Annotated in this window: 97 protein-coding genes, 1 pseudogene and 3 riboswitches (1 of these 101 running past the window's edge); of the genes and pseudogenes, 76 read left to right on the top strand and 22 right to left on the bottom strand. The window is 52.0% G+C overall.

Translation table 11 applies throughout. The annotated features are described in order from the left end of the window. A protein-coding gene (gene cysI, locus BMX45_RS03850; protein WP_090908566.1) for an assimilatory sulfite reductase (NADPH) hemoprotein subunit crosses the window boundary here: on the top strand, positions 1 to 20 show its 3' end. It extends 1,705 nt beyond the left edge of the window; only the last 20 of its 1,725 coding nucleotides appear in the window; the start codon falls outside the window, past its left edge; the stop codon is at positions 18 to 20. Between the two features lie 141 nt (positions 21 to 161). On the opposite strand, the gene BMX45_RS03855 is transcribed toward cysI, so the two are convergent. Further along, positions 162 to 1,370: an MFS transporter gene (locus BMX45_RS03855; RefSeq protein ID WP_090908567.1), complete on the bottom strand. Its 1,209-nt coding sequence runs from the start codon at positions 1,368 to 1,370 to the stop codon at positions 162 to 164. Positions 1,371 to 1,707: 337 nt separating this feature from the next. On the opposite strand from BMX45_RS03855, the gene BMX45_RS03860 reads away from it, so the two are divergent. Beyond that, positions 1,708 to 2,427 carry a YebC/PmpR family DNA-binding transcriptional regulator gene (locus BMX45_RS03860; protein WP_009596040.1) on the top strand — a complete coding sequence of 240 codons (720 nt, stop codon included), beginning with the start codon at positions 1,708 to 1,710 and terminating at the stop codon, positions 2,425 to 2,427. 95 nt (positions 2,428 to 2,522) lie between these two features. Here the strand turns inward: BMX45_RS03860 and BMX45_RS03865 are convergent, their stop codons facing one another. Next, entirely contained in the window at positions 2,523 to 3,743 is a 1,221-nt protein-coding gene (locus tag BMX45_RS03865) for a peptidase (protein WP_090908568.1), read from the bottom strand. A gap of 711 nt (positions 3,744 to 4,454) precedes the next feature. Here BMX45_RS03865 and BMX45_RS03875 point away from each other — a divergent pair. The 5 genes from BMX45_RS03875 (at position 4,455) to BMX45_RS03890 (ending at position 6,636) form a co-directional block, all read left to right on the top strand. Further along, positions 4,455 to 4,976 (top strand): GNAT family N-acetyltransferase, encoded by a 522-nt coding sequence (locus tag BMX45_RS03875; RefSeq protein ID WP_090908569.1) that lies wholly within the window; start codon positions 4,455 to 4,457, stop codon positions 4,974 to 4,976. Positions 4,977 to 5,077: 101 nt separating this feature from the next. Next, positions 5,078 to 5,449, top strand: coding sequence for a hypothetical protein (locus BMX45_RS03880; RefSeq protein WP_090908570.1), 372 nt, complete (start codon positions 5,078 to 5,080; stop codon positions 5,447 to 5,449). Then, positions 5,449 to 5,856: a GGDEF domain-containing protein gene (locus tag BMX45_RS03885; RefSeq protein WP_090908571.1), complete on the top strand. Its 408-nt coding sequence runs from the start codon at positions 5,449 to 5,451 to the stop codon at positions 5,854 to 5,856. The genes BMX45_RS03880 and BMX45_RS03885 overlap by 1 nt, the downstream gene beginning before the upstream one ends. Continuing rightward, positions 5,843 to 6,007 carry a hypothetical protein gene (locus BMX45_RS31570; protein WP_217648106.1) on the top strand — a complete coding sequence of 55 codons (165 nt, stop codon included), beginning with the start codon at positions 5,843 to 5,845 and terminating at the stop codon, positions 6,005 to 6,007. The genes BMX45_RS03885 and BMX45_RS31570 overlap by 14 nt, the downstream gene beginning before the upstream one ends. Beyond that, positions 6,004 to 6,636 carry a YdcF family protein gene (locus BMX45_RS03890; RefSeq protein ID WP_090908572.1) on the top strand — a complete coding sequence of 211 codons (633 nt, stop codon included), beginning with the start codon at positions 6,004 to 6,006 and terminating at the stop codon, positions 6,634 to 6,636. Before BMX45_RS31570 ends, BMX45_RS03890 begins: the two co-directional genes overlap by 4 nt. A gap of 27 nt (positions 6,637 to 6,663) precedes the next feature. Here BMX45_RS03890 and BMX45_RS03895 read toward each other — a convergent pair whose 3' ends face one another. The 3 genes from BMX45_RS03895 to dapA all read right to left on the bottom strand — a co-directional run bounded on the left by BMX45_RS03895 (position 6,664) and on the right by dapA (position 9,728). After that, positions 6,664 to 7,119 carry a hypothetical protein gene (locus BMX45_RS03895; RefSeq protein ID WP_090908573.1) on the bottom strand — a complete coding sequence of 152 codons (456 nt, stop codon included), beginning with the start codon at positions 7,117 to 7,119 and terminating at the stop codon, positions 6,664 to 6,666. Between the two features lie 27 nt (positions 7,120 to 7,146). Then, on the bottom strand, positions 7,147 to 8,589 hold the full coding sequence (locus tag BMX45_RS03900) for a PAS domain-containing sensor histidine kinase (protein WP_090908574.1): 1,443 nt from the start codon (positions 8,587 to 8,589) through the stop codon (positions 7,147 to 7,149). Between the two features lie 263 nt (positions 8,590 to 8,852). Then, on the bottom strand, positions 8,853 to 9,728 hold the full coding sequence (dapA, locus tag BMX45_RS03905) for a 4-hydroxy-tetrahydrodipicolinate synthase (RefSeq protein ID WP_090908575.1): 876 nt from the start codon (positions 9,726 to 9,728) through the stop codon (positions 8,853 to 8,855). 111 nt (positions 9,729 to 9,839) lie between these two features. Between dapA and BMX45_RS03910 the strand changes: the two genes are divergently transcribed. From BMX45_RS03910 to BMX45_RS03970, 13 genes are all read left to right on the top strand, one after another. Further along, on the top strand, positions 9,840 to 10,715 hold the full coding sequence (locus BMX45_RS03910; RefSeq protein ID WP_090908576.1) for a LysR family transcriptional regulator: 876 nt from the start codon (positions 9,840 to 9,842) through the stop codon (positions 10,713 to 10,715). A 60-nt stretch (positions 10,716 to 10,775) separates the two neighbouring features. Next, a riboswitch (ZMP/ZTP riboswitch) is annotated at positions 10,776 to 10,856 on the top strand. An 82-nt stretch (positions 10,857 to 10,938) separates the two neighbouring features. Further along, positions 10,939 to 12,099: a phosphoribosylglycinamide formyltransferase 2 gene (purT, locus tag BMX45_RS03915; RefSeq protein WP_090908577.1), complete on the top strand. Its 1,161-nt coding sequence runs from the start codon at positions 10,939 to 10,941 to the stop codon at positions 12,097 to 12,099. Positions 12,100 to 12,417: 318 nt separating this feature from the next. Then, entirely contained in the window at positions 12,418 to 13,776 is a 1,359-nt protein-coding gene (locus BMX45_RS03920; protein WP_090908578.1) for an MATE family efflux transporter, read from the top strand. Positions 13,777 to 13,972: 196 nt separating this feature from the next. Continuing rightward, positions 13,973 to 15,607 (top strand): response regulator, encoded by a 1,635-nt coding sequence (locus BMX45_RS03925; RefSeq protein ID WP_090908579.1) that lies wholly within the window; start codon positions 13,973 to 13,975, stop codon positions 15,605 to 15,607. Positions 15,608 to 15,614: 7 nt separating this feature from the next. Beyond that, a complete protein-coding gene (locus tag BMX45_RS03930; RefSeq protein WP_090908580.1) occupies positions 15,615 to 17,447 on the top strand; it encodes a cache domain-containing sensor histidine kinase in 1,833 nt (610 codons plus the stop codon). Beyond that, positions 17,440 to 18,438 (top strand): substrate-binding domain-containing protein, encoded by a 999-nt coding sequence (locus tag BMX45_RS03935; RefSeq protein ID WP_090908581.1) that lies wholly within the window; start codon positions 17,440 to 17,442, stop codon positions 18,436 to 18,438. The genes BMX45_RS03930 and BMX45_RS03935 overlap by 8 nt, the downstream gene beginning before the upstream one ends. A gap of 171 nt (positions 18,439 to 18,609) precedes the next feature. After that, a complete protein-coding gene (locus tag BMX45_RS03940) occupies positions 18,610 to 19,662 on the top strand; it encodes a galactose ABC transporter substrate-binding protein (RefSeq protein WP_090908582.1) in 1,053 nt (350 codons plus the stop codon). Positions 19,663 to 19,755: 93 nt separating this feature from the next. Then, entirely contained in the window at positions 19,756 to 21,312 is a 1,557-nt protein-coding gene (locus BMX45_RS03945) for a sugar ABC transporter ATP-binding protein (RefSeq protein ID WP_217648107.1), read from the top strand. Beyond that, positions 21,290 to 22,309, top strand: coding sequence for a galactose/methyl galactoside ABC transporter permease MglC (gene mglC, locus BMX45_RS03950; RefSeq protein ID WP_090908583.1), 1,020 nt, complete (start codon positions 21,290 to 21,292; stop codon positions 22,307 to 22,309). The genes BMX45_RS03945 and mglC overlap by 23 nt, the downstream gene beginning before the upstream one ends. 185 nt (positions 22,310 to 22,494) lie before the next feature. Beyond that, entirely contained in the window at positions 22,495 to 23,568 is a 1,074-nt protein-coding gene (locus BMX45_RS03955; RefSeq protein ID WP_090908584.1) for a Gfo/Idh/MocA family oxidoreductase, read from the top strand. A 3-nt stretch (positions 23,569 to 23,571) separates the two neighbouring features. Then, positions 23,572 to 24,405, top strand: coding sequence for a sugar phosphate isomerase/epimerase family protein (locus BMX45_RS03960; protein WP_090908792.1), 834 nt, complete (start codon positions 23,572 to 23,574; stop codon positions 24,403 to 24,405). Between the two features lie 160 nt (positions 24,406 to 24,565). Then, a complete protein-coding gene (locus BMX45_RS03965) occupies positions 24,566 to 25,258 on the top strand; it encodes a response regulator transcription factor (protein ID WP_090908585.1) in 693 nt (230 codons plus the stop codon). Then, complete coding sequence (locus BMX45_RS03970) at positions 25,255 to 26,340, top strand: sensor histidine kinase (RefSeq protein WP_090908586.1); 1,086 nt, start codon at positions 25,255 to 25,257, stop codon at positions 26,338 to 26,340. Before BMX45_RS03965 ends, BMX45_RS03970 begins: the two co-directional genes overlap by 4 nt. Positions 26,341 to 26,358: 18 nt before the next feature. Here the strand turns inward: BMX45_RS03970 and BMX45_RS03975 are convergent, their stop codons facing one another. After that, complete coding sequence (locus BMX45_RS03975; RefSeq protein WP_090908587.1) at positions 26,359 to 27,552, bottom strand: glycoside hydrolase family 88 protein; 1,194 nt, start codon at positions 27,550 to 27,552, stop codon at positions 26,359 to 26,361. 262 nt (positions 27,553 to 27,814) lie between these two features. Between BMX45_RS03975 and BMX45_RS03980 the strand changes: the two genes are divergently transcribed. The 9 genes from BMX45_RS03980 to BMX45_RS04020 all read left to right on the top strand — a co-directional run bounded on the left by BMX45_RS03980 (position 27,815) and on the right by BMX45_RS04020 (position 39,967). Further along, on the top strand, positions 27,815 to 27,997 hold the full coding sequence (locus BMX45_RS03980) for a tautomerase family protein (RefSeq protein WP_090908588.1): 183 nt from the start codon (positions 27,815 to 27,817) through the stop codon (positions 27,995 to 27,997). Between the two features lie 6 nt (positions 27,998 to 28,003). Further along, complete coding sequence (locus tag BMX45_RS03985) at positions 28,004 to 28,966, top strand: ABC transporter permease (protein ID WP_090908589.1); 963 nt, start codon at positions 28,004 to 28,006, stop codon at positions 28,964 to 28,966. Positions 28,967 to 28,984: 18 nt separating this feature from the next. Then, entirely contained in the window at positions 28,985 to 29,857 is an 873-nt protein-coding gene (locus tag BMX45_RS03990) for a carbohydrate ABC transporter permease (protein ID WP_090908590.1), read from the top strand. A 125-nt stretch (positions 29,858 to 29,982) separates the two neighbouring features. Then, complete coding sequence (locus BMX45_RS03995; RefSeq protein ID WP_090908591.1) at positions 29,983 to 31,560, top strand: extracellular solute-binding protein; 1,578 nt, start codon at positions 29,983 to 29,985, stop codon at positions 31,558 to 31,560. 92 nt (positions 31,561 to 31,652) lie between these two features. Next, complete coding sequence (locus tag BMX45_RS04000) at positions 31,653 to 32,720, top strand: response regulator transcription factor (RefSeq protein ID WP_254777941.1); 1,068 nt, start codon at positions 31,653 to 31,655, stop codon at positions 32,718 to 32,720. Further along, the gene (locus BMX45_RS04005) at positions 32,717 to 34,588 is read left to right on the top strand and encodes a cache domain-containing sensor histidine kinase (RefSeq protein WP_090908593.1); all 1,872 of its coding nucleotides are present in this window, start codon (positions 32,717 to 32,719) and stop codon (positions 34,586 to 34,588) included. The genes BMX45_RS04000 and BMX45_RS04005 overlap by 4 nt, the downstream gene beginning before the upstream one ends. 15 nt (positions 34,589 to 34,603) lie before the next feature. Beyond that, positions 34,604 to 35,371, top strand: a complete 768-nt coding sequence (locus BMX45_RS04010; protein WP_090908594.1) for an SDR family NAD(P)-dependent oxidoreductase — start codon at positions 34,604 to 34,606, stop codon at positions 35,369 to 35,371. 8 nt (positions 35,372 to 35,379) lie between these two features. Further along, positions 35,380 to 37,614: a heparinase II/III domain-containing protein gene (locus tag BMX45_RS04015; protein WP_090908595.1), complete on the top strand. Its 2,235-nt coding sequence runs from the start codon at positions 35,380 to 35,382 to the stop codon at positions 37,612 to 37,614. Beyond that, the gene (locus BMX45_RS04020) at positions 37,598 to 39,967 is read left to right on the top strand and encodes a DUF4962 domain-containing protein (RefSeq protein WP_090908596.1); all 2,370 of its coding nucleotides are present in this window, start codon (positions 37,598 to 37,600) and stop codon (positions 39,965 to 39,967) included. Before BMX45_RS04015 ends, BMX45_RS04020 begins: the two co-directional genes overlap by 17 nt. Before the next feature lie 181 nt (positions 39,968 to 40,148). Here the strand turns inward: BMX45_RS04020 and BMX45_RS04025 are convergent, their stop codons facing one another. Continuing rightward, positions 40,149 to 41,036 (bottom strand): helix-turn-helix transcriptional regulator, encoded by an 888-nt coding sequence (locus tag BMX45_RS04025; RefSeq protein ID WP_090908597.1) that lies wholly within the window; start codon positions 41,034 to 41,036, stop codon positions 40,149 to 40,151. A 190-nt stretch (positions 41,037 to 41,226) separates the two neighbouring features. Here BMX45_RS04025 and BMX45_RS04030 point away from each other — a divergent pair, with 190 nt between their 5' ends. The 14 genes from BMX45_RS04030 to BMX45_RS04095 all read left to right on the top strand — a co-directional run bounded on the left by BMX45_RS04030 (position 41,227) and on the right by BMX45_RS04095 (position 61,713). Next, complete coding sequence (locus tag BMX45_RS04030; RefSeq protein ID WP_090908598.1) at positions 41,227 to 42,276, top strand: Gfo/Idh/MocA family protein; 1,050 nt, start codon at positions 41,227 to 41,229, stop codon at positions 42,274 to 42,276. Positions 42,277 to 42,475: 199 nt separating this feature from the next. After that, a complete protein-coding gene (locus BMX45_RS04035; RefSeq protein WP_254777942.1) occupies positions 42,476 to 44,812 on the top strand; it encodes a helix-turn-helix domain-containing protein in 2,337 nt (778 codons plus the stop codon). A 409-nt stretch (positions 44,813 to 45,221) separates the two neighbouring features. Beyond that, complete coding sequence (locus BMX45_RS04040) at positions 45,222 to 46,847, top strand: extracellular solute-binding protein (RefSeq protein ID WP_083829914.1); 1,626 nt, start codon at positions 45,222 to 45,224, stop codon at positions 46,845 to 46,847. Between the two features lie 84 nt (positions 46,848 to 46,931). Beyond that, entirely contained in the window at positions 46,932 to 47,834 is a 903-nt protein-coding gene (locus BMX45_RS04045; protein ID WP_009590954.1) for an ABC transporter permease, read from the top strand. 27 nt (positions 47,835 to 47,861) lie between these two features. After that, positions 47,862 to 48,737: a carbohydrate ABC transporter permease gene (locus tag BMX45_RS04050; protein WP_090908599.1), complete on the top strand. Its 876-nt coding sequence runs from the start codon at positions 47,862 to 47,864 to the stop codon at positions 48,735 to 48,737. A gap of 27 nt (positions 48,738 to 48,764) precedes the next feature. After that, the gene (locus tag BMX45_RS04055; RefSeq protein ID WP_090908600.1) at positions 48,765 to 50,537 is read left to right on the top strand and encodes a hypothetical protein; all 1,773 of its coding nucleotides are present in this window, start codon (positions 48,765 to 48,767) and stop codon (positions 50,535 to 50,537) included. Next, on the top strand, positions 50,534 to 52,756 hold the full coding sequence (locus BMX45_RS04060) for a glycoside hydrolase family 88/105 protein (RefSeq protein ID WP_090908601.1): 2,223 nt from the start codon (positions 50,534 to 50,536) through the stop codon (positions 52,754 to 52,756). The genes BMX45_RS04055 and BMX45_RS04060 overlap by 4 nt, the downstream gene beginning before the upstream one ends. A 127-nt stretch (positions 52,757 to 52,883) precedes the next feature. Beyond that, complete coding sequence (gene iolD / locus BMX45_RS04065) at positions 52,884 to 54,749, top strand: 3D-(3,5/4)-trihydroxycyclohexane-1,2-dione acylhydrolase (decyclizing) (protein WP_090908602.1); 1,866 nt, start codon at positions 52,884 to 52,886, stop codon at positions 54,747 to 54,749. 232 nt (positions 54,750 to 54,981) lie between these two features. Further along, positions 54,982 to 55,896 carry a myo-inosose-2 dehydratase gene (iolE, locus tag BMX45_RS04070; RefSeq protein WP_090908603.1) on the top strand — a complete coding sequence of 305 codons (915 nt, stop codon included), beginning with the start codon at positions 54,982 to 54,984 and terminating at the stop codon, positions 55,894 to 55,896. A gap of 251 nt (positions 55,897 to 56,147) precedes the next feature. After that, a complete protein-coding gene (gene iolC, locus BMX45_RS04075) occupies positions 56,148 to 57,161 on the top strand; it encodes a 5-dehydro-2-deoxygluconokinase (RefSeq protein WP_090908604.1) in 1,014 nt (337 codons plus the stop codon). A 53-nt stretch (positions 57,162 to 57,214) separates the two neighbouring features. After that, entirely contained in the window at positions 57,215 to 58,660 is a 1,446-nt protein-coding gene (locus BMX45_RS04080; protein ID WP_090908605.1) for a CoA-acylating methylmalonate-semialdehyde dehydrogenase, read from the top strand. 24 nt (positions 58,661 to 58,684) lie between these two features. Continuing rightward, positions 58,685 to 59,716 (top strand): inositol 2-dehydrogenase, encoded by a 1,032-nt coding sequence (gene iolG / locus BMX45_RS04085; RefSeq protein WP_090908606.1) that lies wholly within the window; start codon positions 58,685 to 58,687, stop codon positions 59,714 to 59,716. Between the two features lie 49 nt (positions 59,717 to 59,765). Beyond that, positions 59,766 to 60,566: a 5-deoxy-glucuronate isomerase gene (gene iolB / locus BMX45_RS04090; RefSeq protein WP_090908607.1), complete on the top strand. Its 801-nt coding sequence runs from the start codon at positions 59,766 to 59,768 to the stop codon at positions 60,564 to 60,566. 136 nt (positions 60,567 to 60,702) lie between these two features. Continuing rightward, the gene (locus BMX45_RS04095) at positions 60,703 to 61,713 is read left to right on the top strand and encodes a LacI family DNA-binding transcriptional regulator (protein ID WP_175495028.1); all 1,011 of its coding nucleotides are present in this window, start codon (positions 60,703 to 60,705) and stop codon (positions 61,711 to 61,713) included. A 231-nt stretch (positions 61,714 to 61,944) separates the two neighbouring features. On the opposite strand, the gene BMX45_RS04100 is transcribed toward BMX45_RS04095, so the two are convergent. Next, complete coding sequence (locus tag BMX45_RS04100) at positions 61,945 to 62,925, bottom strand: oxidoreductase (protein WP_090908608.1); 981 nt, start codon at positions 62,923 to 62,925, stop codon at positions 61,945 to 61,947. 168 nt (positions 62,926 to 63,093) lie between these two features. Here BMX45_RS04100 and BMX45_RS04105 point away from each other — a divergent pair, with 168 nt between their 5' ends. After that, positions 63,094 to 63,510, top strand: coding sequence for an Lrp/AsnC family transcriptional regulator (locus tag BMX45_RS04105; protein ID WP_090908609.1), 417 nt, complete (start codon positions 63,094 to 63,096; stop codon positions 63,508 to 63,510). A gap of 188 nt (positions 63,511 to 63,698) precedes the next feature. Here BMX45_RS04105 and BMX45_RS04110 read toward each other — a convergent pair whose 3' ends face one another. Continuing rightward, the gene (locus BMX45_RS04110) at positions 63,699 to 64,307 is read right to left on the bottom strand and encodes a TetR/AcrR family transcriptional regulator (RefSeq protein ID WP_090908610.1); all 609 of its coding nucleotides are present in this window, start codon (positions 64,305 to 64,307) and stop codon (positions 63,699 to 63,701) included. Positions 64,308 to 64,532: 225 nt separating this feature from the next. On the opposite strand from BMX45_RS04110, the gene BMX45_RS04115 reads away from it, so the two are divergent. From BMX45_RS04115 to BMX45_RS04130, 4 genes are all read left to right on the top strand, one after another. Continuing rightward, positions 64,533 to 65,291: an SDR family oxidoreductase gene (locus BMX45_RS04115; protein ID WP_090908611.1), complete on the top strand. Its 759-nt coding sequence runs from the start codon at positions 64,533 to 64,535 to the stop codon at positions 65,289 to 65,291. 188 nt (positions 65,292 to 65,479) lie between these two features. Further along, positions 65,480 to 67,483, top strand: coding sequence for a Na+/H+ antiporter (locus tag BMX45_RS04120; protein WP_090908612.1), 2,004 nt, complete (start codon positions 65,480 to 65,482; stop codon positions 67,481 to 67,483). 128 nt (positions 67,484 to 67,611) lie between these two features. Then, positions 67,612 to 68,061: an RrF2 family transcriptional regulator gene (locus tag BMX45_RS04125; protein WP_090908613.1), complete on the top strand. Its 450-nt coding sequence runs from the start codon at positions 67,612 to 67,614 to the stop codon at positions 68,059 to 68,061. A gap of 122 nt (positions 68,062 to 68,183) precedes the next feature. Further along, the gene (locus BMX45_RS04130) at positions 68,184 to 68,825 is read left to right on the top strand and encodes a nitroreductase family protein (protein ID WP_090908614.1); all 642 of its coding nucleotides are present in this window, start codon (positions 68,184 to 68,186) and stop codon (positions 68,823 to 68,825) included. Positions 68,826 to 68,933: 108 nt separating this feature from the next. Here BMX45_RS04130 and BMX45_RS04135 read toward each other — a convergent pair whose 3' ends face one another. Then, on the bottom strand, positions 68,934 to 69,572 hold the full coding sequence (locus BMX45_RS04135; RefSeq protein WP_090908615.1) for a TetR/AcrR family transcriptional regulator: 639 nt from the start codon (positions 69,570 to 69,572) through the stop codon (positions 68,934 to 68,936). 170 nt (positions 69,573 to 69,742) lie between these two features. Between BMX45_RS04135 and BMX45_RS04140 the strand changes: the two genes are divergently transcribed. The 6 genes and pseudogenes from BMX45_RS04140 to BMX45_RS04165 all read left to right on the top strand — a co-directional run. Continuing rightward, entirely contained in the window at positions 69,743 to 71,980 is a 2,238-nt protein-coding gene (locus tag BMX45_RS04140; protein ID WP_090908616.1) for an MMPL family transporter, read from the top strand. A 145-nt stretch (positions 71,981 to 72,125) separates the two neighbouring features. After that, positions 72,126 to 72,608, top strand: coding sequence for a tetratricopeptide repeat protein (locus BMX45_RS04145; RefSeq protein WP_090908617.1), 483 nt, complete (start codon positions 72,126 to 72,128; stop codon positions 72,606 to 72,608). A gap of 214 nt (positions 72,609 to 72,822) precedes the next feature. Beyond that, positions 72,823 to 73,071 (top strand): hypothetical protein, encoded by a 249-nt coding sequence (locus BMX45_RS04150; protein WP_090908618.1) that lies wholly within the window; start codon positions 72,823 to 72,825, stop codon positions 73,069 to 73,071. Positions 73,072 to 73,302: 231 nt separating this feature from the next. Then, positions 73,303 to 75,090, top strand: coding sequence for an ABC transporter ATP-binding protein (locus tag BMX45_RS04155; RefSeq protein ID WP_090908619.1), 1,788 nt, complete (start codon positions 73,303 to 73,305; stop codon positions 75,088 to 75,090). Beyond that, positions 75,087 to 76,943 (top strand): ABC transporter ATP-binding protein, encoded by a 1,857-nt coding sequence (locus tag BMX45_RS04160; RefSeq protein ID WP_090908620.1) that lies wholly within the window; start codon positions 75,087 to 75,089, stop codon positions 76,941 to 76,943. Before BMX45_RS04155 ends, BMX45_RS04160 begins: the two co-directional genes overlap by 4 nt. Positions 76,944 to 77,019: 76 nt before the next feature. Next, positions 77,020 to 77,490: pseudogene (locus BMX45_RS04165) on the top strand (GNAT family N-acetyltransferase); the annotation flags it as partial. Between the two features lie 85 nt (positions 77,491 to 77,575). On the opposite strand, the gene BMX45_RS04170 reads toward BMX45_RS04165, so the two are convergent. Then, entirely contained in the window at positions 77,576 to 78,421 is an 846-nt protein-coding gene (locus tag BMX45_RS04170) for a chemotaxis protein (RefSeq protein ID WP_090908621.1), read from the bottom strand. Between the two features lie 245 nt (positions 78,422 to 78,666). Here BMX45_RS04170 and BMX45_RS04175 point away from each other — a divergent pair, with 245 nt between their 5' ends. Together BMX45_RS04175 and BMX45_RS04180 are read left to right on the top strand one after the other, a co-directional pair. Then, a complete protein-coding gene (locus BMX45_RS04175; protein WP_090908622.1) occupies positions 78,667 to 79,494 on the top strand; it encodes a sensor histidine kinase in 828 nt (275 codons plus the stop codon). Next, positions 79,491 to 80,150: a response regulator gene (locus BMX45_RS04180; protein ID WP_090908623.1), complete on the top strand. Its 660-nt coding sequence runs from the start codon at positions 79,491 to 79,493 to the stop codon at positions 80,148 to 80,150. Before BMX45_RS04175 ends, BMX45_RS04180 begins: the two co-directional genes overlap by 4 nt. Before the next feature lie 75 nt (positions 80,151 to 80,225). Here BMX45_RS04180 and BMX45_RS04185 read toward each other — a convergent pair whose 3' ends face one another. The 3 genes from BMX45_RS04185 to BMX45_RS04195 all read right to left on the bottom strand — a co-directional run bounded on the left by BMX45_RS04185 (position 80,226) and on the right by BMX45_RS04195 (position 82,943). Then, positions 80,226 to 80,573, bottom strand: coding sequence for a hypothetical protein (locus tag BMX45_RS04185; protein ID WP_015735863.1), 348 nt, complete (start codon positions 80,571 to 80,573; stop codon positions 80,226 to 80,228). Between the two features lie 256 nt (positions 80,574 to 80,829). Further along, positions 80,830 to 82,536, bottom strand: coding sequence for an ABC transporter ATP-binding protein (locus BMX45_RS04190; protein WP_090908624.1), 1,707 nt, complete (start codon positions 82,534 to 82,536; stop codon positions 80,830 to 80,832). A gap of 62 nt (positions 82,537 to 82,598) precedes the next feature. Further along, complete coding sequence (locus BMX45_RS04195) at positions 82,599 to 82,943, bottom strand: hypothetical protein (RefSeq protein WP_090908625.1); 345 nt, start codon at positions 82,941 to 82,943, stop codon at positions 82,599 to 82,601. Between the two features lie 222 nt (positions 82,944 to 83,165). Here BMX45_RS04195 and BMX45_RS04200 point away from each other — a divergent pair, with 222 nt between their 5' ends. Next, positions 83,166 to 83,645, top strand: a complete 480-nt coding sequence (locus BMX45_RS04200; RefSeq protein WP_090908626.1) for a nucleoside deaminase — start codon at positions 83,166 to 83,168, stop codon at positions 83,643 to 83,645. Positions 83,646 to 83,688: 43 nt separating this feature from the next. Here the strand turns inward: BMX45_RS04200 and BMX45_RS04205 are convergent, their stop codons facing one another. Further along, the gene (locus BMX45_RS04205; protein WP_090908627.1) at positions 83,689 to 84,471 is read right to left on the bottom strand and encodes an arylamine N-acetyltransferase family protein; all 783 of its coding nucleotides are present in this window, start codon (positions 84,469 to 84,471) and stop codon (positions 83,689 to 83,691) included. A gap of 113 nt (positions 84,472 to 84,584) precedes the next feature. Here BMX45_RS04205 and BMX45_RS04210 point away from each other — a divergent pair, with 113 nt between their 5' ends. Continuing rightward, complete coding sequence (locus BMX45_RS04210; RefSeq protein WP_090908628.1) at positions 84,585 to 86,231, top strand: YcdB/YcdC domain-containing protein; 1,647 nt, start codon at positions 84,585 to 84,587, stop codon at positions 86,229 to 86,231. Positions 86,232 to 86,602: 371 nt separating this feature from the next. On the opposite strand, the gene gcvPB is transcribed toward BMX45_RS04210, so the two are convergent. The 3 genes from gcvPB to gcvT are packed head-to-tail and all read right to left on the bottom strand — an operon-like array spanning position 86,603 to position 90,515. Then, the gene (gene gcvPB / locus BMX45_RS04215) at positions 86,603 to 88,060 is read right to left on the bottom strand and encodes an aminomethyl-transferring glycine dehydrogenase subunit GcvPB (protein WP_090908629.1); all 1,458 of its coding nucleotides are present in this window, start codon (positions 88,058 to 88,060) and stop codon (positions 86,603 to 86,605) included. After that, on the bottom strand, positions 88,057 to 89,406 hold the full coding sequence (gcvPA, locus tag BMX45_RS04220; RefSeq protein ID WP_090908630.1) for an aminomethyl-transferring glycine dehydrogenase subunit GcvPA: 1,350 nt from the start codon (positions 89,404 to 89,406) through the stop codon (positions 88,057 to 88,059). The genes gcvPB and gcvPA overlap by 4 nt, the downstream gene beginning before the upstream one ends. Continuing rightward, positions 89,403 to 90,515 (bottom strand): glycine cleavage system aminomethyltransferase GcvT, encoded by a 1,113-nt coding sequence (gene gcvT / locus BMX45_RS04225; protein ID WP_090908631.1) that lies wholly within the window; start codon positions 90,513 to 90,515, stop codon positions 89,403 to 89,405. Before gcvT ends, gcvPA begins: the two co-directional genes overlap by 4 nt. A 217-nt stretch (positions 90,516 to 90,732) precedes the next feature. Further along, a riboswitch (glycine riboswitch) is annotated at positions 90,733 to 90,833 on the bottom strand. 186 nt (positions 90,834 to 91,019) lie between these two features. Next, a riboswitch (glycine riboswitch) is annotated at positions 91,020 to 91,140 on the top strand. Positions 91,141 to 91,309: 169 nt separating this feature from the next. Here gcvT and gcvH point away from each other — a divergent pair. Next, positions 91,310 to 91,699 (top strand): glycine cleavage system protein GcvH, encoded by a 390-nt coding sequence (gcvH, locus tag BMX45_RS04230; RefSeq protein WP_090908632.1) that lies wholly within the window; start codon positions 91,310 to 91,312, stop codon positions 91,697 to 91,699. 112 nt (positions 91,700 to 91,811) lie between these two features. Here gcvH and BMX45_RS04235 read toward each other — a convergent pair whose 3' ends face one another. After that, positions 91,812 to 92,729: a DMT family transporter gene (locus BMX45_RS04235; protein ID WP_090908633.1), complete on the bottom strand. Its 918-nt coding sequence runs from the start codon at positions 92,727 to 92,729 to the stop codon at positions 91,812 to 91,814. A 101-nt stretch (positions 92,730 to 92,830) separates the two neighbouring features. Here BMX45_RS04235 and BMX45_RS04240 point away from each other — a divergent pair, with 101 nt between their 5' ends. From BMX45_RS04240 to BMX45_RS04260, 5 genes are all read left to right on the top strand, one after another. Then, positions 92,831 to 94,279 (top strand): aminotransferase-like domain-containing protein, encoded by a 1,449-nt coding sequence (locus BMX45_RS04240; RefSeq protein ID WP_090908634.1) that lies wholly within the window; start codon positions 92,831 to 92,833, stop codon positions 94,277 to 94,279. A gap of 188 nt (positions 94,280 to 94,467) precedes the next feature. Further along, on the top strand, positions 94,468 to 94,710 hold the full coding sequence (locus BMX45_RS04245; RefSeq protein ID WP_254777943.1) for a hypothetical protein: 243 nt from the start codon (positions 94,468 to 94,470) through the stop codon (positions 94,708 to 94,710). A gap of 264 nt (positions 94,711 to 94,974) precedes the next feature. Beyond that, entirely contained in the window at positions 94,975 to 97,044 is a 2,070-nt protein-coding gene (locus tag BMX45_RS04250) for a catalase (protein ID WP_090908635.1), read from the top strand. 253 nt (positions 97,045 to 97,297) lie between these two features. Then, complete coding sequence (locus BMX45_RS04255) at positions 97,298 to 98,584, top strand: histidine--tRNA ligase (RefSeq protein WP_090908636.1); 1,287 nt, start codon at positions 97,298 to 97,300, stop codon at positions 98,582 to 98,584. Between the two features lie 180 nt (positions 98,585 to 98,764). Continuing rightward, entirely contained in the window at positions 98,765 to 100,552 is a 1,788-nt protein-coding gene (locus tag BMX45_RS04260; RefSeq protein WP_090908637.1) for an ABC transporter substrate-binding protein, read from the top strand. Positions 100,553 to 100,966: 414 nt separating this feature from the next. Here BMX45_RS04260 and BMX45_RS04270 read toward each other — a convergent pair whose 3' ends face one another. After that, complete coding sequence (locus BMX45_RS04270) at positions 100,967 to 101,890, bottom strand: cation diffusion facilitator family transporter (protein ID WP_090908639.1); 924 nt, start codon at positions 101,888 to 101,890, stop codon at positions 100,967 to 100,969. A gap of 253 nt (positions 101,891 to 102,143) precedes the next feature. Between BMX45_RS04270 and BMX45_RS04275 the strand changes: the two genes are divergently transcribed. Beyond that, positions 102,144 to 103,247, top strand: a complete 1,104-nt coding sequence (locus BMX45_RS04275) for a threonine aldolase family protein (protein WP_090908640.1) — start codon at positions 102,144 to 102,146, stop codon at positions 103,245 to 103,247. A gap of 43 nt (positions 103,248 to 103,290) precedes the next feature. Here BMX45_RS04275 and BMX45_RS04280 read toward each other — a convergent pair whose 3' ends face one another. Beyond that, positions 103,291 to 103,704 (bottom strand): hypothetical protein, encoded by a 414-nt coding sequence (locus BMX45_RS04280; RefSeq protein ID WP_090908641.1) that lies wholly within the window; start codon positions 103,702 to 103,704, stop codon positions 103,291 to 103,293. Positions 103,705 to 103,951: 247 nt separating this feature from the next. Next, positions 103,952 to 105,232: a transcriptional regulator gene (locus BMX45_RS04285; RefSeq protein ID WP_090908642.1), complete on the bottom strand. Its 1,281-nt coding sequence runs from the start codon at positions 105,230 to 105,232 to the stop codon at positions 103,952 to 103,954. Between the two features lie 252 nt (positions 105,233 to 105,484). On the opposite strand from BMX45_RS04285, the gene BMX45_RS04290 reads away from it, so the two are divergent. The 11 genes from BMX45_RS04290 (at position 105,485) to BMX45_RS04340 (ending at position 114,997) form a co-directional block, all read left to right on the top strand. Further along, positions 105,485 to 106,255: a TetR/AcrR family transcriptional regulator gene (locus tag BMX45_RS04290; RefSeq protein ID WP_090908643.1), complete on the top strand. Its 771-nt coding sequence runs from the start codon at positions 105,485 to 105,487 to the stop codon at positions 106,253 to 106,255. 25 nt (positions 106,256 to 106,280) lie between these two features. Next, positions 106,281 to 107,027 carry a type I methionyl aminopeptidase gene (gene map, locus BMX45_RS04295; RefSeq protein WP_090908644.1) on the top strand — a complete coding sequence of 249 codons (747 nt, stop codon included), beginning with the start codon at positions 106,281 to 106,283 and terminating at the stop codon, positions 107,025 to 107,027. Positions 107,028 to 107,374: 347 nt separating this feature from the next. Then, positions 107,375 to 107,650, top strand: coding sequence for a CD3324 family protein (locus BMX45_RS04300; protein ID WP_090908645.1), 276 nt, complete (start codon positions 107,375 to 107,377; stop codon positions 107,648 to 107,650). Positions 107,651 to 107,811: 161 nt separating this feature from the next. Beyond that, the gene (locus BMX45_RS04305; RefSeq protein WP_090908646.1) at positions 107,812 to 108,543 is read left to right on the top strand and encodes a class I SAM-dependent methyltransferase; all 732 of its coding nucleotides are present in this window, start codon (positions 107,812 to 107,814) and stop codon (positions 108,541 to 108,543) included. A gap of 191 nt (positions 108,544 to 108,734) precedes the next feature. Continuing rightward, entirely contained in the window at positions 108,735 to 109,247 is a 513-nt protein-coding gene (locus BMX45_RS04310; RefSeq protein WP_090908647.1) for a GNAT family N-acetyltransferase, read from the top strand. A 51-nt stretch (positions 109,248 to 109,298) separates the two neighbouring features. Continuing rightward, a complete protein-coding gene (locus BMX45_RS04315) occupies positions 109,299 to 109,739 on the top strand; it encodes a hypothetical protein (protein WP_090908648.1) in 441 nt (146 codons plus the stop codon). 91 nt (positions 109,740 to 109,830) lie between these two features. After that, positions 109,831 to 110,205 carry a VOC family protein gene (locus tag BMX45_RS04320; RefSeq protein WP_090908649.1) on the top strand — a complete coding sequence of 125 codons (375 nt, stop codon included), beginning with the start codon at positions 109,831 to 109,833 and terminating at the stop codon, positions 110,203 to 110,205. Positions 110,206 to 110,235: 30 nt separating this feature from the next. Continuing rightward, positions 110,236 to 110,862 carry a histidine phosphatase family protein gene (locus tag BMX45_RS04325; RefSeq protein WP_090908650.1) on the top strand — a complete coding sequence of 209 codons (627 nt, stop codon included), beginning with the start codon at positions 110,236 to 110,238 and terminating at the stop codon, positions 110,860 to 110,862. A gap of 289 nt (positions 110,863 to 111,151) precedes the next feature. After that, entirely contained in the window at positions 111,152 to 113,413 is a 2,262-nt protein-coding gene (locus BMX45_RS04330) for a stalk domain-containing protein (RefSeq protein ID WP_090908651.1), read from the top strand. A gap of 360 nt (positions 113,414 to 113,773) precedes the next feature. Continuing rightward, positions 113,774 to 114,427, top strand: a complete 654-nt coding sequence (gene catA / locus BMX45_RS04335) for a type A chloramphenicol O-acetyltransferase (RefSeq protein WP_090908652.1) — start codon at positions 113,774 to 113,776, stop codon at positions 114,425 to 114,427. A 240-nt stretch (positions 114,428 to 114,667) separates the two neighbouring features. Further along, the gene (locus tag BMX45_RS04340) at positions 114,668 to 114,997 is read left to right on the top strand and encodes a four-helix bundle copper-binding protein (protein WP_090908653.1); all 330 of its coding nucleotides are present in this window, start codon (positions 114,668 to 114,670) and stop codon (positions 114,995 to 114,997) included. Positions 114,998 to 115,343 lie beyond the last annotated feature (346 nt).

The following is a 115,343-nucleotide window of genomic DNA, read 5'->3' on the forward strand; positions in this document are numbered from 1 at the left end:
GTCAACAATTTCACGCGTAATTCTACACAGTTATTAACAAACCGGAGCTCTCTTAATGAAAAGCTCCGGTTTGTTATGTTCGTGTTGCCTCATTGTCCGTCTCGCTCCAAAATTCAAACCAAAGAGCCGCCTCTTGAAATGAGAGGCGGCTCTTTTTGTGCTCATTGCTCCAATACGCCGGCGGAGCTCGTTTTCTTTTTAAATAATGGGATCAGCAACGCCGATCCTGTGAGGAGCAAGAGTGCACTGGCCGCATAGACGAAGAACAAGGACAGTTGGTCTTTGAGCAATCCCCCCAGCGACATGCCCAGCACCATCATGCCCATAAAGATCGGGGTAAGGGCGCCGCCCACCCGACCAATATACGGCCCTTTCGCATTGTTTAGGATCAGGGTGTTGATTCCAATGTGGATGGAGGGATAAAAGAATCCGTTAAGCACCAAAAGCAGCAGCGTAAACATGATGTTTGTTGACCAGCCGATACCGAGGTTTCCGATAGCACTAACGGTCAGACCGAGAGCCAGTAAGGTTTGAGGGGTTATTTTCTTGGCAAATGCCATGACGAATCCCCCTCCGACAAGCATCGCCGCCCCATTGACGGTTAACAGCCATTGCAAAAATGATTTATCCTGCCCGAGGTTCTCAATCGTCACAAAAATCGCGAGCGGCTGGATAAGTCCCGATGCCAGGCCAGCGGCGGCGAAGGTCGCACCTAGTGTTCGGAGCGTTTGATTACTCCATACATAACGAAGGCCTTCGATAAGTTCTTGCTGGAGATTCTGGTGCTTGGATTGTGTCTCTTCCAGCATATCGCGAGGCAGTAAAGTCAGAATCAAGCCAGAACCCAGAAATAGGGCGCCTGTGGCGATCAGCGATATTTCAATGCCGTACTTCTGGTATACAAATGCGCCTGCGATCGGGCCGATGACCGTAAAGAAGGCAACCATGGATTGAAACATGGCCATTACGGATTGCAGCTGTTCAGCGGGCACATGCTGTTTGAACAGCTTCATCGCCGAGGGCTGGGAAAATTGTGACACGGTGGCAGAGAAGAACGTGAGTACCAGCAATGCCTGCCACGACCCGTTATGAACGGCGATCAGCACGAGAAATGCCGATAACGCGGACAAAACATCCGAACGGACCATGGTACGTTTAGGACGCCAGCGGTCCGCGAAAGTACCGCCGATGAAGGCAAACAAGAAAATAGGGGCAAATTCGGCTACGGATATGAGAGATACATACACAGGATTATTGCCTGTCATGTCCGTAACGTATAACAGAATGGCGAAGTTGCGAACCCAAATGCCGAGGTTCAAGAGTACGCGTGAGAACACAACGGTTCGGACATACGGGTTGTTAAGCATCATGAATGATTCTCCTTTCGTGACCTGCATCGTGCAGGCCGGACATCGTAAAAACAAGCGAATGCGAATTTCGTTGGTTGATACATAGACATAATAATATTATGTCTATAAATAATCAATAAAAATTTTGTGATGCCTTTAAATCGCTCGCCAAAAAGGCACTTCCCGCATCGGTTCATGCGCTTGAAGTGCCTTCGAACCTGATGATTATTACGGGTATGTGTCTATTTTCCGGATCTACGCTCTTAACCTTGTTCAAGGGACTTAATAGAGATATAATGGACAGGGGTATTTATTGAATACCGGCTTCAGATTCAATGATGAAAGAGAGTCGAAACGTATGGGCCGTAAATGGAATAATATTAAGGAAAAGAAAGCATCCAAGGATGCTAATACAAGTCGCGTATACGCGAAATTCGGTGTGGAAATTTATGTTGCCGCCAAAAAAGGCGAGCCGGATCCTGAATCCAACCGTGCGCTGAAGGTTGTTCTAGAGCGTGCCAAAACATACAATGTACCGAAAGCGATTATTGACCGCGCCCTGGATAAAGCCAAGGGCAGCGGGGACGAGAACTATGAAGAGCTTCGTTATGAAGGCTTTGGTCCGAACGGATCGATGATCATCGTCGATGCATTGACAAACAACGTCAATCGGACGGCGCCTGCCGTGCGCTCTGCCTTTAACAAGAACGGGGGCAATATGGGCGTCAGCGGTTCGGTGTCCTATATGTTTGATCCAACCGCCGTCATCGGAGTGGAAGGAAAGACGGCGGAGGAAGTCATGGATCTGCTGCTCGAAGCCGACCTGGATGTCCGCGACATCTTGGAAGAGGAAGAAGCTGTGATCGTCTACGCTGAACCGGATCAGTTCCATGCGGTTCAGGAAGCATTCAAAGCTGCTGGCATAACGGACTTTACCGTTGCCGAGCTGACGATGCTGGCACAGAATTTTGTGTCCCTGCCGGAAGAAGGACAGGCTCAGTTCGAGAAGCTGATCGATGCACTGGAAGACCTTGAGGATGTTCAGCAAGTTTATCACAACGTGGAGTTTGAGGAATAGTCGTTGGAGATCGATATCCTATTAAAAAACCATCGTATCCAGGAGTCCTGTGTACGATGGTTTTTTGCTGGGCAGATATTATTTTGGATTAACCCTTATTGGCCGGATTGAACAATGATGACTTCGGCCGAGGTGATGGCTGGAATGGACTTGGTCATGATAGGCGAGTGGTAGGCTACGACCTTCGTACCCGGTTTCAGTTCGGATTCCGTGCTGAGCCCCGCAATCACTTGCGTATCTTCGGAAACGTTAAGAATGACGTCATTCTCCGTTGATTGGTCGGAGCCTACATTGATATACAGCTGGTCTTTGGTCGTGCGGTCGGATGCTGCAACGGTGCCTTCGATTTTGGGAGCGGTCGTTTCCGAAACCACGATCTTATCAGCGTGAGTCCGGGCAGGATAAATCAGGGTCATCACTTGGATGTAATAGGCCTCGATGCGGAGATCTGCTTTCAAAGCTCCAGCCGTCAGCGGTTTACCTTTCGCATCGACGATTTCCGTATTCTCGTCTACGGTAAGGATCACGTAATTGACGCCGCCCGACTCCAGTGGCTGACCCATGAGGGTGATTTTGTTATCTGCCATGTCGGTAATGATACCGTTTGTGCCGGCAGGTTCTTCTTGTACAGGCTCTTCTGCTTGAGCTTGAACCCGAATGTAGTTGGTTGACGATTGAGGCGGCATGCTTAACGCCACATAAGGTCCGTAGAAAGCGCGAATGCTCATGCCGGTTTCCAGGCCACCTGCATTGAGCGTGCTGCCGTCTGCATTGATGATTGTCGCTTTTGGATCCAGATGAAGCAGAATAGTCTCTTCACTGTCGTTGTACAGATTGGTACCCTCGACCAGAATGCCTTGTTCGGTTACCTCAGTGATGGTTCCATCAATACCCGCAAAGTCTTTATCCTGAACGATGATCGTAAGCGCTGAGCCTTGAGCAGGCAGACTCTTGGTGATGTTCGGGCCATAGAAGGCTTTAATTGCTTTGTTCTTGTCCACAATCGTTTGGAGTTGGACCTTGTTTCCTTTGGCGTCGATGATTTTAGTGTCCTTGGAAATGGAGAGCTTGATTTCTTGTTGATCGGTGGCACCGAGACCACGGCCGGTGACCGTAATCCATTTGCCCGTTTTATCGTTTACGTATTCCGTTATGTAACCCATGGTTCCAGGAACGCTTTTCTTTGCCTGGTTCACGATGCTGCCTTGCCCCGTATGGACTGAAGCAGGAGGGGTGTCCTGTGCATTAGCGACTGCCGGCAGTGCTGCCATCGCCAGAATGGTAGCGGTTGTAAGTACTTTGTAGATTTTGTTCATGATAGGTTCCTCCAAGTGTAGAATATCCTAAAGGCTAGGATACAGCCAAGCCATGGCGAATTGGTAAAATGTACTTGCTGCACCTCTATAGACGGGAGATCTGTAGAAATGTTGCAGCACGGGCAGAAAAACATGCTGAACGATTCCGTTATTTAACTAGAAGACGGGGCAGCCGCATGAAACGTATGAACTTGGAGCACGTGACAGATTTGTGCAAGCTGACGAACGAAAGTTTCGGCTGGCCTATGGTTATTATAATCCGCACGATAGAATGGAATACTCGCTAACGGGATATCCCGGATGATATGGAGGAATGGATTCCGAGCGGAATGAACAACCATGTGAAGTGGAATGCAGGACATATCTATTTGACGCATCTGCAAGATACCACCCTTGTCTCCCTACACGACATCCAAAGGTTTAAAGTTATCCAGGATAGAAGAATTCTTAAGCTTCTGCTTATATCACGAAGGCATGCATTTTGATAAAATCAAATCGATATTAAGCCAAAATATCCAGTAATTTTACAATTAGTGAAGGAATTTCATACATAAAGTCGAATAAAGTATAAACAGCCTGCAGCAAGAAAGAAGGTGACCCGGCGTTATCAGGAAAGACAAAGAAAAGGATAAACGGCGAATCGCATTTGTCCCTGTATTGAAGTGTGAGCAAAGAGGACACGGAAATACAACTTGAAGAGGAGTCGGGCAAATGTATATCGTTACCGAAAGATTAGTGATTCGCGAGTTTGTACCAGGAGATTGGCAGGATGTTCTTCAATATACATCCGATCCCTTGGTGATGTTTTACATGCCGGAGCCGGTGCATACGGAAGAGACGGTAAAGGAATTTCTGGAGCAGAACAAGGGCGGGCAACCGCATCATTATGCCGTCATGCTGCAGAAGGAACAACGCGTGATCGGACACATGGTGTTTCATCCTTGCTTCGGCGAACATACTTACGAGATCGGCTGGGTCTTTCATTCGGCCTACCACGGTATGGGGTATGCTACGGAAGCAGCCAGAGCCTTGCTTCAGTATGGCTTCGAAGCATTGGGAGTACACCGGATCATCGCGACATGCCAGCCAGAGAACACGCCTTCGTATAAGGTGATGGAGAAGCTTGGTATGAGGAGAGAAGGCTGCTTTAGGCAGTGTATCCCTCGAGGCGAGGTTTGGTGGGATGAGTATTACTATGCTATGCTAAAGTCTGAATGGCGTACAATTTCATAGAACTGTTGTTATAATATGCTGTGCCCAATGTATCTCTTTATAACAATGAGATGCATTGGGCATTTGGTTTTAAATCTGTGAATAAGGGAAGTTGATAAGCAATGACTGAACAGGATGCACTTAATCGAAAGTTACTGACGGAGGGCGATTATGTAACGGATGAACCGATCGACCTGACCATTTGCGAAAAAGAACCTATTCACATTCCAGGATATATTCAGCCCCATGGCGTACTGCTTGCCATTAATCCTATCGACGATTTCAGGATCGCGCAGTGCAGCCGAAATACGGAGCAGCTGCTCGGGATCAGCGCCGAGTCCCTGTTGGGACAGAGCCTTGAGGAGTTTATCGGAAAAACGCAATTTGAGCTTATGATTCGCCGAGACCTTCAAGCAATAGCGACACCGGACTTACAATATATCAATCTTACGATTTCGGTTGCCAATGAGCCGATTGAATTTATCGGAAGCTGATGGTCGATATCGATGATTTCCGGTTGTATAACACGCTTCATGGTTTATACGGTGGCGATTTATGTTTGCAATGGATTGCCGACGCACTGAAAATCATAGGCGAATACTATGGAGCGGCCGTTTCGCGTTACGGCGGCGGAACCTTTATATTGAAGATCAAAGATACCGATCCCGGCCGAACCTATGAAGTGGCTGAGAAGCTACGTCAAGGCGTCCTGGCGCTCAGCATCCCCAAGGACCGAACGGAGGAAGACGGGTTTATGACGGTAAGCGTAGGAGCGGCTTGCCTAACGCCTGCCTCCATGCTGAGTCTTACCCATTTGACTGACGAAACGGAGAAAGCCATGCATATTGCCAAGAGCAAGGGGAAGAACAGAGTCACGCTATATGGATATGAAACGGATTGATGTCCGTTGGAACCAAGAGGAAGTTGGAATAATCAAAAGCCTGCAGCTCCATGATGGAGCCGCAGGCTTCTTTGCTGTATTATATCCCTGTACCCATGATGCTAAAATGAAGGCTGGAGTTGAACGAGTGGAAGTTGGAGGTGTTGCATGACCCGATTGATGCAGCTGCGGAAAGCAGGAAATAGAAGAAAGCGCATCTTGTTGAGAGTTTTGCTGGGACTGATAGCCATCATGCTGGTTTATTCGATTAATGTGGGATACACGATTTGGAAATATGCAGGGCGAACGGTGAATATTCCCTCCGATGCAGCGATCGTGCTGGGTGCCGCAGTATGGGCGGGGAAACCTTCGCCTGTATTTCAGGGGCGCATCGATCATGCGTTATGGCTGTATGATCAACAATACGTAGATAAGCTCATTTTTACAGGGGGACGCGGGTCGGAAGATGAAGTGGCCGAATCGGAAGCTGCCAAACAATATGCCATCGAACACGGCGTTCCGGAGAGGGATATCCTGGTCGAGACGAGTTCGGTGATCACCGAGCAAAACCTGTATTATGCCAACAAGATAGGCGATGCGGCAGGGCTGTCCTCGTATCTCATCGTGAGCGATCCGCTGCACATGAAGCGGGCGATGGTGATGGCTGAAGATATGGGTCTCGAAGCCAATCCTTCACCCGCGTCACGGAGCGCTTACCAAAGCGTAAGAAGCAAGCTCCCCTTTTTATGCAGAGAAGTCTTTTATTATATCGGTTATCATCTGACAAAACCCTTTCGATAAAAGATCCGATCATGCGCAGTTTGCGCGTTAGTCCAGACTTCCGAGATCGTTGGCAAGCATCTGATGGCTTTCCTTATCCGTTACCTTGTCGAGATAACTTGCCGCTTTTTGCTTGGATGCCAATGCATGCTCCTTGTTCCCCAGAACCAGATAGGCCCGCGCTTCCGCTTCGTATCCGTAACCGATGTAGAAGGGTTCGAGGTTAGCCGATGACCCGATCGTGATGCAGCGCTTGGCATAATGCAGTGCTTGATCGCCCTGACCCGTTACCGCGTATACTCGGGAGAGCTGCCAATACCCGATGGACAGGTTGCGCTCTGTATGATCCGCCACCCGGCTCCAATGCCAAAAGGAAGCATGACACATGTGAATCATGTTCTCTTCGTCTTCCGGCGTCCGCAGCTTCTTCTCCAGGATATCCCAGACCTGATTGAAGCAGTTTATTGCAAATTGTTTATGTAAGTTTGAATCTTGAATGTCCATGCCTATGTCCTCCGATATATGTACGCATTATAAAGCAGGTAAATGGATCGTAAAGGTTGTCCCATGATCAGGAGTGCTCTCCACGTTCATCGTACCGCCGTGATTATGAATAATATTCTTGGTAATCATGAGACCGAGTCCCGTGCCGGTGTCTTTCGTTGTAAAAAAGGGCTGTCCCAGTGATTGGATCTGATCCTGCGTCATCCCAACTCCTTCATCCTGCACGATAATCTGCACCTCGGGCCCGCTGTGCACAATGTCCAAGGTGATGCTTCCGCCGTGATTCATCGCTTCCATCGCGTTTTTCAGCAGATTGATGAACACTTGCTTGAGCTGGTTGACTTCGCCCTGTACATAGATCGGAATCAGTGGATAATGGGGAATGATCTCTATATTCTTGAGAGCGGCTTGCACCTTCATCAGCGTAATGATCTGATCCAGTATGGCCGACACGTCGATGGGTCCGCTCACGTGGGCGCCCTGCGGTTTGGAGAGCACCAAGAGCTCATTGACGATGAGCTCGATGCGTTTGAGCTCCGATTCGATGATTTCAAAATAAAGCTCGTTGCTGCGTTCCGCGGATCGCAATAGCTTCACGAATCCATTAATCGATGTCAATGGATTTCGAATTTCATGAGCGATGCCGGCGGCCAATTGGCCGGCGGTCGTCAGCTTCTCGGATTGCATCACGCGGTCCTCTTCCATCCGCTGCTCCGTGATGTCCTTGAAGATGCCGACGGCCGCATTCTCGCCTTCATATTGTATGATTAACGTGAATCCCGTGACCATCTTCTCCTGCCCGTCCAGACAGCGTATCAGGTAATCGACGCTTCCGATTTCACCGCTCTCGGCATACGTTGCCCTGCGTTTCATCAATGCGTGATGATATGATGCGTCGACGATCACGTCGGTTGAAATGCCCAGCACGTCACGGGGGTGCATCGCATTGACGAGACGGAGTCCAGCAGAATTAACATAGTGAACAATGCCCTTTTTAGTTATGAGTACGGAGAGAGGGAGCTCTTCCAGCAGCTGCAGAAACGAATTTTCCTTCTCGTTCAGCTTCTGTTCCTTCTGCTCCAGCTGTTTCATGAGCTGTCTCAGCAGCGTTCGATCCTCGAATTGTACCAAGTATCCCTTGGGCCCCTGCTCCGGATCGTGATCAACGCTGCAGCGTGCACTAAGGTATAACTCGCGATCAGACGGATGACGGTAAGCATATTCAACCGGGGGGACGAATGGCTGATGGCCCTGGGCAGCCCTAGCGTTCTGAATCACTCGATTCAATAACCCGCGGAGGCTGTTTTCTTCTTGCGGCGCCCCGGCAGTTAACTCCTGCGGCGAGTAACCCAACAGATCACATAGTGCCGAATTGACCTTAAGAATCGTTCCATCTAGCGATACCAAAGCCATACCGATTACAGATTGTTCAAAGGCAAAATCATGATTAGGGGTTGAATAGGGCAGCACTGCAAGTCTCCTTTCAAATTTCTGGGAGGAATTGAATGTACCCATATTATAAGTGGGGCGATTTCATTCATCAATCCTTTAAATTGATAGATCTAAGCAGAATTTCTTTTTTGTGTAAAATGTCAGTATCACCCATCCCATTCTCTGCTGATTGAAAGCTTGTGCGCCCTATAGCATCGAATCATCCATTCAAGAATGGTAAGGAAGCGATGCGTTCCGCCACTCTTGAGGAGAAACCTGTTGCGTCCATGATTTAAAGTTTCTCAGCCTTTGAATGCTTGATCCAAAGATAGCTTGAGCTCATCCGTAATGGGGCCCATCGGCAGGCGCAGGGTGTCGGATGAGATAAGGCCTTGCTTGGCAAGCAGCCATTTTAGCGGAGCGGGATTGGATTCTGCGAACAACTGATGAATAACGGGAAGCAGCACTTCAAACTCCTTTTCGGAACGAGAATAATCCCCCTGGACAGCTAATTGATAGACACGAATAAAAGCTTCGGTATTCACATTGGCCGACGCCAAAATGCCCCCCGATGCACCATGACAAAGCATCTCATGAAAGCGGACATCGTCTCCGCATAGAACAGGCTTCGTATCGTATGGAGACAAGCTTCTCATAAGCTCTGTACTCGCAGTGCTGTCCTTCATTCCGATGACACCGGGGATCTCCATGATTCTTCGAATGGCATCGACCGGTAAGGAAATTCCGGTGCGCGAAGGAACTTCGTACAAAATAACCGGTATCCCCACCTCCGCGACGTTGCGGAAATGTTGTATAATGCCCTCAATCGAAGGGCGGCTGTAATACGGCGTGACCACCAATACCGCGTCTGCCCCGATATGTCCTGCCCATTCCGTCCGCTTCATGCTGGAGAACGTATCGTTGGTACCCGTACCAATAATGACCGGCAATTGCCGCCCGTCCAGACCTTTTCGCGTTTCCTCCATCACCTGAACGACCTCTTCCCAAGTTACCGTCGGCGCCTCTCCGGTCGTACCGTTGATGATCAATCCTTGAATGTCATGGGATAACAAATTCTCCAAATAACGATGATAAGACGGAACATCCAATGCGTATTCATGTGAAAAGGGGGTGACCACCGGAACATAAATACCTCTCAAATCTTGCGGACTCAACATGATCTTTCCTCCATTTCATGAATTGTGGCTTTACTTTACCATGGGAATCGGGATCGGTGTTATCTATAATAATAGATAGTTATTATCAATATTATTGATGAGGAGAGAGCGATGGAACTGATCTATCTGCAAACCTTCAGGGAGGTTGCTGTTCGAAAGAGCTTTACTAAAGCTGCTGACGAATTGGGTTATGCACAATCCAGCGTTACCACCCAGATTCAGAAGCTGGAGAAGGAATACGGCGTCAAGCTGTTTGAACGGTATGGCAGAGGCCTGCGCCTGACGAAGTCAGGGGAGGAGCTGTTCAAGTATGCTGTCCAAATGCTGGATCTGTTCCACCAGTCTAAGGAAAAGCTGACGAAACAAGGCGGGGGCGTCTTATCGATTGGAACGATCGATTCGCTTGCCGCATATTTTCTTCCATCCGTCCTTCATCGGGTGAGGCAGAAGCATGAAGATCTTGCCATCCGCTTGCAAACGGATCGTGAAGATAGCATCGTCAGTAAGGTAAGAGAGGGTGAGTACGATCTCGGGCTTATTCTGGAGAACAAACCGGAAGACACTTCATTGAATTGGATCTCGATCCGGGAAGAGCCCCTCCATCTGATTGCCCATCCGGATCATCCGCTTCGCAGGTTGCCCGTCATCGAGCTGGAGCATCTGGCTGATTGCGAATGGATTATGACCGAGGATACTTGCAATTACCGGATCATGTTGGAAAAAGTGCTGCGCGCCAGCGGAGCTCCCGTCCGTATTGGTTTGGAATTGGGCAATCCCGAGGCAATCAAAAGATATATCATGTCCGGTACCGGCATCTCATTATTGCCGAGAATGGTAGCAGAGGAGGAAATCAAGAGGGGAGAGCTGGCGATTCTTCCCTTTCAACACCCTGACATTCGACTGGACATCCAGATTGTCATTCATCCTAAGAAATGGCTGTCACACTCGCTTCAGGATATGATCGAAATGTTGAAATCTAAATCTTAAAGACGCAGGCTGATATTGCATTTAACGAAAAGATTCAGTATCATTTATGTAACAATGTATAGGTTTATGTGTGACTGGCGTAGCATGGGGAACCATGAGGGAGCACATGGATGACAACGGCCGTACGCCTGGGCAGAGGTAAGGGAGTTTATTTCCCTTACCTCTTTATTATTTTCTTGGGCTTCTATCGTCTCTGAAACTATGAAAAGGGGATAAAACAACGATGTTCAAAACGAAAAAAATATTGCTGCTGGGATCCGGAGAACTAGGGAAAGAAGTCGTAATTGAAGCACAACGATTGGGTGTCCAAACCGTAGCCGTCGATCGTTATGCCGATGCTCCTGCCATGCACGTTGCCGATCACAGCCATGTGATCGATATGCTGGACGGAGAGAAGCTGCGCGCTATTATTGAGTTGGAAAAGCCGGACCTGATCGTTCCGGAGATTGAAGCGCTGGCTACTTCGGAGCTGGTGAAGCTGGAGGATGAGGGGTATCGGGTGATTCCTACCGCCAGAGCCGCAAAGCTTACGATGGACCGTGAAGGGATCCGCCGGTTGGCATCAGAGGAGTTGGGACTGCCGACTGCGGACTATCGATTTGCCGATACCTATGAGGAATTCAAGCAGGCTGTCCTGGACATGGGTTTTCCGTGCGTGATCAAACCGCTGATGAGCTCCTCCGGCAAAGGTCAGAGCGTGTGCCGTTCTGAAGGGGATATCGAGTCCTGCTGGAACATCGCCATGGAAGGCGGCCGCGTGCAGAACGGAAGAGTGATCATTGAGGAATTCATTTCATTCCAGTCGGAAATCACGCTTCTGACCGTCCGCTCCGTAAATGGAACAAGCTTCTGTGCGCCGATCGGGCATATTCAGGAAAGCGGAGATTATATCGAATCGTGGCAGCCGCACGACATGTCTGAAGCGCAAATCGAGGAGGCTAAATATATTGCGCGGAAGATTACCGACGAGCTTGGCGGATACGGCTTGTTCGGCGTTGAATTATTTTTGGCCGAGGATAAGGTGTACTTCAGCGAGGTATCCCCGCGTCCGCATGATACTGGGCTGGTTACGCTGGTCACGCAAAATCTATCCGAATTTGCGCTTCATGTCCGTGCCATTCTCGGGTTTCCGATACCAGAGATCGAATTGATCACGCCGGGAGCCAGCCGCCCGCTGAAAGCCGGCCGAGAGCTGGAAGACTACACGATTACAGGCGCCGAGCAAGCGCTGGCCGTTCCGAATACGCAGCTTCGCATGTTCGGCAAACCGGTAACCAAGGCCGGAAGACGAGTAGCAGTCGCGCTGTCAAGCGCCGGCGATGTCGAAGAAGCGCGGTCACGCGCGAAGCTGGCATTGGATAAGCTTGCCGTCGAAGAGGCATAAACATCGGAATTCCATAGGGATATCACATGTCATCATGTTGAAAAGGCCAACCGAAATGACCGGTTGGCCTTTTCAGTTATAGAAAAATCAGGGATCCAAATCGGGTACAAACTCTTCTGATCACGAGTACTTGCTTTTAGTTTTGATTTCGGGAATAAATAGGGAGAAATTTATGTTCTTTCATGTTAAGATACACAAGAATACAAACGACCCTCACCCATTATAATGTTTCCATTCGATGCGATAAGCGCTGCTTGGAGCATAATATTTCAAATAAATCTCTAGAGGAACGTTTATTGACGGCATAGGAGAATCTACATGAGAGACATGACGCAAGGAAGTCCGATCAAGCTGATTACCATGTTTACCATCCCGCTTTTGATCGGTAATATTTTTCAACAATTTTACAACATGGCAGACACCCTTATCGTGGGACGTACCATTGGCGTGAACGCACTTGCAGCCGTTGGCTCGACAGGCAGCATTTTGTTTTTTGTCATCGGCTTTGCCCAAGGCTTGACGGCTGGTTTGTCTATCATAACCGCACAGCGTTTTGGAGCTAAGGATATCGCAGGCGTCCGCAAAAGCGTGGGAACGAGTGTATGGATCAGTCTGGTGTTCACGGTATTCCTCACCATCGTGAGCGTTATATTTACGAGGCCCGTCCTCGTCATGATGAACACCCCTGCCGAAATTTTGGATGATGCGTATTCGTATTTGATCGTCATTAACTGGGGCGTCGGCGCGGCCGTTCTGTTCAATTTGCTGGCTAACCTGCTCCGTGCTCTCGGCGACAGCCGGACCCCGCTTCTCTTCCTGGTCGTTGCAAGCATTCTGAACATCGTGCTCGACCTCTTATTCATTCTCGCATTTAAGATGGGAGTAGCCGGAGCCGGACTTGCCACGGTTATATCGCAGCTGTTCTCCTGCCTGCTCTGTCTGATCTACATTCATAAGAAGGTCCCGCTCCTTCAATTCAAGAATGCCGACTGGTCCATCGATTGGAAATTTATACGCCAGCATATGTGGGTAGGTTTTCCGATGGGCTTCCAAGCCTCCATTATCGCAATCGGAGCCATCATTCTTCAGATCACGCTAAACGGTCTCGGGGCAACAGCCGTTGCGGCTTATACCGCGGCTCAGAAGATTGATATGCTCGCGACGCAGCCGATGAGTTCCTTCGGGATTACAATGGCGACTTTTGCTGCTCAGAACTTCGGAGCGAATCGCATAGATCGGATCAAGCTGGGGGTTAAGCAGTGTATTTGGCTCTCAGGATCATTCAGCATCGCCGTGGGCCTGCTGGTTATATTTGCGGGTCCTGCCGTCGTCAGCCTTTTTGTGGGTCAAGGCCAAGAGGAATTGCTGTCGCTCAGCAGGCTGTATTTCTTATCGAACGGCAGCACCTATCTGCTTCTGTCGCTGCTCTTCATCTACCGCTTCACGCTTCAGGGGCTTGGTCAGAGCTTAATTCCCACTGTGGCGGGCATCATGGAGCTGATCATGCGGGTACTGGCTGCTATCTTCCTGACCGCGCAGATCGGCTTCCTCGGTGCAAGCCTGGCAAATCCGCTGGCTTGGCTGGGCGCCGTCATCCCGCTCGGCATCGCTTACTATCTGAGCATCAAGAGGTTGAGCACGCCGGTAAAACCCGTCTCCGTACCCGTTCAGGCGTAAGGAATGCTGCACAATCGAATTCGGAACGAATCATGACTCCAGGAACAGGGAAGCACTGTTTCGTTGGAGTTGTGCATTCGTTCTTTTTTTTGTTACAAAAAACATAATGTGGAAGATTCCCAATTTGGGTGCGGCGAGGTAAGATCACTATAGATTCAGTTTGCAACCGAACAGGACAGAAACGGGAGGGGTCGCATTGTATAAAGTGCTGTTAGTAGATGATGAAGCCGATGTGAGGGAAGGCCTCGTTCAGGAAATCCAATGGGAAGCCTGCGGATTCGAGATCAAGGGGACGGCGGAGAACGGAAGAGAGGCCGTGGAGGCTGCGGAGCGGTTGGAGCCGGATGTCGTTATTACCGATATCAGTATGCCCTTTCAGGATGGACTGCAGCTGGCCTCATGGCTAAGGGAGCATCAGCCGCTGTGCAAAATCGTTATTTTGACCGGTTATGACGAATTTGATTATGCCCGTCAAGCGATTACGCTCAGCGTGGATGAGTATTTGCTCAAGCCGTTCTCTGCCGAAAGCTTCATGGAGTTATTAGGCAAGATCAAGGACAAAATCGATATGGAGGTGGCGGAGCGTGAGGACGTGCGCCAATTAAAGGAGCATTACCGGACAAGCCTGCCTTTGCTACGGGAATCGTTCCTGGCTTCGCTGTTAACCCGAAAACTGCCCCGCTCCATCATTGAGGAGAAAACTCGGAATTACGGCCTTCCGCTGAACAGCGCCTGTTATCTCGCCGCGGTGATGGCTTTATATCCGGCGGCAGAGCATAAGGAGAGTGCTCCATCAAGCTCCCTGCGGCATTCCAGCGATATGGACTTGATGCTGCACGCTATGCTGAACATTGCGAAAGAGCTGATGGATCCCCTTTCTTTTGGAAGCGCATTCATATACCAGGATAGCATCGTGTTCTTGATTACGAATGACGGCTGCGAGGACGAGTCGTGGTTTGGCGACCTGCAGGTGGCACTGGACCGTTTGCTCAAAAGCATTCTTCACTATCTGAAGCTGCCGGTTACGATCGGCGTGGGTTCCAGGGTCCGGACTCTGTCCGATCTTAAGCACTCCTACCAGGATGCGCTGCTGGCGCTGGACTACCGGCTGATTCTCGGTGCCGAGAAAGTCATCTTCATCGATGACGTGGAGAGTCCGAGGCAGGAAGGGATCCGTCTGGACGAATTGCAGGAGCAAGCGCTGATCCGCAATCTTAAGCTCGGAACCGCGGAGGAATTAAGTGAATCGATTACGCACATATTCGATGAGCTGATCGGAGCATCCTGCACGATTCAAGAGGTTCAGATCTATCTCCTGGAAGTCGTAACGGCCATACTTCGAACGGCTAAAGAATCCGGGATCGAGCTTGAGGAGATGTTTGGAGCGGGGTATCAGCTGCATGCCGAGATCTTCAAGTTTTCCGGACTACAGGAGGCTAAAGCTTGGCTTCAGGATGTCAGTTTGGCCATCCGCAAGCAAATCTCCAACTCCAGGCAGCATGCCTATAAAGACATCGTGGAGAAAGCGCTGGAGTACACGCGGGAGCATTACGACGACCCGGATATATCGCTGCAGAAGCTGTGCATGCACCTGCATATCAGCACAGGCTATTTTAGCGGCGTATTCAAAAAAGAGCTCAAAATGACCTATGTGCAGTACTTAATGCAGCTGCGGATGGAAACGGCCAAGGAGCTTTTACGTTCCACCGACCTGAAGGCTTTCGAAATTGCGGAGCGCGTCGGGTTTGCCGATCCGAATTATTTCAGCTTCTGCTTCAAGAAGCAGGTCGGCGTTTCGCCTAAGGAATATCGGGCACAAGCGAGGGGGTAGGGCATCGGTGAAAATCACGTATACGAAGCGATACTCGATTCTACCGTTCGTACAACGATGGGTTAAGCGATTCCGAACGCACAGCATTCAATCCATCATCATGTGGTCCTTCTCGGCGTTCATTCTGCTCATTGTGATCGTGGTAGCCGTACTGCTCTTCAATAAATTCTCGCGATCGGCAGAGCAAAGCGTATTCCTGAATGCCCAGCAAATCGTGGACCAGGTTAGCTATAATCTCGAGGATTACGTGGACGGGATGGCGCAGTTGTATCGGGCGATCGAGGAAAACATGCTGGCAGACGGGCAGTGGGACGATGAGCAGGTGACAAAACAGCTCGATACGATCATGCGAAGCCGAGATGACATCGTCTCTATCGCTTTGTTTAATGATCAGGGCGACCTGCTGCGGAACCATCCGGCCATTCCGGTCAAGTCCAGCGCCAAGGTGACGGAACAGAGCTGGTTTCACTCGGCCATGAGAGTCTCCGACCATCTGAGCTTCTCGCTGCCCCATGTTCAGAATTTATATGACCACACGTTTGAATGGGTTGTCACGATGAGTAAAGGCATTACGGTCGTTCATGACGGGGAGCCGATGTACGTCATTCTGCTGGTGGATATCAACTTCAAGAAGATCGACGAGCTGAGCAGCCGCATCAGTCTAGGGAAGCGCGGGTATGCGTACATCATCGACGAAGGAGCGGGAAATATCGTGTACCATCCGCAGCAGCAATTAATCTACATGGGGCTTCGGAATGAGAGCGTTGAGCGTGCGCTGACCTCCTCGGAGAGCTACATCGATGAATCGGATGGGGTCAAGCGGCTCAATACGGTCAAATCGGTCGTCAACATTGGCTGGAAAATCGTTGGCGTATCCTATTTGGATGAGATCATGACCACAAGAGAAGAGGTCAACCGTTATTTGGTCCGGGTGGTTGCCATTGTCTTGGTGCTGGCCATTGCGGTATCCCTGATTCTTTCGGCCATGCTCACCCGGCCTATTCGCCGCATGGGCAGAACGATGAAAGCCGTGGAACGTGGCGATTTCGACGTGGAGCTCCCGTTGCAGGGGCCGCTTGAAGTAGTGCAGCTGTCCAGCCGTTTCAACCTGATGCTGAATAAGATCAGGCAGCTCATGAAACAGATTGTGAAGGAGCAGGAATCGAAGCGTAAATATGAGCTGGAAGCCTTGCAGGCCCAGATCAACCCTCATTTTTTGTACAATACCCTGAATTCGGTTGTTCGCATGGTAGGAATGAGCAAGAAGGAGGAGGTCATTACGATGATTACTTCCTTGTCGAAGCTGTTTCGTTTGAGCTTGAGCAAAGGGAAGACATCGATAAGCGTCCGGGAAGAGCTGGAGCACGCACGGCATTATTTGACCATACAACAGATGAGATATAAACAGAAATTCGATTTTGCGATCGAAGCGGACGAAGCTGCGCTATCCTGTTACACTCTCAAGCTGGTGCTTCAGCCCTTAATCGAGAATGCCATCGTGCACGGCATCGAGTATATGGTGGATCAGGGGCATATTCGCATAGGGGCAGCCGTAAAAGGCGAATTGTTGGAAATGACGGTTACGGATAACGGGGTTGGGATGACACCCGAGATGGTTGAAGGGATCTTGGACGCTAAAGAGACGCCTCATAACCCGGCTCAATTTATCAACACAGCCGGTTCCGGCGTAGCCGTTCGAAATGTCCATGACCGAATTCGTCTGTATTACGGCAAACGGTACGGGCTGGAATTCGAGAGCGAGCAGGAGGCGGGCACTACCGTTCGCATACGGATTCCGGTCATTCACGATATGGACGAGGAGGAACGCGAGCATGATTAGAACTTTCCGGCCGCTGCGGTTACCGATTGGACCTAGGGGCTGTTTCGCTGCACTCGTCGCTGTCCTGATCCTCTTAACATCGTGTTCATCCGATACGGACCCGGATGAGGAGCCCGTGCTTCAACATATTGCCCTTGTGGCTCCCGTACACGCCGAAGAGCAGGGGGATGCGATCCGTTTAGGCGCCGAGGCGGCCGCCAAGGAATATGGATTGGCGCTCGATTATGTTTCCTTGGAGCCTAGCGACGATGAGGCGGAGCAGCTGCAGGCCGCTTTGAAGATGTTGGAGAAGGGCGCATCCGCGATCTTGATCGACCCGGCATCGGAGGCAGTGCTGCAGGAATTAGGCGATAAGGCAGCGGCAGCGGGTATCCCCGTGATTGCATTGAATGATGAACGAATGACCACAGGCATCTTATCCGCGATCGCGATCAATAATGAAGCTGCCGGACGCAAGGCGGGCGAGCAGCTGGCCGACTTGCTTGAAGGTCGGGGTACAGTAGCCATCCTGCGTTCCGACAGGGAGGATCCCGACTTGATCGCCCGCGAAGAGGGAGCCAAACGGGCATGGTCAGATATCGGCGGAATTGAAATAGCGGGCGGCGCGGCTTGCGGCAAACGCGAGGATGCATGCTGGCAGGCCGCCAAACAGCTGCTGGATCAGGGTGCCGTCGACGGAATTCTGGCACTCGATATCCAGGCTTCCTTGGGAGCGGCTAAAGAAGTCGCAAGACGGAAGGTTCAAGGGGAGATCAAGATTGTCACCTTCGGCAGCGATCTGGAACAGCTTCAGCTTCTTCAGGATGGCGTTCTTCATAAACTCGTGGTACAGAACGGCTTCAGCACGGGTTACTTGGGCGTAGAGCAGGCTGTGAAGGTCATGGACGGTTTGAGATATGATAAGCCGATCGTGCTTGAGACCAAGGTGATTGATGCCGACAATATGTTCTGGATGGATAATCAGAAGGTGCTGTTTCCATTTGTGAAGTAAGGAAGTCACGAAGCCAATCGGTAAAGTGATGAGAATTTTGCTAGAAAGCAGGAGGATTTTGAATTCGAATATCAGGGTCATTCCGGCATAATGGCGGTAGTCAGTGAGATACGGCTTCGGAGTTCCGCAGCCAGCACTGAAATATCGAATGAATCAGGGAGGTCAACCCAAGTGAAGAAAAAATGGCTGTTTGTCCTTATGGCAGGCATGATGCTGGCCACGGCGGCATGCAACAACGGCGGGAGCAGTTCAACCGGCAGCGATAGCACGGGCGGCGACGCGTCAGGCGGCAGTACGCCTCAAGTCGGGGTGGCGATTTACAAGTTCGACGATACCTTTATGACAGGCGTTCGGAATGCGATGTCCGATGCAGCGAATGGCGTAGCCAAACTGGATATCGTGGATAGTCAAAATGCGCAGCCGACCCAGAATGAGAAAATCGATCTGTTTATTTCGAAAAAATACAGCTCCATGATTATCAACCCCGTAGACCGCACGGCAGCGGGCGTCATTATCGACAAGGCGAAAACCGCCAATACGCCGGTGGTTTTCCTGAACCGGGAGCCGATCGCGGAAGACATGAACAAATGGGATAAGGTTTATTACGTAGGGGCGAAGGCGGAGGAATCCGGCACGATCTCCGGCCAGCTGATCGTCGATTATTGGAAAGCGAATCCGGAGGCAGACAAGAACGGGGACGGCAAGCTGCAGTATGTCTTGCTGCAGGGGGAGCCTGGCCATCAGGATGCCGAGCTGCGGACCAAATTCTCCGTTCAGGCGATTCAAGACGCCGGCATTGAAGTGGAAGCGCTTGCGGTGGATACCGCCATGTGGGACCGCGTGAAAGGACAGGAGAAGATGCAAACCTTCCTCGCGTCCCATGGCGACAAGATTGAAGCGGTGCTGGCCAACAATGACGATATGGCGCTCGGAGCGATTGAGGCATTAAAAGCGGCAGGTTATTTCAGCGGCGACAAGTACATGCCGGTCGTGGGCGTCGATGCGACGGCTCCCGCCGTCCAGGCGCTGGAAGACGGAACCCTTCTCGGAACCGTGCTTAACGACGCCAAGAGCCAGGGCAAAGCTTCGGTTGCCATAGCGGCCGCGCTCTCCAAAGGGGAAACGCCGAACAAGGAGAATACCGGCTTTGATATTACCGACGGTAAATACGTGTGGATCGCCTACAAAAAAATAACGAAGGACAATATCGCCGACGCGAAATAATGGCAGGGTTATAAGAAGGGGCAGCGGCTCATCGTAGCGTTGTCCCTTTATATTGGACTCTTTTGGCCCGGAAAAGCGAAGGAGGTATTCAAAGTGGCGGAATCATATGTGCTGGAGATGCGGAATGTATCGAAGGCGTTTCCAGGCGTTCAGGCATTAAGCGACGTAACGTTCAAGGTAAGACCCGGAACCGTGCATGCGCTCATGGGCGAGAATGGGGCCGGCAAATCAACGCTGATGAAATGTTTATTCGGCATCTACAAGCCTGATGAAGGCGACATTTACTTAAACGGCGACAAGGTCGCCATCAACAGCTCCAAGGATGCATTGAATCACGGAATATCCATGATTCATCAGGAGCTTCATCCCGTGCCGCACCGCAATGTGATGGAGAATATATGGCTGGGGAGATTTCCGATGACGGGCTTCTGGCCCTTGAAATTCGTGAACGAGAAACAGATGGCAGCGGACACGCTTCGGCTGTTCCGCGAGCTTGATATCGATATTGATCCTAGGGCAAGAACAGGAGCGCTTTCGGTGTCCAAGATCCAATCGCTTGAGATTGTCAAAGCGGTGTCCTATCACTCCAAAGTGATCGTAATGGACGAACCGACCTCATCCCTGACCGGGAACGAGGTGGAGCATCTGTTCAGCATCATGAACAGGCTGCGGTCGCAGGGTGTGTCCATCGTCTACATCTCGCACAAAATGGAAGAAATTCTGCGCATATCCGATGATGTCACGATCATGCGGGACGGCAAGTACGTGGGAACCTGGCAGGCAGGAGAATTGACGACCGATTTGATCATTACCCGTATGGTGGGACGGGATTTGACGGAGCGCTATCCTGAACGGACGAACATTCCGGGCGAAACCCGGATGCAGGTCCGGCAATTAAGCTCCTCTAATCCGAAATCGTTTCAGAATGTATCCTTCGAGCTGAGAAAGGGCGAGATTCTGGGCATTGGCGGCCTTGTCGGCGCTCAGCGTACGGAATTGGTTGAGGCTCTCTTCGGGCTTCGTCCGGTGGCCTCCGGAACCATATCGATTAACGGGAAACCAGTGAAGATCAAGTCGCCTTCCGATGCGAAGAAAAACAACATGGCACTGCTGACGGAGGAGCGTAGAGTCACCGGCATATTCCCGGTACTCTCGGTCTACGAGAATACGGTCATTGCCAATCTTCAAAGGTATCAGAATTGGGCGTTCCTGCTGAATGAACGCAGAGGCATCGAGGATGCGCGAACGAACGTGGAGAAGCTGAGAACCAAGACGCCGTCGGTCAATACCCAGATTCGAAATCTGTCGGGCGGGAACCAGCAGAAGGTGCTGCTGGCGAGATGGCTGCTTACGGAGCCCGAGATCCTGCTGCTGGATGAGCCGACCCGCGGGATCGATGTGGGCGCCAAGTTCGAGATTTATTCCATCATTACGCAGCTGGCGACGCAAGGGAAGAGCATCATTATGATTTCCTCCGAAATGCCCGAGCTGCTCGGAATGTCCGACCGGATCATGGTGATGAGCGAAGGGCGGATGACAGGAATTCTGGAAGGGCAGGAAGCAAGCGAAGAGGAAATCATGCGGCTGGCCGCACAGCAGCGGTCGGCCGATCCGGGAGGGGAAGTCGATGAATTCGCAAGCCATCGTTAAGGTTAAAGATTATTTGGCGCAGCGCGCCATATTCGTAGTATTGATACTGCTCGTCATCGGGATTGCCGTCGCAGATCCCAACTTTCTGGCCTTTTCCACATTGCGGGATATTCTGCAGCAATCCTCGACCAGATTGATCATCGCGCTGGGAGCGGCATTCATTCTGATCACCGGCGGGGTAGACCTTTCCGCAGGTCGCGTCGTAGGCTTAACCGCGGTCGTATCGGCTTCGATGCTGCAAACGGAGGTTTATGCGAACCGCTTTTTCCCGGATTTGCCCCAGGTATCGGTTCTATTGCCGATCCTGATCGGCATCATAGCGGGGCTTATCGTCGGTCTAATCAATGGTTTCATCGTAGCCAAGCTGCATGTGCCGCCGTTCATTGCGACGCTCGGTACAATGGTCGGGATCTACGGCGTCTATTCCATCTATTTTGATATGGAGCCGAACCAGTCCCAGCCGATCGGCGGCTTACGATCGGATTTTACCGTGTGGGGCAGCGGCTACATCGACTTCGGCGGCGGTTACTCACTCCCTTACATCGTCATCATCGCTATCTTAGTTGCGTTCATCTGCTGGGTCATCTTCAACAAGACCCGGCTCGGGAAAAACATGTATGCCATTGGCGGCAACGTGCAAGCCGCGCATGTATCGGGGATCAATGTCGCTCGCAATCTCATCGCGATCTACGCCATTTCCGGTGCACTGTACGGCATCGCCGGCGTGCTGGAGGCTGCAAGAACCGGTGGTGCGACCAACAACTATGGCAACATGTATGAACTGGATGCGATAGCGGCATGCGTGGTCGGAGGCGTATCCACGGCTGGCGGCATCGGCACGGTGCCCGGCGTGATGGCCGGGGTTCTGATCTTCGGCGTTATCAATTACGGGTTAACTTTTATCGGCGTCAGTCCCTATTGGCAATTGATCATCAAAGGGCTTATTATCGTAGCAGCGGTAGCATTTGACATTCGCAAATACATGGCAAAAAAATAAGAGGGAATGCAGCCGCAGGAGTATATCCTACGGCATTTGCCATAGATTATAGAATTTATTAGTTTTCAGCGGAGCTGAACAATTCAATAATCGCAAGAAAAACATCCTCTAAACGCGGTCTGTATTCTGAGAAAGTACGTCGATAGATGTTTTTCTTTTAATCATCCAATACGGGGGGTGTTGTTATGACGATGGATAAAAAGGCGTTAAATATTGGCGTGCTGGGCTGCGGCCCCATATCGCAGTACGGACACTTCGAAGCTTGCCGGAGGGCGAGCAATGCACGCCTTTATGCGATATGCGACGTCGCGGAGGATTTGCTGAACCGCATGGCCGAAATCCATCAGCCGGTACGAACCTACAAGGATTATGACAAGATGCTGGCAGATCCCGAGGTGGAAGCTGTCATCATTGGCATCGCGGATCAATTTCACGTGAAAGCCGCCCTTAAAGCCATCGAAGCAGGAAAACATGTTCTCGTGGAGAAGCCGCTTGGCGTCACCGTAGAAGAGTGTGAGGAATTACAACGGAGAGCAAGGGATTCCGGTTGTGTTGTCCAAATCGGGAACATGAAACGCTTTGATCCCGGCATCGCTTATGCCAAACGGTTTATTGAGCAAGAGATGGGGGAGATGCTGGCCCTGAAAGCATGGTACTGCGACTCGACCTACCGGTATACGGTCACCGAAAACGTTCAGCCGTTGGTGCGGCTTAGTCCGAATGCCCTGAGGCCGGATGGTAATCCGAAGCTCGATAAGCTGCGTTATTACATGCTGACGCATGGCAGCCATCTGGTGGATACGGCCCGCTTTTTAGGGGGGGAGCTGGTGAGCGTGACGGCATGGAATACGCAGAAATTCGGCGCATATAACTGGTTCGTCACGGTGCAGTTTGCATCGGGCGCTGTAGGGCATCTGGATCTTACGGTCGCCGTCCGGATGGATTGGCATGAAGGCTTTCAAATTTACGGTGAACACGGAAGCGTTATTGGCAAGACCTACAATCCGTGGCTCTTCAAGTCAAGCGACGTCGAGGTGTTCTCCTCGCGCGACGGTTGTTATCACAGGCCGCTAGGCGAAGATGCGCATTTCTTCAAGCTGCAGGTTGAAGGCTTCGCGGATACGATTCTGGAGCAGGCACCCATGCGAGGAGCCAATCTGGATGACGGAGTAGCAGCCATGCGCGCGATGGCGGCGATTGCCAGATCCGTTGAGACCGGCAAGACGGTAAAGCTGGCTGAAGTATCGGGAGGCGTATGAGTGATGAAATTGGGCATATTCTCCAAGACGTTTGAGAGGCCGACACTGGAAGAAAACTTGGACGCTGTTATAGCAACCGGATTGGAGGTCATCCAGTTCAATCTTTCCTGCGCCGCTCTTCCGTCGCTGCCGGAGGCCGTCGATCTGGGGACCGCTGCACATATTCAAGCTGCGTGCGAGAATCGGCATCTTCATATGGCGGCCGTATCCGGGACCTTTAATATGATCCACCCCGATCAGGAGAAACGGCAGCATGACATTCGCCGATTTCGGTATTTGGCCGCGATGTGCCATTTCATGGGGACGTCCGTCATTACCCTGTGCACGGGAACGAGGGATCCAATCGATATGTGGAGAAGACATCCGGACAACGATTCGCCGGAGGCATGGGATGATCTGCTGAGCACCATGGAGGTTCTGGTGAATATAGCAGAGGAATTCGGGCTTGAGTTGGCCATTGAACCGGAGCCGGCCAATGTGATCAGCGATGCCGTCAAAGCTAAACAGCTGCTGGATACGATGCGTTCTCCGCGGTTGAAGGTGGTACTGGACGCAGCGAATTTATTCAATCCGAACGACGGTAAGCCTTTGACTGAGGTAGTAGATCAAGCGCTGTCACTGCTCGGTGAACATGTCATTATGGCTCATGCCAAGGATTATTCGACTGTAGATGGAATCCGGTACAGGGCTGCCGGAACCGGAGAACTGGATTATGAAGCATACATTCAGCTCCTGCGCGCTTATCGTTTTAACGGACCGCTGATTCTTCATGGCTTGCATGAAAGCCAGGTGCCGCAAAGCGTCTCTTATCTGAAGTCTCTTATAAATGCCACGTGATGAAACGAAATACATTAGAATACTATGAAGCCCAACAATCTCATGGGCTTCATGGACCATCTTGTTCATCCTCATGGAATCTTCACAAGTTTCAGTTACAATAGGGACTTATGTTACAGTTGACTTGTACTGATGAAGGATTCAATAAGGAGATACCGGAATGAAAACCATATTAATTGTGGATGATGAACCGAATATAAGAGAAGTTCTTGTATCTTATTTGAACAAAGAACGTTACTTGACGCTGGAAGCGGCGAACGGTGCCGAGGCATTCGATTGCCTGCGAGGACAAGCCGTGGACCTTGTCCTATTGGATCTCATGCTGCCGGATATGGACGGTGAACGGATATGCAAGGAGATTCGAACGTTTAGCTCGGTCCCCATCGTGATGTTAACGGCTAAGGTGGCTCAGAGCAGCCGGATTGGCGGATTTGCGATCGGAGCGGATGATTACATCGTGAAGCCGTTCGACCCTCGGGAAGTCGTGGCCAGGGTCAAGGCTGTCTTGAGGCGGGGGGATGACAGTAAGCTGCTTGCGGACGTCATTGTGTATGATGAAGGCGCATTGGTCATCCATTCGATGAAGCATGAGGTCACCAGCCATGGACACATCGTGAATTTGACGCCGAGCGAATATAAACTGCTGCTGCTGTTGGCCAAATACCCGCAGCGGAATTTCTCTCGCGAGGAACTGGTCGACCGGGTATTAGGCTACGATTTTATCGGTGACATCCGCATCATCGATCAGCATATAAAGAATCTGCGTCAAAAGATTGAATTCGACCCAAAGCAGCCGAAATATATCCTCACCGTTTACGGATTCGGCTATCGCTTCGGAGGTGACGGGGCTTGAAGCATCGGCTTGACCTGAGGCTCGCCGCCATCATTATCAGCATCACGGCAGGGATCCTGATCATGTTTACCGTCATCAACATCGTGACGAACCATTACCATATCGCGATGTACCAGCAGCAGTCCAGCGGGCACAGCGGAATGGATGAGCTGAACTACCATTTGGAGCAGGCGCAGATGCAATCGATTATCTTAACCTGCCTGTTATCGATTGCCATAGCCTCCATAATAGGAATCTATGTAGCAAGAAGGATATCGGCTCCCCTCGTCCAGATGAAGCGGGCGGCAGAAATGATGACGCAGGGAGATTGGGATGTCCGCGTGGCAGCCGGAGGGTACGATGAAATTGCGGGGCTTGGTGCTTCGCTGAATGAGCTTGCAGTGCAGCTGCAGAAACAGGAGCAGCTTCGCAGGAACATGACGCAGGATATCGCGCATGAGCTCCGAACGCCGCTAACCACCTTAAAGAGTCACACCCGTGCACTCGAGGACGGGGTATGGGAGCCGACTGCAGACCGTTTCCGCACCTGCTTGGATGAAATCGACCGTTTGATTCAGCTCGTCACGGAGCTGGAGGAACTGCACGATATGGAATCCCCGGAGTTTCAGCTGTCCCGGTCCGAGCAGGATCTGAGCCATATTATGGAGAGAGCCGTCACGCTGGCGAAGGCGATGTATCATGAAAAAGAAGTGAATTTGCAATATGCCGGAAGTTCTTTGATCGCAGTCGAGGTGGATCCAGACCGGATGCACCAGATTCTGATCAATGTGTTAAGCAATGCCTTGCACTACACCCCGTCCGGCGGTACAGTGCAAGCCGATCTCGTGGACGAAGGGGCCGATGCCCTGATTCGGATTCGGGATTCGGGACAGGGCATCTCCCAATCCGATCTGCCGTATATATTCGAAAGGCTGTATCGGGGCGATAAGTCGAGGAATCGGTTAAGCGGCGGAAGCGGAATGGGCCTGGCCATCGTCAAGCAGCTGGTTTCCGCTCATGGCGGTCACGTGTGGGCCGAAAGCGGAGATGAGCATGTTGGCGGCAGCTGCTTCTATATTCGGATTCCGAAAAAGAATAAATAACACGACATAAAAACCGGATCAGAAGATCCGGTTTTTCCATCCCATTAGCTTGGCTGCGCTCTCAACATAATAGTAATCGCCATAAATGAGCGAGACGTTTATATTTTGTCCGGCGGGCAGATGCCCGGTGGCCTCTTTCAGTATGCCTTCATAATCCGGGTCATCCCATTCGGCGTAACGGTTCGTCAAAGAGTCGATGATACACAAGGCACTGCTGCGGTACAGAGCGCGTTCTGCTTGCGGGACGAGGTCCGCGATTTCAAGCAGCCCGGATGCGGCGCAGGATGCCGCGGATGTATCCCTTGGCACCGGTGCCAATGGGGATGTTTCCGTCCCGTCATGATCGGGGGATCCCAAACCCTTGCGCTCCGCCCGAAAATCCCAAAGCGGAACGGAATCTTCCTCTAGGGAAGCCGCGAAGAAATGAGCGACTCGCTTGGCCGCGTCGAGATACCGAATATCGCCGGTATACCGATAGGTGTTCGCCATCCCGTGCAAAGCCCAGGCTGCTCCCCGGCTCCAGGCCGATTCCGGTCCAAAGCCTTGCCCGCCGAGCGATTCCATATATTCTCCCGTCAACGGGTCAAACCGGCAGATGTGCCGAACCGAGCCGTCGGGTCTAATGAAATGTTCAGCAACCGTATTGGCTTGCTCCCTGGCGATATGAGCGAATCTCGGATCGCCGCTCTCCTCGGAAGCCCAGAACAAGAGGGAGAGATTCATGGTGGAATCGATGATGGACCAGCCTTCGTTTCCGTGGTTCCACGAGGTAGGCTTCACCTGATTCCAAGCGCGAATGAATCTGCCGACGGGGTTAAACCTTCCTGCGAGCAGGGTAGCCGCCAACAATCCTCTCCGCCTGGCATCCGGATCGCCGGTCAGTTTATATTTGATGACGGCCGTCGGCAGAAATTGAAAGCCTACATCGTGATGAAAGTTACTGTCTCCGATCAGCGCCTCTTCAAGCCGGATATCCCATTCCCAAGCCCATTCCTGATACTGCGGCTGCTTGGTCATATCATACATCATCCATAGCATCCCCGGCCAAAAACCGGAGGTCCACCAATCGATCCGGGTGGAATCATAGATCCCGTTCTTTGTGGCATGGGGAACTTTGCCTTGGAGCTGATCCGTCATACGCGTTACTTTCTTTTCGAGTTTTCCCCATAACGACGCATAGATCGTTCCCTCTTCCTTCACTTGTCCGTTCATCGCTAACCTCCCATAACTGATGGCATCGAGCGGCCCGTGTTGGCTTCTGCTTTGAACCATTGTTCCACAGAACGCTACGAATTTCTAGACCATCCGTTTAAAAACTGTTGAAATCACAAGCCGAACTTAAAAAAACACAAGCCTCCACAAGCACCTAAAAAAAACACAAAGGAACCGATCTTCCTCCATTGCTGCCCGGTCATGAAAACTTATAGGATAAGGATATTCATCACATCCATTTCCTATAGGAGGCGATCAGCCGATGCCGCAAATTACGATTAAAATGTACGAAGGACGCACGGGTGAGCAGAAGAACGAAATCGTTGACGTTTTTACAAAGGAGCTGTCGCGGATCATTGACCGGGAGCCTGAATTTATCAGCATCCGGTTTGACGAAATTCCGATAGATGACAACGCACCGGCCCATTTGAGAAACAAGAGGTGATGACAGATGGCCGAGCCAAACAAATCAGCGGTAAGCCCGATTCTGGAGGGAAAGCTTGATAAAAGGAGAAAGCTGCTGGGATTCATGTGGAAATACAGGGCGCTGTACTTCATATCGCTGCCGGGACTGCTGTTCTTCGCATTGTTCAAATATGTTCCGTTAATGGGCTCCGTGATCGCATTCCAGAACTACAATTTGTTTGCGGGCGTAACGGGAAGTCCCTGGGTGGGCCTTGAGCACTTTGGGCGAATGTTCCAGCACTATGATTTTTTGAAAATTCTGCGCAATACGCTTCTGCTGGGTACATATGACATTCTGTTTGCTTTTACGGCCCCCATCGTCCTGGCTTTATTGCTGAACGAGGTTCGCCAGGTCGTCTACAAGAAAATTGTCCAGACGATATTCTATGCGCCGCATTTTCTGTCATGGGTCATTGTAAGCGGTATCTTTGTGGGCATCCTGTCCCCATCATCGGGGATCGTGAACGTGGTGCTCGGGTGGTTCGGCATCGAACCGATCTATTTCCTCGGCGAAGATTCCTACATTCGAACGGTATTGGTGGGCTCTGGATTATGGAGAGATGTCGGCTGGGGAACCATCATCTATCTGGCGGCGCTCGCAGGCATCAATCCGGATCTCTACGAAGCCTCCGAAATCGACGGAGCGGGGAGATGGCGCCAGACCCTCAGCATTACCCTGCCAGCGCTGCTTCCCGTGATAACGATCCTGTTCCTGCTCAAGATCGGGGATTTCATGGATTACGGGTTTGAACGCGTATTTGTGTTTCAGAACCCGCTTAACATCCAGTCCAGCGAAATTTTGGACACGTACATTTACAAAGCCGGCTTGCAGCAGCTTCAGTACAGTTATGCCACCGCCATCGGGGTGTTCAAGTCCGTTGTCGGCTTGTTCCTGATCACCATTGCAAACACCATCAGCAAGAAAGCGACCGGCGAGTCGCTGTATTAGAGGGGAGTGACCACCAACGTGAAATATGACAGTGCAGGCAGAAAAATGTTTCTTGTATTGAACTATACCATCCTTACCTTTCTTGCACTCACCATGCTGCTCCCTTTTCTCAATGTCATTGCCCAGTCGTTCAGCAGTCCGGGCGCTATCGATCGCGGAGAAGTGATGTTCTGGCCGGTGGAATTTACCTTTGCATACTACAAGCATGTATTCAACGATGTTTCCATCTGGAGGGCATTCGGGATCAGCGTCTATATTACGATATTCGGAACCTTCATCAATCTGGCAGCAACGGCTTCGCTGGCGTACCCGCTCTCCAGGCCCGAATACGTCGGCAGAAAAACCATCATGATTATCATCCTGTTGACCATGATTTTTACGGCGCCGCTCATTCCGCAATTCATTCTGATGCGCGAGCTGAATCTCGTCAACACGCTGTGGTCCTTGATGCTGCCATCGGCGATCAGCGCATTCAACCTGTTCGTGCTTCGCACGTTCTTCACCCAAATTCCGTGCGAACTGATCGATTCGTCCCGAATCGACGGATGCAGCGAGGTCCGTACCTTATGGAGCATCGTGCTTCCGTTATCCAAACCGGCGCTGGCAACGGTAGGGATATTCTATTCCGTAACGAATTGGAACAAATATATGGATGCCCTTTACTATATCAATGACCGCAGCAAGTACCCGCTCCAGGTCAAATTGAGGGAACTTCTGGTGAACGAGGGCCTGACCGATACGGGCAACATGGCGTTCGAAGCAAGCTCGCAGTCCGTGCAGGGCATTCAGATGGCGGTTATTCTGGTAGCCACGCTGCCCATCATTCTCTTGTATCCGTTTCTGCAGCGCTTCTTCATTCACGGGATGATGATCGGGTCGATCAAAGAATAACCCTAAAAAAACAACAAACCGAGCCAAAGACATTCCTTGTTCCCGCCCAGACGGCTCTCTATACTGATATTAAGTTTGAAAGCGCTATTATAAGCAACTATATTAGCTTGAAAAGAGGGGTATTCATGAGAAAAAGCTGGACACGTGCGCTTACGTCAGGTCTTGTACTGGCCATGCTCGTCGGCTGTGCGGGCAATAATGGCGGAGGCGGAGGAGCCAACGCCGGGGGCGACGGCCAAGGCGGGAATGAAGCGGGAGCCACGAAATTTTCCATTTCGATGCGGACGCTTAACGTTTCCTACGTTGAGAAGAATCCGGATATCAACAAGGATAAGTACGTGCTGGAGCTAGAGAAGATGACGAATACGGACCTCGATATCCGCCTCATTCCGCATAACGAATATCAGGATAAAATGGTGCAGATGTTCGCAACGAACGACATACCGGATGTGGTGCAGGGCACTGGCGGAATCAGCGGTCCCGAGCTGGCGGGTGCCGTAGAGAACGGAGTCTTTCTTCCGCTCAATGACCTGCTGCAGGAGCATGGGCAGGACCTGCTCAAGTTTATCCCCGAGGAAGCCTGGAAGCGGATGACGGATTCCAAGACGGGCAATATTTACGGGATTCCCGAAATCTTGTCCAATCCGTCCAGACGGGCCACATGGATTCGGACCGATTTGCTGGAAAAGGTAGGCAAGGAGATCCCGACGACGGTGGAAGAGACGATGGAGGTTCTGCGCGCGTTCAAGGAAGCCGGGGTGGAGCAGCCTTATGCGGGACGTCAGAATTTCAAATATGCCGATACCTTCTTCGGCGCCTATGACGTGCTGGGTTACCTGAACCAATTCAAGGTGTTCCCGGACGGGCAAGTAAAGCCGACCTTTTTTGACGAAGAAAATATGAAGCAGGCCATTCAGATCTATAAGACGATGCATGAGGAAGGATTGATCAGCAAGGAATTCGCGACCATTGAAAGCGCGGATTTCAAATCCATTGTCACGAGCGGTAAAGCCGGCATGTGGTCTATGAATGCCAACGAGCTTCCGATCTGGGGAACCCAGCTGAAGGAGAATGTGCCGGACGCGAAAGTAGCGCTGATTCCTTCGCCTGTAGGACCTGACGGTAAAGGGGGATATGCCCATTATAATCCGGTCACGCGTTCCTTCTTCATCAACGCGAAGGCGAAGGATAAAGCGGAGGATATCGTGAAGTTCTTCAACTGGATGGTCAGTGAGGACGCGGAATTGTTCTTCAGCTTCGGCATCGAGGGCGAGGATTATCAGGTAACTGACGGAAAGCCGATCTTCGAGGTGCCGACGGACGCGGCAGGCGCGGATAAGATGCGTTATTTGAACTACTGGCTGTGGCTGGTGCAGGACACAACGTACAACAAACGCGTGTCCGAATTGTCCGATTCCGGCAAAGAGCTGATTGATGCTTTTGATAACATGTTATCGACTGAGGGCCGCCGCGGAATAGAATTCGACCCGAGACTGGAGGCGATGGTGAAATATCCGGAGCTGAATCCGAAGTCGGATGAACTGCCTCCGCTGATTCTGGAGCATGTGCTCCGCATGGTATACGGCAGGGAGCCGATCGATAACTACGGCAAGGTGCTCGAGGAGTATCTATCCAAGGGCGGTAAAGAGATTATTGAGGAAGCCACAAAACGATACAATGAAAAAGAAAACGCTTTCGAATAGGCGGGGCATGTTTTAGTATAGTGTTGAAGAATGACTCCTCTGCTTGTCCAAGCAGAGGAGTATCTTGCTAAAGCTAAACTACTCTCGCTGCTTTGAAAGGGGAATGGGTGATGTACCGCATTCTGGTCGTTGATGATGAACCTATGATAAGGATGGGCTTGGCGAAACTGATTACGCAGACGGATCCGGCCATGATTCAAGCGGCAACGGCCGGAAACGGCATGGAAGCATTGGAATCGATCCAGACGGCACGACCGGACTTCATATTTACGGATATCAAGATGCCCAAGATGGACGGCCTGGAGTTAAGTAAGCAGCTATATGAAAAATTTGGAGACATCACGGTCGTTGTCATCTCCGGTTACGGCGATTTCGAATACGCCCAGAAATGCATGTCGTATGGGGTAAAGGAATATCTGCTTAAGCCCGTGACCAAATCGGTGGTACATAACACCATGAATAAATTGATGGCGGATCGAAAGTCCATACAGGAGAAGCAGCGGTTCTATTTTCCGCTTTCCAAGCTGGAGGATTGGTTGGAGCAGCTTGAGCTGGCCGTATGGCATCTACAAATGAACGATATCCAGGCGAAGCTGCAGGAGATTGAGGATTACTGCAATGAGCGCCGGCTCGAATCGATCCAGCTTCAGGAGCTGCTGGATGAGCTGTACGCAAAACTGATCAAGCAGTTAAACGGCAGGGACGTGTATTCGTTTGAACGCATGACGGGAATCTCGGGGACGGAGCCGGGAGGGAACCATTATTATTTCGAGAGATTTCGTCAAGCCGTGAATCAGACGGTAAAACTCATACGAGAGAAGAGAAAAGGAAATGCCAAGGAGCCTGTAGAGGAAGCAAAAGCCTATATTGAGCGCAACTTGTCCCGCGATCTCTCGCTGGATGAGGTGGCCGACATGCTTGGACTCAACCCGTCGTATTTCAGTCAGCTGTTCAAGCAGATGACGGACGAGACCTTTGTTCATTACCGGATCAAGAAACGAATGGAGAAGGCGAAGAAGCTCCTTGCCATTCCGCATTATAAAATTACGGACATTTCATTCGAAGTGGGGTATGCGGATCATCCTCATTTTACCAAAACCTTTAAGAAGGTCACCGGTTACACCCCTTCCGAATACCGGGAGATGCTGGGGATTGAATGATGCGGAAGAGCCTGTCCCGTCAAATCTTCTTGTACTTTTTCATCGTCGTGTTGTTCTCGCTTACCACGGTTGGCGTCTTCATCTATATGAAATCATCCGAAGCGATTGACGAGCAGGTCGAGAAGTATATGACTACCGTCATCACGAACGCCGCAAGGCAAACGGATAATCAGTTGAAAATGTTCGAGCGGATCAGCAATACGATTTTGCTGCAGGATTCGGTGAAACGATTTTTGGATATGGACCCGAGCGACAGCTATGAGCATTACCGGTTCACCCATCTCATCCGAAAGGATGTCTTTCAGAAGATTTTCATTCAATACCCCACGCAGACCCATATGATGTACATTCTGGGGTTCCATGGCCGGTCGATTTTCGATCAGAACCAGAACTTCTCCGCCATGTCGATCGATCCGTCGGGCCGACTTCGTGAATTGACGGAGAAGACGCCGGGGAACGGGGAGATCGTCATCTTGAAGACCAGCCTGCTGGAACAGGATCGCGACAACGTCATTACGGTTGCCCGCAAAATCAGGGGAATGGATTCCTACGACGTTAAAGGCGTGCTTGCGGTAGAGTTCAATGAAGATCAGCTGTCGGGTTTATGGAATGGCGTCGACCTTGGGGAGCAGGGTTTCTTTTTCATCCTGGATCGCGAAGGCGAGGTCGTTTATGCCCCAGAGCACGTGGATATGGAGGGAATCACGACCACGGACCTGCCGAAGCGCATTATCGCCAGGGGCGACCATCGCTTCATTGAACCGGTATTAGGCGAGAAAGCGATGATCATCTCGCGCCAGTCCGAATATTCGGGCTGGAGCCTCGTCATAATGATGCCGCTGGATGAGCTCCGGGCGCCGATTTCGGGCATCCGCTCCACCACCATTATCGTAGGCTTTGTCACCTTGTTCATTGCGCTCGTTCTGGCATACAGATTCGGGAAATCGATCGTGAATCCGATCCGCAATTTGAAGAACGGGATGAGGCAGACGGAGAAGGGAAACTGGACGCACATCACCGACGCGAAACCGCGCGAGGATGAAATCGGGGGATTGATCCACAGCTACAATCTCATGGTCAGCCGGTTGTCCGACATGATCGAGCAGGTATACGACACGGAGCTCCACAACCAGAAGACGCAGCTGGAGCTGCAGGACATTCAGCTGGAGCGTCAGCGTGCCGAGTTTCAAGCGCTTCAATTGCAGATCAATCCGCATTTTTTGTACAACACGCTGGAAACGATCAATTGTTACGCGATCGTTCAGGATTCGGACGAAATTTCGGACATGGTGGAGGCCATGGCTTTCATGCTTCGATATTCCATTCAGACCAATCTGGAGGAAATCACGATTGCCAACGAGCTAAACCATGTGCGGCATTACATGATGATCTTGAAGCATCGGATCGGGCGCGATTTTGAGATCGAGGTGGCAACGCCGCCCGAACTCCTGTTGGAGAAGATGGTCAGGCTCTCCCTGCAGCCGATTGTGGAGAACATTTTTCAGCATGCCTTTCCGGAAGGAATCGAGGCGTGGCATTACATTCGGATTGATACGAGAGTCGACGGAGACAATTTGCTGGTCATTGTCGAGGACAACGGGGCAGGCATTGCGGAACATAAGCTTCATAAACTGCGCAAAAGGCTCGAGGAAAACCGCCTGGTCGATGATGAAGAAAGGATACGCGCCCGGCGCAGGGGCGGCATCGGCATCGTAAACGTCCATCGGCGAATTCAGATGGTTTACGGCGAAGCGTACGGGATAACGGTTCATAGTTCGCCGAGTCAAGGCACAAGCATCGTCATGACGATGCCGCGAATGGAAAGAATGCGTGAGCAAGAAAACAGGCTGAAACAGCTGCAAACCTAATCAGGAGGGGTCAACATGCAAATCAATCTATCGGGTAACGTCGCTTTAGTCACAGGATCTAGCGGAGGAATCGGTCGGGCGGTTGCCATCATGCTGGCGAGAAGCGGAGCCAAGGTAGCGCTGAATTATCTGAACAGCAAGGAGGCTGCCGACGAGGCCGTTGCCGAGATCCGGGATTTTGGCGGCGAAGCCCACGCTTTTCGCGCAGACGTTGCGCAAGCAGAACAGGCGGAGGCGCTTGTGGCGGAAGTGGAGAAGGCGTTTGGCGGACCGGTAACGATTCTGGTTAACAATGCGGGGCATTTGGTCCAGCGGCTGGCAAATGCGGAAATGACCGAGGAGCTCTACGCCAAGATCATGGACGTCAATATGAAAAGCACGGTATTCGTGAGCAAAGCTGTCATTTCGGGCATGAAAGCGGCCGGTCAAGGCCGCATCGTGAACATGACCTCCGTTGCGGCGCACAACGGCGGCGGACCGGGCGCTAGCATTTATGCAGCGAGCAAGGCTGCTGTCCTGAGCTTTACCAAAGGCTTGGCGAAGGAGCTTGCTTCAAGCGGAATTAATGTGAATGCCGTATCCCCGGGCTTTATCGGGCAAACGGCGTTTCACGCGACCTTTACCCCGGATGATGCGCGCAAAGCTACCATTCAGGGCATTCCGCTTGGGCGAGAGGGCAAGCCGGACGATGTCGCCGGATCCGTGCTGTTTCTCGTCTCGGAGCTGTCTTCTTATATAACGGGTGAGACGATCGAAATCAACGGCGGCATGTTCATGCGATGAGGGATTGGATGAAGGTGAAGGCGAAGCTGAACTCGTATGCGTGGGGCGAGCAAACGATCGATATCCTGAAGGCTGAACTGGACCAAGTGATCGACCGGAAGCTGGATATTCCTGTTGACCCCGGCGGCTGGTGGCATCAATTCGTTTGTCCCGAACATCACACGGAGCTGTTGTTTGATCCTCTGGAAGCCGACAGCAGCACCTTTCGCTGTCCGTATGGCTGCGAATGGGAAGGAGAACCGTATCGGGGAGCATGGCTGGTATTCAAGCATCAGGCCATGGCCCGATATGCTCTGCAATCCGCCGCCGTCTATGCGGGCACGGGGGAGAGGGTTTACGCCGATCTTGGAAAAAGGCTGATCGTTCGGTATGCGAAGCAATTTCCGCTGTATCCTGTCCACCCGGATGCACAGCCATGGATGCTGAAAGGGAGAGCATTCCATCAGGCTTTAACCGAAGCCATCTGGGCAACGACGCTTCTTCGTGGATATCTGCTTCTGCGGGATGAAGGCGTACGGTTTGATGAGGCGGATCTTCGGAAGATTGACCGGTTCCTGCACATGCTGGAGAGCAGCATGACGGAATATCATCATATTTTGTCCCGGGAACGCGGAAATCCTGAGAACAACTATACCGCTTGGCTGATCGCCGCTTTGTTCTGTATCTATGCGGTGCAAGGCGAAACGAAGAAGCTGAAGCAGCTGGTTGAGCAGGAAGGGGGGCTGCGCCATCATCTCACCATTGCCGTCAAGCCCGATCAGCTTGAATTTGAAGGCAGCATTTACTATCACGTATTCGTGCTCCGGGCTTACCTGATAGCTGCGGAAATGGGGAGCAGGGTTGGTGAAGATCTATTTTCCCTGAGAGGGGAGCAAGGCCAATGCATGCAGGGAATGCTGTCGGTATTGGTTCGATTGTCAGACCCAAACGGCTTCCTGCCTGCACTTCACGACGGTCCTTATCGCAGGGCCCCGTTCGCGCGAGAAATTGCGGAAATTATGGAGATCGGTTTATCCGTATATGGGGATAAGAGCTATCGACGATTGCTTGGCCATGCATATCGGGAACTGAACGGAGAAGCCGGCAGAATCGGCATGCTGGAGGCACTGCTGTACGGCACGGGATCTTGGGATGGCCGAAACGGAATGGCCGCTCCCGGCATAAGGAACTCCCATATGTTAAAATCGGGCGAGATATGGGAAACGGGGGATATTATTGAAGTACAGGTCACCCGTGAGGTCCCAAGACCGGGAGACGCTATGCAAGTTGATTATGATCTGACAGCTCATGAAGCGGGGGGGATAGAATGCGGTAACTTAAATCATGCCGACGGCGAATCGCCTAATTCCGTTCTTCTTCCTTACAGCGGGTTCGCCCTGTTAAGGACAAACGATCCCCAAGGCCTTCAAGCGTTGATTGATTTTGGCCCCCATGGCGGATCGCATGGTCACTTTGATAAGTTGAATCTGATGATTCATGCCGGGGATCAGCCTCTTTCGCCAGATCGTGGAACTGTACCTTATGGATCGGTTCTGAAAAAGGAATGGTACCCCCATACTGCCTGCCACAACACCGTCTCCGTAGGCGGCCGCTCGCAGAATCCGGCCGAAGGCAAATGCATGCGGTATGAATCCGCTACAAACCGTTCCTATATTTGGGTTCGGGCCGATGAGGCCTACGATCATGGCGTTCTGGACCGGCATTTGATCATGGCGGAAGATTGGCTGCTGGATTGGTTCGAGGTGGAATTGGATGAACCGGCCGCCGTGGATTGGTGGTTTCATTACGTCGGCACAGGGCAGCTTCGCCAAGGTTCGGATGAGGTTCAGTACAGCGGGTCGGCGGAACCGGGAAACGAGGACGGACACGCATACGTAAAAGAGCGCTCCTCTAGCGTATGGTCCAGAGACGGAATGCAGGTTGACCTTCGTATCGCTAACGAGTCAGGAGCGCTTGGGGTAGCATCCTTTGCCACCTTTGAAGGCACGGTATGCTCACGCGTGGAATCACCTGGGCTTGCTGACGATCCCAGCCGTCCCATGGAAGGAATCCGGCTTCGCCGATTGGATTCGAAAGCCCGCTTCATCGTCGTTTATCGTGCCGGAAATGAGCCGATATCCTTGGGATGGAGGCATGCTGCGGACGGGGATTGGCTCCATCTGTCGGATGGAAGAACGGCAAGAAGCTTTACAATGACCAACAACGGGTTGAAGGAGAGGGTGCTCGATGAAAACCTTGTTTGAACCGAAAAGCGGATTATTGTCCGTGCCGTATCAACCGGACGAAGGGAGCAAGCTGCTCGAGAATCCTCCCCGCTTCACCTGGATGCCTGGACAGCTTGAGGACGACCGTTATATGCTGCAGATCTCGACTTCACCCTCGTATGAAACGGGGGCCACAACGACGATATCGCCGATTCCCTATAACTTATACACTCCGGATCAACCGCTGGAGCCGGGTACTTATTATTGGCGCTATGCCTTGCTGACCGGGGAGCAAGTGGAGGATACCGAGGACTTGGAGCATAACCGTTCTTCTTGGAGTCAATCCCGAATGTTTCATGTCCCGGAGGGGCTGCCCGAGACTCCCCTGCCTGGCAGAGCGGAAAGGTACGAACGCACGCATACCGGTCATCCGCGGTTATGGTTGGACGAAAAGGGGATTGAGGCGTTCCGGGAAGGTCTCCGCAAGGATGAAGATTACTGCGGCTGGCAGGCCTTTTACGAGAGATCGGTCCTTCCATGGGTGAATAAGCCGCTAATCCCGGAACCGGAGCGTTATCCGGGCAACAAACGCGTCGCGAAGCTGTGGCGACAAATGTACATGGATTGCCAAGAAACGCTCTATGCCGTCCGGCATTTAAGCGTGGCAGGAGTTATATTGCAGGATGATGCTTTGATAGCCAAAGCGAAAACGTGGCTGCTCCACGCGGCCCGTTGGGATACGGAGGGAACAACGTCCCGCGATTACAACGATGAAGCCGCTTTCCGCATGGTCGGGGCGCTTGCCTGGGGGTACGACTGGCTTCACGATTACCTCGGCGCTGAGGAGATTGATCTCGTCAGGGGCGCCTTGCTGCGCCGTACCGAGCAGGTGGCCTTCCATGTGATGGAGCGCTCGAAGATACATCACGTCCCTTACGACAGCCATGCGGTTCGTTCGTTATCCTCGGTTCTGGTCCCTGCCTGCATCGCCATGCTTCATGAAGAAGCGAGCGCGCGGACATGGCTGGATTACACGCTGGAATACTACGCCTGCCTCTACTCCCCATGGGGCGGAGAGGACGGGGGCTGGGCAGAAGGGCCGCTCTATTGGACAACCGGCATGGCATTCGTGATCGATGCGCTCAATCTCATCCGCAATTACGTAGCGATCGATTTTTATAAACGTCCGTTTTTCTGGCGCACCGGCGATTTTCCGCTATACTGCAGCAGTCCGGATACGATTCGGGCCAGCTTCGGCGACCAGTCCTACCTCGGAGAACCTGTCAGCCTGAAGACGGCCTTCAATATTCGCCAGTTTGCAGGCATTACGGGAAATGGGCTGTATCAATGGTATTTCGAACAAGTGGCCAAATCGGATACGGATGCCGACTCCAAATTTTATAATTATGGCTGGTGGGATTTCCGGTTTGACGATATGCTGTATCGGCATGACTATCCTCAGGTGGAAGCCGTTCCTCCATCGGATACCGTTCCCTTTGCCTTATCGGACGCTTCGGAACCCAATGAAGGGGCCATTCAATCCGTCAAATGGTTCCGCGATATTGACTGGGTGGCGATGCATCACCGGATGGATGATCCGGATGAACACATCATGCTGCTTGCGAAGAGCAGCCGATACGGCTCGATGAGCCACAGTCACGGTGACCAGAACGGCTTCCTGCTGCACGCATACGGCGAGCCGCTGGCTATCGAGAGCGGGTACTATATCGCCTTCGGCAGCACGATGCATATGAATTGGCGGAGGCAGACGCGCTCCACGAACAATATTCTTATCGATGGCCATGGTCAGTATGCGGGAAAAGACAAGGTTCTCTGCATCGAGGCCAGCGGCAAGGTGGAGCAAGTCGACGCTGCAGCAGGCTTGGGGTACGCCCGCATGAACGCAACGCAGGCCTATCGGGAGAACGTCCCCTACCTGGAGCGTTATGTGCGCGAAATCTATTTCTTCGACGAATCTTATGTTGTGATTGTGGATACGGTGGACCTTGCCAAGCCAGCCAGCATCGAGTGGCTGTTCCATACCTTGAACCGGATGAAGTTGTCGGGGCAGACGTTTCGGGTAATGGGCAGCAAAGCGGAGATGGAGGGGCGATTCGTGTACTGCTCCTCAGGCGATCTATCGTTGAATCAGCATAATCAATTCACCGGCGTCGATCCCGAAGAGATCGAAGGGCTGGATAACCAGTGGCATCTGCATGCGGAGACGAAGTCAGCTTCAAGCCATCGCATCGCGACCCTCCTGGTGCCGATGAAGGTGGATGAGAGTAAATACGTCTCGTATTTTCTGGATGATCAGGACCATGGGGTTCATATCTATTTTACGAACGAAGACGGGAACACCAGGAAAGTGGAGGTGCCCAAGGCGTATTAAGCGGGGGAGCGCCGATGCGATAACGAATGCCAAAAGACTCAACATACAGCAGCCTTTACTGGAGTTGAGTCTTTTTTTGCAAATAGGAAGGGAGTATTGATGTTATGCATGGTGCCAAATTTATCATCGAGCAGGGAGCAGCTTGAAATAACAGCTAAGCAATCAGGATCAACTCGCAGTTTTATATCATCCTTGCCTGGGAAGGCGTCATGCCCTTGTACTGTTTATACAGCTTGGTAAAATAATTCGGGTTGCTGCAGCCGACGATGCCGGCAATCTCCGTGATGGTCAACGTCCGTTCGCGAAGCAGCCGCTCCGCTTCATTCATCCGGGTCAGGTTGACGTAATCCACGAAGGTGCGGCCCGTTAAACGCTTGAACATTTTGCAAAAATGAAACGGATTCAAACCGACTTCCGCAGCGGCGGCCTCCACCGGCAATTTCTCGCCGATGTTGTTCTCGATATGCTGTATCAGCTTTTTATAACGCTCCCGATTTGCAAAATAAGGCTCGTGCGTTTTCTCCGCGAGCTGTGCGGGCATGAATGTGCGCGCCAGCAGAACGAACAGGGTGTACAGCTTCGACTTGGCAATAAGCTCATAAGCCGGACGGCGGACGGCAAGCTCTTCAATGACTTCATCCAGCAGCGGATAGCAATCTGCGCCAGCCGGGTCACTCTCCGCAGGCTTGACGGGAAAACGCAGCCGGCCTTCCATATATGGAGCGACATAACGCGCGTGAACCGGATCATGCAGTGAATCGTTAAACAGGGATGCATTCACCACGACGCAATCAAACCGCACATCGCCATCCTCGAGGGCATAACCCACATGCAGACTGCCGCCCGGGATGATGATGAACTCTCCAGCCTTAACGACATAAGGGGTGGTATCAATATGGAAGACGGCGTGCCCTTGGCGCATGCATAGGATCTCAAAGTGCTCATGCCAGTGGAGATAGAGGATGCAATCCTTCGTTTTGGCACCGGGACAGAGATTATGGAATACCTGTACGGGATACGTCTTATCGCCAAGCCTGGTATTCTCATGAAGCTCTCTAGGATAGGACATACGAATTCACCTCGAACCGCAAGATAAGAGTGGTATTGCACAAGGTTGTATAGAGATATTGTTGTGTATCGCCATTATAATGAAGTTGCTTCATCTACATTAAGCCAATATCGGAATGATTACAACCACAAGGCGATGAATTGAAAGCGGTTAATCAAACGATGACGTATTCAGGGGGAATAATGGAAATATGACCACGACGTTTAAAGTTGTTATCGCGGGATGCGGGAGCATGGCGAATACTTGGGCGGATTATGCAAAAGCGCGGGAGGATGTTGAAATCGTGGGTCTCGTGGACATTCAGGAGACTTTCGCGAAGGCATTTGCCGATCGGCACGGTCTTTCCTGTCCGACGTATGACAATATTAACGATGCACTTGCTTCAAGCGGTGCGAATATCGTATTCGATGTGACCATTCCCGCCAGCCACTATGGGATTAGCACGGCGGCGATGAAGCACGGGTGTCATGTATTCAGCGAAAAACCGTTAGCGGAATCGATGACGGAATGTCTGGATATCGTGAAGCTGGCGGAGTCTGCAGGCAGAACCCATGCCGTCATGCAAAACCGCCGATTTGATCCGCGAATACGGGCTTTCAAGTCTTTAATCGATAGCGGAGCGATCGGAAAGCCCGGTTTCATCGGGGCCGATTTCTTTCTTGGCGCGCATTTCGGCGGATTTCGGGACCTGATGGATAGTCCCCTGCTGCTAGATATGGCCATTCATACCTTCGATCAGGCCCGCATGATCAGCGGAGCCGATCCGGTATCCGTATATTGTCAGGAGTTCAACCCGCCCGGTTCCTGGTACGCCGGCAACGCGATGGCGATATGCATCTATGAAATGTCGGACGGCTCCGTGTTCAATTACCGCGGGTCCTGGTGTGCCGAAGGCGCTCAAACCTCCTGGGAAGCCGCCTGGCGCGTCACGGGTGAGAGGGGAACGGCAATCTGGGACGGACATGACGAGATCTATGCGGAGGTCGTGGCGGAAGGGGATCAATCGGGAAGCTTCATTCGGAAGTATGAACGGATCGAAGGCATGCTGCCTGCCATGGCGAAGACCGGACATCATGGCTGCCTGGACAATATGTTTCACGCACTTGAAGCCGGCATTAAGCCGGAAACGGACTGCAGCGACAACGTATACAGCATGGCGATGGTGCTGGCTGCATTGGAAAGCGCCAAGACCGGACGGAAAATCATGATCTCGGAGTTCATGAACGGAATGGGCGTTTAACCTTGGCTGAGCAGTACTCGAAACGTATCCTGCCTCTGAGCTCGAATAGCTTTGCAGTTACGGGAGGATCGTGAACATAAGCATAGAAGAAGTCGCGATAATCGCGGCTTTTTTTATGTTATCCATGGATGTCCTCATTTCATAGCTTTATCAGCGTCCTTCTTTCAATGATAGCCCTCTTCCAGGGAGGGACACGGACATGCTACAATATAGCACAAGCATAAGTAAAACGCTTAACCTGGAAGAGAAAGGAATGACTTCTTTGCAGCAAAACTGGTACCGCAAGCTGCTTCTCTCCTATTTTCCCATATTCCTCATCACGATTACGATCCTGGTGTTTCTTTCATTCATCATGTTTAACGAGGCCTCGCGCGAAGAGGCAGCCAAGGCGAACGGAATTTCCACGCGTTTTATTATGGAAGATCTGGATCGTTCCATCAACGCCATCGAGATGAACGTGCTGAACGAAGTGGAGACGAGTGCCCTATACTCAAGCTATCTGTTCAGCAACCCGTCATCCGACCAAAATTTGATGTACTCGCTTGTCAAACGTCTCCGCGGGTTGCAATCGGGCAGCGACCTGATCGAATCGGTTTATCTATACCGTCATTCGGATCAGTCGGTGCTGACCACCAGCGGCCAAAGCCCGCTCTCGACTTTTCCGGACCGTTCTTATATCGAGTTTGCCGTGAAAGAGCACGACTACCGGGGGTGGTCCGCCGTTCGATCCATGACGGGACTCGGGGAGAACGAACCGAAGCAGGTCATCTCCATGTATAAAAATTTGCCGCTTCCCTTCGGAAGCCAAGGGCTGCTCGTCATTAACGTAAGCATGTACCGGGTGGAGCAGATGATTAATCCGATGATAAATGACAGCGTTTCCTTTTTGAATATTTTGGACTCCAGCGGAGATCTCATATTTGAAGCATCCCAAATCGGAGAGGATAAGCGGGCCAAAGAAGGCAAGGTGCTGACGACGCTGCAATCGGATCAGCTGGGATGGACTTTTGAAAGCGGTCTCCGGGTCGGGCAGCTCTATGCCTGGGTGTCGGTCGTGTCCTACATCTGGATCGTGATCGGCTTCGTAACCGTGGTGCTTGCCGTTATTTATATCGTTTATGTTACCAGGCGGAATTATCAGCCGATCAAAGCCATGATGAACCGCATCGAGTCTATTCAGCTCAACATGCCCCAGGCCGCCAAGGATGAGCTTTCCGTGATCGATAGTGCGCTTGAAAGCCTGATCAGCCGGTCCATGGACTATGACAAAAAGCGGCACGAGAATCTCCAGCTTCAGCGCAGCCAGCTGTTCATGGACCTGATCAGCGGGCAGAAGCCCGAAGAGGAACTGTTATCCCGGATGGCAGAGCTGACGCCGATGAAGCTGTTGGAACAGCCGGCGGGTTACGTCATCCTGCTCGGTGAAATCAATGATTACAGCGGTTTTCAGGATGTTCATACCGTCCGCGACCAGAACGTGCTGAAGTTTGCCTTGATGAACGTGTTTCAGGAGCTAGCACGCAATGCCGGCTTCAACAGCTGGGTTGAATGGATCGCCGGCAGCCGCGTAGGCATTCTGATCGCGCTTCCGGAGATGAAGGAGGAGACGCGTGCGTCCCTGATCCGCGCAGCGGAGGAGTGTCGGGGCTGGGTCGAGGAAAAGCTTCGTTTGTCGGTGCGGTTCGGGCTGGGCAGCACGGTTGCCGGGCTGCATGAAATAGGCGCGTCGCACCAATCAGCCTCCGAAGCGCTCGGCCACAGGCTGGCGATGGGCGATCAAGCCGTGCTGGTCGGCGATGAGCTGCCCCGGGGCGATTTAAGCCGCCTGCTTCCTTACCTGAATGAAATTTCGGAGCTGGTCAAGGACTTCCGATTAAATCATGAAGGCTGGAGAACCCGGCTGAAGGACATGTTCGTTTCATTCAAGGCAGAGCGTCTGAAGGACGATACGATCCGTTCTCTGGTCAACAGCATGCTTCAGCTCCTGTCCCGGGAGGTCGGTGTATTATCCGACGAGCTGAGAAACCAGCTGTCGGAGGGCAGGGAGCATGTACTGGCTGGAGCCGCATCCTTAGAGGAACTGCAGAGCAGGATCACCGATCAGTTGACGGAAATTTACCGCACCTATGTTGCGCTTAGCGAAACCAAGAGCTATCGTGCCATGATCAGCGAAATGAAACACTATATAGAAGAGCATTTTGACGATCCGAATTTGTCCCTGAAGCATCTGAGCGACCGATTTCAGATTTCCGGAAAATATGCAAGCTATCTGTTTAAGATGGAATACGATATGAAATTCGTGGATTTCCTCGTACAGCTCCGCATGAAGCGGGCGGAGGAGCTTCTGGCGCAGACCGACCTCTCGATACAGGAAATTGCGGAGAAGATTGGATACGCCAACTCCATTACATTCGGGCGGGTGTTCAAACGAACGTCGGGTGTGACGCCGGGCGACTACCGCAAGCTGCAAATGAAGCCTGCACCGGGGACGGAGCTCGGATCCTGGACAGGCTTCGATAACGAAAATGGTTTATGAATATAGTTTATCCAGATACGGGTGCAGAAATTTCCGGCCGGAAGCAGCACCCGTTTCGCATTTTCTGGAGAATGTCGGTATGCGTTCCGAATGCAACGGGTTATGAGGAAGGGGTCTGCATAAGGAAAAAACACCGGATATATCAAGCACTACAGTCATGATTAGAAAACGGTTTAGATAACGAAAATAGTCATTTACCTACGTTAAAACCTTGTAACGAAGCGGGTTCTCACGTTTGGAATTTGGTTTATTGTCACCCGCTTGCCTCTGAGGCATACTGAGAACACCCGAAAGGTTAAGCGCTTACATTACAGGGTCCGAAGCAATTCGGATGAATCCGCAGCTTTCTATCATGAATAAGATCGGCGCAAATCGGCAGGGACATAATCCAAATAGAAAAGGGGATGTAATGATGGCAGCAAGCAAGAAAACATGGGGCAAGCTCGCAAAGCTCACGCTGGTCATGCTGATGGTCGGAACGGTCGTATTATCCGGGTGCTCCTCAGGCTCTGGCAGCAGCACCAATGCTTCGGACGGGGATTCCGGCTCCAATGACGGCAAGCAGGTTACGCTAAAGGTCGAAATTTTTGACCGCGGCAATACACCGAAACCTTATACCATCACTGACAGTTATCTTACCCGATATATCCAGGACAACTTTGGAACCCCGAACAACATTAAGATGGAATTCGTACCGGTCCCCCGTTCCGAGGAGATCAAGAAGCTGAACGTTCTCATGGCCAGCGGCGGCAATGTGCCGGATATCGTATTTACGTATGACACGCCGACCTTCAACCGCTACGCGGAGCAGGGCGGGCTGACGGAACTGACGGATTTGATCAACGAGCACGGTCCGAATCTGAAGGAATTCCTCGATGAGGACGCGATGAGTTACGGCCAGTACATGGGCAAGCAGTTCGCTGTTCCCGGCAAACGGGCCTTCCTTGGCAAGTATTCTTCCTTTATCCGCGCCGATTGGCTGGAAAAGCTCGGCATGAAGGTGCCTCAAACGACCGATGAGCTGTACGCGGTTTTGAAAGCTTTTAAAGAAAAGGATCCGGGCGAAACCGGCGGCAAGGTGATTCCCTTCGGCATGACGATCGAACCGGCTCAATATGATCCGCTGATCTGGTCCTTTATTCAGCCGACTACGGAAGAGCAGAAGTATACGCTTCTGCAAAAGCTCGGAGCCAACGACTATCCGACGCTGCTTCCGGGCTTTAAGGATGCGCTGCAATTTTTCAACAAGCTTTACAATGAAGGGCTGATCAGCCGCGACTTCAGTTTGGACGAAGACAAGAAGCAGTTGACACAGGACGTGACCAACGGTCTTACGGGCTTCCTGACGGAGGATTATCCGAACATGTACTACGCGGACGGCACCTATGATACGCTGCTCAAAAACCAGCCGGACGCCAAGCTTACGCCGATTGATCCATTCACCAACTCCGAAGGCAAGCATGCGAAGCCGGAATACGCGCCAAACGGCATGTACATCATGATTCCGAAAACAAGCCAACATGCTGAAGAAGCGATCAAATACCTGAATTGGATGGCCGACCCGGACAATCTGCTGGCACTGCAAAACGGCGTGGAAGGCGAGAACTACGAAATGGTGGACGGCATTCCCGTCATGAAGACCGACGCCCCTCAAGAGGTGATTGACCGGCTTTACAACAGCGGCGACATTGCCATTATCGCCAACGGTAATTTTGTAGGCGACGAAACGCAGAACCGGGAGAAACTGACAACCAACTTCCCGGAAAAGTTTCAGGATCTGCACCGCAAGGCCGTGGAAATCTCGGCAACGGATACGTTTAAGCCGGTCAACTTCGACCGTCCGATCGAGGCCGAGGCGAAATACGGCACGAACCTGCAGGCCAAATACGAAGAGATGATCGTGAAGACGGCCATGGCGAAACCGGAAGACTTCGAGAAAACATTTGAAGCGACCATGAAGGATTACATGGTCAGCGGCGGCCAAGCCATTCTTGATGAGCGGACCAAAGTTTATCAGGAAATGCAATCCAAGTAAAGCAGCGGGAAAAGGGAAAGACCGGCTTCATCAAGAGGCCGTTCCTTCGCTCCCGGCGTCATGAGCAAGGAGAGGATGATACAGATGAGAGGAACCGTTTACCTGCGCCGGTACTGGCAATTATACGCACTGCTTGTTCTGCCTTTGGTCTATTTCATTATTTTCAAATACGGCCCGATGTGGGGCGTACAGATCGCCTTTAAAGACTTCAACTTCTTCCAAGGGATCACCGGGAGTGAATGGATTGGACTGGACGCCTTTCGCGAGGTTTTCCAGACCCAGGATTTTTATAAAACCCTCCGCAATACGCTGATGCTCAACCTGCTGGACCTTGTGGTTTCATTTCCCGCGCCTTTGATTCTCGCCATCATGCTTCATGAACTTAGAATCCAGTGGTTTAAACGTTTATCCCAAACGATATTGTACATTCCCCATTTCATTTCATGGGTTATCATAGGCGGCATCGTATACCAGGTGTTCGGCACGCAATCCGGCATGATCAACAACATGCTGATGGCGCTCGGTTTTGAATCGGTACCTTTTTTAACCGAAAAAAACACGTGGCTCATTACGTACCTGGCAACGGGGGTGTGGCAGAGCGCCGGTTGGGGAACCATCCTCTATCTGGCTGCCTTGACCGGCATCAACAAGGAGCTGTTTGAAGCGGCGGAGGTGGACGGAGCGGGCAGATTCAAGCGCATCTGGTTTATCACGCTGCCGGGCCTGAAAACGACGATTGTGACGCTCCTTATCATCAACCTCGGCAATATGATCTCGATCGGCTTTGACCGTCCGTTTGTCATCGGCAATAAAGCGGTCATGGATTATTCCGACGTGCTGAGTACCTATGTGTACCGGACGGGTCTTGAATCCGGGCAGTACACCCTGGCAACGGTGGTCGGTCTGTTCCAGGCTGTTGTCGGGCTGGTCTTTATCCTCGGCGCGAACTATGCATCCAAAAAACTGACGGACGAGTCCATCATTTAACGTTTGTTGCAGAAAGGAGTTTCACTCATGAGCGAGCGTGTGTCGAACCGCGTTTTTGATTCCGTGAACATGATCCTGCTGGCGGTTTTCGTACTTCTTTGTCTGGCGCCTTTTTTCCATATTATCGCGATTTCCTTCAGCTCCAACCGGGCGGTAACCTCAGGCGAGGTGACGTTGTTTCCGGTGGAGTTCAGCCTTCAGGCATATCAATCCGTATTCTCGGATTCCAGCATGATCCGTTCTCTCGGCTTTACGATTATGCTGACGCTGCTGACGACGGTGCTGTGCATGGTCATGACGATGATTGCCGCTTACCCGCTGACGAAAAAGAAGCTGAAGGGACGCAAAGTGATTATGTTTATCATCATTGTGACCATGTTCTTCAGCGGGGGCATTATCCCGGAGTACATTCTCGTGAAGGATCTGAACCTGCTGAATACGATCTGGGCGCTTGTTCTTCCGGGGCTGATCAGTCCGTTTTATCTGATTATCCTGATCTCCTTCTTCAACGGAATTCCGGAAAGTCTGGAGGAAGCGGCCGAGATCGACGGTACAAGCCAAATCGGAACGATGCTTCGAATCATTCTGCCGCTGTCTTTGCCGGTCATCGCGACGCTGAGCCTGTTCTACGCGGTCGGTCGCTGGAACGGATTCCAGGACACGCTGCTCTATATTACGAAGGAAGAGCTGTATCCGCTGCAGCTGAAGCTGTATCAGCTGGTTCAGAACAATATGATTACGGATTTGACCCGCAACGAGGGACCGGCAGCCGGTGTCAGAGCAACCACGGAAAGCCTGAAAGCGGCAAGCGTCGTATTTGCCACGGTGCCGATTCTTGTTGTGTACCCATGGCTGCAGCGTTACTTCGTCAGCGGCGTGATGCTGGGTGCCGTGAAGGGTTAAGGATGATGGATATTAGGAGGATCGTTGATGGTGAACAGGGTTTTTGAAGTCAATGACAGCTGGGTGCGGGAGGGGATGGACCGCCAGATCTTAGAGGAAACGCATCGCTGGCACGGCGGGGTTCGCACCATGGAGAACGGTTTGCCATCGCCCAACCATAACACAGGGACGCCGACCGCCATGGCGATATGGGCAGCAGCACTCTGCAATCCGGCATCCGCATATTACCGCGATAAGGAGCTGGCACACAGGTTTGCGCTTTCGGCCCGTTATATGCTTGCGGCTCAGCACGGCGACGGTACGATTTCGCCCGGCTGGACGAATTTCCATTCCCCTCCGGATACCGCCTTCGTGGTGGTCGGATATGCGCAAGCCGCACAGCTGATTCTGGCTGACGGTTGGGCGGAGCTGAAGGGAGCGGCTGCGGATATGCTGCTGTTTCTGGAACGCAGCTTGCCTGCGCTGATTACCGGAGGCTGCCATACGCCGAACCACCGATGGGTGATCTGCGCGGCACTGGGCTTCTTGAATGAGCTGTTTGATTCGCCGGGTGCGTTGAAAAGGGCGGAGGAGTGGCTCGCCGAAGGTATGGACGCCACCTTGGACGGAGAATGGACCGAGCGCAGCAACGGGATCTACAATGTCGTCAGCGACGTCATGCTGATTCACGCGGCCAGGCTGTTGAAGCGTCCGGAGCTGCTGGTACCGGTACGGGCCAATCTGAAGATGATGACGTATTTGGTCCACCCCGACGGGGAGATCGTCACGGAATATTCCGGACGGCAGGATTTCGGACACAGTTTTGATATGTCGGGGTACTTCCTGCCGTGTCTGATGATGGCGGCCCTGGACCGTGATCCGGTATTTCAAGGGATGGCGGAACAGTCGCTGTCTCTGCTGCAACATCCCGGCGGAGCACCGACCAACGCAGCCGTTAGGCTGCTATTGGATCCGGGTCTCATGCGCGAGGGCGCAGAGACAACGCCCATGCCGGAGCATTACCGCGTCGTGCTGAACGGCGAATTTCCAAGGGAACGCTACTTGTCCGGATTTGCCGATGCCGGCCACCACGGCGTTATCCGATACAGCCGGATGCACACGGATTTCGGCGCTCCGGTTGCGCGAATCCGTGAGGGCCGAACCAGCGTGACCGTGAGCACGGAGATATCCTCCTTCTTTTCCCTGCGTCATGGAGCGGCACGCCTTCTGGGCGTGCAGTTCGCTTCCTATTTCGACCCCGGCTTTGTCAAGATGAGCCGGCTGACGACGCTGGAGCAGGGATACCGGCTATCCGGCGAACAGGAAAAGGGCTATAACGGACCCGTGCCGGAAGCCGATCTGCCTGAAAGCGCGAGGGAAGGCGTCAGCCCTTGGTATTTGCTGCCGCATCACTGCCGTCCGCAGACGCATGTTCAGCGGCACAAGGTGGAGGTGGAAGTGGTGGAAGCGAGCGACGGCTGGAAGCTGATCGTTTCCTCAACGGAGCCGGAGGAAGTCGTGTCCCAAATCTCGCTGATTTTTCCGGCGGCCGGCAACCTTAGCGGCGGAGAGCTTGCTCCAGCCGGCGCGGATGCCCAGTTCTGGATGGAAGGGAGCATTCGTTACGAGATGGACGGCGATTGGCTGGAAATCAGCGGCGGCGGATTGCAGCACACGGCGGCTGGCGTTCGGGAGGCAGCTTATCCGCTCGGATTTCGAACGCTGCTGCTGAATGTGGTGACCCCCTTCGTGAAGGAAATTCATATCAAGCTTTCACAAGCGGCAGGGCTTGACCGAACGGAAAGGGGAGAACCATCATGACAAGCTATATCGAAGCCCGGGAAAGCATCCGGTATTGGATGGGCGACGATGATGCCGGAATACTGAAGACGATCGCAGGACGCTATATCGGGGCGAATCCGGAAATTCCGTTCGCGCTGCGGCCGTTCGCCGAAACGGGTATTCTTCAGACCGAGGAAGGATATTATGACTTCAACTTCGGGGACCGGTTCCGGGAAGCGAAGCAAGGGGAGGCCGCCTACGCCCTTGGTCTGGTGTGGAGCGACGATGAACGTTCGCTGGATGCCGCGATCATGCCGTTCAGCCCGGTCCGCTTCTATCTGAACGAGCGGCTGATGTATCGTTCGGGTGCCGAGGACGAGATGAAGCCCGATGCCAAAATCGCCATTCCGCTGGTGCTGAGCCCGGGCTGGAACACATTGTTGATTGAGGTCCGGAGGACCGAAGCCGGATTCGGCTGCCGCTTCGGAGCCGTGGAGGGCAAGGTCCGCATTCTGCAGGTACTGTCTCCTTTTGCAGACCGGAAGGACACCGCCGGTTGGGCATATGCCGGACCGCTGGCTGCCGGCACGCTCGGCGAAAGCGGCGTCTTTCCGAACGCTCACGGGTCCGAAGTAGAAACCGGCATGGATTGGCTTCCGCTCACAGGCTGGAGTGAAGAGGAAGCGGATAAACCGAATTTCGAGAGAATATTCGGCTTGCCGGAGGCCCCGGCTGCGGGGTATGCATGGAGCAGGCTTAAGGTGCCTGCCGGCGTTGACCATGTTGAGTTCAAGGGCAGCACTATGGGCAGGACGGAGATCTGGATCGGCGGTGATTCGGTCATGGACATTGAGGGAGGTCTCTTCGGTTGCAAGCTGCCCGCTTCGGCCTGCCGCGGGGATCTTTTGATACGCAGCTGCCGCGGGCCGTCGGGATGGGGGGTTGAGCTTCATGCCTATGCTTCACAGGGAGAGCTGGAGTTTGTGCTTCCCGTCCCGGTACAAGGCGCCCCGTCTCCGTGGATGTATGCCGGGCCGCTGGCCGCAGGGGAGGAGCATACGCCGGAGGAGGTTTGCTCGGTCAAGAGACTGTTTCCGCGTGCGGACGGCCGCGGTTTGACCGGCTGGTCCCTGGATGCGCCGGGCTACCGCGTCAGGCCGTTCTATGAGAACGCCATGCTGAGCAACAAATGGACCTCCGGGTCCGCCACCAATTTCGGGCGCTGGGACTATCCGCTCGGTGTCACGATGTATGGACTTCTTCAAGCATCGCGAGCGTTGGGGCGGGCCGATATCGCGAAATATGCCCGGGCGCATATCGACATCTGCACCCAATGGTATGAATACGCCGTCTGGGACCGGGATACCTACGGATTTCCGTCCGTGAACCATCAGCTGGTGCTGATCAAGATGCTGGACAACTGTGGTTCGTTCGGCTCGGCGATGCTGGAAGACGATAAGGAAAGCGGCAATCTGGAAGTTGTAAAAGTCGCGGAGGACATTGCGGATTTTATGGTGAACCGACTGGAACGCCGGGAGGACGGCGCTTTCTATCGTCTGTGCGTTTCGGAGTATTCCGCAGATACGATGTGGGCGGATGATCTGTACATGAGCACTCCGTTCTTGTCACGCTACGCCGGGATGTCAGGCGATTCCTCCTATCTGGACGAAGCGGCCAAGCAGTTCTTGAGGTACCGGGAGTATCTGTTCATGCCGGAGGAAGGCGTGATGAGCCACGTATTCGATTTCAAATACGGGACAGCGACCCGAATTCCTTGGGGGCGCGGAAACGGATGGAGCCTGTTCTCCTTATCGGAACTGCTGGAACGTTTGCCGGAGGATCATAAGGACCGGCCTGCGCTGCTTGAGTTTTTCCGTAAATTGTGCGCCGGAATTGCTTCTTATCAGGGAGAGTCAGGACTCTGGAGGCAGGTTATTACCGATTCGGAAGCTTATGAGGAAGCTTCCTGCTCGGCCATGTTCGCCTATGCCTTTGCCAGAGGCGTCCGGTTCGGTTGGCTGGAGGAACCGGCACCTTTTACCGATGCAGCCATTCGAGCATGGCAGGGGTTGACCAAGAAGGCCATCGACCGTCATGGCAGCGTGCACGGAGTGTGCAGCGGATCCCGTTATTCGTTCACCGGGGATTATTATAAGCATGATCTGCTCACGGTGGTCAATGACAACCACGGGATCGGGATCATGATGCTGGCGTGCGCGGAGATCATGAAATTGAAAGGCATGCTGAACGGCAAGTAAGGCATACACTTTCATTAAAGCGCTTAACCGTTAACTGGTTAGGCGTTTCGGTACGATGAGTTAAGCGCTTAATTCGTAAATGGCTTTCTTCACAGGATATATTGACGATGAAAAGGAGATGAACCGGTTGACAACGATTCGATTAACGATGGCACAGGCGCTGCTGAAGTTTTTGGATGCACAGTATGTTTCCGTCGATGGGGTGGAGACGAAGTTTGTGCGCGGGGTAATGGGAATCTTCGGCCACGGCAACGTGACCGGCCTTGGCGAGGCTTTGGAACGAAGCGCCGGGGATCTGGTTTATATGCAGGGCAAAAACGAACAGGGCATGGTGCACGCCGCGACGGCGTATGCCAAGCAAAAGAACCGGCGGCAAATCTGGGCCTGCACTTCCTCCATCGGACCCGGCGCGCTGAATATGGTCACCGCAGCGGCAACGGCAACCGTGAACCGCATTCCGGTTCTGCTGCTGCCTGGGGACAACTTTGCCTGCCGCCAGCCTGATCCGGTACTTCAGCAGATCGAAGCCTCGTCGGACTACACCGTATCGGCCGCCGATGCATTCAAGCCGGTGAGCCGGTACTGGGACCGGATCTCCCGGCCGGAGCAGCTGATTGCGGCGGTCCGGCAGGCGATCCGCGTTTTGACGGATCCGGCGGAGACGGGAGCGGTCACCCTCGCGCTGCCGCAGGACGTGCAGGCCGAGGCTTACGATTACCCCGATTCGCTGTTCGAGAAAACCGTGCACGCTATCGACCGCCGACCGCCTGCGGCACAAGGACTGATGCGGGCGGCGGCACGGTTTGCAGCAAGCAAGCGGCCGCTCATCATCGCAGGAGGCGGCGTGCACTACAGCGAGGCTGCCGGGGATTTGGAAGCCTTTGCGGAAGCCTTCGGCATCCCGGTCGCAGAAACGCAGGCCGGTAAAAGCGCGCTTCCCTGGGATCACCCCCTAAACCTGGGGGCGATGGGCGTAACCGGCTCGCTGGCGGCGAACCGCGCAGCGGCAAAGGCCGATCTGATTATCGGCATCGGCACCCGCTATTCGGACTTTACGACGTCCTCCAAATGGGCGTTTCAACGGGAGGACGTATCGTTCCTGAACCTGAACGTCAACAGCGCGGACGGAGCCAAGCTCGGCGGCGAAGCGCTGATCGCCGATGCGAAGGAAGGGCTGCAGGCACTGAAGGGGGTCCTGTCTCAAAAAGGCTATCAAGCCGGGTACGAAAAAGGCGAGCTTGCCGGGCTGAAAGCCGAGTGGGACAGCGAGGTAGACCGTCTGTACGCTGAGGAGCATCCCGACGGCTTGTCGCAGACGAGGGCGCTCGGCGTCATTAACGAGGTCATCTCCCCGTCATCGGTCATCGTCTGTGCGGCAGGCAGTCTTCCAGGAGATCTGCACCGGTTATGGAGACCGGCCGAACCGAAGACGTACCACATGGAATATGGTTTCTCCTGCATGGGGTATGAGGTGAGCGGCGCTTTGGGCGCGGCCCTGGCGGAACCGGACCGCGAGGTTTATGCACTGGTGGGCGACGGCAGTTATCTGATGATGCACTCGGAGTTGGTCACCAGCTTGCAGGAAGGCCGCAAGATAACGATACTGCTGTTCGACAACCACGGCTTCCAATGCATTCACAATTTGCAGCGGAGCAACGGCAGCGACGGCTTCGGCAACGAATTCCGCCGCCGCGAGGAAGGCACGGGACGACTCACCGGCGATTATCTTCCGATTGATTTTGCCGCCCACGCACGCGCGCTTGGCGCCAAAGCCTACAAGGGCCGTACGCCGGCGGAGCTGCGTGAAGCGCTGCTTCACGCACGGAAGGAAACGGTGACAACGCTGATCGAAATTCCGGTCGTTCCGGGAACGAACACCGACGGTTATGAGTCCTGGTGGCGCGTAGAGGTGCCGGAGGTGTCGGCCTCAAGCAAGGTAACTGATGCGCAGCGCCAGATGGCGGCCCGAAGCAAGGAAGCCAGGCCCTACTAAGCGGCTGCGCTGAAAGGCCTTTAACTTTATAGCCTAGGGATGTGGTCGACGACCGTCATCCAACGCGCAACATCCGCGCCGGAGAAAGCAAGCGCGGTGCAGACAAGAAAGGCTGTCATGGTAGCCCGTTAGACGGAAGGCCATGAAGGTGTTCGGAGCAAGGAAGCCGTCGGTTAAGGGCACTTGAGCAAGGAAGCATGCCCCAACCTCACAAAGCAAAGGAGTGATGAATATGAGCAACAGGCTGTTTAAGCTTGGGATCCATCCCATCAACTGGGTCGGCGAGGATGTAAAAGAGCATGGAGACGGCACGGCGTTTGAGACGATTGTGGACGATATTGCGGCTTTGGGGCTGAAAGGCACGGAGATGGGCCGTAAATTCCCGAAGGATCCTGCGGTTCTGAAACGGGAGCTGGATGCCCGCGGTATCCAGCTGGTTTCCCAGTGGAAATCGGTGCTGTTCTCCGATCCCGATTACCGGAAGCAGGAACTGGAGGACTACCGCCGGCATGCGGAGTTTCTGGCGGGGTTTGGCAGCAAAGTCATCAGCACGGCGGAGGTAGGCGGCTCGCTGCATTTCGATCCCCGCCGGACGCCGAATGAGAGCATCGTGCTGCGGTTGGATGACGCCGGATGGGAAAGCCTGGCGGAAGGGCTGAACCAGGCAGGGGAGATTGCGGCGAGTTACGGCATGAAGCTGGCTTATCATCATCATGGCGGTACGGTTGTGGAGCAGCCTTACGAGGTCGACCGGCTGATGGCCATGACCGACGCTTCGCTGGTGTCTCTCCTGTACGATACCGGTCATGCCTATTACGGGGGGAACGACCCGCTGGAGCTGCTCCGCAAGCATTATGACCGGATCGCGTATATCCACCTGAAGGATATCCGGCCTGATGTGCTGGAACAGGCGAGACTGGACAACTGCGATTTCGTAAGCTGCATCCGCAGGGGCGTGTTTACGGTTCCCGGCGATGGATGCATCGATTTCGCGCCGATTATCGGAGAGCTCGTTGAACGCGGCTATGACGGCTGGGCGATGCTGGAGGGTGAGCAGGATCCGGCGCTGCATCCGGCCAAGGAGTACGCTCAACGGGCGATTGAATACTTGGACAGCTTGGACGGACTGACGAAGATACAGGGCTGAAGTCCACCTCTCGAGGGTCGAGCTTGGCTCAAGGCGACATGACTCCCGTATGGTGAGGAATCGTAACATACTCATCCCCCCAGTAACGAACTCAAATGTGGGCGGCTTGAGCGGGGAGTGTTTTCCGTTTGGAAGTTTTTAACTGAAAGTATGACGAGCTGTAAGCGATACGGTCCATAGAAGAGCGGAGCCATGGAGTCAGAATCATATGGTTGCTCGGCCAGGGCTGATCCGAACGAGGAGGTTTATCCATGAGTGAAATCACGTTCAAAAACGAAAAAACGATGGATTTCGTGGCCGTGGGCAGACTGTGCATCGACCTGAACGCCAATGAGATTAACCGGCCGATGGAAGAGACGAGCAAGTTTACCAAATATGTGGGCGGATCCCCCGCCAATATCTGTATCGGGATGGCCCGCCTGGGCCTGAATACAGGCTTCATCGGCAAGGTGGCGGACGATCAGATGGGGCGTTTTATTACCAAATATCTGGAGGATAACGGGATAACGACGAACGGCGTCTCAACCGACCACACGGGGGCCGTAACGGGTCTGGCTTTTACCGAGATCAGGAGCCCGAGCGACTGCAGCATTCTGATGTATCGGGACAACGCCGCGGACTTGCTGCTGGAGACGGGGGAAGTGAGCGAGGAGCTGATCGCATCCGCCAAAATGGTACTCATCTCCGGGACCGCGCTCGCGGCCAGCCCCTCCCGGGAAGCCGTGTTTCTGGCTCTGGACTATGCCAAGCGCCACGGCACCGTGATCGCGTTTGACCTCGATTACCGTCCGTACACATGGAAATCCCCGCAGGAGACGGCAACCTATTACAATTTAGCGGCGGAAAAATGCGACATTGTCCTCGGCACGCGCGAGGAGTTCGATATGATGGAGCAGTTCGGCGGCAACCCGGAACGAAGCGACCGCGTCACGGCTGCCAAGTGGTTTGAATACAGGGCCAAGATCGTCATTATCAAGCACGGCAAGGAGGGGTCCATCGCTTATACCCCCGGCGGTGGGAGCCATACAGCTCAAAGCTTTCCGGCGAAGGTCATCAAGACGTTCGGAGCGGGGGATTCGTATGCTGCCGGTTTCCTGTACGGCCTACTGCAAGGCTGGGCTATCGAACGCTGCATGGAGTTCGGAAGTGCTGCAGCGAGCATCGTCATCTCCAGCCACAGCTGCTCCGATGCGATGCCGACAAGCGCCGCGATTCTCGATTATATCGAGCGCTGCAAGCGAGGCGAAATTACCGCCAATTCTTGAAGGAGCATTCATTATTTTATCCTGACTGATTCAATCGAAAGGGGCCAACACGCATGACGCAAATCCTGAACAATTATATCGGCGGAGAATTCGTGCCATCCCGATCGGAACGCAGCGATCCGGTCTATAATCCGGCGACGGAAGAAATCCTTGCTTATGTTCCGCTTTCCACCAAGGAGGATGTGGAACAGGCGGTGCAGGCCGCCGTCAAAGCCGGACGCGACTGGGCCAAGATCCCCGTGCCTCGACGCGCGCGGATACTGTTCAAGTATCAGCAGCTGCTCGTAGAGCACTGGGAGGAGCTGGCACGCCTGATTACGGCGGAGAACGGCAAAAGCTATGCCGAAGCCTACGGCGAAGTCCAGCGCGGCATCGAATGCGTCGAGTTTGCCGCCGGTGCGCCGACGCTGATGATGGGCAAGCAGCTTCCGGACATCGCCACCCATTTGGAATCGGGCATGTACCGGTATCCGATCGGCGTTGTGGCCGGCATCACGCCGTTCAATTTTCCAATGATGGTGCCATGCTGGATGTTCCCGCTCGCCATCGCTTGCGGCAACGCGTTCGTGCTGAAGCCTTCGGAACGTACGCCGCTCCTGGCCCAGCGTCTGGCAGAGCTGTTCTCGGAAGCCGGCCTGCCGGACGGCGTCCTGAACCTCGTTCACGGCGCCCATGATGTAGTCAACGCTTTGCTGGAACATCCCGGCATCGCCGCCGTGTCCTTCGTCGGCTCCCAACCGGTGGCGGAGCATGTGTACAAAACCGCTTCTGCCCATGGCAAGCGCGTGCAAGCCTTGGCCGGAGCAAAAAACCACAGCATCGTGATGCCGACAGCCGATTTGGACGCCGCCGTCACCCAGATCGTCAGCGCTGCCTTCGGCTCTGCCGGTGAGCGCTGCATGGCCTGCTCCGTGGTGGTGGCCGTAGGGGACGCAGCGGAGCCGCTAATCGCTAAGCTGAAGCAGGCCGCCGATGAAATCTCCATCGGCAACGGAGCGGACGAAGGCGTCTTTCTGGGGCCGGTGATCCGGCAAGCCCACAAGGAGCGCACGCTCTTTTATATCGAAGCGGGCGAGCGGGAAGGAGCGAAACTGATTCGTGATGGCCGCGCGGACGAGGCCGTCAACGGGGCCGGATATTTTGTCGGACCGACGATTTTTGATGAAGTGACAAGCGAGATGAAGATTTGGAAGGACGAAATTTTCGCCCCGGTGTTGTCCATCATGCGGGCGGAAACACTGGAGGAGGCAATTGACATATCAAACCACTCCGATTTCGCGAACGGGGCCTGTCTGTTCACTCAGGACGGCAGCGATGTGCGCCAGTTCCGCGAACATATCGATGCCGGCATGCTGGGCGTGAACCTCGGCGTTCCTGCGCCGATGGCTTTCTTTCCGTTCTCCGGCTGGAAAAACTCCTTCTATGGAGACCTGCATGCCAACGGCACGGACGGCGTGGAATTCTATACCCGCAAAAAAATGGTGACGGCGCGCTGGTAGCCCTGAAGCAGAGGAGACGTTCTTATGAAAACCATTCATATCGGAATCATCGGTGCCGGACGAATCGGCAAAATCCATGCGGATAACCTGCTGCGCTTGCCCGGGGCGAAGATTTCGGCCATCGGCGACCTGTTTGCCGGCGACGAGCTGCGGGCCTGGGCGGCGTCGCGGGCCATCCCCGTCGTTACAAACAACAGCATCGAAATCTTGGAACGCCCGGATATCGATGCCGTATTGATCTGCTCCTCGACGGATACGCATGTCCCGCTCATTAAGCAGGCCGCCGCAAACGGCAAGCATATTTTCTGCGAGAAGCCGGTCAGTTTGAGCGTGGACCGGACCCGCGAAGCGCTGGCGGCCGTGAAAGCGGCTGGCGTTAGCCTGCAGATCGGCTTCAACCGCAGGTTCGACCACAACTTCAGACGCGTTCGGGAGATTGTATCCGAGGGAAGAATCGGGGAACCGCATCTGATCAAGATCACCTCGCGCGATCCGAACCCGCCGCATCCGGATTATATTAAAGGTTCCGGCGGCCTGTTTATGGATATGGCGATTCATGATTTTGACATCGCCCGTTACCTATTGGGCAGCGAGGTGGTCGAGGTGTTCGCCCAAGGCGCGGTGCTGGTGGACCCCGCCATCGGCGAGCAGGGCGACATTGACACAGCCGTGACGATGCTTCGGTTTGAAAGCGGCGCGCTCGGCGTCATCGACAACAGCCGCAAAGCCGTCTACGGGTATGATCAGCGGGTGGAGGTATTCGGCTCCGGCGGCAGCGTGACCGCCGACAACGATTATCCAAGCACCACGGTGGTCAGCGGCCCGGAAGGCGTCACCCGTGACAAGCCGTTGTATTTCTTTCTGGAACGGTACACGGAAGCGTACATGAACGAGGCGAAGCAGTTTATCGAAAGCCTTCAGAACGGCACGCCAGTGCCCGTTACTGGTCACGACGGCCTGCAGGCTGAGCTGATCGCGCTGGCGGCTAAACGCTCGCTGGAACAGGGCCGTTCGGTGAAGCTGGCCGAGCTGACCGCCGGTACTTCAGTGGGTTAATACCTTCATGATTTGCTGATCTGATCCGAGACAAAGGAGGAGAAAGACCATGCCGAACTTAATAGTGCCCTCAACAACACCGGACCGGGACGGATGCGTGCTGTCGATTACGCCGCAGACGGCAGGATGGGAGTACGTAGGCTTCCAGGTTTTCCGTTTGAGCGAAGGCCAGACGCTGAGCCGGGCCACGGGAGATCAGGAGGCGGCCCTTGTCCTACTGTCGGGGCGGGCCGACGTGAAGGCCGGGGGAGAAAGCTGGGACAACATTGGCAAACGCATGAGCGTGTTTGAGAAGACGCCCCCCTATACCGTTTATGTGCCTTCGCAACAGCAGTATGAGGTCAAGGCTCTTACTGAAATGGAGCTGGCGGTGTGCCTTGCCCCGGGGCAAGGGAAGCATCGAGCACGTATGATTGAGCCCCAGGATGTGGGCGTCGAGAACCGGGGCAGCGGAAGCATGTCGCGTCTGGTGCACAATATTTTGCCGGAGCAAAATCCGGCCGACAGTTTGCTGGTGGTCGAGGTGTTTACGGACGGAGGCAACTGGTCCAGTTACCCGCCCCACAAGCATGACCGCGACGAGCTGCCGGAGGAGTCGCTGCTGGAGGAAACCTACTATTTCCGGATTGAGCCGGAGCAGGGGTTTGCCGTGCAGCGGGTCTACACGGATGACCGGTCGCTGGACGAAACGATGGCTGTCAAAGACGGCGAGGCCGTGATGGTGCCAGAAGGCTACCATCCGGTCTCCGCCCCTCCGGGTTATGACGTGTATTACCTGAACGTCATGGCAGGTCCGAAGCGAATATGGAAATTTCGCAACGACCCGGATCATGACTGGCTGATGAGATAAAGTCAGGTAAGATCCAGGCAAGGGTTATTGATTGAATGTCTGCAGGCGGCATTAACGATAAATCGGCCTTGCGCTAAAAGAGAGGAAGGCGCATAATAAATTGAAATTCCAAAATTAAACAAATGGAGCACAAGGGATGATAAGAGCGACTATTTATGACGTTGCGCGCGAAGCCGGCGTCTCCATTGCCACCGTTTCTCATGTCATCAACGGCAAGGGCAAGATCAGCCGCGAACGGCGTGAGGAAATTCTGGATATCATGAAGCGCCTGAACTATCGGCCGAACGCGATTGCTTCCGCCCTCGCCGGCAAAAGAACCTTTACTCTTGGATTGCTCGTTCCCGATATCTCCAACCCGTTTTTTGCGGAGATGGCTCGCTCCGTCGAGGATCAAGGACATCAGCTCGGTTACAGCGTGATCATCTGCAGCACGGACAACCAAGAAGAGAAAGTAAAGCGCTACGTTAATCTGTTGAGGCAGAAGCAAGTGGATGGCGTGATTATCGGGACGGGTATATCCCATGGCGAGCTGCTTAAGCCGCTTCAAGAGCATTCGCTGGCGATAGCGCTTATTGCCCGGGACAATCCTGCGCTTGATGCCAGCAGCGTCCGGGTACATGACCTGGAGGGAGGACGACTGGCTGCGGAGCATCTGCTACAATTGGGTCATCGCAGACTCGCAGTGCTTGCTGAGAATGAACGGGTGACAAGCAGCAGCGAGCGGGTAAGGGGATTTGTTGAAGCTGCCGCTTCACACGGTTTGGAGCTGTCCCCCGGCTGTATTGCGGCCTGTGACCATAAGATCGAGGATGGTTACCGACGAGCCAAAGCCATGCTGGAGCTAGCGGTAAGACCCACGGCACTGTTCTGCTGCAACGACCTGCTGGCGGTCGGTGCCCTTCGGGCGGCCCGCGAACTCGGACTGCGCGTACCGGAGGAATGTTCGGTCGTCAGCTTTGACGATACGATTCTGGCCAGCGTAACCGATCCGCCGCTGACCGTTATTGCCCAGCCGATCGAGCAGATGGGCCGCATGGCGGTTGATCTTGTCGTAAGGGGGCTGTCCGGCAAGGGTGATCCTGCCTGTCGAATCGTGCTCCCCCCGGAGCTGATCGTCCGCCAATCGACGACCCTGCCGCCGGCTTAAGATGTTTCGATCCTGACGGTACTCTAAACCTCCTGTCCATTTGCTACAGCAATGGGGGCGTTTGATCACGGTTAATTGAGGAGGATCGGCAAATTGGTTCTGATGCAAAATTGGTCGGCATTCAAGAATAGGCCGTCTCCGAGGGGAGTTCCAAGCTCCCTGCGGAGACGGCCTTTGGCTTTTCTATTGAATTGCGCAAGTTAACGACTATGTTGCTTGAGTTCGCAGTCATTAAACTAAGGTCAGCATTTTTTTACCGAAATTTGCATCTTCCAGCAATGGGCGGCCGATGGCTATCATATCTGCCATCCCATCTGCTAGAATGAAATTGGCGAACGCCTGGGTGCGTATATTGCCGACCGCGATAACCGGAATGTTTACATATTGTTTGATCACCGCCGCATAAGGTGTTTGGTAGCCTTCCGGCGTGGCTAAAGGTGCAGCAGGAACGAGACCGCCTGAAGATACATGCACGGCATCCAGTTCGGACTGAAGGTACGTCAAGGAGAGCGCAACCTCTGCCGGCGTCAGGCCGCCATCGGCAAAGTCGGATGCAGAAACCCGCAATTGCACCGGGTAGTCGTTTCCTACTTCGGTACGGATGGCCAACAGAACTTCCTGGATGAAGCGGACTCTGTTTTCAAGGTTCCCACCATATGCGTCTGTTCGCTGATTCGACAGCGGGGAAAGGAATTGGTGGAGGAGATGACCGTGGGCGGCATGAAGCTCGATTCCATCAAAGCCGGCTTGGAGGCTTCGGCAGGCAGCCATCCGGAACTGGTCGATGACCGCGTTAATGTCCGCTTGGGACATCGTTTCGGGAAGTCCGTATTGATCATCGTAGGCAATCGCACTAGGAGCCAGGCTTTTTTCGGTGACGGTAGGCCATGCTTTTCTGCCAGCGTGGGTCAATTGGATGAAGATCGGCGTTCCTTTCGCATGGACCGCATCGACAATTCTGCGTAGGGAAGCTGCATGCAGTTCGGTATATATTCCAATATCGTCCGGGAACAACCGGCCGTTTGCCGACACGACGGTAGATTCGATAATGATCATACTGACATGTTCCGCCCGTTCACTGTAAAATTTTACATGATAATCGGTTGCATGAGAATCCGGCGTTCCTTGATTTTGCTGCATAGGAGCCATGATCATTCGGTTCTTCAATTGTAAGGTTCCGATTTGTATGGAATCGTGCAGGCTGATTGTCATTGTATTTACCTCCTAGAATGTGGCTTGTTAACCTAGTTCCATTGTATAAATCAGAGCCGTATAGTTACAGATGGTAATCAAGGAATTCCTACCGTAATACTTTGAAATCATAGCTGTTTCGTACATTCGACTTGGAAAATGAAGTTGGGAAGGCAGGAGGGTGTAATCATGGATCAAATTGATCTTCAAATCTTGGAGCTGTTAAAGCATAATGCAAGAATCTCCTTCTCCGAATTGGGGAGAAAGGTCAACATGACGCAGCCTGCGGTATCCGAGCGTGTGAAGCGTTTGGAGGAGAAAGGCGTAATTACAGAGTATCGTACGGTTCTTTCAACTGAAAAAATGGGGAAGGGCGTAACGGCCTTCATCCTGATCCAAGCCAGTCATTGCGGCCGTCTGACGACATTCGCCAAACAATCGCAGGAGGTCGTCGAGATATACCAAGTCAGCGGCCAATACAATTTTCTGATGAAAATCGAAACAGGTTCGATGAAGTCTCTCGAAACCTTTATCTATCAGTGCAGCGAGTATGGGCATACAACGACGATGACGGTCCTATCCATGCCTTTAGACCAACAAGAATAAGAATCCGGTTGTAAGAAAAGCGGGTTCATGATCGATTAACCGCTGAGGAACCTGTGAAGGAAAGGAGAAAGCGTATTTTAAATGGTGTTCTATGGCAGATCGACGTTAAAAACCATGAATCCTTTCACTTGCTTAAGAAAGGGCTCATGGTTTTTCTACTTACAGTATCAAGGTTATCAACGCCGATTTCATGTAGGGTCCGTCCGCTTGATCTGCGTCCTAACGCTTCGCGGCCTCCAGTTGATCATAAGAATCAGCTGATCCCTCATATAAGGGACGGAATAGTGGAAATTGTTCTCGATCCAGTGGAATACCAGGCCGATTAAGGCGTTCATATTGTAAATGATGAGAAGTTCATGGTTGAGCTCTTCGCTCGGATAATCCAAATCCTCCAAGGCGATTTGCTTTAGGGCGGTGAACATTTTATCCCGGACCAGCGGCAGCACATCGCTTTTGAACAGGGATGTGTACACGCCGGCATTTTGATGGATATGATCGAATATTTTGACCGCGTTGGCGGGCAGCTCATCGATATGAAAAACGTCGACATCCCCGTATGGAGCCCTAAATGAAGCGATTAGCTCCTCCATGAGCGGAGTCAGGATATCATCCAGAAGGGCTTCTTTGTTGTCATAGTGGGTATAGAAGGTACCTCGATTATAGTTGGCCGATTCGACGATTTCCGTGATGGAAATGCTGGAGAAGCTTTTTTGCGAGAGCAGCGACAGCAGCGATTGCTTTAAAGCCTCTCTGCTGCGGACGATGCGCCGGTCGCTCCTTTTTCTGTTCGTTTGCATAGGCAAGAGTCCTTTCGGTGAAAATATAACGAAATTAATTATTTCAAATATAAACAGATCCCCGCATTTTGTTCGTTAACGCACACTTTTGCGTTTTTTAATGATTGTGACCTATATCATACTTTGATTATACTAGATTTGACATATGTTTGGTATTGAACAGCTGTTGATATATTGTACCTGATATTAAAATTTGATCAATGACGAATAATGGGGGTATGAAGCATGAGATTATCTGGTAAAGTTGCGATTGTAACCGGGGCTGCTTCCGGAATGGGAAAAGCGACGGCAGAATTGTTTGCTGCCGAAGGCGCAAAAGTCGTGGTATCCGATCTTCGGCTTGAGGCGGCGCAAGCTGTTGTGGACGGAATCGCAGCGAATGGCGGCACGGCCTTGGCTGTGGCTGCGAATGTTGCCAAGGAAGAAGAAGTGCAGCAGCTGGTTGACGCCACCGTTAAAGAATACGGAACGCTTGATATCTTGATCAACAATGCCGGCATCATGGACAATTTCGTACCGGCAGCGGACGTGACGGATGAGCTGTGGGACCGCGTATTCGCCATCAACGCAACGGGGCCGATGAGAACCATTCGTAAAGCATTGCCGATCTTCTTGGAGAAGAAAAGCGGAGTCATTGTGAACATTGCTTCTGCCGGAGGACTGATGGGGTCCAGGGCAGGCGCTGCGTATACGGCGGCTAAACATGCCGTGGTCGGCTTGACCAAAAATGTCGGCTTCCAGTATGCGACGCAGGGCATCCGCTGTAATGCGGTTGCGCCGGGCGGCGTCAGCACCAATATCGGTACCACCATCAACGCGCCGAATTCGTTCGGCATGGAACGAGCCATGGCCGGCATGAACCTGAACCCGCGGGCGGGCGAACCGGAAGAGATCGCGAAGGTGGTATTGTTCCTCGCTTCGGATGAAGCCAGCTTTGTCAACGGCACCGTCGTCACAGCCGATGCCGGCTGGACTGCTTATTAATACGAAACGGCTGGTTAAATAGGCTTCCTAAAGGACACTCTTTAGGAGCCTTTTTAATTTCCAGGCAAAAGGCTGAATCTTTACCGTGTCATTAATAAACCATCGGTATTCTACACAACCTAAACCCGTCTATTGAAAGGCAGTGAATGTTACATAGATGAATCCCCTCAGAAAGGAGCGAATGCAGGATGGAAATATTTTTAATGGTTCTTATTTTTCTGGTTTTGATCGGGATATCCAATATGATCCATCGGTTTCTTCCGTTCATTCCAGTTCCGCTGATCCAGATCGCCCTCGGAATCGGAGCCGCCTATGTCCGCGGTTTTCATCATGTGCCGCTGAATCCCGAATTGTTCATGGTTCTGTTCATCGCACCGCTCTTGTTCAATGATGGGAAGCTGACCCCTCGCGACGAGTTATGGAAGCTGAGATCATACATCCTGCTGCTGGCGCTGGGTCTCGTATTTGCTACGGTCTTCATCGCGGGGCCTTTCATTCATTGGCTCATTCCGGCAATCCCGTTATCGGCAGCCTTTGCCCTGGCAGCGATACTGTCGCCTACGGACGCGGTAGCGGTAGGTTCCTTGTCGGGAAGAGTGAAGCTGCCGGGTAAAATCATGCATTTGCTTGAAGGCGAAGCGCTGATGAATGATGCATCCGGTCTGGTTGCATTCAACTTTGCAATTGCAGCAACGGTGACGGGTTATTTCTCCCTGACGAAGGCTATCGGCAGTTTTTTGGTCATCGCGGTCGGAGGAATCATCATCGGTGCATTGCTGGGGTTTCTTGTGATCTGGTTCAGAATGCTGCTGCGCCGGCTTGGTATGGAGGACGTCACGCTTCATATGCTGATCATCATCCTGACGCCGTTCATCATTTACCTCATAGCCGAGGAGTTTCATGTATCCGGGATTCTGGCGGTCGTTGCGGCGGGCGTTACCCACGCAGTGGAGAGGGATCGCATGCGCTCGGCGTCCATCAAGCTCAGAGTGGTGTCGGACAGCACCTGGTCCGTCATTCTCTTTACGCTAAACGGATTAGTGTTCATTCTGCTAGGGCATGAAATCCCGGGCGTCGTGAATCAAATATGGAGCGACCCTGCCTATAATAACGGACAAGTCGTCGGTTACATATTTCTGATAACGGCTGTGCTGATATTGCTTAGATTCGCATGGGTATGGGTATCAACGAACCGTCAGTTCAAGTCCTCTCTGTTGACGGCCCTCTCGGGCGTTAGGGGAGCATTGACGCTGGCCGCGGCTTTCTCTATTCCGCTGACCCTTGCGGACAACCGTCCTTTTCCGGAGCGAAGCTTGATGCTGTTTATCTGTGCGGGCGTGATTCTCTTAACCCTCGTGATCGCGAGTGTCCTGCTCCCGCTGTTGACCCGGGAGAAACATGCCGATTCGGCGACGATGATCGATCATGGAAAAGAAGCACGGATTCAAATGCTCCAGGCGGGTCTTCGCACCGTACGGGAAGAAATGACCGACGAGAACAAAGACGAAGCGATCCAACTCATCTATGCGTATACCAAGCGGATTCAGCAATCTCATATCACGGATAAGAGCGGCATGAAGGAGTTCTGGGAAGCCACGATCGCAGTTAGAAAAATCGGCCTGGCGGCGGAGCGAAGCGTTGCCGAAGCATGGCTTAAGGAACATAAAGCCTCAACGCGAGCAGCCGGGCTGTTCCTATCCTCGCTTGACAGAGTCGAGATGCTGCTTGCCAGCCGATACAAAATCAAGCTGTTAATGAGAACATTAGGGCAGAATTTGAAGCGCTTGCTGACAAACCAAGAGTCCAAAGAAGTGCCGATGTCTCCGGATCATCCGGATTGGGACCAGTATAAGGCGTTGAAGCTCGAGGCCATTCGTGCGGCGATCGTCGAGATTCAAGCGGTGAATCCGGCGGAGAAGAAGGAAATCTTGCAAGCGGTGATCGCGGATTATCGTGCAATGGAGCATTTTCTCCAGAACGATCGCGTTTGGAGCCGAAGAAAACAGAAGCTGAGCAGTGAACGCATGGAACTGGAACTTAAAGCGATTCAATCCGAGCGTAACGAGATTCAGAGCATGTTCGAGCAAGGCGATATAGACCGGACGCAGGCAAGCCAGCTTAGAATGGACGTGAATTACCGGGAGGCGAATTTGTTTGAGTCGCAAGCGCTGGTCGAGGACGAGGGCCATTAAGCAGTGGCCCTTATGTTCTTGAAGGAGTGTCAGGTTTACGTTACAATAATGAAAAGCTGCATGGGAACATCTGCTTCTGCCGGTGAGAACCGATTCAAGGCTTTTTATTCATAAAAGGGGGCAGGAACATGAGCGTAAATAAAGAAGCGGCCTCCAAAAAATCGACAATGGCCTGCCCGTCCACCTATAAAACCTTCAGTATTGCCGTGCAAGCGCTTGTGACCCTTGAGCGTCACTCCGGCAAATGTTCTAGCGGCGATATCGCATCGTATCTCCACTCGGAGCCGACGTTGATTCGGCGCGTGCTGAAAACACTTGCTCAAGCCGATTTGATTGAATCGCGTGAAGGAAGGGACGGGGGATACCGTCTGAGGAAGAATGCCCGCGATATTTCGCTGGCTGAAGTATACTCGATTCTTCAGGTTCACAGATCGATTAGCGACAGTATGCTGGACGCGGCAGCAGGGCATTGTTTTGCCGAGGAATTCAAGGAGTCCTTTGCCGGCATCTTGTCCGAGATTGAGGAGAGCACCTTGAAAATACTGGAGTCGCGCACGATTGCGGACATCGCTCAATAAGCCCTTCTAATTTGGGTTGACAAAGAATTTAGGTGTGCTTTATACTGTGCATTAAACAACACAGTTAAGCCGCGAGATAAACTGTGCAGAATATTGCACAATATAAATTTGGAGGGATAACCATGTCTGCAACAACGACAACAAAACCCGATTTTCAAACGGTGATTCAGGAACGCCACTCGGTTCGTCAATACGACCCATCGGTGAAGATTCCAAGAGAAGAGATGGAAGCGATCTTGAAGGATGCTACACTGGCGCCTTCTTCAAGCAACCTGCAGCCATGGCGTTTTCTTGTGATCGATGATGCGGATCTCTTGAAGAAGCTGCATCCGATCGCCAACAATCAGGAGCATGTTCTTCAAGCATCGGCCGTCATCGCTGTATTGGGCGATCTGAAATGGTATGAGAAGGGCGAGAAGATTTATTCCATGTCTGAAGAAGCCGGTTATATGACCGAAGAGGTGAAGCAGCGCTTCATTCATACGGCCGAAAATATGTATGCGAACCTGGCTCCGTCCATTAAGGAAAGCATCGTGGACGTGGATGCCGGACTGATCTCCATGCAGCTGATGCTGAGCGCTCGCGCCAGAGGATACGATACCGTTCCGATGGGCGGATATAACAAGGATCGGTTTGTGGAGGAGTTCCATATTCCTTCCCATTACCGTAGCGTGATGCTGATCGCTATCGGGAAAGCAGCCGCTCCAGGCCGTCCGACGGTAAGATTGCCGCTGGAAGACGTTGCGTTCTGGAATGAAATCTAAACAGGCACCAAAAAGAACGGAGGTCATCAATGGACCTCCGTTCTTTTTGGTTGTAATCGTTGAAACTCTTCTCGCCAAGAAATTTGCCCGATCATGCAGAGCTTTGAATTACACATCGACATTTTCATTGGCAGGCTTTACAGCTCCATGCAGGAACAAATCAACGATGTCCACTGCCATATCACGGGAGCTGGCATAACCGCTTCGTGTGTCTTCACGATTGCCCAGCATCAGCATGGCTGAGAAAGCTTGTGCCATTAGCAAGGCGTTGCCTTCCCGAAGCTCGCCGGATTGCATGGCTTGATGAATCTGTTCGGCAAGGACTTCATGAATCCGCTGTTCCGCCTCACGGATAGCGGCCATTTGCTCCTTGGACAAGAAAGGCTCCGCTTCCCGCATCATCGTCTCCATTTCGGCATGAGGCTTGGCAATCTTCGCTTCGGCTACCCGGATCAATCCAGCCTTTAGGGTATCGGCTTCCTGCAAAAAGCGATGTGTAGAAGCATAAGCTTTATCTAGAATCGTGGTTACCGCTATTTTAAACAGCTCGGGTTTACTTGTGAAATGATAATAGATGGAAGCCTTGGTCACTTGGCAAGCCTTCGCGATCTGCTGCAACGATACGGACTCGTATCCATTCTCCATGAACAACTTGGAGGCGGTCCAGAGGATCGTTTCCTGGATGGGAATCTGATCGGCAGCTGCTTTGGGACGTCCGGGATTTCGGGGGTTGCGTATTTTTGTCATGATGACCTCCTGTGTATAGTGTAAGACATGAGGGGCGCATTTTCAAAATAAATATTGAAAATTAACCTACCGGTATATATAATTAATTTGCAATGTTGAAATATCAAGGTTTACGAAGGAAGAATCATGATGAAGTATAAAGACTACGTAGGAATGGAGAGGATCTGCATATGCACGGATCAGGACCGAATTACGGAAAATGGGTGGCGGGAAAGCGAAGCAAATGGGTCACGCTCTGTGTATGGATACTCATCGCGCTGGCGTTGAATTTGCTATGGCCGGCTGTTGGAGATAAAGAGGATAACAATGCCGCCAATCTGAAGGAGGATGTTCCGTCCGTCGTAGCGGAAGCGATGGCCGACAAAGAATTTCCGAGCAATGGCGGCGTGCCGGCTCTCGTCGTATGGCATAAAGAAAACGGATTAAACGAAGAGGAGCTGACCAAGCTGCAGGAATTGACAGCAAGCCTTGAGTCCGATCCGCTCCCGTACCAGACGTTCGTGGTTCCTTTCCATCAGCTGCCTCAGCAAGCCTTAAGCGCCCAGTTATCAGAGGATCGGAGCACGCTGGTGATGCCTGTATTTTTTGAAGAAGATCAGGAGACGGACCAGCTTAAGGAAGGAACGACCGAGCTGGAGAAGCGGTCGGAACAATTGCTGGGCAGCAATCCGTTTCAGGCTGCCGTCCAGAGCGGAGATGGAATCAGCGCTCGCGTAACGGGACCGGTGGGGATTTCTATTGATGCAACCGGATTGTTCGAGGATGCCGACGTATCGCTCATGATTGCAACCGTGCTTCTTGTTCTGATATTGCTGCTGTTGATTTACCGTTCGCCGATTCTGGCCCTGATTCCTTTGGTTGCGGTCGGCTTTGCGTATATGGTAACAAGCCCGATTCTCGGGTTCATGGCGGATCAAGGCTGGATCACGGTAGATTCCCAATCCATCGCCATTATGACCGTGCTGCTCTTTGGAGCCGGTACGGATTATTGCTTGTTCCTGATCTCGAGATTCCGCCAGCTGTTATGGCACGAGCCCGATAAACGCAAGGCCTTGTTTCAGGCGATTACCAGCTCTTCAGGCGCTATTGCGATGAGCGGCTTCACGGTTGTATTGTCTCTGTTCGCGCTGCTGCTGGCTCAGTACGGGGCATATCAACGTTTTGCCGTGCCTTTCAGTTTGTCGATTCTCATCATGTTTATAGCCAGTCTGACATTGGTGCCCGCATTGTTGGCTATTTTCGGCCGAGGTTCGTTTTATCCTTTCATTCCAAGAACGCCGGAGATGCAAGCAGAACGCGCCCGGAAAAAAGGGAAGCCGGTTCCTGCCCCGCACAAGGAGAAGGAGAGCCGGATCGGCCGCTTGGTGACAACGAAGCCTTGGACTGTCGTCCTGGCAGCATTGGTATTATTGGGTGGACTCGCGACGTTCTCGTCCCAAATCAAGTTCACTTACGATCTCTTATCCTCTTTCCCTGAGGATGTACCTTCGCGTGAAGGTTTCGCCGTCATTGGCGAGCAGTTCTCGGAAGGAGAGCTTGCGCCGGTTCGCGTGATGGTGGACAGCGGGGGGCAAGCTTTGGACCTCGAGGAGCGGCTGAAAGCTCTGGATTACGTGGATCGCGTATCCGAGCCGCAGAATGGGGCCGAGAATAACGATATCATCGGTTATGAAATCGAGCTGTCCATGAATCCTTACTCTATGGAAGCAATGCAGCACATTCCGGACCTTCGGGAGATCGCGGAGGCTTCACTGGAGAAGGCAGGTGTCGGCAATCCGGCCGAAGCCGTGTGGATCTCCGGTCAAACGGCTACCCAGTACGACACCGAGATCGCGGGCGAGCATGATGCCAAATTGATCATCCCCGTCGTTATCGGTTTGATTACACTGCTCTTATTGGTGTATTTGAGATCCGTTGTAGCTACCGTTTATCTGATTGCAACCGTCATTTTGTCTTACTTCTCGGCCCTCGGGCTTGGCTGGATCATCATTCATTACGGCCTGGGAGCCGAGGCCATCCAGGGAGCCATTCCGTTGTATTCGTTTGTGTTCCTGGTTGCGTTAGGCGAGGATTACAACATCTTCATGATCTCGAGCATATGGCAAAAGCGGAAGCAAATGCCGCTGAAGCAAGCGATCAAAGAAGGCGTTGGAGAGACCAGCTCGGTGATCACCTCGGCCGGTTTGATCCTGGCAGGAACCTTTGCCGTACTGGCCACGCTTCCGATTCAAGTGTTGGTACAGTTTGGGATCATCACGGCTATCGGGGTTATGCTGGATACGTTTATCGTGAGACCATTCCTGGTACCCGCAATCACAATGCTGTTGGGCAAGTGGGCGTTCTGGCCGGGCAAAGCCCATACGGCGGCTGAGGAAAAGCCAGCTTTGAACGTTGAGAACAAAGCATAACCATTAAAAAGTAAGCAGTTTGTGACACCCACCTCATCTTTAGGTTATTTATAAGATGAGGTGGGTGTGGCATTTTGACCAGTGCGGATGGCGTCTGGTAAGATAAGGTAGAAAACGCGGATAAAACTCCAGAGGGATGTGCCCCATGAAAACGATACAACAAGCCATTGAACTTCGCGCCGAAGGTAAACCGGAGGAAGCGAAAAAAATTCTCCTTGAGCTGCTGCCCCAATCCCCGGATGATCCGGATATCCATTATCAGCTGGCCTGGGTGCATGATATGATGGGCCTTGAGAGCGAAGCGGTTCCTTATTACGAGAAGACGATCTCTTTAGGACTGAAGGATCCCGAACGGTGCGGCGCCTTGCTTGGACTTGGAAGCACATACCGTACATTGGGGATGTACGGCAAATCCAAGGAGATATTCGAGCAAGGACTGCGGGAATATCCCAAGGCGCGGGAGTTCAAGGTGTTCTACGCGATGACCTTGTACAATATGCGACAGTATGACAAGGCGATGGAACTGCTTTTACGAGAAATAAGCGAAACCAGTAATGACAAGGGGACCAGGAGCTATCAGCGAGCCATTGCTTTTTATTCTGATAAGCTTGATCAGGTCTGGAAATAAAACGTTGTCGTCATCACTTTATGATTCTTGTTAGACGAACGATTCGTTCGAGTCTACGAAAAAACAATGTTATGCATCCAGCAAAAAGACGGACTCTCATGAAATGGATCTTATCATCACTTGCTTAACTGGATTTTAGTTTGTTTTCATCTCTCACTAAGGTTCGGAGTCTATACTAAGTATGTCACTACAAGTGATGGAAGGAGCAACGCAGATGAACAAGAAAAACAAAATGAGTATGTGGTCGATCGGATTGGGAAGTGCTTTTCTGATGATGATGTTAGCCAACCATGATAACGTTCATGATGGTCAAGCCCGAACCGGTATCGCTTCGAATGGAGTCAGATCCAACGTAGCCATTCAATCTGTCGACAAGAAAGCAGCCGTAACAACCATGCCTGAGAATCAGGAAATTACCCCTGAAATGATCAATCAATTCTTGAAAATAGTTGCAGAGACATAAGAAATCTTGATTCCTATACGTAACCTGTTAGAAGACCAGCTCCCATGCCGAGGGGCTGGTCTTCTTGGCGTGATCCAGAAGCTAGGGCTCAGGTTTTTCTTGGTGCCGGTGCGTCCCATAACTATTCCTAGTAATTTATTTTAAAAACGGGAACCCACGTTCTTGTCATATCTTACCATGGAGCTTATTATTATCAATAGGGCTAACCGAAGCGGAGGGATTATAAACGAAATGCAAAGCGATCACACGTTAAACAGCAAGCGAAGGACCACGGGGATTGGGATGTATCGGGAGATGCTCGTCAGGTACGTATTCCCGCATAAGAAGCTTCTGGCAGCCCTGACGGTGCTGCTGTTATTTTCCATTGGACTCCAATTGATTAATCCGCAGATCATCCGGTATTTCATCGATACGGCTCAAGGAGAGGGAAGCCTGACTTCCCTTTATTATGCGGCAGGATTTTTTATTCTCTTTTCATTGCTTCAACAAGGCGTTTCCATAGCGGCTGCTTATTATAGCGAGAACCTGGGCTGGACGACCACCAACAAGCTTCGTGCCGAGTTGGCGGAGCACTGCCTGTCGCTGGATATGAGCTTTCACAAAACCCAAACCTCCGGATCTCTAATTGAACGGGTGGATGGCGATGTGAATGCGCTCGCCAATTTCTTCTCCAGTTTCATTATCCATCTGTTCGGCAATCTGATCCTCATGATCGGGATCCTGGCTTTGCTGTATCGGGAGAACTTCTGGATCGGCCTTGTCATGACGGTGTTTGTGGTCGGCAGCATTTACGTCATTCAACATATCCGGCGATTTGCGATACCGGTCTGGAAGCGGTGGCGCGAGCTGAATGCGGATTTCTACGGATTCATCGGCGAACACCTTGAAGGAACCGAAGATACGCGTGCCAACGGAGCGGCCGGATATGTCATGAACCGATTTTATGAGATGGCTAGGCGGATGCTGCCGGTTCGCGTTCGTGCGTTCATCGGATTTTTCTTGATGTGGAGCACCACGATTTTGGTGTTTGCGCTTGGCAACGCAGCCGCGTTTATCGTGTGCGCCATACTGTGGAAGAACGGACAGGGCGGTTTGACGATCGGCTCCATCTATCTCGTGTTTTATTATACGGAGCTGCTGGCCAAGCCTATTGAGAAGATCCGTACCCAATTGGAGGATTTGCAAAAAGCGGATGCCAGCTTGATGCGGGTCCGCGACCTGCTTGCAACCGAGCCCCGGATCAAAGACGGCCCTGGCGCGCCGCTTCCGTCAGGCCCATTGTCGGTGGAATTCCGGAACCTTAACTTCGCTTACGAAGAGGGCGGGCAGACTACGCTTGAGAATCTGCAGCTGCGCCTTGAGCCGGGCCAGACCCTTGGACTGCTCGGCCGTACAGGCAGCGGCAAAACGACGATCGCCCGCCTGCTGTTACGCTTCTATGATCCACAGGAGGGAAGCATCGAGCTGGCGGGAACCGATATTCGGGGCTGCAAGCTCCATGAACTAAGGCGGAAGGTCGCCATGGTCACGCAGAATATTGAGATTCTTGAGGGAACCGTCCGTGATAATCTGACCTTGTTTGATGAAGGCATAGCCGATACCCGCATTATATCCGTGTTAGAAGAGCTTGGACTTGGGGATTGGTATGGCTCGCTTCCCGAAGGGCTGGATACCAGTCTGGCTTCTGGGGGCGGAAGCCTGTCTGCGGGCGAGGCCCAGCTGCTGGCGTTTGCACGCGTATTTTTGACGGATCCGGGTCTTGTCATTCTTGATGAGGCATCCTCCCGGCTTGATCCGTTAACGGAATACCGGATCGAAGCTGCCATTTCGCGTCTGCTGCAGGAGAAAACCTGCATTATTATTGCCCATCGTCTGGCTACGGTTCAGCGCGCCGACCGGATTCTCATACTGGAGAACGGAAGAATGCTCGAAAGCGGCCGCAGGGAAGAGCTGGCCTCAGATCCGCAATCGCGGTTTAGCCGCATGCTTGCCGTTGGAATGGAGGAGGTGCTGGCATGAAAACCAGGCATTTTTTCTGGCGGTTGATTATGTACCGCCCGGGGTTGTACCTCATCAACCTGTTCGCGTGGTCCCTTATCCATATGGCACCGCTGGTTCCCGGACTCTTAACCAAGGCCTTTTTTGACCATTTGGAAGGCACTTATTCTTTTCCTTACGGCGTCTGGGCGATTGCGGTGCTGCTAATCGGCGCTGCCTTGGCACGGATTGCGCTGATCTTCGGCGGCTTCATGACAGACGTGCATTTCCGCTTCCGCATCAGCACATTGCTCCGCCGCAATATGCTGTCCCATGTCATGAAGGAGCCCGGAGCGCGAGCAATCCCTTGCTCGCCAGGAGAAGCCATCAGCAATTTCCGGGATGACGTGGATCAGGCTGAAGAAGCGACGAGCTGGTCAGTAGATACATTAGGGCTTGTCGGTTTCGTCATTGTCGCCAGCTGGATTCTCATATCCATCGATCTGCAGCTGACGATTCTCGTGTTCGTTCCTTTGATTCTGGTGGTGACCGCAGCCCAGATCGCAACCGCGCGCATCCAGAAATACAGGGCGGCAAGCCGGGAATCAACCGCCAAGGTAACCGGGGCGATTAGCGAAATGTTTGCCAACGTGCAGGCCATCCAGGTCGCAGGGGCGGAGAAACGCGTCGTAGAGCGGTTCGTAAGTCTTAGCGAGAAACGGCGCCAATCCATGGTGAAGGATAAACTTCTGACGGAATCCTTGTCCTCCGTATTCACGAACTCCGTTAACCTCGGTACCGGCCTGATCCTCGTGCTCGCAAGCCTTAAGATGCGAAACGGCGATTTTACCGTCGGGGATTTGTCCCTCTTTGTATATTATTTAACATTTGTTACCCAGCTCATATCGAACGTCGGCAATTTCATGACGTATTACAAGCAGATGGGCGTCAGCTTTCAGCGCATCAAATCCATGCTGCAAGGAGCACCGGCTTCGCTGCTTACCGCAGCCCATTACATCGGTATCGGCAAGGTTAAGCGCAAGCGAACCCATGAAGAGAAATCCGGTCATCATGCCGCAGGGAATGGGCAAGCGCATGGGGCATCCAATCACGCCGCCGGCGCTCCGGTCGAAGACGGGATGGAAACGGCATACATTGAGGCACCTCCGCTCTCGCTGCTGGAAGCGCAAGGCTTGTCGTACCAGTATCCCGAAACCGGACGGGGCATTTCGAATATCGATCTGAGACTCTCGCGCGGTACCTTTACGGTCGTTACCGGGATGATAGGCAGCGGTAAAACGACGCTGGTTCGCACATTGCTGGGCTTGCTGCCAGCAGAAAAGGGCGAAATCCGATGGAACGGCGAAAGGGTAACGGAGCCGGCAGATTTCTTCATCCCGCCGCAAAGTGCTTATACTGCACAGATCCCAAGGCTGTACAGCGACAAACTGCGCAACAACATTCTGTTGGGTATATCCGAGCAGCCGGGCAGTCTGGAACGCGCGCTTCATGCGGCCGTAATGGAAGAAGATATCAAACATCTTCAAAATGGACTGGAGACGATGGTGGGGCCGCGCGGAGTCAAGCTGTCCGGCGGTCAAGCACAGCGGACAGCCGCGGCAAGAATGTTGGTGCGGGATGCGGAACTCTACGTATTCGACGATTTATCCAGCGCATTGGATGTTGAGACGGAGCGCAAGTTATGGGAGAGGCTGTTCCGCGAGCGCGGAGGTGCGACTTGTCTTGTGGTATCGCATCGGAAAGCTGCGCTTAACCATGCTGACCATATCATCGTGTTGAACGGCGGTGAGATTGAGGCCGAGGGCACGGCGGAGCAACTGCTGGCTTCCAGCGAAAGCTTCCGACAGCTATGGTACGGCGAAGAAACAGGATAATTGGGCGGGAACAAATGTTCAACGCGAAGAAGACTTGATGAAATCAACGTCACCTTAGACAGAGGAGTGAGGACCGATGCCAAACGCAGAACAAATCCAGCTTGTTGTCCGCACGGCAGAACATCTGCCCGTCTTGAAAGAATTCGAGCTTCCGGATGACCAAGTCCAATTCACCTCTCATCCGAAAGAAGTTTTAAACCTAGGGGAAGGTCAGTTCCCCATCGTTATTTTAGCTGATGGTCATCCTGTCGGTTTCTTTATCCTGCACGCTACGGAGCGCGTCAAGGAGTATACAAGTCATTCTCATGCGATGCTGCTGACCGCTTTATCCATTGATCATCGACAGCAGCGTAAAGGTTACGCCAAACGAGGAATGCTTGCGCTGCCAGCATTTATTAGGAGAGAATTTCCTTCCTGCAATGAGGTGGTACTGGTCGTGAACCATAAGAATGTTCCGGCTCAGCAGCTGTATGCAAGTGTCGGTTTCAAAGATACAGGCAGAAGAAGGATGGGGCCAATCGGAGAGCAATGGGTGATGAATCTAACATTCGAAACGGTGCTTATGTTCATTTTTGAATCGGATCATCATAAAGGAGCAATGCCGCAAAGATCCTATGTCTTTGCGGCATTGCTTATTTAACCTGATTTATGTTTCGCCAGGTCGCTTCCAATTGCGAAGCGATATATTCGAGAATCGGTTTGCTGTAGAAATATCCGCTGTGCGACAACGGATTCCAGCTTGTCAACCAGTTTCCCACGTTAACGGATTTGTCTTGGCGTACCGTGCGGTCATACTCTTCGTTAATGCTTTTGAGGGGGTAAGCAAGGATATCGTCTTTATCATAGAAATTGACCCATTCACCCAGTAGATGTTCATAATAGAGCTTCATCTGTGCTGAAGGGACCTCAATCGGCTTGTCAAAATCACGATAACGCATGCTCCACAGCGGCAAGGTGGTTCCCAGCGTGTAGAACAAGGTCAGAAGTTCTCCACGCTCCAGCGGTGCTTCGGGATTAACGACCAGACGATGCCCGCGGGAGGAAAATTGCAGATCGTAGAAAAAATTGCTGGCGATCACGGACCCCAAGCTATGGGAGATTACGCATAACGGAGCATGGGGGCCGGCTGACAGGGCAAGGCGGTGCAGTGCCTCGCTGATCGTCCGATGAATGGCCTCGTAGTTCTGATCTTCGGATTCCACGGGCTGATAAGCCACGGCATCCGCCAGATTGTTGATTACGTACTGCCGGAGGTGCTGATAACGTAAACGGTAAGGTTTAATGCTGCTGCCGATTAATTCATCCTCGCGTGCCGCAAAAACATCGGCCCAATGCACGGCCTCCATGGCCAACTGCTCATGCGGGATGCCCGAGGTCCGGGAAAAGGTGTCCTTCAAGTTTTTCATGAATTTATCCGCATAACTTTTCTTTTGTGTTCCCAATCCGTGTACAATGATCACTGCAATTTTTTGCGTCATCCAACTGCAGCCCCCTTCATCGGAAATGGAATGAATGGATATCTTTTACTCTTTATAAGCGATTAGCACTTGAATTGTAAATAGGTTATTACTGCACGAGAGAATGCGGCAATTATTCGTAGCTCTATTGAGTCATTCCGCTCATGAACGATTTTGGTTACAATGAAGGGATAACCAATGGTAACATGGTAGGAAGAAAGGCGAGTTCATTACATTACTTTTTATATTGAAATAGGAGGCAGGGTATGTCTTATAAACAAATGAAATGGTTGATACTCATCATTCCGACCTTGACGATTGGCATATGGGAATATGTTCGCCATGAGTTCCTGCTGCCTTATATATCGATGGATCTTGGCAATCTGCTGGCGCCTGTCATCGTGTTTTTGGTTTCCATACTGTTTCTTACCCAGTTATTTTCGTTGATTGAACGGAATCAAGAGGAGTTGAACCGATCGAGGGCACTTCAAGCAGCCATGCATGAACGGGAGAAGATCGGCCGGGAACTTCATGATGGAATCGCCCAATCCTTGTTCCTGCTGAACGCCCAGATCGACCGAATCGAAAAGTCAGGTCGCACGGGAGACATTCCGTACCAGGAAATCAAGGAAAGCGTTCATCGTACCAACACCTACGTAAGAGAGGCTATTGCGAATCTCCGCTACCCGGCAGATCCGCAAGCCATTCCGTGGATGCACAGCATGAGCAGCCTGATTGAGGAAATCAAGCAGGAGACGGACCTGCATTTCGACATCAAGTGGGGAATTCCGGACGCCATGCTGACAGCCAAAGAAAAGGTGGAGTTGCTGGCTTCGATCAGGGAATCCTTATTGAATATCCATAAGCACGCGGAGGCAAAACACGTCAAGATTACCGCGAATACAACGGATTCGGGCTGGCATTGCACTGTCACCGATGATGGAAAAGGCTTTGATCTGGACAAGCCCCTCGGCAGCAACCGGTATGGAATCAAAATCATGAAAGATCGGGCCGAGGCCATGGGCTGGAAGTTCCAGATGGAAAGGCAGCACGACCAGACAATTATCAACATCCGGAAGGAGAGCACGGCATGAACAATCAACCTTTTCGCGTGTTAATCATCGATGACAGCGATCTGGCAAGAGAAGGTATTCGCACCATATTGAGCAGCGATCCAACCTTTGAGGTCGTGGCGGAAGGGCAAAGCGGCGAGGATGCGCTGGAACTGACCGAAATATGGATGCCTGATATCATCCTGATGGATATCCAGATGCCCGGCATGGGCGGTTTGGAAGCGACCAAGCGGGTGAAGGACAAGTTCCCTTACGTTAAGATCGTTATGGTCACGGTATCCGACGACATCGCCCATTTGTTCGATGCCCTGAAGCGCGGGGCCCAGGGGTATTTGTTAAAGAACTTGAATCCCGAATCGTGGCACGAGTACCTGAAAGCCATTGCGGTGGACGAAGCACCGGTGAGCAGGGAACTCGCGTTCCGCATCCTGAAGGAATTTTCGCAATACGACAAGCCGGACCCGAGCAAAAGTCCCTTAACGGCGCGTGAAAAGGAAATTCTGGGACTCGTCGCCGAGGGATTGTCCAACCGCGATATTTCGAGCGACCTTTGCATTTCCGAAAATACGGTCAAGAACCATTTGAAGAACATTTTGCAAAAGCTGCATTTGGAAAATCGGGTACAGCTGACCCGCTATGCCTTCGAACAAGGCTGGATGGGGAAGAGTCAGCGATAACCATGGTACCGATGTCCGAAGGATGTTGGCGAAGAATGAATTTAGGCAAAACAGGCATCCGTGCGCCAGAGGCGCTCATTTCTGCTTCACCAGAAAGATCCCGAGCGCAATAATGCCGATTCCCGCCCAGTTTTTCCAGGTGGGAACCTCCTTCAGGAACAAGTAAGCCACGCCCAACGATATCAGGATCTCCAGACATTTGGAGAAAATCAATGTGTACCCCAATTGGTCGGTGGCTTTGTAACCAAAGCGGATCCCATACCCGATGCACATATTGGCAATGACAAAGAGCGGGAGCATCCACAACTGAAACTGCAGCGTGGGCCAGAACAGATGCTGGATATGCTTGGTTTGGTACGAGAAGACCAGGTTGATGATCGACAGTCCGCCGAAGAGCAAACCGACACTGTAGATATAAAACATAAAGCCCTCCTGTAACGATGGTCTTTGTAGTACGCCATTAATGTTTCCCTGCAACAACTTTCTTATCCATGGACAATTAGCAAGGATCCTCTCAACCATATTCTGATTGCTCGAGATCAGCAGGATGCTTCTTATAGGTTGAGCCAAAAAAAGGATGACTCCCTGTCGCTGGGAGCCATCCTTTTCAGTATTAATGCGGGATGTTCATTTCTTGCAGGCGAATCTTCATCCACAACCAAACCATTTATCTGCTTCATTAGTGAACTTGGTGAAGCCTGCTGTACGCACCGCCGGAGTGAATCAATTCCTGATGCGTACCCTGCTCGGCTATGCCTTCCGAATTGACGACGATTATTCGGTCCGCGCTCTGAATGGTGGTCAGTCGGTGAGCGATCACTAGCGTTGTTCTGCCGACGGACAGCTCAGCTAGGGACTTCTGGATTTGCGCTTCCGTCTCCGTGTCCAGTGCCGAGGTGGCTTCGTCCAGAATCAAGATCGGCGGATTCTTCAGGAACATTCTCGCAATGGACAGCCGCTGCTTCTGGCCGCCGGACAGCTTAACCCCGCGTTCACCGATGACCGTCTCCATGCCGTCCGGCAGGCTTCGGATCAGTTCATCCAGCGAAGCGCGCCGTGCGGCTTCCCAGATTTGATGGTCGGTTGCATTCAAGTCGCCGTAGGCGATATTGTCCCGGATCGTGCCGGAGAACAGGAAGACATCCTGCTGCACGATACCGATATGCTTGCGCAGGTTTTGCAATTTGATATTCCGGATGTCGATCCCGTCCACCGTGATCGTGCCCTGATCCACGTCGTAGAAACGGGGGAGTAGGCTGCAGATCGTGGTCTTTCCGGCACCGGACGGCCCGACGAATGCAACCGTTTCTCCGGCACGGATCGTCAGGTGAATGTTATTCAGTATCGTTCGGGAAGGCTCGTACCCGAAGGTTACGCCTTCGAAGCGGATATCTCCCCGTACCGATGAAAGGGATATGGCATCAGGCACATCGGCGATCTCCGGCTCGGTATCCATGATTTCCAGGTAGCGTTTAAAGCCGGCAATGCCTTTGGGATAACTCTCAATGACCGCGTTGATCTTCTCGATCGGACGGAAGAAGATGTTGGAGAGCAGCAGGAATGCCATGAATTCGCCCATCTCGATTTTGCCTTGAATGAAGAACCATGCACCGCAGATCATCACGAATACCGTGATCAAACGCATCAGCATATAGCTGACGGACGTGCTTTTGGCCATCGTTTTATAAGCCAGCAGCTTGGTGGCACGGAACTGCTTGTTCTCTTCCTGAAACAGCTTATTCTCATGCTCTTCGTTCGCAAATGATTGAACCACGCGGATGCCGCCGACATTGTCTTCGATGCGGGCATTGAAATTGCCCACGTTTCGGAACAATTGACGATAAGTCGTGGTCATTCTGCCGCCGAATTTAATGATCAGCCATGCCATCAGCGGCACGATGATAAAGGTCAGCAGCGCAAGCTCCAGATTGATGTAGGCCATCAAGGAGAAGGAGCCGAGCAGCGTCATGACGGCGATGAACACGTCTTCCGGGCCATGGTGGGCCACTTCGCCGACGTCGTTGAGATCGTTCGTGATACGGCCCATCAGGTGGCCGGTTTTGTTGTTATCAAAGAAGCGGAAGGATAACTTCTGAATGTGGGAGAACATTTTCTCCCGCATGTCCGTCTCGATGTTGATGCCGAGCATATGTCCCCAGTACGTCACGATATACTGCAGCGCGGTATTCAGCGCATAGATGGACAGCAGGACGATGCAGGCAATCAGGATAAGCGGCCAATCCTGGCTCGGCAGCAGATCGTCGATGAATTTGCTGACGGCAAGCGGGAAAGCAAGCTCCAGCAGTCCCGCAATGACGGCGCATGTAAAATCCAGTACAAACAGTCCCTTATAGGGCCGATAGTATGAAAAAAACTTTCTAATCAAAAATCATCACGCTCCAAGTCCTACCTCTGTCATGGTTATTGGTTTATGAATGGCCTGGGCCATTATTGCTGGCCGTCCTGAGACTGCCTCGTATCATACAATTCAAAAGCCTGAATATACTCCTGAATGATCTGGTCCACCGCTTTCAGCTCTCCGCTGACCACGTCCCGAATGGCTTGCAGGTCAGGATCATTGACCTGTTTCTTCAGGGTCTCCCGTTTCACAACCAGGTTGTCCAGAAAAGAGAGCGCACGTCCCCGGCGGAACGTTTGCGCCATCTTCCCGCCTTCCCTGCCGCCATGCCCTTCCTCGCGCCGTCTTCCGTGCCGTCCGCCGTGGCGGTGACTGTCCCGGTCGCGATGCTCCGACCGGCTCTGGCCCGGCATATTTGGTTCCTCTTGCCGCATGTAACCAACCTCCTTCAACATGAAAATGTATACATTTGTATACCAATATTCATGATTGTATACGTTTGTATACGGTTCGTCAATTCATTTTCGCGAAAAGATTGGAAAATGAAGGAGATCGGAAGAAGATATGCTATGATGTGAGTTAGCCGCCCGGTCGATCAGCGTGGTTTGAATACGCACACCGGGATCGGGATGAACATGGGAAGGGAGCTGTACATAATGAGCGAACATAATCATGAGTACTGGATGCATCAGGCGATTGCAGAAGCCCATCGAAACGTTCAGCATGTGGAGGGAGGTCCGTTTGGGGCGATTGTGGTTAAGGATGGTCAAGTGATTGGCAGGGGCCGTAATTTGGTTACTGCGCTGAACGACCCTACCGCTCATGCCGAGGTGCAAGCCATACGGGAAGCCTGCCTGCATTTAGAGGATTTTCAATTGAAAGGTTGCACGATCTATACCAGCTGTGAACCCTGTCCGATGTGCCTGGGGGCGATCTACTGGTCAAGGCCCGATGCCGTTTATTATGCAAGCACGAAACAGGATGCGGCCGAGATCGGGTTTGATGATCATTTCATATACGATGAAATCGCCATGCCGATGGATCAGCGTTCCATCCCCATGAAGCAGGTTCGGACAGCGGATTATTTGCTGCCATTCCAAGCGTGGAGCTCTGCGGAGCGAAAAATTGAATATTAATCGTAAAGACCGGGCTCCCTGCTAGGGAAGGCCCGGTTTATTGTTATTTATCGATAGGGATACCGAAATAAGTATGAAGCGCTTCGGCATATTCCTGTGGATTTCCCGGTTTAAAGGTGTGGACGCCGCCGGACTTGTAGATTCTGAACTCGCCGTCATCCACGGTGTTTCTGCCTTCAGCGGTACGTATGGATACCCGGGCCGTTTTATTAAACGGCGAATCAGAGGCATGCTCGCACCAGAAAGAGGTGGTGATGAAATCTTTCGGTAAGTTAGGTTCTTCCGTAAAAGAGAATACCGGATCCCAGGCATCTTTTTTCCACTCCTCGAGCATCCAGCCATAAGCCTCGGTCTGAACCAGCCGGTAGGTTTCGTTCCCCTGGGTTTGTTCCAGGCCATCTACCAACTCCAAAGGGTGGCGAGGTCCGGCGCCTCCCACTCCGACGTCGGCTATATATCGCTGGTCTTCGATATCCACCTGCAGGATATGATGCCGCCGCTTAGCAGGCGTATCGGTCTCATCCCGCCAGAAGCGACCGAAATAATGAGTGACCTTAAAGCCCAGTTCCTGCAGCAGCCAGCCAAACAACGCATTGAGCTCGAAGCAATAGCCGCCGCGATGGCGGGTGACGATTTTATCGTAGAGATGGGGAATATCCAGGGACAGCGGAATTCGGTCAAGGATATCGAGATTTTCATAGGGGACGGTATGTACATGCTGCTCCTGCAGTCTGGCGAGCATATAAGCGCTGTTCACAATCGGGCCCGTATATCCAATACGGTTAAGATACTGGTTAACATCCAGGCTATGTGTCGGGTTACTCATTCGATCACCGCATCTTTCGTAAATTGTCAGCTTGGTAGAAGTAAGCCGTATATAATTATATACTTTATATCATATAATAGAGCTTTCTAATAGAGAAGGAGGCGAAGCGGCATATGACCATGGATGTCCAGGCACTACGGGCAGCTGCGGGAACGATCACCTTCATACCCGAGCATTATGAACTTGTTATGGAGGATAACACCCCTAAGGGGTTCGATGAAAAAGAGAGAACGTTTATCTGGGAGGACCCTCAATCCGAGAACAGCCGAATTGAGGTTTCATTAAGCCTGGAGACCGGTCAGCTGATGAGGCTTCAGATCGATCAAGAGCGTGATGACACGAGATTGGGAAGGACGATAGAGGCAGGACGTACCATGGAGCAGGCAACGGACATAGCTAAAACGTTCATGATCCGGCATCATCCGAATTATGCAGCGCTTACCTGGATTCGATCAGAGATCAAACGAAACTATATTGAGATTGGGTTTAGGGCAGAGGCCGGCGGATTGCCGCTGCCGAGCTCAGGTTGTGAGGTCCGGCTTGACGCCGATTTCAATATCGTGCTTTACAAGGCGAAAGAATTCCCGGTAATGGAGCTGCCGGTTTGGCCGGACAGGCTCGTTAGTGCGGAGGCTGCGAAGCAAAGGATTCTTCAGGATATGGAGATGCAGCCCATCATAACCACACTGTATCCCTCTATATATGACATGGAGGGGGAAGAAGATCAGCATCGGCTGGTTTATGAACCGATTCAGGGGCGTCGTAAGATCGATGCCGTTACGGGTGAACCCTTACATAACCTGCAGCATGATTTGCTGCCGCCGACTGTTTCAATCACGCCTGCGGATCCCGGTAATTCAGATAACGCCTATACCGTTAAGCCGGTTCTCCCATCAAGGACCGGAACCGAACATTCAAGCTCAGATGAAAATTCAGATTTAATTCCATTCTGGGAGGCCCAGTTGGGCATTGATACGGAGCGGTATGTTCTGGATAAGCCTAGGGGAGACGATCAAAACCTGATTTTATTGTACTTTGATAAAAGCGATATGAACGAGGATGAAGCGGATCAATCGGCGACCGATCCGTTATCGGTGGACCGATATTTTGAACGGCGGTGGGGAAATACGCTTCGCAATCTTCAAGCAGCTTACATGATACATGTCGATAAGGCCACAGGCAGCTTAGAGGCGTACCATTATAATCCTGAGAGCTCCGACGGAGAGACGGTGCTTTCTCGCGAGCAATGCTGGGAACGAGCAGAGCTGTTCTTGCAGAGATTTTTTCCTTCATACGCCAAGTATTTGCGGCTGGAAGTGAAATGGGATTGGGAAGCCGGGATAACGCACAGTGAGCAAGAGGAAGATGAGGGCGAAGCTGAGCCGTTGGATCGGGAATTCTTCCACTTGCCGTTATATATCGATCAATACCGGGTACGTTTGGAGCGTGTAAATATTTGCGTAAGCACGATTACGGGAGAAGTGCTTCTCTACCGCAGTGTGTCTCACGAGAAAATCCGTGAACTGGAGGCTTGCCAGTTTAAGGCTGCGGTTTCTGCGTCATCGGCACTCGCACGATATGCGGAACAGCTGGATGTGTCGCTCAGGTGGCATATGGATGGTGATGACGGCACGGCACACTACCGGTTAATCTATGATCCCGTATACAAGAGACGAGCAAAAACAGGAGTAAGCGAATCAGAGTATCTTTTGGAATTTATTGATGCCGTTAGCGGAGAATTGATATGGTCCAAATTCTGAGCCACTGAGCGATGCTGAATCGTTGGCATGAGTAGTACCAGAAATGACCGTAGGTTTATTGAGATAGATGGAAAAGGCCAGCCCAAGTCCTTGGGGTGTCAGAGCTTCATATGACGGCAAGGCAAGTGGGCTGTTGCTGTGTCTAAGATCCATCGGATGCATTATACTTATATTATTTAACATAAAAAGGGTGTCCCTACAGCCGCTGCTACGGCGAGGGACACCCTTTCTCTATAGAGAAGAGAGCATGAATTTCAGAGACGCACCACATCTAATCTTTAGCTTGCAAGAAAACAGCCGCTGTATGCGGTCTGCCTTCTCAGAAAGCATGTCGGTAGCTGTTAAGCTATTATAACGGATCAACTCCCGCGTTAACCGCAGGTGCAGTTTAGTACCGGTTTGCGCGCGGCCGTCGTTTCGTCTAGTCGCTTCACAACTGTGGTGTAAGGGGCGTTAATGACAACGTCCGGCGTAGACTCGGCTTCTTTTGCGATCTGGATCATTGTGTCAATGAAACTGTCCAGCGTTTCTTTGCTCTCCGTTTCGGTCGGCTCGATCATGATGCATTCCTCCACGTTGAGCGGGAAATAGATGGTTGGCGGATGATAGCCGAAATCGAGCAGCCGCTTGGCAACGTCCAGGGTTCGCACGCCGTACTCCTTCAGCTTTCTGCCGGACAGCACGAATTCGTGCTTGCATAGGCCCGGGTAGGCCACTTCGTAATAAGGAGCCAAACGATGCATCATGTAGTTCGCATTCAGCACGGCGAGCTCAGAGACGCGGCGAAGTCCTTCCGGTCCATAGGTGCGAATATAAGCATAGGCACGAACCAGAATGCCGAAGTTGCCATAGAACGCCTTCACGCGGCCGATCGACTGGGGACGCTCGTAATCCCAGTAGAAGGTGCCGTCTTCGCGCTTGGACACGATCGGTTTCGGCAGGAACGGGACCAGCAGGCTTTTCACGCCGACAGGGCCTGCGCCGGGACCGCCTCCGCCATGGGGTGTGCTCATCGTTTTGTGCAGGTTGAGATGGACCACGTCAAAGCCCATGTCGCCTGGTCGGGTAATTCCCATGATGGCGTTGGAATTGGCTCCGTCATAGTACAGCAGACCGCCGGCGTCGTGCACGATTTCCGAAATTTCCACGATCTGCTCCTCGAACAGGCCAAGCGTGCTCGGGTTCGTCAGCATCAGGGCCGCCGTATCCTCACCAACGACGGCGCGGAGGGCATCCAGATCCACCATGCCCCGTTCATTGGATTTAATCGTGATCGTGTCGTAACCGGCTACCGTTGCGCTGGCCGGGTTCGTGCCGTGAGAGGAGTCGGGTACGATGACCTTGGTGCGTTTCTCGCCGCGGCTCTCATGGTAGGCGCGAATCAGCATCAGCCCCGTCCATTCGCCATGGGCACCCGCAGCAGGCTGCAGCGTTACTTGATCCATGCCGGTCAATGCGGCCAAGTCGTTCTGTAGGGTATACAGCAGCTCCAGTGCGCCCTGAATGCTTTCCTCAGGCTGGTACGGATGAATCTTGGCAAAACCGGCAAAACGGGCAACATCCTCGTTAATCTTCGGATTGTATTTCATCGTGCATGAGCCGAGCGGATAGAAACCGTTATCGATGCCGAAATTCCGTCGCGACAGCTCGGTATAATGACGGATGACATCCACCTCATAAACCTCCGGCAGTTCGGCTGGTTTGCTGCGCAGCAGGCTCTCCGGTATGAATGAAGCGGCGTCGGTTTCCGGTACGTCGCATTCGGGCAGAGAATAGGCGACCCGGCCGGGCTTGCTGAGTTCAAATATCAAGGCTTTTTCCGGTTTCATACAATCGCCTCCAATTCACCAATAAACTGGTCGATTTCTTCCTTCGTCCGCCGTTCGGTCACGGCGATCAGCATGCATCCATGAAGCTCAGGGTACGAAGAGCCTAGATCGTAGCCGCCGATATAACCGGCCTCCAGCAGCTTCGAGTTGACCTCCTTCACGTTCGTTCCATCCGGCAGCTTCACTACGAATTCATTGAAGAACGGAGAGCTGAATGGGAGAGATAAGGAGCCCTTGGCGACGAGGTCGGCAGCGTAATGGGATTTGCGCACATTCAGAAGCGCTGCCTCCTGCATGCCGGCTTTACCCAGCGTAGACATATAAACGGAGGCACACAGCGCGAGCAGTGCCTGATTCGAGCAGATGTTCGACGTTGCTTTTTCCCGGCGAATATGTTGTTCCCGTGCCTGCAGCGTCAGCACAAAGCCGCGCTTACCGTCCTTATCGACGGTTTGGCCCACGATCCGGCCGGGAATACGGCGCATCAGCGGTTCGGATACCGCAAAGAATCCGCAGGTCGGCCCGCCGAGAGAGGCAGGAATGCCGAGCGGCTGGGCATCGCCGACAACGATGTCGGCCCCAAGCACGCCAGGGGATTCGAGCAGCCCAAGCGACAGCGGGTTTACGCTCAGCACGAGCAATGCTTTTTGATCATGAACCAAGGGCTCGATCGATCTCACGTCCTCAATGCAGCCGAAGAAGTTCGGCGATTGCAGAAGCACGGCTGCCGTGTCATCCGTAACGGCAGCGGCGAGCGCATCCAGGTCGGTAACGCCGTTAACGATGCCGACTTCAACGACTTCCAGATCGAGGCCGTGAGCCGAAGTCAGAACGATCTCCCGGGCTTCCGGGTGAACGGCTCGGGAAATAACGATTCTCTTTCGTTTGGTTGCCCCGCTGGCAAGCGCCGCTGCCTCAGCCAGTGCCGTTGAACCGTCATACATGCTGGCATTGGCTACTTTCATGCCGGTCAATTCACAGATGTAAGATTGAAATTCAAAGATCGCTTGCAGCTCGCCTTGGCTGATCTCCGGTTGGTATGGCGTGTACGCCGTGTAAAATTCGGAGCGGGAAATCACATGATTGAGGACGACGGGAATGTGGTGGTCATACAATCCGGCTCCGAGAAAGCTGGTATACCGGTCGAAATCGGCATTGCGGTCCGCCAAGCGGCGCATATGCTTCAGCAGCTCTGGCTCACCCAGCCGTTTCGACATCGGGAGGACGCCGTTGTATCGGACGGATTTAGGGATATCGGCAAACAGGTCTTCGATGGTCTCCGCTCCGACGGCGGCAAGCATGTCGGCCTGATCTTGATCTGTCATAGGCAAGTAACGATGCTTCATGATAAGGCAGCTCCTCTTTTATAGAATGGTGTCTTAACCACTTTGGCTTTTAATTTCTTACCGCGAATCTCGACCCATACTTCGGAATCCAAGCTTGCATAAGGGGTTTCGATCAAGGCCAATCCGAGATTTCGCTTGAGCGAGGGAGATTGAGTACCGCTGGTCACTTCTCCGATCGGTTCACCATTACCGTTGTATACAGGGTAATGGGACCGCGGGATACCGCGGTCAATAAGCTCGATGCCAACCAGCTTACGCCGCACACCGTCTTGTTTCTGCTGCTGAAGCGCTTCCCGTCCGATGAAATCGCCGTTGTCCAGCTTCACGAAATAACCGAGGCTGGCTTCAAGCGGTGAGATCGTGCTCGAAAGCTCCTGTCCGTACAGTGGCAGTTTCGCCTCGAAGCGGAGCGTATCGCGTGCACCAAGTCCGGCCGGAATGAGTCCATGGTCTTCCCCCGCGGTTAACAGACCTCTCCAGATATCCGGCGCATCCCCGGCGGAGCAATAGATTTCAAAGCCGTCTTCTCCGGTATAACCGGTCCGTGAGAGCAAGGCGGCATGGCCGCATACTTGCGCGTTCTGGATAAAATGGAAGGAGGGGAGATCGCCGAGCGTCTCCGAGGTTGCCTTCGACAAGATGTTCTCGGCTGCAGGTCCTTGGAGTGCAATCAGTGCCGTCTCCGCGGATACGTTCCGGATGGCGACATCACCTGTGACGTGTTCATGAAGCCACTGAAGATCCTTATCGATGTTGGATGCATTCACAACCAGCATGAATCGATCCGACGACAGTTTATACACAAGCAGGTCATCGACCGTACCGCCGTTGTCATCACACATTAGCGTATACTGGGCCTGACCGACCGTAATTCGGGTGACGTCATTCGTGATCATGTTCTGGATGAAAGCTTCGGCGTCTTGTCCGCTGATCATAAATTCACCCATGTGGGAGACGTCGAACAGGCCGGCGTGCTTGCGTACGGCTTCATGTTCTTGCACGATGCCGGAAAATTGCACGGGCAATTCCCAGCCGCCGAAATCGATGCAGCGAGTAGAAGGAAAATCGGAATAAAGCGGGTAAAGCGGTGTACGTTGTAATGAACTCATCTCTTCACCTCTTTAATTGGCATGGTTAATCGGGGAAACACCAAAAAAGGACAGACAGAAGGATAACAAGCCGTGCCCAAAAAGCCCGCTCGTTGCGTAATCCTTCTGCTCTGTCCTTTGTACCTGAGAGTTACCCCACATGTCATGTTAGTGTTGTGTCAAGCGTGTGTGAGTTTCCCCGTGGGTGATTCTTTATTCAGAATTCTCTCCAGAGGTGCGTCCGGTAAAGGTCCTTTTGCCTGAGAGATTCACCGTGATCCGGCTTACTCCTTCGGCGCTACCTGTCAGTCTGTCGGTAATCTCTCCCGCTACCATCATCCGCGCGATACATATTGAGTTGTCATCTTCCTACGTTCTTGTGATTATTATAAACGTGCCTCTCCATAAAGTGTCAACCTTTATTTCATAAAAAAATATGTTCATGTTTAAAATTTTGTTAGAAATCTTGACATCGACTCGTCCCTGTTTTATTCTGTGGGAGAATAAGCCAACCGAATATGCGAATGACGATGGATGGGAGAGACCGCTAACGAGTTGGGGATAACCCGAGCGGCACCGAAGGAGCAAACCGTTATGCCTGCCGGGCTGACGAGTAATCTCTCAGGTAAACGAACCGCCATCCGACGCAGCTCTGGAGAGTGCGCAAGCCACCCAAGGGGAAAGATCGAACCGTTATGAGGCGGCCGATCACAAACTCTCAGGTACCGAGGACAGAGAGAAGGCGAAAGCCTTTTTTCGCGTCCTTTTTTTCATTCACCTTAATTTCATTTTTAAGAAAAGAGGAGTATTCGAAAATGAGCGAAATCAGAGAGAATTTGGTGTACAGCGACGATCATGAATGGGCATTGAGGGTTGATGGAAATGTGGTGCGCGTCGGTATTTCCGATCATGCGCAGTGCCAGCTGGGCGATATCGTATTCGTAGAGCTTCCCGAGACTGGCGCATCGGTTTCTGCAGGTGATAGCATCGGCACCATTGAGTCGGTCAAAACCGTTTCGGAGCTGTATTCCCCTGTTTCCGGAACCATTACGAAAGTGAATTCCTCCTTGGAAGACCAGCCTGAGCTTGTGAACGGAGAGCCATATGAAGGCGGATGGATTATGGAGGTAGAGGTGGAGGGCGATCTGGACGAAGCGCTAGGCAAACTGCTGACCGCGGATGCTTATCGTGCCAAAGTGGATTAGGAATCGTAACATAACAGTAGGATCACATAGCATAACGGCTGTGACACGTAACGAGAATTACGGGTCGCAGCCGTTTTCATATGCCCATTCATTCGAGGAACCATGCCACGCTTTATCCCGAGCTTGATGCCATGCGGCGCGACATGAAACGTGTCCTGAGCTCAGGCAGATTCACGATCAGAATCCCGCAGATAATGAACAAACTGCCTAGGACCGAATAAAATGAAATCGTCTCGCCGTACAAAAATGCACCGAGTCCCAGCGCGATGATCGGCGACACGAAGAGCCAGGTGGACGGGAAAAAGGCATTCGTCGCTTTTAGCAGCCAGGCATACAGGCTATGGCCCAGCATCGAGCCGACGATTGTCAAATAAAAGACCGAACCTATGGCCGGCATCGTTGTCAGCCCAGTCCATTGCCCGCGTTCACTGAACAAGGATAGAAGCAATAAAGCCAAGCCCCCATGCATCATCTGCACCGCATTGATCGTAATCGGCGAGATATCCGGCATGTCAAAGGACAGTTTGCGGGTAGCAAGCGAGCCCACGCTATAACCGATTTCGCCTATAAGGATGACCATGCAGCTCAGAATCCAGATGAGGTCGCTCCCGATCGCCAGCTTGGGCATAATGAGCACGCACACGCCCGCAAATCCGACCGCACAGCCCCAGTAATCGCTGCGCCGGGCTTTCTTCCGCATGACAACGGATTGAATCATCAGGATCATCATAGGGCCCGTAGCCGACAGTATGGCGGCAATGCCAGAAGCTACATGCTGCTCGGCCCAATACAGCGTCGCAAACGTCAGAAACGTGCTGGTCATCCCGATCAGAAGGAATTCCTTGCGCAGGAGCAGGCTCGGTTTTGCCTTGCGCTGCAATATCATCCATAGGAAGATGAAGGCGCCCGCCAGAAGAAACCGAAGCCCCGCCGAAAGAAATGGCGGCAGTCCTGCCTCCACGCCGATTTTGATGGCGAGAAACGTGGTGCTGAAAATGGCGCACATTAATAAGTAGTTAAAAATAATCATGCTGCATCCTCCTTTTTCTATACTATAATAGGTAGTTAATAGAACAGATTCGGGTCTGATAGAACAGATTCGCCTGCAAATAAATCAGGGGGAAAGAACAGATGAAGCTTTCGATGATGGATGAAAAGGCAGGAAAAGGAACATTGCAGCAGCTGGTTTACGACACCGTTGCGAAGGGCATTGCAACAGGGGAGTGGAAGGAGTCTGACAAGCTGCCGTCGGTTAGGGTTATGGCGGAGCGTTTGAAGGTTCATCGATTAACGGTATTGAAGGCTTATCAGCAGCTGTTAGAGGATGGCATCGTGGAAGTGAAATATAAATCAGGGTATTTTGTGGCGAGTAAGGCAGAAGACATTTCGGCGGAATCCCTTGCATTCAGCCCGCCTTGGGAATATCAGGCCAGATCGCTGTACGTCAATCGCAGCCGCTTGTCCGACATTCACAGGCATCAGGTCGATTACCAGATGTCGGAAGCGCTGATCGATCCTGCGCTGCTGCCGAATGCATTCTTGTCCAACCACGTCAAACAAGTGTTTGACATGTATCCGAAGGTATTGAGCACTTATTCTTCGGTGTCCGGAGATTTGGAGCTGCGCGAGGAAATGGCCCGGTATTTCATGGAGAAGCAGGGCATAGCGGTTCATCCGGAGGAACTGCTGATTACGACGGGATCCCAGCAAGCGATTGATCTGATTTCGCGCTCGCTCGTCAAAAGCGGAGATGCTGTATTGATCGAACGGCCGACATACAGCCCGGCGATTGATGTTTTTGTTCAGCAAAATGTCAATCTGCTCCCCATCGAGATTACGCCGCAAGGATACGACCTGGAACATATCGAATATTTGATGCGGACGGAGAAGCCGAAGCTGTTCTACATGAACCCGACGTTTCAAAACCCGACAGGATACACGGTACCTGTAACGCAGCGGAAGGCGCTGGTTGAACTAGCCGAACGATATGAATGCATTCTGGTGGAGGATGAGGTTTATCACGACATTTATTTTGGAGATCCGCCGCCGCTGCCCTTTTTTTATTACGATACGGAGGGTTACGTCATTCATATTCGAAGCTTTAGCAAATACGTTGCCCCTGGCCTGCGGATATCGGTCCTGGCCGCACGTCCGGAGCTGATGAAGGTAATCGTACCGGTCAAGGCGCTTTCGGACAACGGTACGCCCTTGCTGACGCAAAAGATCTTTCAGCATTATTTCTTCTCCAGCAGGCTCCAGGAACATGTGGCCAAGCTTCGGATAGCGCTGGAGCTTCGAAAAGCGAGGATGGAGAACCTGCTGGCGGCTACGGATTGGAGCTGGAGCAGCCCGGGAGGCGGCTTGAATCTATGGATACGGCTGCCGGAAACGATCAACGTGGATGCGTTATTGCAGCAATGCCTGGCGGAATCGGTAGCGTTTGTTCCTGGACGGATATGCGATCCGCTGGATCGGATGGAATCGTGGATCAGGCTTAGTTACTCTTATATCAGCGAGGTTCAGCTGGATGAGGGAATACGTCGCCTCGTCGAGATATCGGACCGTGTGAAGCTGAAATAGCGGACATATTGGCATGATTTTAAGGATGAATCGGACAGCAAAGAGAGTTTTTATGGGGCTTGCTGATGAAGAGCAGTCAATTCCCCTAAAAAAGGTTTGAAGTCATGTCACAAAAACAGCCCCCATCTCGTGATATGTGCAAATCGCATAAACCAAAGGAGATGGGTTGTTTTGATAAAGGATTTCACATGCGTTGTCGTAGGGGGGCTTTGAAGCATAAGGGCGTAAACCGATTCTTCACGGCCCTGATCGAAGGAAATGCTGAACATGTCCTGTCCCTGCTGAAGGACGATGCCGTCCTTCTGTCCGATGGCGGCGGTAAAGTGATCGCGGCGTCAAGGCCGGTCGAAACCCGGGAGCGGGTTGCCCGTTTTCTTCAATATCCGGAATGGATTGCTGCAGGATATCTATATCGTGAGAAATCCGGATAAACTGACAGGGATTTAAGCCATTACAGTTTACATTGCGGCCGACCTCTGAAGAGGGGGGCTGCTTTTTTTATAGGCAAGGGAAACGTTGAATTTCCCGGCGCTAAGCTTGCAGCTCGATTGCATGAGCTTTTTATGAAGGTCGGATGAAACTGGATTCGTATTCCATATTGCAGGGTAATTAGATGACGGGTTCGCAAGCGGATCTGTTACCAAGGGAAACACTCGCCAGAGACTCATCTACTACATAACCAGGAGGTTCCGATCATGGACAATTCAAATTCCAACTCGAATGTCAACAACAGCAACAACAAGACGAGCAAGGACCAACAGCTGGAACAATTTACGGTAGACAATGACGGCAAGAACTTGACTACGAACCAGGGGCTTACGGTCTCTGAGGATGAGCATTCGCTTAAGGCCGGCGAACGCGGTCCGACACTAATGGAGGACTTCCATTTCAGAGAGAAAATGACGCATTTCGACCATGAGCGAATTCCTGAGCGCATTGTGCATGCCCGCGGTTTTGGAGCCCATGGTTATTTTCAGTTATATGAATCGATGAAAGATTATACCAAAGCCAAATTCCTGCAGGATCCTTCCGTCGTGACGCCCGTATTTGTCCGGTTCTCGACGGTGGCGGGCTCCAGGGGCTCAGCCGACACCGTGCGGGACGTGCGCGGTTTCGCAACTAAATTCTATACGGAAGAGGGCAACTATGATCTGGTTGGCAACAACATGCCTGTATTCTTCGTACAGGATGCGATGAAGTTTCCCGATTTCGTTCACGCGGTAAAGCCCGAGCCCCATAACGAGATTCCGCAGGCGCAATCCGCTCACGATACGTTCTGGGATTTTGTAGCTAACAACACGGAAAGCGCGCACATGGTGATGTGGGCGATGTCGGACCGTTCGCTTCCGCGAAGCTTCCGAATGATGGAGGGCTTCGGCGTGCATACCTTTCGTTTCGTGAACGAGGAAGGAAAGGCGCATTTTGTGAAATTCCACTGGAAGCCCGTGCTGGGCACTCATTCTCTCGTGTGGGACGAAACGCAGAAGCTGGCAGGAAAGGATCCCGACTTTAACCGCCGCGATCTATGGGATGCCATCGAAACGGGGAACTATCCGGAATTCGAATTTGGCGTTCAAATGATCGGGGAGGACGAGGAATTCAATTTTGATTTTGATATCCTCGATCCGACGAAGATATGGCCGGAAGAGATCATTCCGGTCAGAATCATCGGAAAAATGACGCTTAATCGCAATACGGATAATTTCTTTGCGGAGACGGAACAGATTGCTTTCCATCCGGGTCATGTCGTGCCGGGCATCGATTTTACCAATGATCCGCTGCTGCAGGGACGTCTGTTCTCCTATACCGATACGCAGCTGTCCCGTCTGGGCGGGCCGAATTTCCACGAAATTCCGATTAATCGTCCGATTGCGCCGGTTCATAACAACCAACGGGACGGGATGCACCGCATGACCATTAACAAGGGGCCGGTCAGCTATCATAAGAATGGCATTGCGGGCAACACGCCCAAGCCCGTTCCAGCCGAACGAGGCGGCTACGAGCATTATACCGAGAAGGTGGAGGGTCGCAAGGTGCAAGCCCGAAGCGACAGCTTCAAGGATCACTTCAGCCAGGCGGCTTTGTTCTGGAACAGCATGTCCGAGGTGGAGAAGCAGCATATCGTATCCGCATTCCAGTTCGAGCTTGGCAAAGTGCAGCGGAAGGAACTTCGACAGCAGATCGTTGACCTGTTTGCGAATGTGGACAGCGAACTCGCGACAAGAATTTCGGAAGGGTTAGGAACCATTCCTCCCCAAACCAGCGGCTCTGCTTCCAAAGACTCCTCTCCGGCTCTCAGTATGATGAACACCGTGAAGCTCCCATTAACACGCAAGGTGGCTGTGCTTGCAGGCAATGGATTTACGGACGAGCTTCCGTTCGTGCTTGCGCAGCTCCAGCAAGCCGGCATCATCACCGAAGTGGTTAGCGCGAAGCTTGGCGTCATTACAGGCAAATCCGGCGGAGAACTGGAAGTGAAACATTCGCTCCTGGGGGCGGACTCGGTGTTATTCGACGCGGTGCTTGTCGCGGGCGGGACGCTAAGCGTGTCAGAGATCCTGACGGAGCAGAAAGTGCTGGACTTTATCAAGGAAGCTTATCAGCATTTCAAACCGATCGCGGCTATCGCCGAAGGAATGAATCTGCTTCCGGCGGCGAGCGGTGAAGGAATCGTGGTCGCTCAAGAGAATGAGGATTCGAAGCTGTTCGGCCAAGCCTTCATTGATGCAATTGCGGCCCATCGCCATTGGTCCCGAACCATCTGAGAGGAATTGCCCTTGAATATATAGATCAGCTGCGCTATAATTCCCCTTAATCAATGGCTTAAAGTGAAGGGGATTATGTTATGAACAGCATCAAATCCAATCAACTTCATCATCACAAGCAGCGTTAGCACCCCTGTAATTCTACAGGGCGGGCTAACGCTGTTCGCGTTGGCCTCCCTGCCGCATACCAAGCGCGCGGGACCATGAGGTCCGGCGCGTTTTTTATTTTCTTGGGACGAAAGGATGAGCAGCGATGCAGAACGTAAAAGGGACATATGATTATTTTGGACAGGAACAGGCTGTAAGGAGAAAGGTGCAATCGACGCTTCGCGAAGTGTTTGAATGTTACGATTACACGGAGATGGAGTCAACCATCCTGAATGAATTGGAACTGCTGTCTTCCAAGTACGCTGGAGGAGAAGAAATACTCAAGGAGATGTATCAGCTGACGGATCAGGGAGCGCGGCAGCTGGGACTGCGATACGACCTGACGATACCGTTCGCCAAGGTGATCGCGCTGAACCCTGGCATCAGCCAGCCATTCAAGCGATATGAGATGGGGAAGGTATTTCGGGACGGCCCGGTCAAAAGGGGCAGATTGCGGGAGTTTCTGCAGTGCGACGTCGATGTGGTGGGGGTTGCGGGTCCGGAAGCGGAAGCGGAGCTGATGCAGCTCGCAGCCGAGGTGTTCCGAAGACTTGATATTCCGATTGTCCTCAGGTGGAACAATCGTGGCTTTCTGGGCGAACTCCTGGGAGCTATGGGCGTACCGGCCAACTTAAGTTCATCCGTCATGCTGACACTGGATAAGCTGGACAAGATTGGGAGGGAAGGGGTTCGGAAAGAGCTCGCGGATAAGGTGATTGATCTGGAGATTAGCTGCCGGATCCTGAGCTTCGTGGATCTCAAGGAACCGACGTTTGGGCAGATTACCAGAACATACAACCTGGAGCCGGGGCGGGGCGCGCGCGAAGTTCAAAGCCTGCAAAGCCTGCTGCAGCGTGTCGGTTTGCAGGACATCTGCGTATTTGATCCGTTTCTTTCCCGGGGTTTATCGTTTTACACAGGAACCGTTTACGAAATTTACGACGCGTCCCATGCTTTTCGTTCAAGTCTGGGCGGAGGCGGCAGATATGACGCGATCATCGGGCAGCTTGTTGGACGGGAAGATATGGCATATCCGACGGTAGGGCTTTCGTTCGGCATGGAATCCATTATGGAGATGCTTCGGGACCGGGGGGTTGAAACGAACAGGCCACACGTTGTCGTTATCCCGATAGGAGAAGCTGTCCCGGAAGGATTGATGGCTGCTGCGGAACTTCGGAATCGCGGCATTCGTACCCGATTGGCTACCCAGCGGCGCAAATTGAAAAAGACCTTGGCCTCCGCTTCGGCCGAAGGCATCCCTTATGCCATTCTGATCGGCGAAGATGAAGCGGCGGCTGGCGTGCTTCGCTTGAAGAACATGTCCGACGGCATGGAGCTTACATTAAAAATGAAGGAAGCGGAGGAGTTCATAAGCCGGAATTTGATGGTTTGATATGAAACGAAGGTCCTCTGTTGTGGAATAAGGACGTGCAATCTATGGCTGACGGTTTAGGGGGAATGGAGCCGTTCTTTTTTGAATATAATGGATTTCTACTGAAAAGGTACTCGCGCTCGAAACGATCTCCAAGTAGAATAAACGTATTGGATTTTACCAAGGAGGGAGCGGATCGCAATGCTGTACGAACAATTTTTCATGCTTCACCGGAAGCTTGCTGTTAACGCTCCAGTCCATACCGCTACGGAAGTGACGCTTGAGCAGATTGCCGACACGCTTTATTGCACGTCGCGCAACGCGAAGCTCGTTTTGCGCAAGCTCGAAGAGAAGGGCTGGATTCTATGGAAAGCCGGACGCGGGCGAGGAAACCGGTCCAAGCTGACCTTTCAAGCGGATCAAGCAGAGCTGCTTCAGGAAGCGGCGCAGCAGCTCGCGGAAAAAGGGGAATACAAGCAAGCCTTTGAGCTGCTTCGTACCTACGGACAAGGCATTCGGACCAACGACTCCTACGTGGAGTGGATGAATGGGCATTTTGGCTTTTGCAAGGAGATGAAGGAAGGGGAGGAAGAAGCCAGGGATTCGCTGCGGCTGCCAGTGTATCGGCTGATCGAAACCTTGGACCCCGCCGAGTGCTATTACAGTTTTCAAGCTCATATGATCCAGCAAATATTCGATCGGTTGGTGGTATACGATAAAGCAAAGGATCAATACATGCCTGTGATTGCGCATCATTGGGAGAGCAGCGAGGATGGAACGAACTGGACGTTTCATCTTCGTAAAGGGATTCTGTTCCATGACGGCAAGGAATTAACGGCCGAGGACGTGAAATTCACGGTGGAGCGCTTGGGTCAGGATCGACGGAATGCTTGGATCGTGCGTGAACTGCACAGCGTAGAGGCGGTGTCGCCCCGCGAGGTCCGCTTTATCCTGAATAAGCCGAATCGGATTTTCATCCGGTTTCTCAGTTCCATATGCATGTCCATCGTGCCTAAACATCTGCTGATTCACGATGAAGAACAGTTCTGGAGGCTTCCTGTCGGAACGGGACCTTTTCAGGTGGAGGAATGGACCGAGGAAAGGCTGACCATTCATGCGAATGCCCACTATTATCAAGGGCGGCCGCATTTGGACAGCATCCAAATCATTATGATGCCGGAAGATGCCGAGCACTGCAACGTCAGTTGGGAGCGGCTGCTGCAGGATTCGGAGCAATTCGGTCATGGCGGCGACCATCATGCTGTGGATATCATAGAATCCTCCGAAGGCTGCACGACTTTGATTACATGGAATATGAAAAAACAGGGGCCGTTTCAATCCGTCGAATTTCGCCGCGCATTCAATCTGATCCTGAACCGTTCGGATATGATCCGGGAGCTGGGCGATAATCGTCTTTATCCGGCTAGAGGGTTCATTATGGATGAACAAGCGCCTTACCGCAAAGACTTTCATGATCCCGAGTTCGCCAAGTCGCTGTTGAGACAGTCGGGTTACGACGGTTCCCCCGTCATCATGGGAACGCTGGCCAATCATATCAAGGATGCCGAATGGATCCAGAATCAGTGTGCTTCCGTTGGGATTCCATTGATGATCCGGGAGATACGTATGGATACCATGCTGCATCCCGACGTGGTGAACAGTATGGACTGCATTTTGCACGGCCTAGTTCTTCCGGGCGAAGAAGTATGCATCATCGAGAATTACGAACAGGAGGGCAGCATTGTCAAAGAGTTCATGGATTCGTCCCTGCAGGATTGGGTAAAAGAATGCATCGATGACGCGCTTGCCAGCGAACGGTGCGAGGAGCGGTTGAGCATTTTATCGAACATCGAGGAGAGGCTGCGGGAGGAAGCGCATGTATCATTCCTGATTCATACGAGATTCTTCGCAAGTTTGCATCCTTCTTACAAGGGAGTTGTCATCAATAATCTGGGATGGCTGGATTTTAAGCAGATCTGGCGGGCGTGATTCCCGTAAAAAAGAGCAAGCGCGTACAACGGCGCTTGCTCTTTTGGCTTATAAGGATTTTGAATGGTTTTTTCGTGATCTCCGCTTTCGAAAGAACCCGTAAAGCTTATCGATAAGTCGGCGATTCCTCGCATTTATCTCCGAATCACTTACAACGATCTCATCATGAATAATGAATCTTCCTTGACGATCCAGTTCGTCCCAATGTGCTTGTCGATATTCATTTAGCTTCTCCAGCGTATATATATCGTTATTCATGGCAGCCTCCCTATCAGACATTCAGGATTTCGCGGTAACTTGCGTAGAATGTCTTGATAGTCTCATTATGGAGGTCAACCGAGCTTGTAAAAAGTGTAAACCTCGGCAGCCGGATTTCCCCTTTTCATGATCGGAAAGACTGCCGTAGGAACCAGATCACACTTTATTTTCTTTATGAGCGATGGCGCTGTTCTCAATCTGGATGGTTGAATGCTCAATGTGGAATCGACTTTCCAGAAGATCAATCGCTTGTTGAAGGATCTCATAACCAGTCACGTCATCCTTCACGACAAGATGGCAGCTCAAGGAGTCGAAATTGGACGTAATCGTCCAAATATGGAGATCATGGATGCCCGTGACTCCCGGAATGGACAGCAGGGATTTCGTTACCTCATCAGGGTTAATCGCTGCAGGTGCACCCTCCATGAGGATATGAACGGTATTCTGTATAATTCTCCAGGCGCTTTTCAGGATCAAGATCGAAACCAGAATGGAAATCATAGGATCTGCAATATACCATCCAAATGCAATCATGAGAATCCCGGCGACAATAGCACCTACGGAGCCAAGCGCATCACTGATGACATGGAGGTAGGCGCTTCGCAGGTTCACATTGTTCTTCACGTCGCCCATCCGCATCAAGAACCATGCACTCAGAAGATTAGCCAACAAGCCGATGGATGCAATGAGCATCATGCTGCCGCTGGCAACGGCCGGCGGGTCATCAAAGCGTTGAATCGCCTCCCAGACGATAAAGCCGGCGATGACAAACAGGGCGACGCCATTTAATAGTGCTGCCAGTATTTCGAAACGGTAAAAGCCGTAGGTCTTGTTCGGCGATGAGGGCCTTGCGGCAAACCATAAAGCGACCAGACTGAGCAGCAAAGCACTGGCGTCGCTTAGCATATGGCCGGAATCGGATAGCAGGGCCAGACTGTTGGTAAGCAGGCCCCCCACAAATTCTAGAATCATAATGCCGAGCGTGATGATCAGGGCGATGGCAAGACCCTTCTTATTCCCTGAGCGGGCGTGATCCTGGTGACTGTGGTCATGACCGTGCTGGTGGTTGTGATGGTGCATAATCGAAAACTCCCTTCAGATAAACCATAAGAATATTGAACGAATGATTCAAAAAGCCGATTAAACCTTAATATGAACATATGCTCATATACAATATTATTTCAGACTTCCCCCTGTTGTCAAGTTTTTCCGAAAAGTTAGGTCGTCAAAATTATTTTTCACTTGTTCATTTATCTAGTATGCTTAATGGGTGGTCCATTCAATGTAAAGAGATTAGGCTCAAAATCGATGGAACGAGGGGAGTTATTGCGACATGGGAGAACAACAAAAATCGCTGGGCGAGGCTTACGGCGAAACAGCATACCCATTGATTGGCCATAGCCGCAGGAATGTTGAAGTGCTGCTCGAGGCATTTCGCAGCGCGGATGGGTCGCAGATGGGGGATACATACGGCAAAGGCGCCATCATCGAAGAGTTTCAGACGCGAATGGCAGAGGTTCTGGGTAAGGAGTCGGCGGTATTCTTTCCCAGCGGAACGATGGCGCAGCAGATTGCTTTGCGGATCTGGTGCGATGATGCGGATCTGAAGCGAGTGGCATATCACCCGCTTTGCCATTTGGAGATTCACGAGGAGGACGGGCTGAAAGAGCTGCATCATATTGAGCCGATTCTGCTTGGCGATCAGGAGCGTTTGATTACGCTTGAGGACGTGCAGCGTTTGGATCGTGACATTGCATGTCTGCTTCTGGAATTGCCGCAGCGTGAAATCGGAGGGCAGCTGCCTGATTACGCCGAGTTGGAGGCCATTTCGGCCTATTGCCGTTCTCAAGGCATCAAGCTGCATCTGGACGGGGCAAGATTGTTCGAGATTACACCGTATTATCAGAAAAGGGCTGCAGAAATCTGTGCTCTTTTTGATAGCGTGTATGTATCTTTCTATAAAGGCATCGGCGGGATTGCCGGAGCCATTCTGGCCGGCGGGACCAATTTGACGGCAAAGTCCAAAGTGTGGAAGAGAAGGCATGGCGGCGATCTGGTCAGTCTTTACCCGTATATTATCAGCTCGGATTATTATTATGCGGAAAGAATAGGCAGCATGGGCCGGTATTACGAGGATGCCAAAGAGCTCGCAGCGATGTTCGGCCAGTGCCTTGGCGTGAAGACGAAGCCTGCCGTGCCCGTATCGAATATGTTCCATGTGTATTTTGAATTGGACAAGGAACAGCTGGAACCGATCCTGATTGATGTGTACCGTGCGACAGGCGTCGGATTGGTCGCTTATCTGAACGAGGCAGGAGAAGATCAGTGTTATTCGGAAGTCAACATCGGAGAGCGGTACGGCAAGACGCCAAAAGAGAGCATTCACGAAGCTTTCCGAATGTTGAACGAAAAATTGCAGGAGGCTGCTGGCATATGACAACAAAAAGGACCTGATTCAGGTCCTTTTTTACGTGGCGCATTCAGCGTATCAGTCCCATATAGACCAGTTCCGATGGATTGGCTGGATGTTGAGCGAGGCCGATGGTATCGCCGGCTCTCGGAATTTGCAGTTTCGATACGAGCGTCTCCAGCGTTTTGGTATATTGGTTTCCTCCGTTCTCGGTGACATCCAGTTCAAGGATGACGACCGGATCGAAATTGATCAGCTTTCCGGTATCCCGTACGGATCGTACGTTGGCGGTCGCCGTTAATTGAAGGGCGCCGGTCGCTGCCATCTGTGCCTGTTTCGCTTGCTCCAAACTTTGATTGATGGCGTGTCGATGTTCTTTCGGCACTAAACCCTTCATCATCATACCCGTCAAACCTTTGTTCATCATTTGATCTGCTTTCTCCAGCGCATCCTGCGGACTTTTCTTTTTGCCAAACCATCCCATAATCGAGCACCTCGCTTAGAAGAATTATTTATAATTCAATGGTAGCTTCGGTGAACTGTGGCGACAATGGTTTGGCAAGGAAACAAAACTTTGGGCAATATGATGGAATGAACCTCATCGTTTCGGAGAAACTTTTGCGCTTTTCTCAGGGTTCAACCAAGTTGATTCGTTTGCAAAGCAAATGAACAGAAAGTCATGACGAAAGTTTTGCGAATGAAGGTGGTCGTTTCGACTTCTAACGCATGAATTATTTGTTTCGAAGCAGGTAGACCAGCTTTTTATAATAAGCGGTGGACTCCTTGTATTTCCTCGATTCCTCCGATACGGCCGCCAATGCTTCATATAAAGATTCTAGTCGCGTGGTGAGCTGAGCGGATTCGTAATAAGGCAGGCATATCAGGGCATGCTCCATAAATTCTTCATGCTGTCCATGAGCCAAGGCGAGCTGGCATTGATAAAAAAATGCGGACATCTCTTGATCCGTTGTCAGCTCCAACGATTTGAGCTCTTGCATATACTGGGTTAACAGACCCCATTGCTTTTGAGCCGCAGCCGACTCACAGCGGTAAATCAATAGGATCGGACGGAATTGCTCCCGTACCTCCACCGATTCCCGTTCGAGAAGTTCCGCAAAGCGCCGGATTTCTTCCTCCGCTTGTTCATGCTCTCCCTGCATCGTCAGCATGATGATCCGGTTGTTCATGATGGTGGATAACATATTCCCCTGGTTTACCGCATACACCAAATTGGCTTCCGCCATCGAGAGGGTGACCAGCGCTTCCTGATACAATCCCATCGAGTAACAGTAACCGCTGTAAGCGATGTACAGATCGGTCAAGCGGTGAAATAACCGTTCTTCATAAACGCGTCGCATCGTTCCTTCAAACACCTGCTTGGCCTGGTCGTATAACTTCAAAAAAATGCTGGCTTCGATCTTGAAATTTTGCGTGGTCAGCCATAAATCGGTCCCATCCCGCACATATTCACTTAACCGGTTCGCGTGGCTTAAAGCCTCATGATAACGGTTCTTGGACCGGTAGAATTGGATTTTGTAGAAAAGCATTGCTTTCTTCGCAGGCAGCGGGAGCTCGGCATCATCGGGGCGCCCATACTTCTCGAGGTAAAAATTCAGGTAGTTCTGGTGCAGGTAATCATGGGATAACGCATCATTCACTTGTTGGTAGTAGACGGCTTTCATCAAAGCTACGGTGAGCTCCACCGTTAAACAGTCATGGCGATCCGGAAGATCGTGGATACGCTCTTCTGATAGAAGCGAAGCCGCCTGGGAAAGCTCTTCAAAAATGCGATTCGCGGTCTCCAGCGTATCTTGGTCTGTGTTTCCTGCCTCCACCAAGTAGGAAGGAGACACTTGAAGGCGCTTCGCCAGATGTCCGGCAAGGTCTTCGGGCAACGGATATCGTTCGGCAAGGATGTTCGCAAAGTGGGCGGTGGTCACATATCCTTCCACCAGCTCTTTGCGGGATATTCCTTTCTTCTTGCACAAGTAGTCAATGCGTTCTTTTAACACGGAAAAGGCTCCTTAATCACGGAATGGTTGGGAAGAGTATACCATGCTCGGAGTCCGCCGGCCGGAATGAACGTTTAAAAGAGGAGAAAGGTCCTAATATTAAGATTCTGAAATAAAAAACGTACTTTGGCCTCAGCCTGGGGTTAACGGGATTACCGGCCCATAAAGAACAATCGGTGATTGACCGAAAGCAAGCTGATGTTTTATATTGACATAAGAGTAGGTCAAAAATAAAAGAGGTGAACGGACGAGATGACTCCACGCACAAAGGAACAAAACGAAGAGATCCGGCTGCGGCGTCTGGCGCAAATCCGTAAAGCCGCTGCCGATGTGTTTTTGAATAAAGGGCCTTTACTGGAAATCCGCGATGTGGCTGCGCAGGCGGAACTCGGCTATGGAACGGTATACCATTATTACAGCAATAAGGGCGATTTGCTCCACGATCTGCTGTGGGACGCATTGGAGCGAGCCGGTGAATGGCTGGAGGCCCCGCATAACGCCCCTCCGAAGGTCTCGCCGTTGGCCCCGCGGGAGATCCCGCGCGCAACGGCTTCGGGAGAGGCGCCGGCGGGCGGGCCTTTCGGCTTGGCTGCGGTGTCGGACATCGGGGACACGGCTGACGCGGATTCCCGCAGCGCAAGCCTCGAAACGGTCGCTGGCGCAGAGCTTGGCCCCGTCGCCGCCGCCGGCGTCCGGCTGCTGCAGCTTTGGGCGGAGGATCACGCCCTATTCCTGCTGCATAAGCTGGCCGGCGAGGGCTTTGCCGCGCTGCCTGAAGCGCGCTCGGCCCCGCTCTCGGCCGCTTTTCGCCGGGAGGTGCTCGCGCCGCTTGCCGCGCTGCTGGAAAGCGGGCCTGCGGCGAACGAGGCTGCCGCTTCCGGAGTATGCGCGGCAGAGCCGACATATCGGCTGCAGCGCGCGGAAATGCTGCTGGCCGCCTTGGTCGGCTGTGCTTCGCTTTCGCTTCGCCGCGGAAAGCTGCATGAGGAGGCCAGGGATATCGTGCGGTTATTAAAACTATAGAGCTGATAAGGAGCGAATAACATAGATGATCATTTTAAAATCACCTAGGGAAATCGAAGAGATGAAGCCGGCGAGCCAAATCGTTGCGGACTGCTACCGCGCGGTGGCTAAACTGATCGAGCCCGGGATCACCACCCGGGAAATCAATGACTTTGTTGCCAGACACATCACCAAGCTGGGCGGCAAGCAGTTTACGAAAGGGTACAACGGTTTCCCCGCCGAAACCTGCACTTCGGTCAACGATGTGGTGGCCCACGGCATTCCTTCGAACCGGGCGCTGATGGATGGCGACCTGCTGAAACTCGACATCGTCGTGGAATACGGTGGATGGTTCGGCGATTCGTGCTGGTGTTATCCGGTAGGCAATATCCGGCCAGAGGCGCAAAAGATCATGAAGGTGGCAAAGGAATGCCTGGATCTGGGGATCGCCAGGGCACTCCCCGGGGGCCGGCTCGGCGACATAACGTCGGCGATTCAACAGCATGCGGAAGCGAACGGGTTCTCGGTCGTACGCGATCTGCTGGCGCACGGGATCGGACGGAGTCTGCACGAGGAGCCGAATTACGAGCATGTCGGCGTAGCCGGCAAAGGCATTCGGTTAAAGGAAGGCATGGTGTTTACGATTGAACCGATGATCAACGAGGGTACGTTCCGCATCACGATCGACGACGATCAGTGGACGGCGAGAACGGCTGACGGCAAGCTGTCGGCGCAATATGAGCATACGATCGCTATCACGTCGGACGGACCGCTGATTTTAACGGCCCAGTAAGCTTTTTTTACATTCGTTTGTCTATTTGGTTGCTGGGTAGGTGTGGGATCGGGAGAACGCATCAAATCGTTATTCGAACCTGACACAAAGGAAATCGAATTTGTTACAATAGAGGGAAGCGAATGAACGTTGTATCAACCAATCGGGCGAGGTGAAAATGATGATGGCTCACGTTAGGAGCACGACCGTTCAAGTGGTTAAAACAGGCTCCGGGCAAAGCTGCACGGAAATATCGGGCAGAGAAATTGTTCGGAGCCTACTTCCAAACTTGAAATAGCCGCTGTTATATTTCATGTGCAGGCTTTGCTCACTATTTACACGATTCCATGTAGATAGGGGCAAGGAGTATGAAATACGAAAAAGCACAACATATTTTGCCGGAACACGTTATCAAAACCATTCAGCAGTATATTGATGGAAGTTATATTTATATTCCCAGAAAGTCTGAGAACCGCAAGGGCTGGGGAGAACAAACCGGGGCCAAGCGAGATCTGGACGAGCGGAATCGGAACATTTTCAAGTGTCATATGCAGGGTGATTCCATTCGTACCTTGTCTGAACGTTATTATTTAACGGAGCAATCGATACGAAGAATTATTCGGGCTGAACGAAGGAAAAGTTAGAATGCAGCGATATGTGAAGGATCGGTGGCGATTTTCAGATATCGCTTTTTTATGGTTGTTTGATCCTGTTTAAGGCAGAAACAATCATAACCTTGAGAACCGCGCATGAAGGGAGTAAGTTTAGAAGAGATATTCTAGACGAAGGAAGTGCTATAACGGTGATGACGCAAAACATTTATGATGATGAAGGATTCTTTCAGGGTTACAGCCAATTAAGTCGTTCCGTTCATGGATTGGACGGCGCTCCGGAGTGGGAAACGCTGCGATCGATGCTGCCGGATCTAAGCGGTGCCAGCGTTCTTGATTTAGGCTGCGGGTTCGGCTGGTTCAGCCGATGGGCGAGGGAGCATGGCGGCGCCGAGAAAGTGATCGGGGTTGACGTATCCGAGAATATGCTGGCACGGGGGAAGGCGAAAACGCAGGACCCTAACATTAGCTATATCAAAGCGGATCTGGAGACGTTGGAGCTGGATTCTGAAAAGTATGATCTGGTGTATAGCTCGCTCGCTTTTCACTATATTGAAAACTTGCAGTGCCTCTTAAAGGAAGTGTACCGTTCACTTAAGCCCGGCGGAAGCCTGGTATGCTCCGTCGAGCATCCGATATACACGGCTTCAAGTCGTCCCGAATGGATTCAGCATCCTGGCGGGCATCAAACTTGGCCGGTTGATCATTATCAGCAAGAAGGACCGCGTACAACGAATTGGCTTGCCGAAGGCGTAATTAAGCAGCACCGGACGATGGGCACCTATCTCAATATGTTGATCGGGCTTGGCTTTACCATAACTCATGTTGAGGACTGGGGTCCTTCTGAGGCACAATTGGCGGCACATCCCGAATGGGAGGAAGAAGGTCACCGACCGATGTTTATGCTGATGTCGGCCAGAAAGTAGCAGAGACCGAGTTTTTTGCTTAGCAACAGGGTTATTTGAAGAAAAAAATCGGGCAACGGCCGGGATATTCGTCTTGGCCGTTTTGATTTCATGCATCAATTGCTGCGGAATGATTTACCAAGTTAAGGAAAAGCATTAAAATAGAGGTTAACGGTACTCACCATACCAATACATAACAGCGAGGTAACCCTATGGACATTACATTGAAAGTTTTGGATAACGCAGACCTTAAACGTATTTGGAAAGATGCATTTGAACAGCAAAAGATACAACGCTCGGATGAATATTATGATCGTTGTGAATTTGAAAACCAAATCGGCATCCGCATCACGTTGTTGGCTTTTGTACAGGGTGAGCTGGCTGGCGTATCGCATTTGAAATATGAGTCGGATTATCCGTATTTTCGTGATCAGAACATTCCGGAAATCAATGATCTGAACGTCTTTCCCGAGTATCGAAGAAACGGGATCGCCAATCGTATCATAGAAGAATTCGAGATCATCGTGAGCAAGAAACTGTCGCGTATCGGCATCGGGGTGGGATTATACAGAGACTATGGAGCGGCTCAAAGAATCTATGTACGGCGCGGTTATATTCCGGACGGCAACGGGATCATGTACAACAACGAACCTGTGGTGCCAGGCAACATGGTATGCGCAGATGACGATTTGAATCTGTATTTGATTAAGGAGCTGATTTCATAAAGCGGCATGCCATATACCGGCTACAGTTGAATGCGTGCAAGGAGAGTGGATATGAACTTTATCATTCGATTAAATATGGCGGGTGCTTTGTATGCGCTGTTCCCTTTTGCCGGGATTGAACTCATGGTCAATGTGTACCGGATTGGCAGATTGACAGGGTGGGACCTGGATCACGTGAATGCGCTGACCTTAGTCTATTGCGCTGCCGGATTGATTCTGTCGGGTTGGGGGGTTCCGAGGCTGGTCCGATATTGGTTGAACGGACGCAAAGCAAGTTTTTTTGCTCTAATATTATGGATTCCCTATTTCATGATGCTGGTTTACATTACGGCTGCATGGTTCCCGATCACGAATCCGGCCGACAAACCCAGCCCAGTAACAGGACTCGTTGCCATAGCGGGATTGGGGCTTTACCCAATCTATTTAGCGGTTCTTCATCTGTTTGGCATTGCGTCATTTTCTGGAGACCCGGGAGAAGATCCGGTCACATGAGCGATCCGGGATTGCCGGGAATGAAGGATAAGCAGTTGAGTCGATATGAAGAGGGCTAGAACAGGAGAAGAAGAGATAAGGAGATAGAACCATGAGTACAGGGTTTTCCCATTGCTTGCAAATCTTTCCGACATCTGATATCAAAAGGACAAGTCAGTTTTATGAGGAAATCGGGTTCCGTGCCGTGAACTATCTTGATGCAGACGAACCGCATGTGTGCCTATACAGGGATTCCATTGAAATCGTATTAACGAAAACAGATGTAGAGGTCGTGCCGAATCGAATCCGTTACGGTTACGGGTACGATGCCTATTTTGTTGCGTATGGACTACAAGAGATCGAGCAGGAGCTCTTGGAATTGAACATCAAGATTGTCAGACCGTTAACCATGACGGATTATAATAATCATGAACTTGTGTTTGAGGATGCGGACGGGCGCTGGATCGCCGTTGGCAACAAACAATAATCACTCAAGGATGTAAGTGAGGGACTGCATATGGTTGAAATTCTAGTCTTAAGACATGGACAATCGGAAGCGGATATTCTGAATCGATGTGAAGGATGGGCGGATTATGCTTTAACGGACCTCGGTCAACAGCAAGCACGGCTGCTGGCGGATTGGATTCATCGTACATATGCGTTGGATGCGATTTTTTCCAGCACGCTTCAGCGGGCCAAGCAGACCGCTATCATGATCGCCGAAACGACTAAAGTGCCCGTCACCTATGATCCTGATTTGATGGAACAAAATAACGGGGTTATCGCGGGCATGTTGAGGGAAGAAGCTTTGATCAAGTACCCTCTGCCCCTGGGCGGAAGGAAACGGCATGATGCGATTAAAGGCGGGGAATCTGAAGTGCAGCTCAGAGCAAGGGCCGAGCAATTTATGTCCAAGCTGTTTACTACCCTCGATAACGAACCCCAGTTGAAAAGCGTCTGCATTGTTTCTCACGGCGGGATGATCTCGATGTTATTTCGGAGTTTCTTGAATCTTCCTTATCATACCGACATTCATATCCCGACAGGAGATACGGGTCTTCATCTGTGGAAATATGACCCGGCAAGCGGGAGGAAGGTTATTGCGGCTACGAATTTGCAGGAGCATCTGAACCTCGAACAATGAGCTCGGTTGATTACAATGTCTATATTGTATATACCAAAATGGGGATAAATCGGAACCTTAGGAAGGTTAGTGGATTGATGAAATCTAGGAACATCTATATGAATTCTACCGAGTGACCTAATAGTCCCGTTACAGCTTTGATGCTGTTTCGGGATTTTCTATAGGTTTTTAACAAAGTTCTACAGCATCTTAAATATTATTCACAGTTCAGAGAAACTTTTTTACCAAAATTTACGTCTAATAGTATGACCTCATTAAAATATCAAAAAGGATTAGAAGGAGTTATGGAATGAAACTGAAGAAACGATCATTGCTAACCGTATTGGCTGTTGCCCAATTGGCCGCAGCTTATCCGGCGAGCGCGGATGCCAATGCCGCAGACCAAACGCAACCGTCAGTCACCCAAGAAGTGTATGAGCAAAATTCAGCGGCAACGAAATCACTAAAATCCGGGGGTACAGACGCTTCAGGGGCTGCAGGCACTGCAGGCGCTTCTCAAGAGACATCCGATACGACAGAGACAGAAGGAACTCAAGCGCCGGATAAAGCAGGAACCACTGAAACAGGTACAACCGAAACAGGAACGACCGAAGTGCCGGTGGAGGAAACGGGTGAAGTCCAAAATTCGGGAACGACTACGGAAGGGCAGGACACCCAGAATAATACGCCATCCACGACGGGCAAGGAACTTATTCTTTATTTTAATAGCACGAAGATGGTACAGGACGGCGTTACCTACAATGCACCGCAGCCGATGCAAGTCAAGAAGGGAGTATCCTATGTTCCCATTCGTGCCCTTGTGGATCGTGTAGGCTTCAAGGTCACTTACGATAAGAAAACCAAAGAAACGATTATTACCAAAGGAAGCAATGAGCTCCGCTTCAAAACGGACAGCAGCAAGTATACCGTCAACGGCGTAACCAAAACCATGAAAGGCACCTCTTACCAAACCAAGAGCACCTTCATGGTTCCGCTGACAGCCATCACGCAAGCGCTGGACATTCAATATAAAGTGGACAATGTTGGCAAGCGCGTTATTATGAGCCTGGAAAGCAAGCCGGTCGCGAAGTTTACGGTAGGACCTAAAGAGATCTTTGCAGGGGAGACTACAGTTACCTATACACCTCAGGTTGAGAATGTACAAGGTGAAATCATCGACGAACGTTGGGAAGGCAAGCAAGATATATTTGATGCGCCAGGTCAATACATAGTCACATACTCGGTTCAGGATTCGACGGGAGCTTGGAGTGAACCATTCAGCCAAACGATTACGGTCGTTCAGCCGAACCTTCCGCCTGTAGCCATGTTCGAAACCGACAAGATGGAGTATAAAATGGGTGAGCTGATCACCTATACGGATCAAAGCTACGACGACCAGGACAAGAACGAGGATCTGACGTACAAGTGGGAGAACAAAGAATATGCCTTCTTCTCGCCTGGCGTGCATACCATCAAGTTGACCGTCACCGATAAGAAGGGACTCAGCTCCTCCTACGAGACGACCATCAACGTAACGAACGAGACGTTGTATGAGCAAGACGACTTCAATATGCTGTTCATTCCGGAAGGAGAGAAATTCTCGTTCCTCGGCAACGTCACTTCGCGTTCGAAGATCAATTATGACTTTTACGACGAGCCAAGCACGCTGATCCGCAGTAACAGCCCGGAAACCGTAAACAGCGAGGGCATCGTGTATCAAGAGACAGCGGTGGGCGACATGCGCTTCATGATTCACCACGTGAACAATCTGAACAAAAACGTGAAGATGTACGTGATTGCAACTAACAAGAATAGTACCCCGGTAACGCTTAGACAAGATTACCTGGGATTTGCAGGTCCATCGCCGATCGCGACGGCAGCAGGCAAAAAGTCCGTGCTGAACTATTTCCAATCCATGCAGGACAATTCGAAGCGAACTTCCGTAACGCTTGCACCTGGCGAACAGAAGGTGGTCATGACGGAGCTGAGCGAGATTCGAATGAAGCAGGGGCATGTCATTTCCCTGTACTCGGATATGTATAGCGACCAGCCGATCCAGTTCGACGTCGTGATGATTGACGAAAAATCCGATCCATTGAAGGTGCTGAGCACGCTGCCGATCCTGGATCGCGATGGCGTTCATAACCGCGGAACCTATCCGGATTCGACGCGGATCATTCGTTATTCCGAGCTGGTGGGGGCGGAATCCCAGCGTCTCGTTCTAGGAGACAACCAGGATGACCCTAACCTGCAAGGCATGGATCCTATGGTTGGAGATATTACGCACAATACCGGCAACTTCGGGGTCCTGTATAAAATCACGCTGGATCGCGTAGCGCCGAATACCCTGATCTCGTTTAACCCGCGGGGCGGCAAGTACTCGGGTTACGCCATGATGAATGGAACGATCGTACCGATTTATTCCTTGGGCCAGGTATCCCCTGGAGAGCAAGCGGTTCTCTACCGTACGGGCGATTATGAGCAAAAGGTTGAAATCATGCTGACGGCCGCGCCGGGAAGCAATTTGCCGGTAAACCTGTTGTTTACCCAATTGCCGGAAGTGATTCATTAAGATTGCAAGGATATAGGCTTTGCTGCTTGAGCATCTGCTTGAGGAGTGAAGCCTTTTCTTTTGATCGTATCCCGTCGACGAGAGGGGACGAGTTGCGTTCAAAAGTACATAAGCTGGCGGGAGCATGGATAGGCATTCTCTATTTTTTAAAAGCGGGATGATTTATAATAGGGACACAACACAATATGAGCGTTCAACACGGTCTTGTTCAATGATAGCGTGAAAGTCATCGGGATTTTAAATGTAATCGTTGAGCTTGCTGATTGATATATAAAAACTTTGGAGTGATGGCTTGTGGTTAAAGCGGTGGATGTACCCTCCTGAAGTAGTAGAACGATTTTATTTTAGGAGGGCAAAAAAATGAATTTCCATACCATTGATATCGAGCGGTGGAACAGACTGCCGTATTTTGAGCATTACACAAACGTAAATCAATGCACCTACAGCATGACTGTAGACACGGATATCACGCTGTTGCTTCAAGAACTGAAGATTGGGCGGTATAAGCTTTACCCGGCTTTTATTTACATGGTGACCCGGGTTGTCAATGAACGCGCAGAATTCAAAACCTCGTATAGCCCAGAGGGACAGCTGGGATACTGGGATTCCATGACGCCGAGTTATACCTTTTTTCACAAGGATGATCATACCTTCTCCAGCTTATGGACTGAATTTGTGAACGATTTTGATCGATTCCATGATCTATATGAGCAGGACATGGAACGTTATCGGGATGTCAAAGGGATCTTCGTTAAGGAGAATCCACCACCCAATACGTTTCCCATATCCATGATCCCCTGGGCAAGGTTTAGCGGGTTCAACCTGAATATTGCCCATGCTAAAGAATATTTGCTGCCGATCATCACGGGCGGCAAATACGCGGAGCAGGGAGGGCGCATGCTGCTTCCGGTTTCATTACAGGTGCACCATGCGGTGTGTGATGGTTACCATGCCAGCATGTTCTTTCAAGCTTTGCAAAAAATGGCGGATTCCTGTGAGGACTGGCTAAAATAATGGGATGTTCGATGAATGCCCAACTCAAAGTATATTAACGGAAATAATGATGCATTCATGGCATCATGAAGAAGGAGAGGCGGCTGCTGTGCAGTCGTCTTTTTTATCTAATCACACCTTTAAACTCGACAACTCGATGCTCCAAAAAATCTCATAGAATCTTCACAAGTTTTGGTTAATGACATACAACCTTGGTACAAGGTAATCCTATAATCGCTAACACCGAAAGGAGAATGTTGAATGTCACACGAATCATTTCAAAAATGCATCGAGGAATGCTTGCGCTGTATGGTAGCTTGTAACCATTGTTACACCGCATGTTTGGAAGAGCAGGATGTTGCGATGATGAAGGAATGCATACGATTGGATCGACAGTGCGCTGATATATGTAATTTCGCTGCTCAGGCCATGTCCACGAACAGCATGTATGCCAGAGAAATATGCAGGATCTGTGTCGATGTTTGTGAAGCTTGCGGAAACGAGTGCAAAAAGCATGACGCCAAGTACTGTCAGGAATGTGCGGAAGCTTGCTTCAGATGTGCAAAGGCATGCCAGGAGATGGCGGCTTAAGCAGGGGATCAATCGAGCAAATGGACGATGCGGAGGCTCGTTGCATGCTGGATGGGCTAGTTGTAGGGCGTATGTAGACTGAGTGGGCAGATGTAGATAGAATGATGGGGCACGTCTGCGTGCTGGAGTGAGAGTGTTATGATGATGAGGACAGGGGAGTCGCTAATCTAATTTCAGGAATGGGCCTGTTTTTAGGCGCATGTAGACGGAGGTGGCTCCGCTCATGCTGAAAATTGCTTCATATGGAGTCCATGAGGACAGAGGATCCGCTATTTCGCCGAAATGGGCCTATTATGGTGATCAAGCGGACACAGGATCCGTTATTCAACCATAATCACGGATGAAA

The sequence above is a fragment of the Paenibacillus sp. cl141a genome, assembly GCF_900109305.1.
Taxonomy (GTDB): domain Bacteria; phylum Bacillota; class Bacilli; order Paenibacillales; family Paenibacillaceae; genus Paenibacillus_AQ; species Paenibacillus_AQ lautus_A.

What these genes read in the sequence shown, in the direction of transcription:
- BMX45_RS03975 (WP_090908587.1), bottom strand. Translation starts at nt 27,552, where the DNA reads ATGAACGGACAAGTGAAGGAAGAGGGAACGATCTATGCGTCGTTATGG.
- BMX45_RS04200 (WP_090908626.1), top strand. Translation starts at nt 83,166, where the DNA reads ATGAGCGAACATAATCATGAGTACTGGATGCATCAGGCGATTGCAGAA.
- BMX45_RS03880 (WP_090908570.1), top strand. Translation starts at nt 5,078, where the DNA reads ATGACTGAACAGGATGCACTTAATCGAAAGTTACTGACGGAGGGCGAT.
- BMX45_RS04325 (WP_090908650.1), top strand. Translation starts at nt 110,236, where the DNA reads ATGGTTGAAATTCTAGTCTTAAGACATGGACAATCGGAAGCGGATATT.
- BMX45_RS04020 (WP_090908596.1), top strand. Translation starts at nt 37,598, where the DNA reads ATGAAAACCTTGTTTGAACCGAAAAGCGGATTATTGTCCGTGCCGTAT.
- BMX45_RS04185 (WP_015735863.1), bottom strand. Translation starts at nt 80,573, where the DNA reads ATGTTTTATATCTACAGTGTCGGTTTGCTCTTCGGCGGACTGTCGATC.
- gcvT (WP_090908631.1), bottom strand. Translation starts at nt 90,515, where the DNA reads ATGAGTTCATTACAACGTACACCGCTTTACCCGCTTTATTCCGATTTT.
- BMX45_RS04030 (WP_090908598.1), top strand. Translation starts at nt 41,227, where the DNA reads ATGACCACGACGTTTAAAGTTGTTATCGCGGGATGCGGGAGCATGGCG.
- gcvPA (WP_090908630.1), bottom strand. Translation starts at nt 89,406, where the DNA reads ATGAAGCATCGTTACTTGCCTATGACAGATCAAGATCAGGCCGACATG.
- BMX45_RS04255 (WP_090908636.1), top strand. Translation starts at nt 97,298, where the DNA reads ATGCAGAACGTAAAAGGGACATATGATTATTTTGGACAGGAACAGGCT.
- iolG (WP_090908606.1), top strand. Translation starts at nt 58,685, where the DNA reads ATGAAAACCATTCATATCGGAATCATCGGTGCCGGACGAATCGGCAAA.
- dapA (WP_090908575.1), bottom strand. Translation starts at nt 9,728, where the DNA reads ATGTTGAGTCCGCAAGATTTGAGAGGTATTTATGTTCCGGTGGTCACC.
- purT (WP_090908577.1), top strand. Translation starts at nt 10,939, where the DNA reads ATGTTCAAAACGAAAAAAATATTGCTGCTGGGATCCGGAGAACTAGGG.
- BMX45_RS04180 (WP_090908623.1), top strand. Translation starts at nt 79,491, where the DNA reads ATGAACAATCAACCTTTTCGCGTGTTAATCATCGATGACAGCGATCTG.
- BMX45_RS03955 (WP_090908584.1), top strand. Translation starts at nt 22,495, where the DNA reads ATGACGATGGATAAAAAGGCGTTAAATATTGGCGTGCTGGGCTGCGGC.
- BMX45_RS04055 (WP_090908600.1), top strand. Translation starts at nt 48,765, where the DNA reads ATGGTGAACAGGGTTTTTGAAGTCAATGACAGCTGGGTGCGGGAGGGG.
- BMX45_RS04080 (WP_090908605.1), top strand. Translation starts at nt 57,215, where the DNA reads ATGACGCAAATCCTGAACAATTATATCGGCGGAGAATTCGTGCCATCC.
- BMX45_RS03865 (WP_090908568.1), bottom strand. Translation starts at nt 3,743, where the DNA reads ATGAACAAAATCTACAAAGTACTTACAACCGCTACCATTCTGGCGATG.
- BMX45_RS04195 (WP_090908625.1), bottom strand. Translation starts at nt 82,943, where the DNA reads ATGCGGCAAGAGGAACCAAATATGCCGGGCCAGAGCCGGTCGGAGCAT.
- BMX45_RS04005 (WP_090908593.1), top strand. Translation starts at nt 32,717, where the DNA reads ATGATGCGGAAGAGCCTGTCCCGTCAAATCTTCTTGTACTTTTTCATC.
- map (WP_090908644.1), top strand. Translation starts at nt 106,281, where the DNA reads ATGATCATTTTAAAATCACCTAGGGAAATCGAAGAGATGAAGCCGGCG.
- BMX45_RS04305 (WP_090908646.1), top strand. Translation starts at nt 107,812, where the DNA reads ATGACGCAAAACATTTATGATGATGAAGGATTCTTTCAGGGTTACAGC.
- gcvPB (WP_090908629.1), bottom strand. Translation starts at nt 88,060, where the DNA reads ATGAAACCGGAAAAAGCCTTGATATTTGAACTCAGCAAGCCCGGCCGG.
- BMX45_RS03935 (WP_090908581.1), top strand. Translation starts at nt 17,440, where the DNA reads ATGATTAGAACTTTCCGGCCGCTGCGGTTACCGATTGGACCTAGGGGC.
- BMX45_RS03885 (WP_090908571.1), top strand. Translation starts at nt 5,449, where the DNA reads ATGGTCGATATCGATGATTTCCGGTTGTATAACACGCTTCATGGTTTA.
- BMX45_RS03860 (WP_009596040.1), top strand. Translation starts at nt 1,708, where the DNA reads ATGGGCCGTAAATGGAATAATATTAAGGAAAAGAAAGCATCCAAGGAT.
- BMX45_RS04025 (WP_090908597.1), bottom strand. Translation starts at nt 41,036, where the DNA reads ATGTCCTATCCTAGAGAGCTTCATGAGAATACCAGGCTTGGCGATAAG.
- BMX45_RS04145 (WP_090908617.1), top strand. Translation starts at nt 72,126, where the DNA reads ATGAAAACGATACAACAAGCCATTGAACTTCGCGCCGAAGGTAAACCG.
- BMX45_RS04060 (WP_090908601.1), top strand. Translation starts at nt 50,534, where the DNA reads ATGACAAGCTATATCGAAGCCCGGGAAAGCATCCGGTATTGGATGGGC.
- BMX45_RS04175 (WP_090908622.1), top strand. Translation starts at nt 78,667, where the DNA reads ATGTCTTATAAACAAATGAAATGGTTGATACTCATCATTCCGACCTTG.
- BMX45_RS03910 (WP_090908576.1), top strand. Translation starts at nt 9,840, where the DNA reads ATGGAACTGATCTATCTGCAAACCTTCAGGGAGGTTGCTGTTCGAAAG.
- BMX45_RS04330 (WP_090908651.1), top strand. Translation starts at nt 111,152, where the DNA reads ATGAAACTGAAGAAACGATCATTGCTAACCGTATTGGCTGTTGCCCAA.
- BMX45_RS04115 (WP_090908611.1), top strand. Translation starts at nt 64,533, where the DNA reads ATGAGATTATCTGGTAAAGTTGCGATTGTAACCGGGGCTGCTTCCGGA.
- BMX45_RS04170 (WP_090908621.1), bottom strand. Translation starts at nt 78,421, where the DNA reads ATGACGCAAAAAATTGCAGTGATCATTGTACACGGATTGGGAACACAA.
- BMX45_RS04280 (WP_090908641.1), bottom strand. Translation starts at nt 103,704, where the DNA reads ATGGGATGGTTTGGCAAAAAGAAAAGTCCGCAGGATGCGCTGGAGAAA.
- BMX45_RS04150 (WP_090908618.1), top strand. Translation starts at nt 72,823, where the DNA reads ATGAACAAGAAAAACAAAATGAGTATGTGGTCGATCGGATTGGGAAGT.
- BMX45_RS04340 (WP_090908653.1), top strand. Translation starts at nt 114,668, where the DNA reads ATGTCACACGAATCATTTCAAAAATGCATCGAGGAATGCTTGCGCTGT.
- BMX45_RS04010 (WP_090908594.1), top strand. Translation starts at nt 34,604, where the DNA reads ATGCAAATCAATCTATCGGGTAACGTCGCTTTAGTCACAGGATCTAGC.
- BMX45_RS04140 (WP_090908616.1), top strand. Translation starts at nt 69,743, where the DNA reads ATGCACGGATCAGGACCGAATTACGGAAAATGGGTGGCGGGAAAGCGA.
- BMX45_RS03855 (WP_090908567.1), bottom strand. Translation starts at nt 1,370, where the DNA reads ATGATGCTTAACAACCCGTATGTCCGAACCGTTGTGTTCTCACGCGTA.
- BMX45_RS03985 (WP_090908589.1), top strand. Translation starts at nt 28,004, where the DNA reads ATGGCCGAGCCAAACAAATCAGCGGTAAGCCCGATTCTGGAGGGAAAG.
- BMX45_RS04040 (WP_083829914.1), top strand. Translation starts at nt 45,222, where the DNA reads ATGATGGCAGCAAGCAAGAAAACATGGGGCAAGCTCGCAAAGCTCACG.
- BMX45_RS04245 (WP_254777943.1), top strand. Translation starts at nt 94,468, where the DNA reads ATGCGTTGTCGTAGGGGGGCTTTGAAGCATAAGGGCGTAAACCGATTC.
- BMX45_RS04035 (WP_254777942.1), top strand. Translation starts at nt 42,476, where the DNA reads ATGCTACAATATAGCACAAGCATAAGTAAAACGCTTAACCTGGAAGAG.
- catA (WP_090908652.1), top strand. Translation starts at nt 113,774, where the DNA reads ATGAATTTCCATACCATTGATATCGAGCGGTGGAACAGACTGCCGTAT.
- BMX45_RS04205 (WP_090908627.1), bottom strand. Translation starts at nt 84,471, where the DNA reads ATGAGTAACCCGACACATAGCCTGGATGTTAACCAGTATCTTAACCGT.
- BMX45_RS03980 (WP_090908588.1), top strand. Translation starts at nt 27,815, where the DNA reads ATGCCGCAAATTACGATTAAAATGTACGAAGGACGCACGGGTGAGCAG.
- BMX45_RS03895 (WP_090908573.1), bottom strand. Translation starts at nt 7,119, where the DNA reads ATGGACATTCAAGATTCAAACTTACATAAACAATTTGCAATAAACTGC.
- BMX45_RS04160 (WP_090908620.1), top strand. Translation starts at nt 75,087, where the DNA reads ATGAAAACCAGGCATTTTTTCTGGCGGTTGATTATGTACCGCCCGGGG.
- BMX45_RS03960 (WP_090908792.1), top strand. Translation starts at nt 23,572, where the DNA reads ATGAAATTGGGCATATTCTCCAAGACGTTTGAGAGGCCGACACTGGAA.
- BMX45_RS04050 (WP_090908599.1), top strand. Translation starts at nt 47,862, where the DNA reads ATGAGCGAGCGTGTGTCGAACCGCGTTTTTGATTCCGTGAACATGATC.
- BMX45_RS03995 (WP_090908591.1), top strand. Translation starts at nt 29,983, where the DNA reads ATGAGAAAAAGCTGGACACGTGCGCTTACGTCAGGTCTTGTACTGGCC.
- iolC (WP_090908604.1), top strand. Translation starts at nt 56,148, where the DNA reads ATGAGTGAAATCACGTTCAAAAACGAAAAAACGATGGATTTCGTGGCC.
- BMX45_RS04110 (WP_090908610.1), bottom strand. Translation starts at nt 64,307, where the DNA reads ATGCAAACGAACAGAAAAAGGAGCGACCGGCGCATCGTCCGCAGCAGA.
- BMX45_RS04235 (WP_090908633.1), bottom strand. Translation starts at nt 92,729, where the DNA reads ATGATTATTTTTAACTACTTATTAATGTGCGCCATTTTCAGCACCACG.
- BMX45_RS04120 (WP_090908612.1), top strand. Translation starts at nt 65,480, where the DNA reads ATGGAAATATTTTTAATGGTTCTTATTTTTCTGGTTTTGATCGGGATA.
- BMX45_RS31570 (WP_217648106.1), top strand. Translation starts at nt 5,843, where the DNA reads ATGAAACGGATTGATGTCCGTTGGAACCAAGAGGAAGTTGGAATAATC.
- BMX45_RS04015 (WP_090908595.1), top strand. Translation starts at nt 35,380, where the DNA reads ATGAAGGTGAAGGCGAAGCTGAACTCGTATGCGTGGGGCGAGCAAACG.
- BMX45_RS04290 (WP_090908643.1), top strand. Translation starts at nt 105,485, where the DNA reads ATGACTCCACGCACAAAGGAACAAAACGAAGAGATCCGGCTGCGGCGT.
- BMX45_RS04315 (WP_090908648.1), top strand. Translation starts at nt 109,299, where the DNA reads ATGAACTTTATCATTCGATTAAATATGGCGGGTGCTTTGTATGCGCTG.
- BMX45_RS03890 (WP_090908572.1), top strand. Translation starts at nt 6,004, where the DNA reads ATGACCCGATTGATGCAGCTGCGGAAAGCAGGAAATAGAAGAAAGCGC.
- BMX45_RS04045 (WP_009590954.1), top strand. Translation starts at nt 46,932, where the DNA reads ATGAGAGGAACCGTTTACCTGCGCCGGTACTGGCAATTATACGCACTG.
- mglC (WP_090908583.1), top strand. Translation starts at nt 21,290, where the DNA reads ATGAATTCGCAAGCCATCGTTAAGGTTAAAGATTATTTGGCGCAGCGC.
- BMX45_RS03965 (WP_090908585.1), top strand. Translation starts at nt 24,566, where the DNA reads ATGAAAACCATATTAATTGTGGATGATGAACCGAATATAAGAGAAGTT.
- iolE (WP_090908603.1), top strand. Translation starts at nt 54,982, where the DNA reads ATGAGCAACAGGCTGTTTAAGCTTGGGATCCATCCCATCAACTGGGTC.
- gcvH (WP_090908632.1), top strand. Translation starts at nt 91,310, where the DNA reads ATGAGCGAAATCAGAGAGAATTTGGTGTACAGCGACGATCATGAATGG.
- BMX45_RS04125 (WP_090908613.1), top strand. Translation starts at nt 67,612, where the DNA reads ATGAGCGTAAATAAAGAAGCGGCCTCCAAAAAATCGACAATGGCCTGC.
- BMX45_RS04100 (WP_090908608.1), bottom strand. Translation starts at nt 62,925, where the DNA reads ATGACAATCAGCCTGCACGATTCCATACAAATCGGAACCTTACAATTG.
- BMX45_RS04105 (WP_090908609.1), top strand. Translation starts at nt 63,094, where the DNA reads ATGGATCAAATTGATCTTCAAATCTTGGAGCTGTTAAAGCATAATGCA.
- BMX45_RS04135 (WP_090908615.1), bottom strand. Translation starts at nt 69,572, where the DNA reads ATGACAAAAATACGCAACCCCCGAAATCCCGGACGTCCCAAAGCAGCT.
- BMX45_RS04210 (WP_090908628.1), top strand. Translation starts at nt 84,585, where the DNA reads ATGACCATGGATGTCCAGGCACTACGGGCAGCTGCGGGAACGATCACC.
- BMX45_RS04275 (WP_090908640.1), top strand. Translation starts at nt 102,144, where the DNA reads ATGGGAGAACAACAAAAATCGCTGGGCGAGGCTTACGGCGAAACAGCA.
- BMX45_RS03920 (WP_090908578.1), top strand. Translation starts at nt 12,418, where the DNA reads ATGAGAGACATGACGCAAGGAAGTCCGATCAAGCTGATTACCATGTTT.
- BMX45_RS04310 (WP_090908647.1), top strand. Translation starts at nt 108,735, where the DNA reads ATGGACATTACATTGAAAGTTTTGGATAACGCAGACCTTAAACGTATT.
- BMX45_RS04250 (WP_090908635.1), top strand. Translation starts at nt 94,975, where the DNA reads ATGGACAATTCAAATTCCAACTCGAATGTCAACAACAGCAACAACAAG.
- BMX45_RS04130 (WP_090908614.1), top strand. Translation starts at nt 68,184, where the DNA reads ATGTCTGCAACAACGACAACAAAACCCGATTTTCAAACGGTGATTCAG.
- BMX45_RS04155 (WP_090908619.1), top strand. Translation starts at nt 73,303, where the DNA reads ATGCAAAGCGATCACACGTTAAACAGCAAGCGAAGGACCACGGGGATT.
- iolB (WP_090908607.1), top strand. Translation starts at nt 59,766, where the DNA reads ATGCCGAACTTAATAGTGCCCTCAACAACACCGGACCGGGACGGATGC.
- BMX45_RS04095 (WP_175495028.1), top strand. Translation starts at nt 60,703, where the DNA reads ATGATAAGAGCGACTATTTATGACGTTGCGCGCGAAGCCGGCGTCTCC.
- BMX45_RS04320 (WP_090908649.1), top strand. Translation starts at nt 109,831, where the DNA reads ATGAGTACAGGGTTTTCCCATTGCTTGCAAATCTTTCCGACATCTGAT.
- BMX45_RS04240 (WP_090908634.1), top strand. Translation starts at nt 92,831, where the DNA reads ATGAAGCTTTCGATGATGGATGAAAAGGCAGGAAAAGGAACATTGCAG.
- BMX45_RS04300 (WP_090908645.1), top strand. Translation starts at nt 107,375, where the DNA reads ATGAAATACGAAAAAGCACAACATATTTTGCCGGAACACGTTATCAAA.
- BMX45_RS04270 (WP_090908639.1), bottom strand. Translation starts at nt 101,890, where the DNA reads ATGCACCATCACAACCACCAGCACGGTCATGACCACAGTCACCAGGAT.
- BMX45_RS03875 (WP_090908569.1), top strand. Translation starts at nt 4,455, where the DNA reads ATGTATATCGTTACCGAAAGATTAGTGATTCGCGAGTTTGTACCAGGA.
- BMX45_RS04260 (WP_090908637.1), top strand. Translation starts at nt 98,765, where the DNA reads ATGCTGTACGAACAATTTTTCATGCTTCACCGGAAGCTTGCTGTTAAC.